We start from the raw sequence: 115,343 nt of genomic DNA on the forward strand, positions 1-115,343 counted from the left end.
AAAAATCTACCCGAAAGTGGACATCGCCAGTCGGATTATTGGCGACCCGATTACCGTTTCGTGGGAGGCCGACCCGCACTTCCTGGGTGCCTTCAAAGGCGCACTGCCCGGTCATTACCGTTACAACCAGCGTATGTACGCGCACTTTATGCAGCAGGAAATGCCTGCAGAACAACGCGGGATTTTTATCGCCGGCGACGATGTCTCGTGGACACCCGCTTGGGTGGAGGGAGCCGTGCAGACTTCGTTGAATGCCGTTTGGGGCATCATGACCCACTTTGGCGGGCGCACACACGCCGACAATCCCGGGCCGGGTGATGTGTTCAACGACATTGGCCCGATTGCCCTGCCGGACTGAACGGCGCGCCTACAGCCCCAAAGACAGGAGAACCCCATGCGCGTCGCCCTTTACCAATGCCCGCCCCTGCCACTGGACGTCGCAGGCAACCTGCAACGCCTGAATCACATCGCGCAACACAACCCCGGGGTTGACCTGTTGGTCCTGCCGGAGATGTTCCTCACGGGGTACAACATTGGTCCACAGGCCGTGGCGCAATTGGCGCAACCTCTGGACGGCGACGCGGCACGGCAGGTTGCCCGGATAGCTCAGGCCTGCAACATGGCCATTGCCTATGGTTACCCTGAGCTGGGCCCTGACGGGCTCATCTATAACAGCGTGCAACTGATCGACTGCCACGGCCACCGCCTGCTCAATTACCGCAAAACCCACTTGTTCGGGGCGCTCGATCACAGCCTGTTCAGCCCCGGCCCGGATGCATTTCCCGTCATCGAGCTCAACGGCTGGAAGGTCGGCATGCTGATTTGTTATGACCTGGAGTTCCCGGAGAACACGCGTCGTCTGGCGCTGGCAGGTGCGCAATTGATCGTCGTGCCCACCGCCAACATGGCACCTTATGACTTCATTGCCGATGTCACCGTGCGCAGCCGCGCCTTTGAAAATCAGTGTTATGTGGCCTACGCCAATTACTGCGGCAGCGAAAGCACCATTCACTACTGCGGCCAGAGCAGCATCGCGGCGCCTGATGGCCAGCAAGTTGCATTGGCTCAGCGGGACGAAACCCTAATCAGCGCCGTGCTTGACCCACAAAAACTGACGGACGCAAAAGCTGGCAACAGCTACTTGGCCGACCGCCGTCCGGAACTTTACGGTGCGCTGAGCGCGCGCTGATTGCCAGTAATCCGCTAGCATGAGCGCTTCTCTGTAACGGAAGTGCCCATGCCCGCGTTGAACACCCCTGACGTCGTTCACCTGACTACCCGCAACGGTCTGACGCTGAGCGCACGCCACGCCCCTCGACTCAAGCGCAGCGCAGCCTATTTGCGGGTAGCGGCAGGCAGCCATGACGTGCCCGCCGACTGGCCGGGGCTGGCTCATTTTCTGGAGCATTTGTTGTTCCTTGGCACCGAGCGCTTCCCCGCAGCTCAGGGCCTGATGGCCTATGTGCAACAGCACGGCGGGCACATCAACGCACGCACCAGCGAACGCCATACCGACTTCTTCTTTGAGTTGCCCCCAGAAGCCTTTGCGGGCGGGCTGGACCGGCTGTGCGACATGCTAGCCCATCCGCGTTTGCATCCGGACGATCAACGACGCGAACGCGAAGTCCTGCACGCGGAATTCATTGCCTGGGCACGCGAGCCTTCGGCGCAACGGGAACTGCAGCGGCTTCAACCGCTCAACGCCGCACACCCGCTGCGGGGCTTCCACGCGGGCAATCGTTACAGCCTGCCCGTGCCATGTGCAGCCTTTCAGCGCGCCTTGACGCATTTCCATGAACAGTTTTATCAAACCGGGCAGATGACCTTGAGCCTGGCTGGGCCACAATCGCTGGACACACTGACTGCACTTGCCGAGCGTTACAGCCTTGAGCTGCGTCAGGGTACGGCCGTCTCGCAACAGCCCCCGCCGCCGCTGATGAGCGAAGGTTCGTCACAGTACGTGCAGGTCGAGGGTTCAAACGTGAACCTGATGTTTACCCTGGAACAGTTACCGCCTGCATCAGAAGAAGCGTTGGCATTTCTGTGTCACTGGATCAACGCTGACAAACCGGGCGGACTTCTGGCTCACTTACGTCAGCAGCAAGTGAGCGACAGTCTGCACGCCAAGCCGGTGTACCAGTTCCAGGGCCAAGCCCTGCTGGGTTTGACCTTCACAGGGTCGTCAGACATGACGGCCAAGGCTCAACCCATCCGTGACATCGTCTACGACTGGCTGTCTTTTTTCGGTGCGCAGCAGCCCTGGGCGGGGCTGCGCGACGAATACCAACGCTTGCAGCAGCGTCAGCAACAGGTCAGCAGCGCACTGGAATTGGCCCGCCGCGATATTCAGCAAGATCCGCCAGGGTTGTCAGACCAAGGCGTTGAAGCCCTGGCGAGGGTCCTGAAACAGATGCAACCCGAACGTCCGCCTGCCTGCCAGCACACTTGGCAATTACCCACACCCAATCCATACCTCAAATCGGAGAAACACCCCGTGACCGCTGGCCTTATTCGCGGACAAACCAGTGCCCATCGTGGCTTGCGCACCTTTGCCCAAGACCGCTTGCGCAGCCGCCGCGAGGTGTCGGCCATGACGTTCAGCACTGCACTCGCGACCCACAGCGGCGAAGCGGCGTTGTACCTGCGCTGGCACTTGGGCGTGATCCCTGCGCCCTCGCTATTACCGGCGCTGCAACACCGCCTGCTGACACTGCAACAAGATGCGCGCGAAGCAGGCATTGAATTGTCGCTCACGGCGCAGGGCAATGACTGGCTGCTGAAGCTGCATGGCGTACAAGAACCGTTGCCCGCCATCCTGGAACATGCGTTGCATTTGCTCGCCACGCCCACGAATGATGCGCCGGTGCCTCAGCCGCAAGCGCCACAGATGCCGATCCGCCAATTGCTCAAGCGCCTGCCGCAGCTACACACCCACTTGGCAATGCCTGCTGCTGAAACTGCCCAGGACCTCTGGCAATCAGCCCGATGGCACGGCATGGCTGTAGGCTGTACCCCGGCCAGCCATACATTGATCACAAGCGCGCTGAGCAAAGCCCCCGGCACCCCGGACCCGCTGCTGACGCACCCCGTCCAAGCGACAGCAGAACGCCACTGGCACACCGAACCTTGTGAATCGAGCGAACAGGCCGTGTTGCTGTTCTGCCCTGCACCACGGGCTGACCTTACGCAAGAAGCCGCCTGGCGCTTGCTGGCCAATTTGGTGCAAACCCCGTTCTATCAGCGTCTGCGCGTGGAGTTGCAACTGGGTTACGCCGTGTTCAGCGGCTTGCGTCAGCTTGGCGACAGAACCGGCCTGCTACTGGGGGTGCAATCGCCTCAAGCCACGACGGCAGACATCTTCGAGCAGATCCGAACTTTCCTGAGGCAATTACCGCAACAGATTGCCGCCCTTGATGAAGCTTCTTTCATCGAGTCGCGCAATGCTCTGGCAGAGCAGTTCACCCTCGGCACGCTCAGCCTGCCTCAAGCCGCCGATCTGTTATGGCACGCGCAACTAGCGGGCCACTCGTCGGATTACCTTAAGGCGCTCTACAACGGGCTTATAACGCTCGATCAAGCCACTACACTCAGAGCAGCCGAGTGCCTCAATGACCCGGATAGCGACTGGCTGTGTGCGGCCACAGGGCCCGAAACTGAATCGTTTTATCTGCGTAGAAGCTGATTTTTACCAACCATGTAACGAGCTTTCTTCGTCTTTGGTCGTTCAATCCCAGTCAAATTTAGTAACATAGCCACCTAAGCATCTGAACATCTCCCCCGGGAGCTGGACTAAGTTAAAGACACCCCACCCACCCCCACTGCTAAGGAGTCACCTCATGGCTTGGACAAAACCGGCTTACACCGATCTGCGCATTGGCTTTGAAGTCACCATGTACTTCGCAAGCCGTTGATCTGCCGCTTTATTGAGCAGAGCAACCCAACGCCTCGGTTCGCCGGGGCGTTTTTATTTCCAGATTTGCAAGAGAACAGTCGCCCATGTTCGTCCAGATTCTAGGTTCCGCCGCTGGCGGTGGTTTCCCGCAGTGGAACTGTAACTGCGTCAACTGTGCCGGTTTTCGTGATGGCACCTTGCGCGCCACAGCCCGTACCCAGTCCTCGATTGCGATCTCCGATGACGGCGTGAACTGGGTGCTGTGCAACACCTCGCCCGACATCCGCGCCCAGCTTCAAAGCTTCGCTCCGATGCAGCCTGGCCGTGCCCTGCGTGACACCGGGATCAGCGCCATCATCTTGATGGACAGCCAGATCGACCACACCACCGGCCTGCTGAGCCTGCGCGAAGGCTGCCCGCACGATGTGTGGTGCACCGACATGGTCCACGAGGACCTGAGCACCGGCTTCCCGCTGTTCACCATGCTTAAGCACTGGAACGGCGGCCTGAACTGGCACCGCATCGAGCTGCAAGGGTCGTTCACCATCCCGGCCTGCCCGAACCTGCGCTTCAGCCCGTTGCCGCTGCGCAGTGCCGCGCCGCCGTATTCGCCGCACCGCTTCGACCCGCACCCGGGCGACAACATTGGCCTGATCGTTGAAGACCTGCGCACCGGCGGCAAACTGTTCTACGCACCGGGGTTGGGCAAAGTGGATGCGCCCCTGCTCGACATCATGGCCAGCAGTGATTGCCTGCTGGTGGACGGCACGATGTGGGATGACGACGAAATGCAGCGCCGCGGTGTAGGCACGCGCACCGGCCGAGAAATGGGCCACCTTGCACAAAATGGCCCCGGCGGCATGCTCGAAGTGCTTGAGCAATTGCCCCAACAACGCAAAGTGCTGATACACATTAACAACACCAACCCGATCCTCGACGAAGACTCAGCCGAACGTGCCGAACTCGCCCGCCGTGGCGTAGAAGTCGCCTTCGATGGCATGAGCATCGAGCTGTAAGCCGCCCCCCTGCTGCTGCCGCACACGGCGATAAGGGGCGCGGCGCTCAGCTGGCGCCACAACCTGCGCCAACAACGACAAACCGTATTTTCTGGAGGCACACGATGACCCAAGCCCCACTGTCCAAAACCGAGTTCGAAGCCGCATTGCGAGCCAAAGGCGCGTATTACCACATCTACCATCCGTATCAGGTGGCGATGTATGAAGGCCGCGCCACGCGCGAACAGATACAGGGCTGGGTCGCCAATCGCTTCTACTATCAAGTCAACATCCCGCTCAAGGACGCCGCGATTCTGGCCAACTGCCCTGACCGCGAAGTTCGCCGCGAGTGGATTCAACGCATGATCGACCACGATGGCGCCCCCGGCGAAGATGGCGGCATCGAAGCCTGGTTGCGCCTGGGGCAAGCCGTCGGCCTGGACCCGGATCAACTGCGCTCCCAGGAACTGGTGTTGCCCGGCGTACGGTTTGCCGTGGATGCCTACGTCAACTTCGCACGCCGCGCCAGTTGGGAAGAAGCCGCCAGCAGCTCGCTGACCGAAATGTTTGCCCCGCAAATTCATCAGTCGCGTCTCGACAGCTGGCCACAGCACTACCCATGGATCGACCCGGCGGGCTACGAATACTTCCGCACCCGTTTGGGCCAGGCCCGCCGCGACGTCGAACACGGGTTAGCCATTACCTTGCAGCACTACACCACGTGGGAAGGCCAGCAGCGCATGCTGGAAATTCTCCAGTTCAAACTGGACATTCTTTGGAGCATGCTCGACGCCATGACCATGGCTTACGAACTGGACCGCCCGCCGTACCACAGCGTGACCGACCAACGCGTCTGGCATAAAGGAATCACCCTATGAGCTTCGATCGCAGCAAAATCCCGACCTGGCGCCCCGGCTATCGCTTCCAGTACGAGCCTGCGCAAAAAGGTCACGTGCTGCTGTACCCCGAAGGCATGATCAAACTCAATGAAAGCGCCGCGCTGATCGGCGGCCTGATTGATGGCCAGCGCGATGTCGCGGCCATCATTGGCGAACTGAACTCACAGTTCCCCGGCGTGCCCGAGCTCGGTGATGACATCGAGCAATTTATGGAGGTCGCTCGTGCAGAGCACTGGATCGAACTTGCCTGACAACCTGATGCCGCCCACGCCCGAAATCGGGCTGCCGCTGTGGCTATTGGCGGAACTGACCTACCGTTGCCCGCTGCAATGCCCGTACTGTTCCAACCCGCTGGACTTCGCCCAACAAGGCAAAGAGCTGACCACAGAACAGTGGATAAAAGTGTTTCGCGAAGCACGGGAAATGGGTGCGGCTCAACTGGGCTTCTCGGGAGGCGAACCGCTTGTGCGTCAGGACTTGGCTGAACTGATTGGCGAGGCGCGCACATTGGGGTTCTACACCAACCTCATCACGTCCGGCATTGGTCTGACCGAGCAGAAGATCAGCGACTTCAAAAAGGCCGGGCTGGATCATATCCAGATCAGCTTTCAAGCCAGCGACGAGCAAGTGAACAACTTGCTGGCCGGGTCAAAAAAAGCCTTCGCACAAAAGCTGGAAATGGCCCGCGCCGTCAAAGCCCACGGCTACCCGATGGTGCTGAACTTTGTGACCCATCGGCACAACATCGACAAAATCGACCGCATCATCGAGCTGTGCATTGCGCTCGAAGCCGACTTCGTCGAACTCGCCACTTGCCAGTTCTACGGCTGGGCGCAGCTCAACCGCGTGGGCCTGCTACCCACCAAAGAACAACTGGTTCGTGCCGAACGCATCACCAACGAATACCGCGCCAAACTGGAAGCCGAAGGCCATCCCTGCAAGCTGATTTTCGTCACACCGGACTATTACGAAGAGCGCCCCAAAGCGTGCATGAATGGCTGGGGCAGCATCTTTCTGACTGTGACCCCGGACGGCACCGCTCTTCCCTGTCATGGTGCACGTCAAATGCCGGTTGAATTCCCCAACGTGCGTGACCACAGCATGCAGCACATCTGGTACGACTCGTTTGGGTTCAACCGCTTTCGCGGCTATGACTGGATGCCCGAACCCTGCCGCTCCTGCGATGAGAAGGAAAAAGACTTCGGTGGCTGTCGCTGTCAGGCCTTCATGCTCACGGGGGACGCCAGTAACGCCGACCCGGTGTGCAGCAAGTCGCCGCACCACGACCTGATTCTCAAGGCGCGCGAAGAAGCCGAACACGCCACCCAAACCATTGAGCAACTGGCCTTCAGAAATGACCGAAACTCACGACTCATCGCCAAAGGCTGAACCCTTCAGCGCCGACCTCGCCGTCGCCGCCGGTGTGGATTTTGCCGAACTGAAACTCGGCCCCCACGGCCTGTTCTGGAACGAATACCGCCCACAGGATGCAGCCTGCCGCATCTGGCATTGGCGCGACGGTCAGGCGCACTGCCTGACGCCGGACGGCTTCAGCGTGCGCAGCCGCGTGTACGAGTACGGCGGCGGGTCGTTTTGCCTGAGCGATGACGGCATTGTGTTCGTCAATGAGTCCGATCAACAGGTGTACGTGCAAGCGCTGGAGGGCACAGCACCTCGCGCCTTGACGCAAGGCACCTGCCGCTATGGCGATGTGCAGTTTGCTGACGGGCAAGTGCTGGCGGTTGAAGAGGACAAGGACCGGCATCGTTTGGTCAGCATTGACCCTGCCTCGTCAGCGCGCCACGTACTGGCCGAAAACGCTGATTTCTATGCGGCACCAACGTTGAGCCCTGATGGCCGGCGTTTGGCGTGGATCGAGTGGAGCCGTCCGCATCAGCCATGGACCTCAACGCGCTTGATGGTCGCGCAGCGCAGTCCGGAACACCGCTGGCAAACGCCACGGTGCGTTGCGGGCGATGCGGGCGAAGAGTCGCTGCAACAACCGCGTTTCGATCAGCATAACCGCCTGTACTGCCTGACAGACCGCGAGGGTTATTGGCAACCGTGGATCGAATCGGCGGGCGGCCTGAATAAATTACCGGGCGAGTCTGCCGACCACGCGCCGGCACCCTGGCAGTTGGGCGGCAGCACCTGGCTGCCGCTGAATGACAATGCCTACGTCGCCACATGGACACAGGCAGGGTTCGGACGCTTGGGCATACGCACCTCTGACGCCAGCCTTGAAGAATTCACGGGGCCATACAGCCGTTTCCGCAGTCTGGCGCTGGATGAGCAGGCGATCTATTGCATCGCTGCCTCACCGGTCAGTCCCTCGGCCATCATTCGTATCGCCCGCAACAGCCGACACGTCACCGTGCTGGCCGGCGGCGTAGCACCGTTGCCGGCTGACCGCGTCAGCCGCCCGCAAACGTTGCGCTACCCCTCGTCGGGTGGCGACGCCCACGGCTTTTTCTACCCGGCCATGCACGGCGAAAAACAGCCGCCGCTGGTGGTGTTTATCCATGGCGGCCCGACATCGGCGTGCTATCCAATGCTCGACCCGCGCATTCAATACTGGACGCAACGCGGCTTTGCAGTCGCTGACCTCAACTACCGTGGCAGTACCGGTTATGGCCGCGAGTACCGGCAAACACTGCATCTGAAATGGGGCGAAGTGGATGTGGAAGACGCCTGTGCCGTGGTCAGTTATCTTGCCGATCAAGGGCTGATTGATCGTCACAACGCTTTCATTCGCGGTGGGAGTGCTGGCGGTTACACCACGCTCTGTGCACTGGCGTTCAAGAATGTGTTCCGCGCGGGCGCCAGCCTGTATGGCGTCAGCGATCCCGTTGCACTGGCGCGCGATACCCATAAGTTCGAAGGCGATTACATGGACTGGCTGATTGGCGATCCCGACCGGGATGCCGAACGCTACGCAGCGCGCACGCCTTTGCTGCACGCTGCCAACATCCGCGTACCCGTCATTTTCTTTCAAGGTGAACTGGACGCGGTCGTCGTGCCGCAACAAACCCGCGACATGTTAAGCGCCCTGCAAAAGAACGGTATTCCTGCCAAAGCGTATTACTACCCGGACGAGCGCCACGGGTTCCGCAAAGCCAGTAATCAGGCCCACGCCCTGGAGCAGGAATGGCTGTTTTATCAGGAAGTGATGCAATCAACCCCTGACTGAACCGCTGAAGTCACCGCCGGAAAACGAAGCTGCGACTGGCGCAGCTTCGACTGCTTGGCAACTGTTGGAGATCAGGGCGAGGGGAACGTTATCGCTTGGCGATGATGTACACCGCATGGATCACACCCGGGAAATAACCCAACAGCGTCAACAGAATATTCAGCCAGAAAGCTCCGCCGAAACCGACTTGTAAAAACACACCCAGCGGCGGCAGCAGGATGGCGATGATGATGCGAATGATGTCCATGTGTTCAGTCCCCAATCAATGATGGGCTCAATCAAGCCCTACGATTAATCGACTCTGAGCGCTGTCAAAAGGTTCACTCAGTACGTTTCTACGGACAAAAAAACGCCCCGTGCCGAACGAAACAGGCACGGGGCGATGCGTTATACCGCGAGACGGTTCTTTAAATTCTGTGTGCGCCGGTAAGTCAGCCGTTACACCAACACGGCACGCCGACACTGCAACTGCGCAGTCCTGACCCTGGAAAAAGCACGGGCCAGACGCAGCAGCATTTCATCAATATTGCCTTTGCTGACGCACAGCGCCGGTGTGAACCGCAGACAATCGGGTTGCGGGGCCGTGATTAGCAAACCTTCATACAACGCCGCTTTTACGACTTCATCTGCCGAATCATCGGACAGTGTCAGGCCCCACATCAGGCCTTGCCCACGCAGTTCTCCCTGCGCATAACGATTGGCCAAGCGCCCCAGTCCCTCGTGCAAGTGTTGCCCTGCGTCGCGAACCTGTTGCAAAAAGCCTTTTTCCAATACGGTTTCCAGCACTGCGCTGCCGGCCGCTGTCATCAGCGCATTGCCGTGATGCGTGCCGCCCAGCTCGTCAGCTTCCAGGCAACATGCTTTGCCTCGTGCCAGCAATGCCGCCAGTGGCACGCCGCCACCAAGGCCTTTACCCAGCGTGATGACATCTGCACGAATGCCGTAATTCTGTTCCGCCAGCAGGGTGCCGCAGCGCCCAATGCCGGTTTGGACTTCATCGAGAATCAGCAAAATGCCCAACTCCCGACACAGCCGTTCCACGCCTTTGAGGTAATGCTCGGTTGCCGGGATCACCCCCGCTTCGCTCTGCACCGGTTCCAGCATGATGGCCACGGTTTGAGCATCGACTGCGGCGTGCAACGCGGGTAAATCGTTGAACGGCACATTGATGAACCCCGGCAGTTGCGGCTCGAAGCGGTTATCAAACGTGCCGCTGCCCGACGCTGACATCGCGCCAAAGCTACGGCCGTGACAACTGCCGGTCGCCGTAATAATCCGGTACGCGCCGCCACGATGCAGCTGGCCCCATTTACGCGCCAGCTTGATCGCGCCTTCATTGGCCTCGGCCCCGGTGTTCAGAAAATGCACCTGATCGCTGCCGGTGCTGTGGCACAAGCGCTCAGCCAGGTTCAGCATGCCGCGATTGAAGAACCCGGAACCGGGGTTCATCAATGACTGCGCCTGTTCTGCGATCGCCCGGGTCAACGCGGCCGGGCTGTGGCCCAGACTGTTGGCAGCCCCGCCCTGGGTAAAATCCAGGTAAGCCCGACTGTCGCTGTCCCACATCCATGACCCCTGGCCACGCACAAAAACTTGCGCTGGCCGCTCTACGCTGGGCATTAAACATTCGCGGGAGACACCGTGATTCATAGGCAAAGACTGAGGCTCAATCGCCAGCTCATCAAGGCTGGGGGATTGGCGACGCAGGTTAAACAGGTTCATGCACGCTGACCTTGTGACCATAAGCCGTTTCGATTTGCAACCGGGTGCTGGGTTTAGTCAGGGTAAATCCCTCTGCGGGGTTTTCTGCCTTGCCTATGCAAAGTAACGCTACACCCTTGCACTTTCTCTGGCTCTGTGACGCTACGAGCCCTTTGGAATGGGCGTAGACTAGGCGCCTGGCGGCTTTAGGGCCATTTCGTTTTTTAAGCATTTTCGATAAGTAATACTTATGGATTTCAAGCAACTGCGTTATTTCGTCGCGGTGTATGAAGAAGGCCATGTGGGGCGTGCTGCCGAACGTCTTTCCATCTCGCAGCCGGCCCTCTCGCAACAGATCCGCCAACTCGAACACAACCTTGATGTAAGCCTGTTCGAACGCAGCAGCAAACGCCTGTTGCCCACGCTGGCGGCGCACACCCTGTATAACCACGCGCTGCCGCTGCTCGACGGGTTGCAGCGGGCCAAAGAGGCCTTGCGCAATTTTCAGGGCCAGGCCCTGCGCACGATTGCGATTGGTGTACTGCAAACGGTACACACCAGTCTGGTGCCGCAGATGTTGGAGCGCGTGCGCCAGGCGCAACCGCACTTGGTGGTGCAGATTTACGAATTGACAGGGCTGGAGATCGAGCGTCGCCTGCTCAACGGCTCGCTCGACATCGGCATCAGCTACCTGCCGCCGCGTCAGCCGGGGTTGCACGGCATGCTGTTGTACGAAGATGAGCTGCAACTTGTCATCCCGGCAGATCACCCGCTGCGTGAATTCAAGAAAGTCTCACTGACTCAAGCGGCAGAGTTACCAATGCTGCTGTTAGGAGAAGAGTTTCAGGTGCGCCAAATCTGGCAGAGCCAATTGGCCAATCTGGGCCGCCGCCCTCAGGTACAGGCGGAGCTCAACAACATGGCCGGCATTCTCGACAGTTTGCCGCACACCAAATTGGCCACGGTGCTGCCGGGACGCTCGCGTCATGAGCACGATGACAAGGCGCTATTGTGGAAACCGCTCAGCGAACCGCGGGTGCCTTTGAAAGTGGGGTTGGTGTGTCGCGATGTGCAACGTCAGCAAGCCACATTGGGGTTGCTGCGCACGCTGCTTGAGGATGTGATCCAGCAGGAAGAAACGCCGCTCTGACGTGTTTAGATCCGCTAGAACGCTTGCTCCTACGCGGTGTAAACACCTTTCTGCGGCACAAAAAAGAAAACCCCGCCGAAGCGGGGTTTTGCAGACTGTTTCCCTGACATCCTTTTCACTCCGCCATCCTGGCAGAATCCTACGTGTCCCTGTTGTTGCTTTGAGCTTCCTGCTCGACGTCCATGTGAAGTAGATTACCGCTGGATCCAATTTAGCGATATGGACGATTGGCAGCGCGTTATGTAAGCAAATGCTTACATACACCTAAACAGCTTAAAAATGTGCTTCATCCAGCACGTACAGCGACTCGCTACCGGCCTTGACCGACGCGCTCAGCGAATGAATACGTGGCAGCAAACGCTCGAAATAGAAGCGCGCAGTGCCCATCTTGCTGACGTAGAAGGCGTCTTCGGATTCCTTGCCCTGTGCTGCTTTGGCCATCAGCGCCCACATGTAGGCATACGTTGTGTAACCAAAAACTTGCAGGTACTCGACCGAAGCCGCGCCAATCTCGTTCGGATTGGATTTCGCACGTTCAAGAACCCAGGCAGTCAACGCATCAAGTGTGTCCAAAGCTGACGCCAAAGGCGCCGTGAACGCATTCAGATCGCCACAGGCCGAAGCGATGAACTGACGAATTTCATCCGCGTACAAGCGGTAATAGGCGCCGTTGTTACCCACGATCTTGCGACCCATCAAGTCCAGCGCCTGGATGCCGTTGGTGCCTTCGTAGATTTGAGTGATGCGTACATCACGCACCAATTGCTCCTGACCCCATTCACGGATGTAACCGTGACCGCCAAACACTTGCTGGCCGTGGACCGTGGTTTCGAGCCCCAGATCAGTGATGAACGCTTTGGCCACCGGCGTCAGCAATGCCACCAGGGCATCGGCCCGTTCACGGGCGCCCGGGTCATCGCTGAACTTGGCAATGTCCAGCTGATTGGCCACGTAGGTGGAAAAGGCACGTCCACCTTCGTTCGACGCTTTCATGGTCAGCAGCATGCGACGCACGTCGGCGTGGACGATGATCGGGTCTGCGGCTTTGTCTTTGGCTTGAGCGCCAGTGGCAGCGCGACCTTGCAGGCGGTCGCGTGCGTATTCCACAGCGTTCTGGTACGAGCGTTCGCCCGACGCCAGCCCCTGAATACCGACCCCCAGACGCTCGTAATTCATCATGGTGAACATGGCCGCCAGGCCACGGTTGGGCTCGCCCACCAGGTAGCCGACAGCCTCATCGAAGTTCATCACGCACGTGGCCGAGGCCTGAATGCCCATTTTGTGTTCGATAGAGCCGCAGGTGACCGTATTGCGCTGACCCAGGCTGCCATCGGCATTAACCATGAATTTCGGCACCAGAAACAGCGAAATGCCTTTGGGCCCCGCCGGTGCATCCGGCAGCTTGGCCAGTACCAAATGGATAATGTTTTCGGTCAGGTCGTGTTCGCCGCCGGTGATGAAAATTTTAGTCCCGCTGATGGTGTAAGCGCCGTCAGCCTGTGGCTCAGCTTTAGTCCGGATAATCCCCAAGTCAGTACCGGCATGGGGCTCGGTCAGGCACATGGAGCCGGCCCATACGCCAGCGTACATATTCGGCAGGTAAGTGGCTTTCAGCTCGTCGCTGGCATGGGCATTAATCGACACGCACGCACCGGCCGTCAGCATCGGGTACAAGCCAAATGCGAGGCTGGAGGAGTTAATCATCTCTTCGACTTGAGCCGACACCGCCTTGGGCATGCCCATGCCGCCGAACTCGGGATCCCCGCCGACGCCTACCCAACCGCCCTCGGCGTAGGTTTTATACGCGTCGACAAAGCCAGCTGGCGTGGTTACGACAGTGTCGTTCCAATGACAACCCTCTTCATCACCGCCACGGCTCAAGGGCGCAATGCTTTTGGCTGTCACCTTGCCTGCTTCTTCAAGAATGGCTTCAACCGTTTCTGCGTCTACGGTCTCTGCCAGTGCCGGCAGTTTTGCCCACAGGGAGGCGACATCGAACACTTCATTGAGGACGAAGCGCATATCGCGCAGGGGCGCTTTGTAATCAGCCATGGCAAACCTCGTAATCGCTAACGGTGAAAGCCCGGACGGGCCACGTACAGAAGTGGCCCAGTCTAACTTAACAACGAGAGCGATACATAGGGTCGCCTAGTGACTATATGCATAAAAATAGTCACATCAAGCCGGGACTTCGCTGGTCCTGACCGCACCCCGGCGGGTTTGGCCGTAGGCAATGACGCAGTTGCGGCCAGCACTTTTCGCACTGTAGAGCGCCTTGTCCGCCGCTTTGAGCACCTCTTCCGCCGTACGCTGCTCTGGCATGCGCTCGGCGACGCCGATACTCACGGTGACCGACACACTGCTGGCCCGCGTGCCTGCACGGCGCTGGCGGCCTTGTTGGTCATCTTGCGGGCGGCTTTCCTGATTACGTAATTGAATGTTGTAGCTGGCGATGGACTCGCGCAACTCATCGAGATGCGGCATGCACTCGTCCAGCGTTTTGCCTGCGAAAACCAGCGCGAACTCTTCACCGCCGTAGCGATAGGCACGCCCCCCGCCGCCGACCTTGGACAGCTTGCTGGCGACCAGACGCAAGACCTGATCGCCGACATCGTGACCGTGGGTGTCGTTGAATTTCTTAAAATGATCGACGTCGCTCATGGCCAGTACGTAATTACGCCCCAGCCGTTGCAAGCGTTCGTTCAGAGCCCGACGCCCCGGCAAGCCGGTCAATTCGTCACGGAACGCCATTTGATACGCCTCATGCGCCACCGCGGCCGCAATCATCAACATCACCTGACTGCACATGATGTTGAGCGTGAACGGCAAGATGAAGGTTTGCGGCAACATCCAGAACAACCCTAGCAACCCCACCAATTGCGCAGCATGCAACGGTCGGGGATTGCGCCAGTACTGCCAGCCCAGCAACACAAAACCGATAAAAAACACCGGGTAAGACAACTGGATCAGGCTCATCCAGCTGCCATGCAGCGCGGGCCAGCGAATTTCGGCCAGCCAGTTCAGCAGGACCTGTGGGTAACTTTGCTCCAGCCCCAGGGCGACACTGCCCACGGCCAACAGCACCGCAAATCGCGCCACCAAGTCTTGAAACAGGTGGGTGCGCTCTTCCCAGGCCGCGTACAGGCTGTACAACAGCGGCAATAACAGTGAGCACAAATGGAACACCACGGCGGCATCTGTGCGCACATGCCCGTTGTCACGGTAGTAATCGGTCTGGGTATCAAGCAGGAAATAGGCGATGTACACCGTCAGCATTAAAAACAGTTCGCGCTGACGCCGGTAGACCGCGCAGTAAGCACCGCCCAATAACAACACAAGGGTGGGGAGCACGTTAAACAGTGAGGTGAAAAACACATTGAGGTGTTTGACATACGCAGCCGCAAGGCCCGCTGTGAGCAGCAGAAGAGACGGTAAAAAATGACTGAAACGTGCAGCAGAAGGACGCGACAAAAGTAAAGCTCCGACCTGAACAACCAAGTAGTGGCATTGTGCCTGCTTTTACCGCAGTTAAGCACACCTGGTGACGTCCCGTTCGCCTCGGCCATAGGTTTTAACGGCCGTCAACGTAAAAGCCTTAGGGGATTTGTCGGGTTTAAATGTTGCAGGACGCGTCCGGCATCTCCTCGTCATTGCCGAGCGTGGTGCAGGCTCGGCCCACAACGAAAAAAGCCGCTTCCCCCAAAGGAGAAGCGGCTTTCAGACTGCGACCCGGCGGGGCTTAGTAGCCCAGGTCGAAGTCTTCTTCTTTCATGTCCATCAGGTTGGCAGCGCCCGACAGCATGGCCGCAACATGAGTGCGAGTGCGTGGCAGGATGCGCTGGAAGTAGAAACGGGCAGTCTGCAATTTAGCTGTGTAGAACGCCTCTTCCGACGTGCCGGCAGCCAGTTTCTCAGCAGCCAGACGCGCCATGTCAGCCCAGAAGTACGCCAGGCAGGCATAACCCGAATACATCAGGTAGTCGACCGAAGCCGCGCCCACTTCTTCACGGTCCTTCATGGCTGCCATGCCGACCTTCATGGTCAGTTCGCCCCATTCTTTGTTCAGCGCAGCCAAAGGTGCGATGAACTCCTGAACGCCTTCGTTACCTTCGTTGTTCTGGCAGAACTTGTGCACGATCTTGGTGAAGCCTTTGAGGGCTTCGCCTTGGGTCATCAGCACTTTGCGGCCCAGCAGGTCGAGTGCCTGAATGCCGGTGGTGCCTTCGTACAGCATCGAAATACGGCTGTCGCGAACGTTTTGCTCCATGCCCCATTCAGAGATGAAACCGTGGCCGCCGTAAATTTGAACGCCGTGGTTGGCGGCTTCAAAACCCACTTCGGTCATGAACGCTTTTGCAATCGGCGTCATGAACGCCAGCAGGGCGTCGGCCTTCTTCTTCTCTTCTTCATCAACGCCGTATTTCACGATGTCGACTTGTTTGGCAGTGAAGTAGACCATCGCGCGGTTGCCTTCGGCGAATGCCTTCATGGTCAACAGCATGCGACGTACGTCCGGGTGGACGATGATCGGGTCAGCGGCTTTTTCCGGGAATTTAGGACCGGTCAGCGAACGCATTTGCAGGCGATCACGGGCGTATTTCAAGCCGCCCTGGAAACCGATTTCGGCGTGGGCAAGGCCTTGCAGCGCAGTCCCCAGGCGAGCGGTGTTCATGAAGGTGAACATGCAGTTCAGGCCTTTGTTCGGCGGACCGATCAGGAAGCCGGTGGCGCCGTCAAAGTTCATCACGCACGTGGCGTTACCGTGGATGCCCATTTTGTGCTCAAGGGAGCCACAGCTCACTGCGTTGCGCTCACCAATGGTGCCATCTGCATTGGGCACAAACTTGGGCACGATAAACAGCGAAATACCCTTCGTGCCAGACGGTGCGTCCGGCAGACGCGCCAGTACGATGTGGACGATGTTGTCGGCCATGTCATGTTCACCGGCCGAGATGAAAATCTTGGTGCCGGAAACTTTGTAGGAACCATCAGCCTGAGGCTCGGCCTTGGTGCGCAACATGCCCAGATCGGTGCCGCAGTGCGGTTCGGTCAGGCACATGGTGCCGGTCCATTCGCCGGTCACCAGCTTGCTCAGGTACGTCTCTTGCTGCTCGGGAGTGCCGTGCTCAGAGATGGTGTTCATCGCACCGTGGGACAGGCCGGGGTACATGCCCCACGACCAGTTGGCTTCACCGACCATTTCACTGACCGCCAGACCCAGCGACTCAGGCAGACCCTGGCCACCGTGCGCGACGTCATGGGCCAGGCTTGGCCAGCCGCCTTCCACAAATTGTTTGTAGGCTTCTTTGAAGCCAGTCGGGGTTTTAACGCCGGACTCGCTCCAGGTGCAGCCTTCGGTGTCACCCACACGGTTCAGAGGTGCCAGCACCTGCTCACAAAACTTGGCGCCTTCTTCAAGAATGGCGTCAACCATGTCAGGCGTAGCGTCCTGGCAAGCCGGCAGGCTCTGATAGTGCGCTTCGTAACCGAGCAGTTCGTCACGTACGAAGCGAATATCACGCAAGGGGGCCTTGTAATCAGGCATAGCGATAAACCTCTGCTGATGAATCCGGGAATGAACAACCGCGTAGAATTTGTTATTGCGGTCAAACAGGTGTTTGAAACATACGTTTACGCCCATTTATTGTCAAGCAGGCGCAATACGCCGTTCGTCCCGACGGACACACAGCAACCTGCCTTTGAAAAAAGCCATAAAACAGATGAGCGCAACAATGCCGGGGTGGCGTCTGGCTGCTTAAAGCAGCCTTGAGGATGATCCGGGGCAGACGTCGACACAGCCCGCAGCTGCGCCTATATCAGCACCCGCAAAATCAGGCGTAGGTATCGATCAACGTGCCAACCATTTCGTCAGCCGTGCGTACCACTTTGGCGCCGAGTTCGACTTGTGCTTTGCCTACGCTTAAATCAGCCACATCACTGGCAATATCAGAAAGCTGGCTACGATCAACGGCGCGCATGCGGTTGACCTGAGTATCGGAGGATTGGCTACCCAGCGAGCGATCAACCGTGGCATTGGCAATCTGCCCGGCGGCTTGATCAACCCGGTTCTGCCCGGCCTGAACGGTGCTCAGACCCGCGTAAAACGCAGAGCTTCCTGAGATTTCCATGGCGGCATGATCCTTTGAGGAGGTAATCGACCTTTATTCAAGCAGACCCGATGGCAAAAGGCCCGTCAAAAAAGCTCATGGCTACTGGCCAGTCGATAGGCCACAGCAATAGGGTCAGGCTCAGTCGAGCAGGTCCAGCTGCAGGTATTGCGCGACTGCCTCGGCGGTAGGTGACTTGAGCTTCGGCACGCGTCCCAGGCAGGGCGCAGGCAAACGCTCGGCCAAGGTAGCGAGGTTCTCTTCAAGACGTGAGGTTTTCGGGTCAATGATATTGGCCACCCAGCCAGCCAGTTGCAGGCCATCCTGAGCAATGGCTTCGGCCGTGAGCAAGGCATGGCTGATGCACCCCAGCCTCACACCCACCACCAGAATCACCGGCAACCCCAGCCCCCGAGCCACATCCGACAAACTGTCCTGCCCCGACAACGGCACGCGCCAACCGCCCGCGCCTTCTATCAGGGTGAAATCGGCTTGCTGATTGAGGATGCGCTGCATCGGTTTCAATAAGGCCTGCACCGTCAACGCCACGCCCGCCTCGCGGGCCGCGATGTGCGGCGCGATGGCGGGTTCAAACGCGACCGGGTTGATCTCCTCATAGCTCAATGCAACGGTGCATTGCGCCATCAGCGCCTGCGCGTCTGCGTTGCGCAACCCCTCAGGCGTAGCCTCGCACCCGGAGGCCACCGGCTTACCCGCTGCTGTGCTTAAACCCGCCGCGCGCGCTGCCTGTAACAGGCCTGCCGCGACCGTGGTTTTGCCCACATCGGTGTCCGTACCGGTTATGAAATAAGCAGGACTCATCGCGCTTTCTCCAAAATGCCGTAGACCACCTGATACGTCGCCGGAAGCCCTTGGGGCTGACGGAATTGTTCGTAAGCCGCCATCAGTGCCTGAAGCCGCGCCCTGCCGGTCAAGCCTTCAGGCCGACCCGGATTGAGGTTATGGGCGCCCAGGGCTTTGAGTTCATGGGTCAGATTGCGCACCTGAGGGTAGTGCAGCACATGGGGCTGAGTCTGCAAGCTGTGCACCTGAAAACCACTGTCGGCGCAGAGACGCTGGTATTGGCTGAACGCTCGAAAACGGTTCACGTGGACTTGCCCGTCAACCGCCTGCCAGCTGTCCCGCAATTCGCTCAACGTACCGACACACAGGCTGGCAAAGGCAAACACCCCGCCCGGTCTGAGCACGCGCTGCGCCTCCTTGAGCACAACGTCAAAATGCTCGCACCACTGCAACGCCAGACTGGAAAAAATCACGTCGCAACTGTTGCCTTGCAACGGCAAACATTCAGCGTCCCCGGCAATGAAGTACTGCGCTCCACCCAACGGCCGCGCATACGTCAACATGCCCTGCGCGATATCCAGTGCCACACCTTCACTGCCCGCAAACTGCTGACCCAGCACGCGACTGAAATAGCCGGTGCCACTGCCCACATCCAGCCAGCGCCGAGGGTTCAAATGAGGGGGTAATCGCCCGACCAATTCATGACCGACCGCACGCTGAAGGTCAGCCACGCTGTCATAAGAGGCTGCTGCACGCGAAAACGAAACCGCAACCAGACGTTTGTCCGGCAGGTTGCCCACACTCAGATCAGTCATCACCCAACTCGTTTAAAAAACTCTGAATCGCCGCCGCCAGTTCGTGGGGTGCTTGCAGAAGAAACGCGTGACAGGCCTGTTCCATCAGACCCACTTGGACATCGGGCAATAACGCCAGCAAATCGCTGGCCGCTTGCGCGGGCACCAGCCCGTCTTGCCCGGCGAAAACGTGAAACTGCGGCCCGTTAAACGCTTTAAGCGCCTGGCGCGTGTCCAGCGTAGCGAGCAACTCGAGCCCCGCCAGCAAGGTGTCCGGCTGCGCGTTCGGTGCTCCGTTGAGCAGCAGGCTGGCCATGGCCTTGCCGTCACTGCACAACAAAGAGAAACGCTTCAACGTTGTGTTCGGCGCTTCACGAAATCCGTTGATAAACGCGTCAAACGTGGCCGGTGGCATGGCACCTGGCCATTCTTCGGTGCTGACAAAACGCGGATTACTGGCCAGCGTCACCAACCCGCAACAACGTTCTGCTCTGCGCGCAGCCAACTCACTGGCGAGCATACCGCCCAACGACCACCCCCCCAGCCAGACGTCTTGAGGCACAGCAGCATCGAGTTCATCGAGCCAGTCGTCCAATTGCGCGGACGCAAGCACAGGCAAGGGTTCAATCTCGACCCGCAGGTGCTCGTTCAGCCCTTGCAAGGCGGCCGCCAAAGGCTCCAGCGGCGACACACCCAGCCCCCAGCCCGGCAACAAAATCAAGCGGTCACGCATGGTCCGGCTCCACGGTTGGGCAGCAGTCGTTTAATGCGTCTAACAGTAGCTGCACGTGGGCTTCTGTGTGCGCGGCCGACAAGGTGACACGCAAACGCGCACCGCCAACGGGCACGGTCGGCGGGCGGATGGCGGTCACCAGCAAGCCGCGCGCACGCAATTGCTGCGATACCTGCACGGCCTTCGCGCTGTCACCGATAAGGATGGGTTGAATTGGCGTAAGGCTGTCCATCAGTTGCAGGCCAATCTGCTCGGCCCCTTGACGGAACTGACGAATCAACAGGTTCACGTGCTCACGTCGCCAGTGTTCACTGCGCAGCAGTTCGAGGCTCTTTAACGTCGCGCACGCCAGCGCAGGCGGCTGACTGGTGGTGTAGATGTAAGGACGGGCGAACTGAATCAGGCTTTCGATCAACGCCTCACTGCCCGCCACAAATGCACCGCTGGTGCCGAAGGCTTTGCCAAGGGTTCCGATCAGCACGGGAACATCGTCCAGCCCCAAGCCGAAATGCTCGACAATCCCGCCGCCGGTTGCCCCCAGCGGCCCGAAGCCATGGGCATCATCGACCATCAGCCAGGCACCTTTGGCCTTGGCTTCGCGGGCCAGCGCGGGCAGGTCGGCCAGATTGCCGTCCATGCTGAACACGCCGTCCGTGACCACCAATGTATCGCCGACAGCTTTCTCCAGGCGCTTGCCCAAACTGGCGGCATCGTTGTGCAGGTAACGGTTAAAGCGCGCCCCGCTCAACAGCCCCGCATCCAGCAATGACGCATGGTTGAGGCGGTCTTCCAGCACGGTATCGCCCTGCCCGACCAGCGCTGTGACGGCCCCCATGTTGGCCATGTAGCCATTACTGAACAGCAACGCACGCGGACGACCGGTGAACTCGGCCAGCGCTTCTTCGAGTGCGTGGTGCGCACGGCTATGACCGATCACCAAATGCGATGCCCCGCCGCCGACTCCCCAACGCGAAGCGCCTTGTTGCCAGGCTTCGATAACCTGCGGGTGATTGGCAAGGCCCAGGTAGTCGTTGTTGCAAAAGGCCAGTAACGGCTGCCCGTCTACCACCACGCGTGGGCCTTGGGGGCTTTCAAGCAAAGGGCGATGGCGATAGAGGTTTTTCGCCCGGCGCGCAGCCAGACGGTCAGATAAATCAAAAGACATGCTGAGCAAGCCCCCTTGTAGCCACTGTTGCAGGCTGCGAAAAGCTGAGCGGCGGCCACCGCCGTACCGTCACAGACCCGATCTCAGCCTGCGCCAGCGCCGACCGTTGCGGTGGATGGCGTTAAACCGCAGCGTTGTAGAACTGCTCGCTGGATTTCTGATCCATCAGGGCGTGCTCGATAGCCGCCTGATGCACTTCGTCAGCATGATCTTCACGGGCCTCGGGGAGGATGCCCAGGCGACTGAACAACTGCATGTCCTTGTCCGCTTGCGGGTTGGACGTGGTGAGCAGTTTGTCGCCGTAAAAAATCGAGTTGGCCCCGGCCAAAAATGCCAGTGCCTGCATTTGTTCGTTCATGGCCTCGCGCCCGGCGGACAACCGTACATGGCTCTTGGGCATCATGATGCGCGCCACGGCCAACATGCGGATGAAGTCGAACGGGTCAACATCGTCAGCATTTTCCATCGGTGTCCCCGCCACTTTTACCAACATGTTGATCGGCACCGATTCCGGGTGCTCCGGCAAGTTGGCCAGTTGAATCAGCAAATTGGCCCGGTCATCGAGCGACTCCCCCATGCCCAGAATGCCGCCCGAGCAAATTTTCATGCCCGCATCGCGCACATAACTCAGGGTTTGCAAGCGCTCACTGTAAGTGCGGGTGGTGATGATGCTGGTGTAGAACTCCGGTGAGGTATCGAGGTTGTGGTTGTAATAGTCGAGCCCGGCGTGGGCCAGGGCTGCGGTTTGCTCCTGATCGAGCTTGCCCAGCGTCATGCAGGTTTCCAGGCCCAGCGCCTTCACGCCTTCAACCATTTTCAACACATAGGGCATGTCTTTGGCCGACGGGTGCTTCCAGGCGGCGCCCATGCAAAAACGCGTGGCGCCAATGGCCTTGGCTTTTGCCGCCTCCTCCAGCACGGCCTGAACCTGCATCAATTTCTCTTTCGCCAGCCCGGTGTTGTAGTGGCCCGACTGCGGACAATATTTGCAATCTTCCGGGCAGGCGCCGGTTTTGATCGAAAGCAGCGTCGACACCTGTACCCGGTTAGCGTCGAAATGCGCGCGGTGAACACCTTGCGCCGTAAACATCAGGTCATTGAACGGCTGGGTAAACAACGCCCGCACTTCGGCTAAAGACCAATCATGACGCATGGTGTTAAAGGTGCTGGCGCTCATCGGCGTCTCTCTTGTTTATGCTTTGGTTTAGGCCTGAAGCACGTTCTTCAGGCACGGCACGGATGGCCGGTATGTTTAAGGATGTGACATACGCTGTCAATCAAGATAAATACGGAGGTTTACATCTGGTCATTTAATGTACAGACCTGTTTGCTGTGCGATGAGCGCTCCACTGCCGGTGAAGCAGTGTGCGGGCCCTGCAAACATGAACTCCCGTGGCTGAAAACCCCGTGCCAGCGATGCGCCCTGCCGCTGTCTATGCCTGGCCTGACCTGTGGGAATTGCCTTAAACACCCGCCAGCTTTTGAATACGTACATGCCCCGTGGACCTACGACTTCCCGGTGGACAGCCTGATCCTGCGTTTCAAGCACAACAGTCGCTGGCCGTTTGGCCGCCTGTTGGCAGAACTTCTCGGCAAATCACTGCTGGATGCTTACCAACATTCACGCCCGCGCCCTGACATCCTGCTGCCCGTTCCCCTGTCCACGGCCCGGCAGCGGCAACGCGGTTACAACCAGTCCGGCATGCTGGGCAAGTGGCTCAATGAACGCCTTGATATTCCCTGCCAGGCGCACTGGCTGCTGCGCACCCTGGACACCCCGGCACAGCAAGGGCTTAACGCTAAAACCCGTAAACGCAACCTGCTCAACGCCTTCGCGCTGGCGCCTGACGCCCAAGTACGCGGGTTGCACGTGGCCCTAGTGGATGACGTGGTGACCACCGGTGCCACGGCCCAAAGCCTCGCCGTTATGTTGCTCAAGGCCGGGGCGAAACGGGTGGATGTGTACTGCCTGGCACGCACGCCAAAGCCGGACGGGCCGACTTGACGACGCCCCGGCAAGTGGGCACTTTGCCAAGCCCACCTGCCAATTGAATCAATCGTCATGCATTTGCCGACATTGCTTACGCAGCACATCGTTCGCCGCCCCCAGCGCATAGCGCTGTTGCAGCACATTGCCGAGCAGGGTTCGATCACCCGAGCCGCCAAAAGCGCCGGTATGAGTTACAAGGCTGCATGGGACGCCATTGACGAACTCAACAATCTGGCGCAAACCCCATTGGTAGAGCGCAGCGTGGGTGGCAAGGGCGGTGGCGGCGCCCGGTTGTCGGTGGCGGGCGAGCGTGTGCTGCGGCTTTATCAACGCCTGCAAGTGTTGCAAAGCCAAGTACTCGAAGCCGCGGAAGAAGCGCAAGACCTCGAGCTGCTAGGCCGCCTGATGTTGCGAACCAGCGCCCGCAACCAGTTGCACGGCACCGTGAAAACGATTCGCGGACACGGCCATTACGACCAGATTGATCTGCAACTCGGCGGCGGACTGAGCCTGCAGGCCGACATCACTCGCGACAGCACGCAGCGTTTGGAACTTGAACCCGGTACGCAGGTGGTGGCCTTGATCAAGGCAGGTTGGTTGCAGCTAATAAAGCCCGACGCAGCGGTTGCGGGCCATAACCGGTTACACGGCAGGATCGAACAGATTTTCCACGCCAACGACGGGCCAAGCGAAGTGCGCATCAGCTTGCCCAATGGCCAGACACTGTGTGCGCTGAGCGAAGCGCAACACCTCGAAACACTCGGATTGGTTGTGGGCAGTGAAGCACTGGTGCAGTTCGCGCCGACGCTGGTGCTGTTGGGGACGCCGCTTTAGCGCATCGATCGCAGTCATTTGAAACATCCCTGTCACACCCTCTGATTAAGGTGGCTGCCAAAACCGTTGCGAGGGCAGCCTGCCATGAACCTATTACAAGAAGACCAAACCACCGACCTTGAACAGATCATCGGCCTCAGCCGTCGGGGTTTCATAAGTGCGGGCGCCTTGTGTGGCGCGGCAATGTTTCTGGGCGGTAGCCTGCTGAGCCGCAGCGTGCTGGCAGACGGGGTTCGCGCAGCGTCCAGCCCGTTACTGGGTTTCAACAGTATCGACGCAGCTACCACCGACGCCATCACCTTGCCGCCCGGCTATCGCGCCTCGGTACTGATCAGTTGGGGCCAACCGTTGCAAGCGGGTGGCCCGGCCTTCAAGCCCGACGGCACCGGCACGGCGGCGCAGCAGGAAGTGCAATTGGGCGATAACAATGACGGCATGAGCCTGTTTGCATTCCCCGACGACCCCAACCGCGCACTGATGGCCATCAACAACGAATACACCAACTATCGCTACCTCTACCCCCACGGCGGACAGCCGACCTCGGCCGAAGATGCGCACAAAGCGCAGGCCAGTGAAGGCGTGTCGGTGATTGAAATTCAGCGCACGGGCGACCGCTGGCAATTTGTTCAAGGTTCGCCATTCAACCGGCGCATTCACGGCAATACGCCCATTCGCCTGAGCGGTCCCGCCGCCGGTCATGCGTTGCTCCGCACCCAGGCCGACAGCACCGGTACCCGGGCGTTGGGCACGTTTCAGAACTGCGCCAACGGTAAAACCCCGTGGGGCACGTATTTGACGTGCGAAGAAAACTTCACTGACTGCTTTGGCAGCACCGATCCGAATCAAACCTTTAACGCTGCGCAAAAGCGCTACGGCGTGGTCGCAGCCAGTAAAGACATCAATTGGCACCTGCACGACCCGCGCTTCGACCTGGCGTACAACCCCAACGAACTGAACCGTCACGGCTGGGTGGTGGAAATCGACCCGTTCGACCCGCACTCAACGCCGGTCAAGCGCACGGCACTGGGCCGTTTCAAACACGAGAACGCCGCGCTGGCTGAAACCCGCGACGGCCATGCCGTGGTGTACATGGGCGACGATGAGCGCGGGGAGTTCATTTACAAATTCATCAGCCGCGACAAGATTGACCACCAAAACCCCAAGGCCAATCGCGACTTGCTGGACCACGGCACGTTGTATGTCGCACGGTTTGACAATGGCGACAGCCAACCCGACCGGCCCAAGGGCAAAGGCCAATGGATCGAACTGAGCCACGGCAAAAACGGTATCAACGCGGGCAGCTGTTTCGCCAATCAGGCTGAAGTGCTCATCCATGCCCGCCTGGCCGCCAGCGCGGTCGGCGCCACGCGCATGGATCGGCCGGAGTGGATCGTCGTCAGCCCCAAGGACGGCCAGGTGTATTGCACCCTGACCAACAACGTTAAACGCGGAGAAGACGGTCAGCCCGTCGGCGGCCCCAACCCGCGCGAGAAGAATGTGTACGGGCAAATCCTGCGCTGGAGCGAACAGGGCAATGACCATGGCGCTGCCCATTTTGACTGGGATTTGTTCGTTGTCGCAGGCAACCCGGCCGTGCACCCTCAGCAGCCCAAGGGCGGGTCGGCCAACATCACCCCGCAAAACATGTTCAATAGCCCGGACGGCATGGGCTTTGACGACGCGGGAAGGCTCTGGATCCTGACCGACGGCGACGTCAGCAATACCGGCGACTTTGCCGGCATGGGCAACAACCAGATGCTGTGCGCCGACCCGAACACGGGTGAAATTCGCCGTTTCATGGTCGGCCCGGTTGGCTGCGAAGTGACGGGGATCAGCTTTGCCCCGGATCAGAAAACCCTGTTCGTGGGCATTCAGCATCCGGGCGAAAATGGCGGCTCCACCTTCCCCGAGCACCTGCCCAACGGCACGCCGCGCTCCTCGGTAATGGCCATCAGCCGCGAAGACGGTGGCATTGTCGGCGCGTGAGGAAAACACCCGGGGGGCAATGGATATCTATCGCCCCCTGTTCAGCTGTCTGCGCTAACATGCGGGGCCGGACGCGGCAGCCTGCTGCGCGCAGGAGTCAGCATGTCTCATCCGTTTGCAACACTTACCCCCGATCTGGTGCTCGATGCCGTTGAAAGCATCGGTTTTCTCAGCGACGCCCGCGTGCTCGCGCTCAACAGTTATGAAAACCGCGTGTATCAAGTTGGCATTGAAGGCTCGGAACCGCTGATCGCCAAGTTCTACCGCCCACAGCGCTGGACCAACGAAGCCATTCTCGAAGAACACCGTTTCACTTTTGAACTGGCCGACTGTGACGTGCCAGTGGTCGCACCGTTGATTCACAACGGCGAAAGCCTGTTCGAACACGCCGGTTTCCGCTTCACCCTGTTCCCCCGCCGCGGCGGCCGTGCGCCAGAGCCGGGCAACCTCGATCAACTTTATCGCCTCGGGCAATTGCTCGGCCGCCTGCACGCGGTCGGGGCAACCAAACCGTTCGAACACCGCGAAGCACTGGGTGTGAAGAACTTTGGCCATGACTCCCTGACAACCTTGCTTGAAGGCAACTTCATACCCCGCAGTTTGCTCCCGGCCTACGAGTCCGTGGCACGTGATCTGCTCAAGCGCGTCGAAGATGTATACGCCGCCACGCCCCACACCAACATCCGCATGCACGGCGATTGCCACCCCGGCAACATGATGTGCCGCGACGAGGTGTTCCACATTGTCGACCTGGATGACTGTCGCATGGGGCCTGCGGTGCAGGACCTGTGGATGATGCTCGCCGGGGATCGTCAGGAATGCGTGGGGCAGTTGTCCGAATTGATGGACGGCTACAGCGAATTCCATGATTTCAACCCGCGTGAACTGGCGTTGATCGAGCCGCTGCGCGCCCTGCGCCTGATGCATTACAGCGCCTGGCTGGCAAGGCGCTGGGACGATCCGGCGTTCCCCCATAGCTTTCCGTGGTTTGGCACCGAACGCTATTGGGGCGATCAGGTGCTGGCCTTGCGCGAGCAATTGTCAGCATTGAATGAAGAACCGCTGAAGTTGTTTTAACCGCCCTGACACTGCGTTGCCGCCGCCCCGGACTGAGAAGGTTTTCGCAGCCTCGGGCGGCGGTAGCAAAATCCTGTCTGCCCCTGCCTTTCACACGACACCTTGGTAAAACCTGCTTACACTCTTGCCCTCACAGTGTCTGACAGTTGTTCACGCAAGGATTTCGCATGCAAGCCGCCAACCCGCGCCACGGGTACATTCTGGGCCTTAGCGCCTACATCATCTGGGGCCTGTTCCCCATCTACTTCAAGCTGCTGGCCAGCGTTCCCGCCGCAGAAATCATCGTCAACCGCGTGCTCTGGTCCGCTCTGTTCGGTTCGTTGCTGTTGCTGGTGTGGAAGCATCCCGGGTGGTGGCAAGAACTGCGCGACAACCCCAAGCGCCTTGCTGTGCTGACCGTCAGCGGCTTGCTGATTGCAGCCAACTGGCTGACCTACGTGTGGGCGGTCAACAATGATCGGATGCTGGAAGCCAGCCTCGGGTATTACATCAACCCGCTGGTCAACGTGCTGTTGGGCATGTTGTTACTGGGCGAGCGTCTGCGTCGGTTGCAGTGGATCGCCGTAGGGTTGGCGGCAGTCGGCGTGGCACAGCAAGTGTGGCAAGTGGGCAGCCTGCCCTGGGTGTCGCTGGCCCTGGCGTTGACCTTTGGCTTTTATGGGCTGATCCGCAAACAGGCGCCGGTCAAGGCATTGCCCGGCCTGGTGGTTGAAACCTGGATTCTGGTGCCGATTGCCATTGGCTGGCTGCTGATGCACCCCGAAGCCAACAGCGCGCACGCCGAATTCTGGGCCAGCTCAGAAGCCTGGCTGCTGGTGGCCGCAGGCCCGGCAACGCTAATCCCGCTGGTGTGTTTCAACGCAGCGGCACGGCATTTGCCCTACACCACGTTGGGTTTCATGCAGTACTTGGCACCCACGCTGGTGCTGATTCTGGCTGTCACACTGTACGGCGAGCACTTGTCTGAAAGTACCCTGATCGCGTTCATGTTCATTTGGGCGGGGTTGCTGGTGTACAGCATCGATGCGTGGGTCAACCTGCGCCGCCGCGCCTGATCAAAAAACGTACACTTCGTTGCAGGCCATACCGCCTATGGCCTGCAACGATGTTTCCAACGGTTATCCACAGGCAGGTGCAGCGTTTCATGGGATAACCTTTCGCCTTATTCCTCTGTGCGTAACTTCAACTCAACCAGTAGTTCATCGGCGAGGGTTTCCAAACGTTGTTGCAGCACCTCCAGCGACAGCGTCAGCGGCACCGCCAGAATGGCTTCGGCATGAAACAACGGTTCATTGCTCATGGGCGCCGGGCGCACCTCAGTCACCAGTCGCTCCAGACTGACGTCATGCTCAGTTAGCACCTTCGTGATATCACGCACGATCCCCGGGCGGTCGTTGCCGACCAAGTCCATGGCGATGGGCTTCCAGGTGCAGGCCTGCTCAATCCCGCTTTCCGCCACCAACACCCGAATACCTTCCGCTTCCAGCGCCATGAGCGCATCCACCAGCGCTTCGTACGTTTCAGCACTGACTCCGACACGCAAGATCCCGGCGAACTGTCCGGCCATGCGCGACATACGGCTCTCCAGCCAATTGCCGCCATGTTCAGCAATGCACTGGGCGATGCGCTCGACCTGACCCGGTTTGTCCGGGGCAAAGACCGTAATCACGAGATGGTTCATGGCGCCAACACTCTGAAAAGATGTCGATTGAGTATAGGCAACCCTGCGCAATCCGCGTGGCCGGCTACAGTGGGCTGCGCACCGGCTCTTTCAGCATCCGGGCAGTGAACTCAGCGGCACGAAAACAGCGCCAGCGCATTAAATTGTGTACTGTTTTTAGAATTATCTGGAACAACCTGTGTGTTTCTTGAGAACATCCTGTTCTTCTACATGACCAAACCCGTAAAAATGGTCGTGGAACGACGTGATTAGTCTGATTTTCACATCTGCAATTGATCATGTAGTATGCCCCGGCGACCACTACATAATTCGTAACACGGTCCGCCAAAGCGTCTGCAATACCCCGTACAACCCCGCAAGCATGAGCCACGCGGTGTTTTAAGAAGCGCTCCAGGCTTTAAATAAAAATGAGTGAGGCAAGCAATGACTGAACACGTTCACGTCGGTGGCCTGCAGGTCGCCAAAGTCCTGTTCGACTTCGTAAACAACGAAGCTATCCCCGGTACCGGTCTGAATGCCGACCAGTTCTGGGCCGGTGCCGACAAGGTTATTCACGACCTGGCACCCAAGAACAAAGCACTGCTCGCCAAACGCGATGATTTGCAGGCGCGGATCGACGCCTGGCACCAGGCTCAGGCTGGCAAGGCCCATGACGCCGTGGCTTATAAAGCCTTCCTCCAAGACATTGGGTATCTGCAGCCAGAAGCCGCGGATTTCCAGGCAACGACGCAAAACGTCGATGACGAAATCGCCCGCATGGCCGGCCCGCAGTTGGTGGTGCCCGTAATGAATGCGCGCTTTGCCCTCAACGCGTCGAACGCCCGTTGGGGTTCGCTGTATGACGCGCTGTACGGCACCGATGCCATCAGCGAAGCCGATGGTGCTGAAAAAGGCAAAGGCTACAACAAGGTACGCGGCGACAAGGTGATTGCCTTCGCCCGCGCCTTCCTCGACGAGGCCGCGCCGCTGGCCAACGGCTCCCACGTCGACTCGCTGGGTTATGCCGTGGTCAACGGCGCCCTGCAGGTGGCCCTCAAGGGCGGCGCCAGCAGCGGCCTGCGCGACGCAGCGCAACTGATCGGCTACCACGGCGAAGCCGCCGCACCGACCGCCGTGCTGCTCAAACACAACGGTCTGCACTTTGAAATCCAGATCGACGCCTCAAGCCCTGTCGGCCAGACCGACGCCGCTGGCGTCAAAGACGTGCTGATGGAGGCCGCGCTGACCACCATCATGGACTGCGAAGATTCCGTGGCCGCCGTCGATGCTGACGACAAAGTGGTGATCTACCGTAACTGGCTGGGCCTGATGAAGGGCGATCTCAGCGAGCAAGTGTCCAAGGGCGGCCAGACCTTCACCCGCACCATGAACCCTGACCGTGAGTACACCGCACCCAATGGCGGTTCGGTGAACCTGCACGGCCGTTCGCTGCTGTTCGTGCGCAACGTGGGTCACTTGATGACCATCGACGCGATCCTCGACAAAGATGGCAACGAGGTGCCGGAAGGCATCCTCGACGGCCTGATTACCAGCCTCGCGGCGATCCACAGCCTCAATGGCAATACCTCGCGCCGCAACAGCCGCACGGGTTCGGTTTACATCGTGAAACCGAAAATGCACGGGGCTGAAGAAGCGGCGTTTACCAACGAGCTGTTCGGGCGCATCGAAGACGTACTGAACCTGCCGCGCAATACCCTTAAAGTCGGGATCATGGACGAGGAGCGCCGCACTACGGTCAACCTCAAAGCCTGCATCAAGGCTGCCAGCGAGCGCGTGGTGTTCATCAACACCGGCTTCCTGGACCGCACCGGCGACGAAATTCACACGTCGATGGAAGCCGGCCCGATGGTGCGCAAGGCCGACATGAAAGCCGAGAAGTGGATTTCGGCCTACGAGAACAACAACGTCGATGTCGGCTTGAGCACTGGCCTGCAAGGCCGTGCCCAAATCGGTAAAGGCATGTGGGCCATGCCGGACCTGATGGCCGCGATGCTCGAGCAGAAAATCGCTCACCCGCTGGCGGGCGCCAACACCGCCTGGGTGCCGTCGCCGACGGCCGCTGCGCTGCACGCGTTGCACTACCACAAGGTCGACGTGTTCGCCCGCCAGGCCGAACTGGCCAAGCGCGCCAAAGCGTCGGTGGACGACATTCTGACCATCCCGCTGGCCGTGAACCCGCAGTGGACGCCCGAGCAGATCCAGAACGAACTGGACAACAACGCGCAAGGCATCCTGGGTTACGTGGTGCGCTGGATCGATCAGGGCGTGGGCTGTTCGAAGGTGCCGGACATCAATGACATCGGCCTGATGGAAGACCGCGCGACGCTGCGAATTTCGAGCCAGCACATCGCCAACTGGCTGCGTCACGGCATTGTGAACGAGGCACAGGTCATGGCCAGCCTCAAGCGCATGGCACCCGTGGTGGACCGCCAAAACGCCAACGACCCCCTGTACCGCCCGCTGGCCCCGGACTTTGACAGCAACATCGCCTTCCAGGCGGCGGTCGAACTGGTGATCGAAGGCACAAAACAGCCCAACGGCTACACCGAGCCCGTGCTGCATCGTCGTCGCCGCGAGTTCAAGGCTAAAAATGGTCTGTAACTAAGCGTTAGCTGCGTGTGATAAACAACCCCGGCCCTTTGAGCCGGGGTTTTTTATGGCCTGCTAATCTATGCGCAACTCACGCTTGATCAGTTTGATCAGGTGCCCGGTGTCGAAGGGTTTGAGCAAAAAATCCAGCACGCTAAGGTGCATCGCGGCAATGGTGTCGCGTACACCGGCATCGCCGGACATGATAATCACCGGCAGATTGGCCCACTGTGAATTGCGCACCGTACGGATCAAGTGCAAACCGTCATCTTGAGGCAGGCGTAAATCGGTGAGGATCAAGCCAATGGTTTTATCGGCCATCAGTGCCTTCAGGGCATCTTCGGAAGTGCCCGCCTTGACCGATGGTATGCCATGCATCTGTAACAATTCGCACAGCAGATCGCAGGCCAGCTGATCGTCTTCGACAACCAATACCCGCTGTGTCGGCTGAGCGCGAGCAGGCGCTTTCATCACCTCAATCAGGGCTTCCCGTTCGGCGTCGCTCAATATGTCGTGTTCGGTCATACGGTTCTCAAACGGGGCTAAACAGTCAAATATCCTACTGGGGCTGTCAGCTTTTCGTCAGTCTCAGCCTCAATGTGCGCTCGCCACACGGCATTTCCAACCCTTGCAACACAATTTACTGACCTGATTTCTGTGAAGTGATTCAAATATGCCAATAGGCCATTATCCCGGCCTGCCCTGCCATAGACTTACGTCCAATGGGCACGTGGCCGAAGACAACCGAGCATGAGACACATCAAGACGACAGGGGGCTGTACCCCGGCATAACAACAACGGTCAGACATGCGGTAACGGTCAATGAGTAAATCGGATGCGTTTCTCCAGGCAGGAAAAACCGCGGTGTTGCAGAACATTCACGGCACCATGCAGTTTTTGCAGCGATTCCCGCCCTTCAACCAAATGGAAAATGCCCACCTGGCGTTTCTGGTCGAGCAGTGCCAATTGCGCTTCTATGGGCCTGGCGAAAGCATCATTCGACCCGCTGATGGTCCGGTTGAGCATTTCTACATCGTCAAGCAAGGGCGCGTGGTGGGCGAGCGCACGCATGTCGGCCGTCAAGAAGCCGAGACCACGTTTGAAATCACCGCAGGCGAGTGCTTCCCCCTCGCGGCCCTGCTGGGCGAGCGGGCCACCCGCACTGAGCACCGTGCCGCCGAAGACACCTTCTGTCTGCAATTAAACAAGCCCGCCTTTATCAAACTGTTCGCCCTGTCCGAAGAGTTTCGTGACTTCGCCCTGCGCGGGGTCAGCAGCTTGCTGGACAAGGTTAATCAACAAGTTCAGCAAAAGGCCGTTGAAACCCTCGGCACGCAATATTCGCTCAATACCCGGCTGGGCGAACTGGCCATGCGCCATCCCGTCACGTGCCTGCCTGCAACAGCCCTGCGCGAAGCCGTGCGGCTGATGCATGAGCAACAAGTGGGCAGCATCGTGGTGGTGGACGAACGCAAGGCGCCGCTGGGGATTTTCACCCTGCGCGATTTACGCCAGGTGGTGGCCGCCGGCACCCAGGATTTCGAACACGCCATCGAACTGCACATGACACCGGGGCCGTTCTACTTGTCCCCCGACCACAGCGCGTTCGATGCGGCGATCGCCATGACCGAACGTCACATTGCCCACGTGTGCCTGGTCAAAGACCAGCGCCTGTGCGGCGTGGTGTCCGAGCGCGACTTGTTCTCCCTGCAACGGGTGGACCTGGTGCACTTGGCGCGCACCATTCGCCATGCCCCACGGCTGGACAACCTGATCAGCCTGCGCGGCGAGATCGGTCAGTTAGTGGAGCGCATGCTGGCCCACGGCGCGTCGTCGACTCAAATCACCCACATCATCACCCTGCTCAACGACCACACCGTGTGCCGCGTGATCGAGCTGGTGCTGGCCGAGAAGGGCGATCCCGGCGTGCCCTTTACCTGGTTGTGCTTCGGCAGCGAGGGCCGTCGCGAGCAGACACTGCACACCGATCAGGACAACGGCATCCTGTTCGACGCGGCCGATGCGGCGCAGGCGGCCGAGATTCGTCAGCGCTTGCTGCCCATCGCCCAGCTCATCAACACGCACCTGGCAGCCTGTGGCTTCACCCTGTGCAAAGGCAACATCATGGCGGGCAACCCCGACCTGTGCTTATCCCGAGCCGAATGGGCGCGCCGCTTCGCAGCCTTCATCCGCGAAGCGACCCCCGAAAATCTGCTAGCGTCGAGCATCTACTTCGACCTGCGCGTGGTGTGGGGCGACGAAAGCGGCTGCCAGCAGTTGCGCCGCGGGATACTTGAGCAAGTGGCTGACAATCGCCTGTTCCAACGCATGATGGCCGACAATGCCTTGCGCCATCGTCCGCCCGTGGGGCGTTTCCGTGAGTTTGTACTCGAGCGCAAAGGCAGTGACAAAGCCACCCTTGACCTTAAAGTGCAAGGCCTGACGCCCTTTGTGGACGGCGCCCGGTTACTGGCGCTGGCCCATGGCGTGGAGGCCATCAACACCCTGGAGCGTTTGCGCCAACTGGTGGCGCTCGGCGTCATTGAAGCGCTGGACGGCGCGGCATACGAAGAGGCGTATCACTTCATCCAGCAAACGCGCATGCAACAGCACCAGTTGCAAACGCGGGAAAATCGACCGTACTCCAACCGCGTCGACCCGGACCGCCTCAACCAGCTCGACCGCCGCATCCTGCGCGAAGCGCTGCGTCAGGCCCAACGACTGCAAAGCAGCCTGGCGCTGCGGTATCAGCTATGAGCCTGTTCTCGTGGTTGCTGCCGCGCAAAACCCCGGTGTTGAGCCTTGAACAGCAAGAACGTCTGCTGCAATTGCCCCCCTCGCCAGGGTTGGGCGAGACCTCATTGCGCAGCCAGCGCTGGGTAGTGGTCGATCTGGAGACCAGCGGCCTGAACCTCAACCGTGACCAAGTGCTGTCGATTGGCGCGATGGTGATTGAGGATGGCGCCATTGATCTGGGCCAAGCGTTTGAGCGCACGTTGCTGCGCACCCACAACCCGCTGAGCCCCAGCGTGTTACTGCATGGTTTGGGGCCGGAGGCGATTGCCGCCGGCTGCGACCCCGCCGATGCGCTGCTCGACTTCATGGCCTTTGTGGGGGACAGCCCGCTGCTGGCGTTCCATGCCCCGTTTGACCAGCACATGCTGGGGCGGGCCTTAAAAGACAGCCTGGGGTATCGCTTGCAACACCCGTTCATGGACGTCGCGGCACTGGCACCTATGCTGTGCCCACAAGCCGACTTGCGTGACGCGGGGCTGGACCACTGGGTCAGGCACTTCAACTTGCAGGTTGAAGACCGCCACAACGCCAGTGCCGACGCGCTGGCCACTGCCGAACTGGCGCTGATCCTGTTCAGCCGGGCCCGCGCCCAACACCTCGACAGCCCCCTGGCTCTGCAACAGCGACTGAATCAGTGGCAACGGCGCAACCAGATGCACAGCTTTTAACCGGTTGCGGTGTCGCTGCGCCCCGGCAGCGACGGCGACCACCGCCCACTCCCCGCCATCCGATGAGCGTCAATTGCGCATGGCTTTTGGCTCTGACACAATCGCGAATAATTATCGTTAGTTAAAACGCGCAGTCGGTGATGCCTTTGTCGTCAGTCCAAAATCCCCACAGTGAGCTGGTTGGAGCGCTGTATCGCGACCATCGCAGCTGGTTGCTGGCGTGGTTGAGGCGCAATGTGGCCTGTCCGCAACGGGCCGAAGACTTGAGCCAGGACACCTTCGTGCGCCTGCTCGGCCGAACCGAACTGCAACCGCCCCGTGAACCCCGCGCTTTTTTGGCCGCCATTGCCAAAGGCCTGTTGTTCGACTATTTCCGGCGCGCCGCGCTGGAACAGGCTTACCTCAACGAATTAATGCTGATACCCGAAGCCGAGCAGCCCTCGCCTGAAGAACAACAATTGATCCTCGAAGACCTCAAGGCCATTGATCGCTTGCTGGGCAAGCTGTCGAGCAAGTCCCGCGCAGCCTTTCTTTACAGCCGCCTCGACGGCCTGACCCACGCCGAAATCGCTGACCGTCTGGGCGTGTCGGTGCCTCGGGTGCGCCAGTACCTGGCCCAAGGCATTCGCCAGTGCTACATCGCACTGTATGGCGAACCGACATGAGTCAGGCCAACAGCAAACCGGTGTCCGCTCGCGTGCTCGACGCTGCCATTGCCTGGCAGTTGTGCCTGGACTGCGGCAACGGCAGCGACGTTGAACAGGCCGAATTCGCCAAGTGGTACGCCGCCAGCGAAGAACACGCCCGCGCGTGGCTGCAACTGGGCATGCTCGACCATCGCTTCAGCACAGCCAGCATCCCGGCCCGCAATGCCTTGCTCAACGCACGGCACACCGCCCACCGACGCCTGCGCAAAGTCGGCAGCGGGCTGGCCAGCCTTGCACTGGTAATCGGACTGACTGTACTCGCCGGTAAAAATTACCTGCCGATGGACTACTGGATGGCCGATCAGCGCACCGCCACCGGCGAACAGCGCATGGTAACACTTGCCGAAGGCACCCTGCTCAACCTCAACACCCACAGCGCCGTGGACGTACGGTTTGACGAACGCACACGCCTGATCGTGCTACATGAAGGCGAAATCATGGTGCAAACCGGCCACAACGATGCCCGCCCGTTTATCGTCAAAACCCGCGATGGCAGCCTGCGCGCTTTGGGCACCCGGTTTCTGGTCAAGCGCGAAGACGACGGCACCCGCCTCAGCGTCCTGCAATCGCGGGTCGCCGCGCACCCCGAAAGCACCCCGGACGAAACCGTTTATAACGAAGGCCAGCAAGTGCTGATGCACCGCGACGGGCTGGGCCAGCGAGTTGCGCTGGCTCCCGGCGCAGACGCCTGGACCCGCGGCATGCTGGTGCTCGACAACGTGCGCCTGGCCGACATGGTGCGCGAGCTTAACCGCTACCGCCGCGGCCACCTGGGCGTTGACCCGGACGTCGCTGACCTGCGCATTACCGGCACATTCCCGCTCAACAACATTGAATTGGCGCTCAATGCATTGCTGCCCACCCTCCCGGTGCACATCACCCAACACACCCCGTGGTGGGTCACGGTCAGCGGCAAGCCTGAGGCCCAGTGATCGGCACAGCGCTACCGGTTATCGCTCTATAGCCGATTGATCCTGCAGGTTTCTGCCCCGAGGCTAAGCTCGTGCGCGCTGTTCGCAGCGAACACATTTACTAGCCGAGGAAGGATCCATGCCGCTATTACCTGAGTTGCGCAGTCACTCCATCGTTTTTTTGTACCCCGGCCAAGGGGGGAGCCCGCAGGGGAGCCTGCAAGCGTTGTACAGCGTCAGTGACGAGACCCGACAAACCATCGATGAGGTGATAGCAGCCGTCGACGGCGTGGTCGAAGAGCGTCACCAACGGGGTCACGCCATCGCCCCCGGCATGGTGCGCGAGGTGTTGCTCAGCCCGGACACCGGCACCGTACTGCCTTACGGGCTCAAGCAGCTTGCTCTGTACACCAGTGCCGTAGCCATGACCCGCGTTTTGCGCCACGCCGGTATTGAACCGGATGCCGCGCTCGGAGAAAGCTTCGGAGAAATCGCCGCTCGGGAATGTGCTGGCAACGTAACCGTTACCAACGGCGCCCGCACGGCCTGCGCGTTGAATGACGCGTACTACGCGGTGCTGAATCAGGGCGACATGTTGCTGGTAAACGCCAGCGAAGCACACACCCTCGCCGTGCTGCGCCAAATCAACCATCCCGAGCTGAGTCTGGCCACCGTAAATTCCCCGACCCACACGGTGGTCAGCGGCCCCCACGACGCATTGCAAGCCATGATTGATGCCACCCCGGCGGGTACGCCGCCCCCGCGCGAACTGGGCATCGGCTATGCCTCGCACCACCCGCAGCACACCGCAATCAAACAGGCGGCGTTGCGCAGCATGCCAGGCATTCCCCAGACGCCGCTCAAGCTGGCGCTCTACTCAACCGTGCAGCAACGTGCCTACACCCCGCAGGATGATCTGGTCGAAGGGTTTTCAGACAACACGATAAAACCCTGCCACCTGCCCAATACCCTGAACGCGTTGGCACGTGCCATCCCAAACCCGGTCTTCATCGATTTGGGCAGCAACGGCTACATGGCCCGTTGCGTCAGCAAAATCCTGCCCGGTGCGCAGACCTATGCGCCACTGACCCAAAACGCGCTTGACCTGCGGGCCGACCTCACGCGCCAGCGATAAGCGCACGTGCTGGCGCAGGCCGGTTAACAGCCCGCGCCAGCTTTACCAACGCGCTCAAACTTAATGCAGATTATTTTCAATTGAGCCCTATCACTTTTTAACGCTCGTTCGGCATACAGGCATTGAGAAACATTTCCATTCAGGAATTTGCCGAATGTCCCGTACCCTCGACACGTTATTGCGCCCCAGCCTGCTAGCCGTCGCTATTGCGTTCAGTGTTCCGTTGACCAGCAGCGTGCTGATGGCTGCCGAATACAGCACCACCGCCCGCAGTTACAACCTGCCCGCCGGGCCGCTGGCCTCGACCCTGAACCAGATCGCCAGTCAGGCCGGGATCACGCTGGCCATCGACGCGTCCTTGTTGGCAGGCAAAACCTCGGCGCCCGTCAACGGCCAGTTTGAGCCGACCACGGCGTTGCGCGAGGCGTTGCAAGGCAGCGGGTTGCAGTTGCAACAAACTGGCAGCGGCGCGTACACCCTGCTCCCTATTGAAGAAGGCACCCTGACCCTGGGCGATGTGAACATCAACGCCACGGCCGTGGCCGAAGGGTCCGAGGCGGCAGGTTATGTCAGTGAAAACGTCAACAATGTCGGCGCGTTGGGCGGGATGAAACTGCAAGACGCGCCCTATTCCATGAGCGTGACGTCTCAGGACTTTCTGAAAAATACGCAAGCCACTTCGCTGGATGACGTGTTTAAACGCAACCCCTTCACCCAGGTGTTTTCTCCCACAGGGGCGGGTTATGCCAGTGCCGTGAACATCCGGGGGTTCAGCGCACCGGGCAACTTGAGCATTGCCAACGACGGCCTGCGGTTTTCGACCCTGGCCGACGCCGGTAACTTCCTCGAAGAAACCGAACAACTGGAGGTCGTCACCGGCCTTACCGGGTTTCTGTACGGGCCTGCGTCGCCCGGTGGCCTGGTCAACTACGTGCTCAAGCGCCCCACCTACCACACGTACCGCAGCGTGACACTGGGCAATGCGGGCGGGGATAACTATTACATGCACGGCGATTTCGGCGGCAAGCTCGACGACGAAGGCCAGTTCGCCTATCGCTTGAACCTGCTGACCCAAGATGGCGAAACCGCCATCGACATGCAGAAACGTCGCCGCGAGTTGATCAGCCTCGCTGTGGACTGGAACGTCAGCGACGACCTGCAAATCCAGTTCGACGCCTCGCATAAAAAGACCCAAGTGCGCGGTTTGACCAGTTACTGGTATTTCAGCGATCAAGCGCTGCGCCCACGGGCCTCGGTGCTGGATAACGACAAACTGTACAGCCAGCGCTGGTCGTTCTCGGACAACGAAACCGACAAGGGCGGCGTTCGCGCCAAATGGCGCTTGAACGACACCTTCACCCTGCGAGCCGCCTTCGCCGCGCAACAATTCACCGAAGAAAACACCTACACCGGGCCGACCGTGTCCAGCGCCGGTGTTTACACCCAGCCGCTGTACGCCTTCGCGCCCATCGAGCACCAGGAAAACTCCGGGTATCTGTTCCTCGACGCCGCCTTCAACACGGGCGCTATCGGCCACCAGATGACCCTCGGTTATCAAGGCAACAACGCCCGCGTGCGCATGTACGAGGATCACATCCCGCCAGCAGGCATTCAGTATGCCGATGTCGGCGGCGGCCCCCTGCCGTTCGGAACCGCCGAGCAAGTGGGCAAACCTTCGTATTCCATCGGGCATGGCAAACAGCGGTTGGCCAACACGACCGAGACCAACAACGTCCTGATCGGCGACATCATCACCTTCAACGATCAATGGTCGAGCATCCTGGGGGTCACCCGCACCCAGATAAAGTCCTACGCCAATGACTTCGTGTACTCCGCCACGGACAAGAAAACCCGTTACGACGCCACGAAAACCTCCCCCAGCGTGTCGTTGATCTACAAGCCCGTGCCCTGGCTGACCACTTACGCCACGTACATCGAGGGGTTGCAGGCGGGCGGCACGGCGCCGTACAACGCCATCAACGTGGGCGAAATTTTCGCGCCGCAAGTCAGCAAGCAATACGAAGTGGGCGCCAAAGCGACGGTGGGCGAAACCTTGCTCACCCTTGCGCTGTTCAACATCGAAAAGCCCAATGGCTTTCTGAATGAGTCGATGGTCTACAGCGAAAGCGGCAAACAGGTGAACAACGGCCTGGAGTTCAGCGTGACGGGTAAGGTCACGCCCGAACTGACCGTGGTCGGCGGCTTCACCCTGCTGGACCCGAAAATCAAAGACGCCAACGTCAAGGCCAACGACGGCAATGCACCGGTCGACGTGGCCAAGCAACTGGCCAAGGTCTACGCCGAATACGACATCAACGCGGTGCCCGGCCTGGCGCTGACCGGCGGTGCGTTCTACACCGGCAAGCAATACACCGACGAAGCCAATGACTACCAATTGCCCTCGTTCACCACGTTTGACGCCGGCGCGCGCTACCGCATGAAAGTCTCGCAGAACGACCTGACCTTGCGCATGAACGTCAGCAACCTGGCCAACAAAGACTACTGGCTCAACAGCCACTACCTGGGTGATCCGCGTACCGTACAGTTCTCGGCGCAGCTGGAGTTCTAATCACCTCGCCCGCCCTCACCGGGCTGAAGTCTCGATAAACGGGCTGCCCGGCGACCCCTCGCAGCCTGCGTCATTTTTGGAATGTCATGAAAAGCAAAACCATCCGTCGCTGGTCCTTTATCCACACGTGGACCAGCCTGATTTGCACCGCATTTTTGCTGTTGCTGGCGCTGACCGGTTTGCCGCTGATTTTTCATCACGAAATCGATCACCTGTTGGGCAATAGCCCGCAACTGCGGGAGATGCCCGCCGATACCCCGCGCCTGAACCTGCAACAGCTGGTCAAGGCCGCCGAGGCACACCGGCCCGGCGAGGTCATGCAGTACTTCGGCAGTGAAGACGATGAACCCAACGCGGTGATCGCCATCATGGCTGCCACGGCGGGCACCGAGCCCAATTCCTCGCACACCTTCATGCTCGACGCCCGTACCGGCGAAGCTCTGGAAATGCCGTCGGCCAATGGTGGGATCATGATGGTCATGCTGCGCCTGCACGTGGACATGTTTGCCGGGCTGCCGGGCAAGCTGTTGCTGGCGTTCATGGGGGTTGTGTTCGTGCTGGCGATTGTCTCGGGCGCTGTGTTGTACCTGCCGTTCATGCGCCGCCACACCTTCGCCACAGTGCGCACCGAAAAATCCACGCGCCTGCGCTGGCTCGACCTGCACAACCTGATTGGCGTCGTGACGCTGACCTGGGCCTTGGTGGTCGGCGTCACGGGTGTAATAAGCGCCTGCGCCGACTTAATCATTGCCGCCTGGCGCACCGAAAGCCTCACGGCCATGGTCCAGCCTTACCGCGACGCGCCGCCCTTGACCCAACTGGCCCCGGCCACGCACCTGCTGGACATCGCCGCCACCGCCGCCCCCGGCATGCGCCCGGACTTCATCGCCTTCCCCGGCACGCGTTTCTCCAGCGAGCACCATTACGCGGTATTCATGAAAGGCAGCACGCACCTGACCTCCCACTTGCTCACGCCGGTGTTGATCGACGCCAGCACCCTGAAGGTGACGGCGGTGGGTACGCGCCCGTGGTACATGGACGCCATGGGCATGTCCCAACCGTTGCACTTCGGGGACTACGGCGGTATGCCGATGAAAATACTCTGGGCGGCCCTCGACCTGCTGACCATCATCGTCCTGGGCAGCGGCTTGTACCTGTGGTGGGTGCGCCGCAACGCCGCGAAGGAGAACGCCCGATGAAGCCGCGCCAGTCGAATTTCTGGAAAGTGTTCTCCGTGCCGCTGACCATCGGCGTGCTCAGCGCCATGGGCCTGTTCAGCGCGTTGCTGGACGACGGGGCGTGGGATGTCCTGAGCTGGATCGGCCTGGGCATACCGGTGTGGCTCAGCGTGCGCGGGTTGCTTAAGCGTTGACCGGTGCGCTACCCCTATCGCTTGGCGACCAACGGCACACAAACCTAGCCGTTCTATCAGTACCGCTCACGGCATTGAGCCGCTAACACTGCCTGTTCATTGAGCAAGCAATACGGTAAATGCCATGTCAGCGCAAAAGCCCCTGCAACTGCACCAGTACGCCTTTGACCCGCTAGACCGTCATGTGAGTACCGGCACTGCTGAAGACCCAGCCACTCACCTGTTTTATTGTCGTGAACGTGTGGCCACTGAAATCAGAGGCGATACCCGTGCGCAAGTCTTTGAGTGTGAAGAGGCGGTACTGGCTTATAGAGTCCATCAGGGTGAGGGACTCACGACGTCACTGATCGCCGGGGACACTAAACGTTCAACACTGTCGGTTCTGAACCACAGCCAACAGGCATCAGTGACTTTTACACCATATGGGCATCAGCCCTTAACGCCCGGCACACACAGGGTGCCCGGCTTTAATGGTGAACGCCCGGACCCGCTAACCGGGCATTACTTGCTGGGCAACGGCTACCGGGCGTTTAACCCGATATTGATGCGCTTTAACAGCCCCGACCGTTGGAGCCCGTTTGGCAAAGGCGGGATTAATGCGTATGCGTATTGCTTGGGCGACCCTATAAACCGTATCGATCCCGACGGTAATATCAGCGTGCTGATGCTGAACCGGGCGTTTACGATTATTACGCAGCGTTTAGCAAAGAAACCGCCCCGCACGTGGGTATTTGCCAACAGCCTGGATGCTATTCCAGAGAACAAAGCAGTGACATCTTTCACCACCAGGATTGATAAAAGCCAACTTGAACTGACAAAAGACCTGAGGATTTTTCCGCGAAGCCAAAAACAAAACTTAAAACTTCATACGTTTATCAGGAAAAACAAACCACTACTGATTGAGTTTGTCGAGTCCAATAATTTAGATAGAAAAAGAGAAATCGTTCTTCAGCTCACCGCTAAAAAAACAAAACAAGAACGAAAATTGACCCTAAATATCCCACCTTCGCCTGACAATCCCACCGTTAAAACAGAGGGCCTAGCGTCGAGCATTCGCCAGTAATGCTCGACATCGGTTTAACAGTCCGGCTTATCGGCCGTATACCGACGCGCCGGGTTGACCGCCGCGCCAAATTCCCTGAGTGCCTTGGCGCCGATCAGCAGCGGGTAGTTGAAACTGCTGCGGTCGGTCAGGTTGACCTCCACGGTGCGCTTGACGTTACCCAGGCACATTTCAAGGTCGACCACCGGGCGCTTGGCGCTCGCGGGCTCTTCCTTGTCGTCGTCCTCATCAGCGCGGCTTTTGATTTTGCTGATGCGCGCCACTTTGTGCTCGTACACCTTGCCACTCGCGCCTTTGGTGGCGAGTTGGAAACGCACCCATGGCTCGCCATCGCGGGTGAACGTTTCGATGTTCTTGGCCGACAACGACGCCGTCAGCGCGCCCGTGTCCATCTTGGCCTGCAAGGTTTCACCGATTTCCGGGAGCTTGATGTATTCATAGCGCCCGTAGAGCGTGGGCTCGGCAGCCATCACCGGCAAAGCCAGTACGGACAACAAAACGAAAACGGATTTCATAGTGGCGGTTTCCTGTGGAGGTTGCGGGTTAGACCCCGGTTTGCGCCTGGGTTCCCGCAGGCAACGGGCTGGCAGTCATTGAGCATAGAGGTTTGCGATCTCGCGCAGCCCGTTAACGGCTACACGTTTTCGGGTGTGGGCGCAGCCTATTTCATCGTGTGTGAAACATTTGTCCACACTCCAATTTGGCGTTCTGCGGCGTGCTGCTTATCATTGGCGACCCTCAAATCGTCAAGAGTTGCTTATGCGCCGCCTGCTCACCGGCTGTCTGGTCACGCTCCTGTTGCTGTGCAACACCCTGATTCTGTTTGGTCCGCTGATGCTGTTTGCGTTGCTCAAGCTCATCTCGCCGGGGCGTTTGCGCGATTACAACTCGCGGGCGGTCATGTGGATCGCCGAGACGTGGTCCGAAATCGACAAACGCATTTTCGCCTTGTGCCTGCCAACGCACTGGGACATCCGTGGCGCCGAGGGTTTGAGCCGCAACACCTCCTATCTGGTGATCAGCAACCATCAATCATGGGTTGATATCCCGGCGTTAATGCAGGGCCTGAATCGCCGCACGCCGTTCTTCAAATTCTTTTTAAAGAAGGAACTGATCTGGGTGCCGTTTCTGGGACTGGCCTGGTGGGCGCTCGATTACCCGTTCATGAAGCGCTATTCCAAAGCGTTCCTGGCCAAACACCCCGAACTTAAAGGCCAAGACCTGAAGATCACCCGCGCCGCCTGCGAGCTGTTCAAGCGCCAGCCGGTGACGGTGGTCAATTACCTGGAAGGCACCCGCTTCACCCCGGCCAAAAGCGCCCTGCAACACTCGCCCTATACCTACCTGCTCAAGCCCAAGGCGGGCGGCGTGGCGTTTGTGCTGGCGGCGATGGGTGAACAGCTGGATGCCGTACTCGATGTGACCGTGGTGTACCCACAGGCCAAAATTCCGGGGTTTTGGGACTTGATCAGCGGGCAGGTGCCCAAGGTGATTGTCGACATCCAGACCCGTGAGCTGGACCCGGCCTTGTGGCAGGGGGATTACGAAAACGACCCGGTGTTTCGCGAGGTTGTCCAGAGCTGGGTCAACCAGCTCTGGATCAAGAAGGACCAGCGCATCAGCACCTTGCGTGCCGAGCGCAGCTGACCTTTAGATACCCCACAGCGTACTCAGCGTGGTCAACAGCGGGCTGGATACGCCCTGTTGGCCAAGGTACTGGGTGATCAACGGCGCGAATTGCTGAATCAGGCTGCTGTTCATGCCCAGCGCTTCGAACGCGCTGTTGAGCTGCGATTGATTCGTCACGTTGCTCACGGCCACTTTGGCATCATTGCTGACCGGGTTGATCTGGCCGACGAGGGCCTGAAGCTGCGGGTTCTTGGCGCTGAACTGGCTCAGTTGGGTCAAGGCACCGGCCCCGGTGACTTTGTTGATGCCCGGCACTTGCTGCGTCAAGGCCGCGTAATCATTGGGGGTGAGCTGGTTTTTGGCCAGGCTCAACATCGCACCCACGCCACCTGCTGCCTGCTCAGGCTTAACACCCATCTGCTGGGCTTTAGTCAGCAGGGCCAGGGCCTGAACGGTCTGGTCGGACTTTGCGCTGTTGCCGCCCTGAACCTGATTCAAAATGCCCGCGGCATCGTTCAGGCTAAAGCCTCCTGCAAACACCGGGCTCGCGGCCACGGTCATCAATGTTGCCAGTGCTACGCCGCTCAACTTCTTCATTGCATCCACCTCTTAAAAGCCAAAGACCACTCCCGGCGGAGCAGTGAAACTGTGTGTAAGACCCCTACCCAAGGCCGTTGTTCCCAATGCCTGTGGCCGGTTCAACGGTTGGCAAGCTTAATGGAAAAGTACCAATGCCTACAGCAATTGAGGTTTGCCGGTGGCGGGCCAGCGGCTTATAGTCCGCTCGTCGTCCCAATGACGACCAGGTTTGGCGACCTGTTTACCACCATGCGAAAACTCTTGTTTACTTGCAGGACTTTTTGCACCCGCAATGCTGCTTTATGGCAGCTGCGCGTGGGAGACCTTCGGGTCTGCCGGTGGTGTGTTTCCGGTTCGCCAACCTGCGCGCAGCTGCCACCTATTCGTTTGGCGACGATTAGGTGGGGTTAAATCAAACACACAAAGAGCATTGCCCATGAACCGCTACATCCCGCTGACCGCCATCGACTGCCTGATCCCCAGCCTGCTAATAGACGCCCAAAGCCCGCCCGACGTACTGCACGCCAACGCCGCCGCGCGCATTCTGGCCGCCACCCAAGTGCTTGAAAGCCTTGAGCGGCTCGACCCCCACCAGACTGACAGCATCGACCTCAAACAGTTGGCCCACGCGTGCGCCCTCTTACTGCGCGACGGCTGCGACCTGCTCGACGTGCTGGGCCGGCGTTTGCACGTCTCAACCTGAGTCAGTACGGGCCGCGACTCACGCAGTGCCCGGCTATGGGCGCTGCAAACCTAGCATTTCTGCCAGCTATACAACCCCTGAAAGCGTGTGGATGCTCAAAGCGTGTTCAACCACTCATTCGGGAACAACGATGAAAAAGCCCCCTCGCTCCCTACCAGGCGGTTACCAGTACGATGCACTGGATCGCCTGAGCAGCAGCAACACCACGCGTCGGTTTTATCAAGACGAGCGCATTGCCACTGAAATTGAAGGAACCAATACCCGTCGCTTTGTGGAGTTCGACGCTCAACCCCTGGCCGTGCAACAAGGGCAAGCCACCACCCTGCTGGCCACCGACCTGCAAACATCAGTGCTGCAACACCTCAGCGCGGCAGGCACACAGGCGTGTGCCTATACCCCCTATGGCCATCACCCGACCGAAAATGGCATCACCCGGCTACTGGCTTTCAATGGCGAACACCCGGAAGCCGTGACTGGGCATTATTTGTTAGGCAACGGTTATCGGGCTTATAACCCTGTATTAATGCGCTTCAACAGCCCGGACAGTTGGAGCCCGTTTGGGGAGGGGGGGGTTAATGCGTATGCGTATTGTACAGACCCTGTAATGATGCAAGATCCCACTGGGCACATATGGCAATGGGCAAAGCCCGTTCTAAGAGCGTTTAAGATAATCAGAACTACAAAAGTAACAAATGCGCAAACCACATCGCTTTACTTAAAAACTTTAGGGTCGATCGATGCATTGGGTGCGCCCATGAACCTCGACACTAAACCCTCTTCATTATCTAACAATGCGCTAGTAAAACAAGCCACCACCAACTTCAAGCGCGCAGAGAAAATAACCAAACAATTCGAAAAACTCAATGTACGTGCTGGCTATACACCGTACAGCGGTGACTTTATAAATCAACCACGACGTGCAGCCGTAAAAAATATGCAACAAGGCTATGCTGGCGCGGCCCAAGCCAGAAACCAAATGAACATGAATCGCAATATTCTTAATAACGCAAGCGCACAGAGAAATAAAGCCATTAAACTTTTGCGTGATGCACAAAATAATTTAGAAATAGTCATAGAAAATCGCAACATCAGAATTGCACCTTAAACTGTCCGAAAAGTTCGTTTTTTAAGTCCCCTGTGACTTATCAACCCCAAGGATACGATTTGTATCCTTGGGGTCCATTCAATCAAATACCCTCAACAACTCATGTGGGTTCATCACAAACTTCTTCGACGCCCCCTCATGAGGCCTCGTCCACGGGCTGGGATAAATCCGTACAACCTGGCACGGCTAAAACGCCAAACACGGTTGCGTTTGAAGGTGCGCGGGCCCTCCGCCGACCTATTACTTCTGCCAGCTATGCTACTCCCGAAAGCGTGTGGATGCTCAAAGCGTGTTCAACCACTCATTCGGGAACAACGATGAAAAAGCCCCCCCACGCCCCTCAAGGCAATTACCAGTACGACCCACTGAATCGCCTGATAATCAGCAACACCACGCGCCGGTTTTATCAAAACGAGCGCATTGCCACTGAAATTGAAGGAACAAATGCCCGCCGCTTCATGGCGTTCGACGCACAACCTTTAGCCGTGCAAGAAGCGCAGGCTACGACCCTGCTGGCCACCGATCTGCAAACCTCGGTGCTGCACCATGTCAGCGCGGCAGGCACACAGGCGTGCGCCTATACCCCCTTTGGTCATCACTCGGCCGAAAGTGGCATCACCCGGCTACTGGGTTTCAACGGCGAGCACCCGGAAGCCGTGACTGGCCATTATTTGTTGGGTAAGGGTTATCGAGCCTATAACCCGGTGTTAATGCGGTTCAATAGCCCGGACAGTTGGAGCCCGTTTGGCGAGGGGGGGATTAATGCGTATGCGTATAGTAATAAGCCGCTTAACGAAGTCGACCCAACAGGCCATGCCAGTATTTTTAAACTTCTTAACCGCATAGGCAAAGGCATTGGTAACAAACTAGGCTTACGAGAAAGAACATTTAAAGCCTCGGTAGCTGATAACTTACCAACAGTACTCACTAATAACCGCCTACCTAATAATGAAACGAGCGCCGTATCCAGCAACCTTCCCTCATCTCCGCCTTCCTACGAAAGCCATAAGATTAAAACATCTCGCACCCTAAATTTCGAAACGCCTCCTCCGAGATATGAAGCGTCAGCCATGAGTTATAGAATCACTTCCAATCCAACGTCTAACATCCAAAGACTCGACCTCGCGCCAGATTATTGGTCCGCCAATAATCTACCTTTCGGAGACACTACTAACATCATCCTACAGGCTCGCAGAAATAACCTCCAAGATGCGCTTGGACCCGCCCTTAGGCAAGCGCTTCGAATAGAAGAACCTATAGTAAGACCCGCCCCATTACTCTTCTTAGCTCATTCATCAAACGGGCTCACGAGAGGGCAACTCAGGCATAACCAGAACGCACTTAGGACAGCGAGGGACAACTTAAGGCGATAACCAAATTATAGATCACACACTACGGTAATGGCATGGACCCATGCCGTACATCAATATTAAATAAGCGCTATGCCTTTCACAAAGATAGCGCTTATTTTAAGCAGCATTAGCTATTACCGAACAACCGATGCGGATCAATCACAAACTTCTTCGGCACGCCCGCATCAAACTCCCCGTAGCCGCGAGGTGCATCGTCCAGGCTAATCACTTCGACCCCGACGATGTCGGCAATTTTGATCCGGTCCCACATGATAGCTTGCATCAATTGGCGGTTGTATTTCATCACCGGTGTTTGCCCGGTGTGAAAGCTGTGGGACTTGGCCCAGCCCAGTCCAAAGCGAATGCTCAGGCTGCCCATTTTCGCGGCGGCATCCACAGCACCCGGGTCTTCGGTGACGTACAGGCCCGGAATACCGATTTTGCCCGCCACCCGCACCACCCCCATCAGTGAGTTCAGCACGGTGGCCGGGGCTTCGTGTTTGACGCCGTCATGCCCATGCCCTCGGGCTTCAAAGCCCACCGCATCAACCGCGCAATCCACTTCAGGCTCGCCCAGCAACGCTGCGATCTGTTCATGCAACGGGGTGTCCATGGACAGGTCGGCAATTTCAAAGCCCTGCGCCTTGGCGTGGGCCAAGCGAATCGGGTTCACGTCCCCGACAATCACCACGGCAGCGCCCAGCAGGCGCGCGGATGCCGCAGCGGCGAGCCCAACCGGCCCTGCGCCCGCAATGTAGACCGTGCTGCCGGGGCCGACGCCCGCCGTGACGGCGCCGTGGTAACCGGTGGGCAGGATGTCGGAGAGGCAGGTCAGGTCGCGGATTTTCTCCATCGCGGCGTCGCGGTTCGGGAGTTTGAGCAGGTTGAAATCCGCATAAGGGACCAATACATATTCAGCCTGACCGCCGACCCAGTCGCCCATGTCCACGTAACCATAAGCACCGCCGGGACGGGCCGGGTTGACGGTCAGGCACACGCCGGTGTTCTGCTCTTTGCAACTGCGGCACCGCCCGCACGCCACGTTAAACGGCACCGACACCAAATCCCCGACCTTCAAATGCTCCACGTCACGCCCGGCTTCAATCACCTCGCCGGTAATTTCGTGCCCCAGTACCAGCCCGGTTTGCGCCGTGGTACGGCCGCGCACCATGTGCTGGTCAGAGCCGCAAATGTTGGTCGACACCACACGCAGGATCACGCCATGGTGAATCGGTTTGCCTTGAGGGTTTTGCATCTTGGGGAAAGGAATGGATTGCACTTCTACCTGGCCATTGCCCAGGTACACCACACCGCGATTGTCAGCCATCGTGTTCACCCTTGTTGTTATTGAATGGGGTGACCGGCCAGCCGCAAGCCGATCTGCTTGCAGCTTAGTTGGCACTGGCACGTCACAGCACCACGGTACGACCTCCATTTAGGAAAACGCGCCGTTCAATGTGATAGCCCACACCCCGGGCCAATGTCTGGGCCTCAATGTCGCGGCCTTTGGCAATCAGGTCTTCGGGGTAGTAACTGTGGTCCACGGCCTCGACGCCCTGAGCGATGATCGGGCCCTCATCGAGGTCGTTGTTGATGTAGTGCGCAGTGGCGCCCACCAGTTTCACGCCCTTTTCGTAGGCCTGATGATACGGTTTGGCGCCTTTGAACCCCGGCAGTAACGAGTGGTGAATGTTGATCGCCTTGCCATCGAGCTTGCGGCACAACTCGGGCGAGAGCACTTGCATGTAGCGCGCAAGAATCACCAGTTCGGCGCCGGTGTCTTCGATCACTTGCCACACGCGGGCTTCTTGCGCGGGTTTGTCGTCGGGGTCGAGGGCAAAATGGTGATATGGGATACCGTGCCATTGGGCCAGCGGCTCCAGGTCCGGGTGGTTGGAAACCACGGCCACCACGTCCATCGACAATTGCCCGATGCGCTGGCGGTACAGCAAGTCGTTCAGGCAGTGGTCGGACTTGGACACCATAATCAGCACTTTGGGGCGGTAATGCGGCGGGGTGAGTTCGAAGGCCATGCCGAAGGCTTGGCCACGATCCGCCAACCCGCCGCGAAAACTGCATTCGTCAAAGTCATCGGGCTGGCGGAATTCAACCCGTATGAAGAACCGGCCGGAACGTTGATCGTCGAAGGAATGGTGCTCGGTGACGTAACACTGGTGTTCAAACAGGTGACGGGTCACGGCGTCGACGGTACCCAGTTTGCTGGGGCAATCGGCGGTGAGGATCCAGGTGTCAGGGGCGCGGCTCATGGGGAATCCTTATTGTTTTAATGTGACAACAACCACCCTGGCCCTGCGCGAGAGGGCCAGGGTGGGGGCCAGCCGTGACTCAGGCCTCAACACTCAGCCCATATTGCGCCGCGGCATCCTGCAACCATAGCCACCAATAGTCCGAAAAACTGCGGCGGATGAGCAGCTCCCACGTGTCTTCGCCCGTATGCCGGATCACCAGCTGCGACTTCGCAAACACCGTGCCCACCGCCTTGCCCACCGGGAAGTTGTCAGGGTGGACGTCGTAGCTGGTGGACTTCATCAGCACCTCGCGTACGTGCGGCCCGCGAAGCTCCAGCAGTTGCTGCCCGCCGCTGACGTTCACCACCGCAATGTGCTGCCCCGCGAGGGCCTCACGCAAAGCCTGCTCGACGCTGAATTCTTCACCGCCGGGCACGATCAGCAGCCATTCGTCCGGGCCCATCCATTGCAGGGACGTTTCGCCTTTGGCCACCAGGCTCAACGCGACTGGCAGTTCAATGCCCAGCGCTTTGTGCACGCCCTCGCTGAACGCCGGGTCCCGGGCATCGCCCCGCAGGGTCAGGTGGCCCAGCAGTTTTTTCTCGCGCACGGTGACACCGGGGTTCTGCCGCCCCTTGCCGATGAGTGCCGACAACCGGGCGTGATGCAAGGATGACTCGGCTTTGGCGCCCGAATCCGGACGCTGTTGGTATACGTTTGCGCTCGTCATGAGATCACCCATCAAATATTCTGCCGTTCGCCTTTGGGGTCGAAAAACACCGAAGACACGATTTCTGCTTCGATCACGCTGCCATCGGCCAACGGGGCAAAGACCCGTTCGCCCATGCGCTTGAGGCCGTCCTTGACCACGCCCATGGCGAATGAGTACCCCAGCGAGCCGCAGGTGTAACTGGAGGTCACATGGCCAACCATGCTCATGGGAATGGCCTGTTTGGGGTCGAACACCAGCTGCGCCCCTTCAGGCAGCCATTGGGTTGGGTCGACCGGCTTGAGCCCTACCAGTTGTTTGCGTGCGTCGCGCACGCAGTCTTCGCGGTTCATGCCGCGCCAGCCGATCCATGAGAACGGCTTGTTACGGCCCACGCACCAGCCCATGTTGAGGTCGTCGGGGGTCATCGAGCCGTCCGTGTCCTGGCCGACGATGATGAAGCCCTTCTCGGCACGCAATACGTGCATGGTTTCTGTGCCGTAGGGGGTCAGGTTGTACTGTTTGCCCGCCTCGACGATTTTTTCCAGCACGCCCATGGCGTAGTCGGCCTGGATGTTCACCTCGTACGACAGCTCGCCGGTAAACGAAATACGGAATACCCGCGCCGGTACGCCTGCCACCTGGCCTTCTTTCCAGCTCATGAACGGGAAGGCGTCGCGGTCCAGGTCGATGTCGGTCACCTCACTCAGCAGCTTGCGGCTGTTGGGGCCGGACAAGGTAAGGGTCGCGTAATGGTCAGTGACCGAGGTGAGGTACACCTTCAGCTCTGGCCATTCGGTCTGTTGGTACAACTCCAGCCATTGCAGCACACGCGCCGCGCCGCCCGTGGTGGTGGTCATCACAAAGTGGTTGTCCGCCAGGCAAGCGGTCACGCCGTCGTCGAAGACCATGCCGTCTTCTTTGCACATCAGCCCGTAGCGCGCCTTGCCCACGTCCAGTTTGGTCCAGGCGTTGGTGTAGATGCGGTTGAGGAACTCCCGCGCGTCTGGCCCCTGAATGTCGATTTTGCCAAGTGTCGAGGCATCCAGCAGACCGACGCTGTCGCGCACGGCCTGGCACTCGCGCTTGACCGCGGCGTGCAGATCTTCGCCGGGCCGCGGGAAGTACCACGGCCGTTTCCACTGCCCGACGTCTTCAAAGGCTGCGCCCTGTTTGACGTGCCACGCCTGCAACGCGGTGTAGCGCACGGGCTCGAAAATGTGCCCGCAGTGACGCCCCGCCACCGCACCGAAGGTTACGGGCGTGTAGTTGGGGCGAAACATGGTAGTGCCCATTTGCGGGATGCTGACGTTCAGCGAACGCGCCGCGATGGCCAGCCCGTTGACGTTGCCGAGCTTGCCCTGGTCGGTGCCAAAACCCAGCGCGGTGTAGCGTTTGACATGTTCGACCGACTCAAACCCTTCGCGGGTGGCCAATTCGATGGCCGCCGCCGTGACGTCGTTTTGCAGGTCGACAAATTGTTTCGGCGCCCGTGCCGTGCCTTTTTCGTGGGGCACGTGAAACAACGCCAGTGTGGGTTCTTCGTAGGTCAGGAGGGCTTTGGGCAATATGCCTTCAACGGCCTTGAACCCGGCTTCACTGGCCGCCCGCACGCCCCCTTCAAAGCCATCGGCCAGGCTGTCGCCCAAGCGGTAGACGCCATTGATGCCGCCCACGCACACGCGTTTTTGCGGTGCGTCACCGGGCACAAACCCGAGGATGTCTTCGCGCCAGATCGGTTTGCCGCCCAAGTGCGACGCCAAGTGCACCACCGGGCTGTAGCCGCCTGAGCTGGCAATCAGGTCGCAATCGAGCATCTCGCCGGGGCTGGTGACGCTGTGGGCGGTGAGGTCGATCGCCGCCACGCGGGCGCCGGTGACGTGTTTGCTGCCCCGCGCTTCAATCACGGCGCTGCCAGTCAGAATACGGATGCCTTTGGCACGCGCTTCTTCCACCAGCGCACCACGCGGGTTACTGCGGGCATCGGCAATGGCCACCACCGGCAGGCTGGCGTCGAGCCAGTCCAGCGCCACGCGATAGGCATGGTCGTTGTTGGTACTCAGCAACAATTTGCGCCCCGGCGCCACGCCGTAGCGACGCACGTAGGTGGACACGGCACCGGCCAGCATGTTGCCCGGCACGTCGTTATTGCCATACACCAGCGGCCGTTCGCAGGCCCCCGTGGCCAGCACCACGCGCTTAGCCCGCACCCGGTGAATGCGCTGGCGTACCTGGCCAATCGGCGCACGGTCGCACAGGTGATCGGTCAGGCGCTCATGAATCGTCAGGAAGTTGTGATCGTGGTAGCCATTGACCGTGGCGCGCGGCAACAGCACCACGTCCGGCATGCCGCCAAGCTCGGCCACCACGCTGGCGACCCAGTCCATGGCCGGTTTGCCATCGAGGCTTTCACGGCTGTCGAGCAAGCTGCCGCCGAACTCTTCCTGCTCATCGGCCACGATCACCCGGGCGCCACTGCGCGCCGCCGCCAATGCGGCCGCCAGCCCCGCAGGCCCGGCGCCGACAATCAACACGTCGCAGTGGCGGTTCATGTAGTCGTAGGTGTCGGGGTCGTTTTGCGTCGGTGAACGGCCGAGCCCGGCCGCTTTGCGAATGTACTTCTCGTAGGTCATCCAGAACGACTTCGGGTACATGAAGGTTTTGTAGTAGAACCCTGGCGGCATCAGCGTGCCGCCGACCTTGCCCAGAATGCCCATCATGTCGGTGTTCACGTTGGGCCAACCATTGGTGCTGGTAGCGACCAACCCTGAATACAACGCTTGCTGCGTGGCGCGCACGTTGGGGATTTGCGTGGCCTCAGTGGCGCCGATTTGCAGCACGGCATTCGGCTCTTCGGCGCCTGCGGCATAAATGCCCCGTGGCCGCGCGTATTTGAAGCTACGGCCGATGATGTGCACCCCATTGGCCAGCAGCGCAGCGGCCAGGCTGTCGCCTTCGTAGCCTTTATAGGTTTGCCCGTTGAAGGTAAAGGTCAGCACGTTGCTGCGATTGACGCGGCCGCCATGGGCCAAGCGATGGGTCTGACTCATACCTTTTCTCCCAGCTCGCGGGGGGCCGTTGTCGGGGCGGGCGCAGGCGACTGTTCAGTGAACTGTGGCTGGCTGCCGATGCGATACGTTTCAAGAATTTCGTACGTCACGGTGTTACGGGTCGCGTTGAAAAACTGACGGCAACCGGCCACGTGGTTCCACAGTTCGTGGTGCAGCCCGCGCGGGTTGTCGCGAAAGAACAGGTAATCGCCCCACTCGGCATCGGTGCAGCGATTGGGGTCGAGCGGGCGCGGGATATGCGCCTGCCCGGACGCGTGGAATTCCTCTTCAGAGCGCAACTCGCCGCAATGGGGACAGAAGATATGTAACATAGGTTTTTCTCCTGTTAGTGAGCGACGGCAGCAGCGCCGTGTTCGTCAATCAGCGCGCCGTTGTGGAAACGCTCGAGGGAAAACGGGGCAGCAAGCGGGTGCATCTCGCCCTTGGCCAGGCTGGCGGCAAACACGTTGCCTGAGCCAGGCGTGGCCTTGAACCCGCCCGTGCCCCAGCCGCAATTGAAAAACAGGTTGGGCACCGGGGTTTTGGAGATGATCGGGCATGCGTCGGGCGTCGTGTCGACGATGCCGCCCCACTGGCGGTTCATGCGCACGCGGGACAACACGGGAAACATTTCCACAATCGCCTGAATCGTGTGTTCGATCACCGGATAGGAACCGCGCTGGCCATAACCGACCCAGCCGTCGATGCCCGCGCCGATCACCAGGTCGCCCTTGTCGGACTGGCTGATGTAGCCGTGCACGGCGTTGGACATGATGACGCTGTCGATGATTGGCTTGATCGGTTCGGACACCAGCGCTTGCAGCGGATGCGACTCAATCGGCAGGCGGAACCCGGCCTGACGCGCCATGTGCCCCGAGTTGCCAGCCGTGACCACGCCCACGCGTTTGGCACCGATAAAGCCTTTGCTGGTTTCGACGCCGATACACACGCCGTTTTCCTTGCGAAAGCCCAGCACTTCCGTCTGCTGGATCAAGTCCACACCCAGCGCATCGGCCGCCCGGGCAAACCCCCAGGCCACCGCATCGTGACGTGCCACCCCGCCGCGACGCTGCACCGTGGCACCCAGCACCGGGTAACGGGTGTTTTTGGAGCAATCCAGGTACGGGATTTCATCGGCCACTTGCTGCGTGTTAAGCAGTTCACCGTCCACCCCGTTAAGGCGGTTGGCACTGACCCGGCGTTCCGAGTCGCGCATGTCTTGCAAGGTGTGACACAAGTTGTACACACCCCGTTGCGAGAACATGACGTTGTAGTTGAGGTCCTGGGACAGGCCTTCCCACAGTTTCATCGCGTGCTCATACAAATGCGCCGACTCGTCCCACAAATAGTTGGAGCGCACGATGGTGGTGTTACGCGCCGTATTGCCGCCCCCCAGCCAGCCTTTTTCAACCACCGCCACGTTGGTGATGCCGTGTTGCTTGGCCAAGTAGTACGCCGTGGCCAGACCGTGCCCGCCGCCACCGACGATGACCACGTCGTACACCTTTTTCGGCGTGGGGGTGCGCCACATCTTCTGCCAGTTTTCGTGGTGGCTGAGGGAGTGCTTGAAAAGGCCGAAGCCTGAATACCGTTGCATAGGATTTACTCCAAAACCGCGCTCAGCGATAAACCGGGAAGTCTTTGCACAGCGCCGTCACTTGCTGTGCCACGTCCGCCTCAATATCGGCATCCCCGAGGTGATCGAGGATGTCGCAGATCCAGCCCGCCAGCTCCGTGCATTGCGCCACCTTGAAACCGCGTGTGGTCACCGCCGGGGTGCCGATGCGCAGGCCCGAGGTGACAAAGGGCGACTGCGGATCATTGGGCACGGCGTTCTTGTTGACCGTGATATGGGCGCGGCCCAGCGCGGCATCGGCATCCTTGCCGGTCAGGCCCTGGCGGATCAGGCTGACCAGAAACAAATGGTTGTCCGTACCGCCGGAGACCACGTCATAGCCGCGTTTGATAAACACATCGGCCATCGCCTGAGCGTTGTCGATCACGTGCTGTTGATAGGTTTTGAAACCCGGCTCCAGTGCTTCTTTGAAGCACACGGCCTTGGCGGCAATCACGTGCATCAGCGGGCCGCCCTGACCACCGGGGAACACAGCCGAATTGAGCTTTTTCTCAAGCGTCTCATTGGCCTTGGCCAGAATCAGCCCGCCCCGCGGCCCGCGCAGGGTTTTGTGGGTGGTGGTGGTCACCACATCGGCGTACGGCACCGGGTTGGGGTACACGCCGGCGGCCACCAGACCGGCGACGTGGGCCATGTCGACAAACAAATAGGCGCCTACCTTGTCGGCTATCTGACGAAAGCGTGGGAAATCCAGGGTTTTGGAGTAGGCAGAAAAACCGGCAATGACCATTTTTGGCTGATGCTCAACCGCCAGCCGCTCCACTTCGTCGTAGTCGATCAAGCCCGTTTCGGTATTGATGCCGTATTGCACCGCGTTGTAGAGCTTGCCGGAGAAACTCACGCTGGCACCGTGCGTCAGGTGGCCACCATGGGCCAGGCTCATGCCCAGCACCGTGTCGCCTGCATTGAGCAACGCCAGGTACACCGCTGCGTTGGCCTGGCTGCCCGAGTGCGGCTGCACGTTGGCGTAATCGGCGCCGAATAACTGTTTGGCGCGATCTATGGCCAGTTGCTCGACGTTATCCACATGCTGGCAGCCGCCGTAGTAACGCTTGCCGGGATAACCCTCGGCATACTTGTTGGTCAGGCCGCTGCCCTGGGCCTGCATGACACGCTGGCTGGTGTAGTTTTCGGACGCGATGAGTTCGATGTGATCTTCCTGACGCTGGTCCTCGGCATTCATGGCCGCTAATAAAGCGTCGTCGTATCCCTGAATTTGATCCTGCTTGCTGAACATCGCGTTCTCCCGGCGCCAGCGCGCCCTTGGTCTGGGTGAGGGCTTGCCCTTTGAGACCGATGGTAGGGCTGGCGCACAGCGATCAAATGCCCACGCACGCCACGCAATGGTGCGTTTACGACATGCCTGCGAGATTCGCGCTCGCGGCCGTGACGCATGTCGCACGGCCACCCGGCCCCTACAGTGCAGAGCGGCCTTTCGCCGGTTTTCGTGTAAGAGATTTCCGCCACTTAAGCGGTGTCTGTGCACCCGCAGGATTCTTGGCTAAAGTGCACGATTACTTCGACCCTGGAACCGGAAAATGACTGATAAGAGCCAACAATTCGCCAGCGACAACTACTCCGGTATCTGCCCTGAAGTCTGGTCTGCAATGGAAAAAGCCAATCACGGCCATCAGCGCGCTTACGGCGACGACCAATGGACCCTGCGCGCAGCCGATGACTTTCGCAAATTGTTTGAAACCGACTGCGAGGTCTACTTCGCCTTCAACGGTACGGCGGCCAACTCACTGGCACTGTCGGCGTTGTGCCAGAGCTTCCACAGCGTGATCTGCTCCGAAACCGCCCACGTCGAGACCGACGAATGCGGCGCCCCGGAGTTCTTCTCCAACGGTTCCAAACTGCTAATCGCGCGCACCGAAAACGGCAAGATCACCCCCGAGTCGATCCGCGAGATCGCCCTTAAACGCAAAGACATCCACTACCCCAAACCCCGCGTCGTGACCATCACCCAGGCCACCGAAGTGGGCAGCGTGTACACCCCTGACGAAGTGCGCGCCATCAGCGCCACCTGCAAAGAGCTGGGGCTGCTGCTGCACATGGACGGCGCGCGTTTCTCCAATGCCTGTGCCTACCTGGGCTGCTCCCCTGCCGAGCTGTCGTGGAAAGCCGGCGTGGACGTGTTGTGCTTTGGCGGGACCAAAAACGGCATGGCGGTGGGCGAAGCGATCCTGTTTTTCGACCACGATCTGGCAGTGGACTTCGATTACCGCTGCAAACAAGCCGGGCAACTGGCCTCGAAAATGCGCTTTTTGTCGGCGCCGTGGGTCGGTTTGCTGGAAAACGGCGCATGGCTCAAACACGCAAAACACGCCAACCACTGCGCGCAGTTACTGTGCGAGCTGGTGAGTGACATTGACGGGGTTGAGCTAATGTTTCCGGTGCAGGCCAATGGCGTGTTCCTGCAACTCTCGGAACCGGCCGTGGCAGCGCTGACCGCCAAGGGCTGGCGCTTCTACACCTTCATCGGCAAAGGCGGCGCCCGTTTCATGTGCTCGTGGGACACCGAAGAAGCCCGGGTACGGGAACTGGCGGCGGATATTCGCGAAGTGATGGCGGGCTAAGCCCTGTTAGCGGTGTGAGGGGGGCGTGCGCCTCTTCATACCGACGGCCTTAGCGGGGGGTGCGATTGCTGTGCAGTCGATCGCAGCCTCGTGCCTGGGCAACGACGCTGCACAGCATGGCGAATTAATCAGGATTGCCCGAGTGTTCGCTCTATCACGTCGACCGTGGCGCTGACTTGCTCTTGATAACGGTCGAGTTCCTGTTTGTGGCTCAGTTGCAGTTCAATCTGTTGCGAACACAGATTTAAAGCTGCCAGCACCAACAGTTTGTCCCCGATCAGGCTCGGGTACTTTCTTTTCGTTTCGGCCAGGGCGGCTTTCAACATCACGGTGGCGGCCATCAGGGTTTGTTGCTCCCCTTCCGGTGCCTTGATCGTGTAGTCGTTACCCAGAATCGAGACGACATTTACACCGTCTCTGTCCACGCTCATGCGTTGACAGGGCTCACGCTCGCGCGCTCAACCAGGGCCTGAATGCGTGCTGCGGTGGCGCCCTGCTTCTCTTCCTGTTCCATCAGGCTCAGTTGCAGGCTTTCGTTTTCGTCTTTGGCCTGGGCCAGTTCAGCACTCAGTTGAGTGTTGGCGTCCAGCAGTTCTTGCTTTTGCTGAACCAGGTCGCTGACCAGTTGTTCCAGTTTGCTAAGGGATGACTCAATCATGGGGAAGATCTCAAGCAGTTTCAGAGGGCGCGTACGATAAAGAAAAGTCACCCTCTAAGCCAGGGTTATTCAGGCCGCAAAGCCCGATTTAGCTAGGGGCGCCGTTCATTTAGCCCCCTAAAGACTGTGGCAGGCCAACTAGGTTCCCGCCCCCGGTCGGCAAAGCCTGTGGCGCAACATTTTCACGGACGGCATTCAAGACTTTAGTCTTATGACCGATAGGTCATATACACCCCGCATTGACGTCGCACGGACCGCGCCTCATCCCTCAGGAAACATCATGTCTTTACGCAATATGAATATCGCTCCGCGCGCCTTTTTAGGGTTTGCGCTGATCGGCACGCTGATGCTGATTCTGGGGGCTGGCGCACTGCTCCAGATGGGCCAGATCCGCTCTGCAGCCGAGGACATCAGCACCAATAGCGTGCCGAGCATCCAGAACCTGGACGAGTTCACCCAACTGGCATTGCGCCTGCGTGTGTTGTCGTACCGCTTGCTGATCAACCGCGAGCCCGAGGTACAGCAAAAAACCATGGAACTGCTGGACCTGCGCAATCAAGAGATCCGCGTGGCCGAAACGCAATACGAGAAGTACATCAGCAGCCCTCAAGAACAAGCTGTGTACGATCGTTACAAACAGCTGATGGTTCAGTACGGGCAATTGCAAGACCGCATGCGCAGCTACTCGCGCAATGACCAGGTCGATCAATTGCGCGAACTGCTCAACACTGAACTGCTGGAAAACTCCGAAGCGATCAACAAAGAACTCAACAACCTGATGCGCATTAATGGCCAACAAATCACTGAAGCCAACCAGCATGCCAGCGACATGTATTCAGCCGCGATCAAGCTGGTGGTGTTCTTGCTGTTACTGGCCACAGTCCTGACCATCGTGTGCGCCCTGCTCCTGACCCGCAGCATCACCCAGCCAATCGCTCAGGCACTGGAGGCGGCCGAGGCCATTGCCGAAGGCAACCTCACACGCTCGATCAAAGCGGATGGTAACGATGAGGCGGGTCGTTTGTTACACGCCATGGCCAAGATGCAAGGCAAACTGCGCGATACCCTGCAGCAGATTTCAGGCTCAGCCACGCAATTGGCTTCTGCGGCTGAAGAGCTGAACTGCGTAACGGCCGAAAGCGCCAAAGGCCTGACCCAGCAGAACAACGAGATCGAACAGGCCGCGACCGCTGTCAATGAAATGACCAGCGCCGTGGAAGAAGTTGCACGTAACGCCGTCAGCACCTCCGAAGCCTCGCAAAGTGCCACTGCATCGGCCGGTGATGGCCGCGACCTGGTGCAAGAGACCGTCAGCGCCATCGAACGCATGAGCGGCGATGTGCAGAGCACCGCCACCCTGATTGGCAACCTTGCCGCCGAATCGCGTGACATTGGCAAAGTGCTGGACGTGATTCGCGGTTTGGCCGATCAGACCAACCTGCTGGCCTTGAACGCTGCCATCGAAGCGGCTCGCGCCGGTGAAGCGGGTCGCGGGTTCGCGGTCGTGGCGGACGAAGTGCGCGCACTGGCACACCGTACGCAGCAGTCGACCAGCGAAATCGAACGCATGATCGGCAGCATTCAGGGCGGCACCGAACAGGCCGTGGACTCGATGCGCAACAGCACCGAACGCGCCGAATCGACGCTCAACATTGCCAAAGGCGCGGGCCTGGCGCTGGACACCATCAACACGGCCGTAGTGGAAATCAACGAGCGCAACCTGGTCATCGCCAGTGCGGCCGAAGAACAGGCCCAAGTGGCCCGCGAAGTGGACCGCAACCTGGTCAACATCCGCGACCTGTCGGTGCAATCCGCGACCGGTGCCAGCCAGACCAACTCAGCGAGCAATGAGTTGTCGCGTTTGGCGGTGGACCTCAACAGCATGGTGTCGCGTTTCAGTTTGTAAACCAAACCTCACAAGCTGCTCGCCCTCTCCCACCGGGAGAGGGTCGGGGTAAGGGCAAACGCTCACGCTAAAACTCAATCCGCACATCCCCTTTGGGCACACTGCAACACGACAAGATGTAGCCTTCGGCCACATCGTCTTCTGTAATCCCGCCGTTGTGCTCCATCTCCACCTCGCCGCCCAGCTTCAACACTTTGCATGTTCCGCAAATGCCCATCCCGCAGGCCTTGGGAATCATCAACCCCAACTTGGCCGCTGCTGCATGCACGGTTTCTGCCGGGCCCACGCGGATGCTCTTGCCCGACGCCGTGAACTCCACCTGATTCAGTTCGGCCGCATCCAGTTCGGGTGCATCGGCCGCCTGCCCGGCCTGCTCTTCGGCATCGGCCCGCACCTGCGGCGGCGTCGCGCCAAATGACTCTTCGTGGTAACGGTTCATGTCAAACCCGTTGGCTTCGAGCAACCGTTTGACCGCTGTCATGTACGGCGTGGGGCCGCAACAAAACACTTCACGCTCCAAAAAATCCGGGGCCATGAGTTCCAGCATTTTGTGATTCAAATACCCGCGATACCCCGCCCAGGGTTCGCCCAGCCCGTGCTTTTCGCAGATCAGGTGCAAGCTGAAGTTATCGATGCGCGAGGCCATGTGCTCCAGCTCGCGGTGGTAAATGATGTCTTTGGGGGAGCGGGCGCTGTGGATAAACACCATGTCGACATTGGCATTGGTGTCGTAAAACCAGCGCGCCATCGACATCACCGGTGTAATGCCCACGCCACCGCTGAGGTACAGCACCTTGGGGCTCGGCGCATCAATGGCGTTGAACAGCCCAACCGGGCCATGCACCGCCAGCTCCTGCCCCTCCTGCAAGGTGTCATGCAGCCAGTTGGAAACCCGCCCGCCCGGCACGCGCTTGATGGTGACGGAAAAGCTGTACGGCACCGACGGCGAACTGGAGATGGTGTACGAGCGCATGACTTGCTCGCCGTCGATGTCCAGTTCCAGCGTCACGAACTGCCCCGGCTTGAAAAAGAACAGGATCGGCTGGTCCGCCATAAAACAGAATGTGCGCACGTCCCAGGTTTCCTGAATCACTTTAACGCAGCGAACGGTGTGGCGACCGTTGGCCCAGGTCTGGGTGGTTACCGGGTTCAGAAAGCTGTTGGACATGCGCGTCTCCACGGCCGACTGCCGGCCTCTTGCTGGCGATTCTGCGCATGCGCCGTGACGGCCATTTATCTATTCGCGACATTCACATGCTTATCGCGACCAGCCCCAGAAAACGGGCGCCCGGGCGTCGGGAACAGGTTGGGCCATGTCGCTCACAGACAGGGCCGCAGGACGCTTGAAACGCACACTCAGCGCCATTGGCTTCACCTTGCGTCGCACCCTTGACCCGCCACTTGAAGGCCGCACCCCATGGCCATGAGGACCACACGATGGACGTCACCGCAACCCTGAGCCTGGGCGATCCACTGGAACCCGCACGCAAGGCCACCGCCGAGATGTTGCAAACCCGCGAACGGACGTTTTCCCTGCCCCAGCCGTTCTACAACGACGAGCGTTTGTTCGCCCTCGACATGCAGGAGATTTTCCAGAAGGAATGGCTGATCGCAGGCATGACCTGTGAGATCCCGGCCAAGGGCAACTTTGTGACCCTGCAAGTGGGCAACAACCCGATCATCGTGATACGCGGCGCAGAAGGTCAGGTGCATGCTTTTCACAACGTGTGCCGCCACCGGGGTTCCAGGCTGTGCACCACTGAAAAAGGCAAAGTCGCCAAGCTGGTGTGCCATTACCACCAGTGGACGTATGAGCTGGACGGGCGCCTGCTGTTTGCCGGCACGGAGATGGGCGCTGACTTCGACATGAAGCAGTACGGCCTCAAACCGGTGAACGTGAAAACGGCGGGCGGTTACATCTTCATCAGCCTGGCCGAACACCCGCCCGCCATTGATGAGTTCCTCGCCACCCTCGAGCACTACATGGAACCCTACGCCATGGAAAACACCAAAGTGGCGATCCAGACCACGCTGGTGGAAAAAGCCAACTGGAAACTGGTGCTGGAAAACAACCGCGAGTGTTATCACTGCAATGCCTCGCACCCGGAGCTGCTCAAAACCTTGCTGGAATGGGACGACGTCACCGACCCGCGTGCCGATCAGGCGTTCAAGGATCACGTCGCCGCGTCTGCCGCCGTGTGGGAGGCCGAGCACATCCCGCATGCCCACCAACGTTTTGGCCTGCGCAACCGCATCGTGCGCATGCCGCTGCTCAAGGGCACGGTGTCCATGACGATGGATGGCAAACAAGGCTGTGCAAAACTCATGGGGCGCATCAAAAACCCGGACCTGGGTTCAATGCGCATCCTGCACCTGCCGCATTCGTGGAACCACTGCATGGGCGACCACATCATCGTGTTCACCGTATGGCCAATCAGTGCGCAGGAGACCGTGGTCACGACCAAATGGCTGGTGCACAAAGATGCAGTAGAAGGCGTGGACTACGACGTGGAGCGCATGCGCAAGGTGTGGGACGCCACCAACGACCAGGACAGGCGACTGGCCGAAGAAAATCAGCGCGGGATCAATTCCACCGCTTACCAACCGGGGCCGTATTCCAAAACATACGAATTTGGCGTGATCAACTTTGTGGACTGGTACAGCGAACGGATGCTCCACAACCTCGGGGCCGCCCCCGCGCCGTACCTCAAAGAGGTGAACGTGCAATAACGCGACCCGTCGACAGCCTGTGCGTACCAGCCGCCGAGGCTACCGGCTGGACGCCCCGGCAACCGGCCTACTCATCAGATACGCCTCTCCTGTTACCCGAATCAGCGGGTGAGGCGTTACCTGGCAAGATTTAACGGTGTGAAAACCGTGGTGCTCATAAAATCGGAGCGCCCCGGTATTGACGGCGTAACTGATCAGGCTCAAGCCCGCCAGCCCCAGCTCATCGCACCGCGCTTGAGCCGCTTGAAGAAAGTTCGCCCCCAACCCCTTGTTACGCCAGCCTTCGTCCAGCCCCAGGCTTGAGATATAGAGCGTGTCCGGTATTTCCATGTCGGCATAAGGCGCCAGCACGGGGTCTGTCACCGGCTCGGCGTGCGGGTCGTGGCGCATCACGTAGCTGTGCATCATGCCGATCACGCGCCCCTGATGTTCCGCGATCAGGCAGTTCTCATACGAAAAGTTCACCCCCTCACGCGCATAACGAGCCGTCCCCACCGCCAGCAAGTCCGCCCCCGGCTCTGCGATCAGGCTCCAGATGTAATCCGCGCCCCCTTCGGAGGTTATCTGGAAGAAACGTGCAATCTCGTGCGCGTCGTCATGTCGAGCCGGTCGAAATACAACAGTCATGTGGGTAGGCCTCACGCCTGAAAGGAGCACGCTTTGTAGACCTGCTACCCGGCGCGCCTCAACCAGCGGTAGCGCTCAATGTATAACGGGATATTTCAGAAGGGGCGGTCAAATTTTAACCAGCCGTACCCACAGCCCGCGTACAAAGGGCTACAGCGCTTCACGAACACCTTATCCACAGGCACACCCACAGCAATGGTGGGTAAGTGGATAAACAGGGCTAAACCAGCCGATTGGTCAATTTTCGTACAAACCATTGGAAGCCTTACTCTGCGTGCCTTGTAGCGTAAAGCGAACATGTTATCCACACATCCGCCAACAGAGATTGTGCGCAACTTATGCACTGTGTCCCGGGTTGTGGAAAAGCCCTTGAAACCGCCCATATTCAAGGCTTTAGCCACGGTTAGGTCGATAAAAGAGGTATTTGGCTGTTTTTTGACCAAAACCCTGCATGCCACGTTTTATAAGGCTTACAGAGGATAGCGAACACGTTATCCACATAAGCGCTAACAGACTTTGTGGGCAAGTCTTAGCGCACCACGCCTTCTTCGATCAGCAAGGTCAAAATCGCCTGCGCGCCTTCTTCAGCGCTCACCCCTGTGAGGACGCGCCCGCTGCCGCCTGCGGCCTTGGCTGTCGCGGCTTTCATTCGGTCGGCGCCGCTTTTGGCCTTGATGACCTTGAGGCGCTTGGGCCGGGGCTTGGCAGGGGATAACGTGGCTGTTGTGGATAACTGATCGTCAACGCCTTCTACCACTTGAGCCTGGATTTCACCCCGTGTGGCCGGGCCGTAAGCACTTTGGCGACCACTGGGGGCGGTGTTATCCACAGTGGCCATAAAGGGCAACCGCACTGCCAGGCGGCGCCGCTGCCCACGGGGCAAGGCTTGCAACACGCTGGCCACGCCATTGTGGATAGATTCGATCTGCGCCACCCCGGCCACCAGAGGCCAGCCCAGTTGCTCGGCCAGCAGGTACGGGAGCATGCCGGAACCCTCGCCGGTTTCTGCCTGGTTGCCGGCAAGAACCAGTTGCACACCCGCTTCCCGCAGATAATCGCGCAGCACGGGCACGGCATCGGCGTGTGGGGATTGCTCCAATACATGCAGTTGCGCCAGCCCCATGCCCAGGTAGGCACGCAATACGGGCTCATGGGGGTTGCCGGCGTGCAGGACATGCACGTTATCCCCGGCCAGTTGCAGTCCCATTTCAACGGCGCGGGCATCCTGTTCGGCACGGCGGGCGCGCTGTGACGCAGGGTGTATCCCGATTGACACCAATACAACGGTGGGGATGCTCATCAATCACTCTCCAAATCAAAGCCCCACCTCCTCCGGCAGAGGGTTGGGGTCAGGGTGCGCTTACGCCGCATCACGCGCATGCGTCTGCCGCCACTTATCCACAGCGGCAATCAACGCCTCAAGCATCGCGGCCGCATCGCCAATCACCGAGAGGTCGGCGCGTTTAATCATGTCGCAGGCGGGGTCGAGGTTGATCGCCACGACTTTGTCGCAGGCGCCCATGCCTTGCAGGTGCTGAATGGCACCACTGATCCCGACCGCCACATACACGCGGGCCGTCACCCAGGTGCCGCTGGCACCTACCTGCCGCTCTCGCGCCATGAAGCCCGCGTCCACGGCCACCCGGGAAGCCCCTTCAGTGGCGCCCAATGCCGCAGCGGTCCTGTGGAAAAGCCCCCAGTCTTTAACCCCATTGCCACCACTGAGAATGAACGGCGCTTCAGCCATCGGTATCGCCGCCGGATCCACGTCAACCGGCCCCAGGTCTTCTATTCGCGGCAAGCTGGCGACAGGGGGTGTGGATAACTCGACCGCCAGGGCTTCGTGGCGGGTGTCGCTCACCGCCTCGGCGCATTCGGCCGCCGCCAGAATCACGCGGGGCACGGGTTGTTGCAGGTCGTGAACGCCTGCGCCCGCGCGGCCGATGCACAGCCCGTCCTTGAGCTGCCACACCCGGGTGGCTGGCCGCTCGCCGATACGGGCGGCTAACCGGCGTCCGCGCTCACCGCCGCCTTCGCGGCTGTCGGGCAACAACCAATGGCGAGGCGAAAATTGGTTATCCACAGCCTGCAACCCCACCACCTGCTGTTCCGGTGCATAACCTTGATGAGCGAGCACCAGTAATCGGTCTACCCCGGCGTCACCAAAAGCACGCTCTTTGTGTTCACCGAATACCACGGCCAATACCGCGCCTTCGCTGCCTGCCAGGTCATGAGCCATGCCGAGCACGTCGCGATCATGCGCGCTCAGGCGACCACCCGGCAGGTCGGGCACGACGGCGATGTAGAACGCAGGGCTCGGCACCTGATGCAGCGGCCGTTGAACCTGCGCACTGGCCACACGCCGGGTCGATCCGCCTTGCTGGCCACCGCTTCGATCAATGCGCTTAAGCCCCTGCGGGCCGATAAACCCCACACCGTGGACGTTTTTTCGCAGCACGCCATTAGGCCCCCTCCAGCGCTCAAGGGCGGGTTGTAAGGTGGCATGCAGCGGGTGCAGGCGATTGCGGGCGATCCACTCGGCATGCGGGTCACGACGAAGCACGTCACTCATGCGATCACCTGCGGGAGATTGTGGGTTGTGGCGCCGGGCGCGGTGGCGGATGCCACCAATGCATCGGCCACCAGTTCGGCTAGGTCTTTGATCTGCGGGCGCGGCGCTACCACGCCTTCGAGCATGGCCGTGCATTGCGGGCAGCCCACGGCCACCCGTTCGACGCCGGTTTCTCGGATGTCGTCCATGCGCATGTCAGGGATGCGCTGCTTGCCGGGGATGTCGGTAATCGGCGCCCCGCCACCGCCGCCGCAACAGCGGGAGCGGAACCCGGAGCGTTGCATCTCCTGCACCTCCAGCCCCAGCGCACGCAACACCTGACGCGGGGCGTCGTACTCGCCGTTATAGCGACCCAGGTAACACGGGTCGTGATAGGTCACGCGGCCTCCGGTGTCCGGTTTGAGCTCAAGCCGACCGCCCGCGATCAACTCGGCCATGTAGGTGCTGTGATGCTGCACCTGATAGTCACCGCCCAAGGCGCCGTACTCGTTTTTCAACACGTGAAAGCTGTGGGGGTCGCAGGTGACGATGCGGCTGAAGGTGTACTGCGCCAGGGTCTGGATATTGCGCGCGGCCAATGTTTGAAACGTGGCTTCATCGCCCAGACGCCGGGCCACGTCACCGCTGTCGCGCTCTTCAAGCCCCAGCACTGCGAAATCGACGCCAGCGGCGTTCAGCACGGCGACAAAGGCCCGCAGGGTGCGCTGGTTGCGCATGTCGAACGCGCCGTCACCGACCCAAAACAGCACGTGTGCCGCCCCCTTGTCGCGCATCAGCGGCAGGTTCAAATCGGCGGCCCAATGCATGCGCCCGCCCGGTGCGAAACCGCCGGGGTTGTCCGTGGCGATCAGGTTGTCCAGCACCTGCGCGCCTTTATTGGGTGTGGCTCCTTTTTCCAGCGTGAGAAAACGTCGCAGGTCGATGATGGCGTCCACGTGCTCGATCATCATCGGGCACTCCTCGACGCAGGCCCGGCAGGTGGTGCAAGACCACAGGGTGTCAGCGTCCACCAGGCCGTTGACGATGGGCTGATGCGCATTGCCACCGTGTACGCCGAGGGGCTTGCCGGGGTAAGGGCTGCCCGCAAAGTGAGCATCGGTGCCCCCCGCCATGCCCACCACCATGTCTTGAATCAACTTTTTCGGGTTCAGCGGCTGGCCTGCGGCAAAGGCCGGACACGCGGCCTCGCATTTGCCGCATTGCACGCAGGCGTCAAACCCCAGGAGCTGATTCCAGGTGAAGTCAGCAGGCTTTTCTACGCCCAAAGGGGCGCGGCGGTCGGTCAGGTCCAGGGCTTTCAAACCGGTGGAACGCCCGCCGCCAAATCGCTCGGGGCGCCGGTGCCACGCCAGGTGCAATGCCCCGGCAAACGCATGCTTCATCGGCCCGCCCCACGTCATGCCACAGAACAATTCGCCCACGCCCCACGCCACGCCCACACACAAAAGCGCCGCCAGCATCCAGCCGCCAGCGCCTTCGGGCACAACACCCGCCACGGGCAAGGTCAGGGTGAAAAAACTCGCGGCAAATACCAGCAGACTTTTCGGCAGGCGCATCCACGGGCCCTTGGACAGACGGCTCGGCGGGTTGAGGCGACGCTTGAAGACAAACAGCGCCCCCACAAACATGAGGGCCGTGGCACCCAGCAGGGCATAGGCGAGGACACGCTGATGCACGCCCACCCCATGAACCAGAATTGCCAACACGGCCGCCAGCACAAAACCGCCCGCCGTGGCGACGTGGGTGTTGGCCATGTACTTGTCGCGGGCCACGACGTGGTGCAGGTCATTCATGTAGCGCTTGGGCATGGCCAGCAAGCCGCCAGGCAGGTCAACGCGGGAGGGGCGGCCTTGACGCCAGAGGTTGATTCGCCGTCGCGCGCCGAGAAGGGCCAGGCACAGTGCCGCCACTATCAGGAGGGGAACAAGGATGTTCAGCATGGGTGGCTCCCATCAACATTCGGTTTAAACACATGCTTTAACCCGGCCCTTTCCCGATGGCAGAAGCGGGCCGGGTGCCCCTTCAGAAGTCCTTGCACAACCTGAGCGCGTCATAGATCGCCGCATGCACATTGCGCTGCGCCACACAGTCGCCAATGCGGAACAACCTGTACCCGTCACCCGCCTCGCTCAGGCACGGCTGGGGCTGGATCGCGAACAACGCGTCAACGTCAATCTGCCCTTTATTACGCGACCCGGGCTTGAGTGCGTAATACAGCGCTTCGTCCGGGCGCACGCCGTTTTCCACCACCACTTGGTCCAACACGCGCTCTTCCCTGGCCCCGGTGTATTCGTTTTCCAGCACGGCTATCAGCTTGTCGCCTTCGCGGTACACCTGCTCGAGCATCATGTCGCCAGTCATGATCACTTCTTTGGGATACAGGCTGCGGTAATAGGTCGGGAAGGAGGTGCCGCCGATGGCCACGCCGGGTTTGATGTCGTCGGTGACGATCTCGACCTGCGCGCCTTTCTCGGCCAGAAAGTCGGCCACGGACATGCCCGTGAATTCGCAAATGGTGTCGTACACCAGCACGTTTTTACCCGGCGCCACCTTGCCATCAAGGATGTCCCAACTGCTGACCACCAGCCCTTGGGCGGCGCCCCACTGTTCGCTCTGTTCCACATAGGCGTGCCCGCCCACGGCCAGCACCACGATGTCGGGGCGCAGGTCTAAAATCGTTGCCTCATCGGCCGCTGTTCCCAGCCGCACATCAACGTTCAGGCGCGCCAGTTCCAACTGAAACCAACGCGTGATGCCCGCCATCTGGTCCCGCTGCGGGGCTTTGGCGGCCAGGCTGATTTGCCCGCCCATGGCCTCGCGCTTTTCAAACAGGGTCACGTTGTGCCCGCGCTCGGCCGCGACACGCGCCGCTTCCATGCCCGCTGGGCCCGCACCCACGATCACCACCTTGCGTTTAGGGCCGGTGGACTTCTGGATGATGTGCGGCACGCCCATGTATTCGCGGGAGGTGGCGGCGTTCTGAATGCACAGCACGTCCAGTCCCTGATACTGACGGTCGATGCAATAGTTGGCGCCCACGCATTGCTTGATCTGATCGACCTGGCCCATTTTGATTTTCGCGATCAGGTGCGGGTCAGCGATGTGGGCACGGGTCATGCCGACCATGTCCACATAACCGCCTTCCAGAATGCGCGTGGCCTGGGTCGGGTCTTTGATGTTTTGAGCGTGCAGCACAGGCGCCTTGACCACTTCCTTAATGCCTGCCGCCAAGTGCAGAAACGGCTCCGGCGGGTAGCTCATGTTCGGGATGACGTTGGCCAGTGTGTTGTGGGTGTCGCAGCCCGAGCCGACCACGCCGATGAAGTCGAGCATGCCGGTGTCGTCGTAATACTTGGCAATCTGCTTCATGTCCTCGTGGCTCAGGCCATCGGGGTGAAACTCGTCGCCGCACAGGCGAATGCCTACGCAGAAATCCGGGCCGACTTCGGCACGTACCGCTTTGAGCACTTCCAGGCCAAAACGCATGCGGTTTTCAAAACTGCCCCCCCACTCGTCAGTGCGCTTGTTCACGCGCGGGCTCCAGAACTGGTCGATCATGTGCTGGTGCACCGCCGACAGTTCCACGCCATCCAGCCCGCCCGCCTTGGCGCGGCCCGCAGCGCTGGCGTAATTGCCGATGATGCGCCAGATCTCTTCGGGCTCGATGGTTTTGCAGGTGGCGCGGTGCACGGGCTCGCGCACGCCCGACGGCGACATCAGGGTAGGCCAGTTGAAGCCATCCCAACGCGAGCGACGGCCCATGTGGGTAATCTGAATCATGATTTTGGCGCCGTGCTTGTGCATCGCATCGGCCAGGTTCTGGAAGTGCGGGATGATCCGGTCGGTGCTCAGGTTGACCGAACTCCACCACTCTTGAGGACTGTCGATGGCCACCACCGATGAGCCGCCACAAATGGCCAGCCCGATGCCGCCCTTGGCCTTTTCTTCGTAGTACTGCACGTAGCGCTCGGTGGTCATGCCGCCGTCGGTGGCATACACCTCGGCATGGGCCGTGCTGAGCACACGGTTACGGATGGTCAATTTACCGATTTGAATCGGCTCAAACATCGCTTCAAACGCCATATCCCGATCCTCGACTTACAACGGCTTGACGGTAAACAGGCCGTGGTCGTGGCCTTCTTGCGATCCGCTATAAACCTGCTCGGCAACGGTGCGCAACGGGCTGCCACGGGCTTGCAGAATCTGGTCCATCGCCCCCGCAAACCAGCCGGTGAACATGTAGTCGACCTTGCGCCCGACCTTGCCGTAGACGTACACGAAGCACGAGTGTTCGAGCGTCACCGTGGCCGTCCCTGCGTCGAGGTCAATGGCCTGGATGTTGAACAACCCCCAGCCGCGCTGCGACAGGCGTTTCATGTAATGTTCGAACACCGCAACACCTTCAAGGCCGTGGCATTCGGCTTCTTTCTCGCACCAATGCCAGGCAGATGTGTAACCGGCCTTGTAGAGGATCTCGGCGTACGCATCGGCCCCCAGCACGTCCTCGATGCCCCGGTGGTTGTTGACGAAAAAGTGCCGCGGCACATACAGCATCGGCAAGGCATCGGAGGTCCAGACGCCGGTTTCGCTGTCGACTTCGATGGGCAGTTGCGGGGCGATTTTAGCCATAGGTACCACTCCAGAAATTGATTCACTGAGTTGCCTGGCGCTGGCGCAAATGAGCGCAGCGCGTGCCTGCGGTCGTCACTCGCCCCACACGTCCTTGAGCACGTTGACCCAGTTTTCGCCCATGATCTTGCGCACCAGGCGCTCGCTGTGGCCGCGCTTGAGCAGTGTTTCAGTGAGGTTGGGGAACTCGCCCACCGTACGGATACCCAGCGGGTTGATGATCTCGCCGAAGCGGGTCAGACGCCGTGCGTAGCCTTTGTCATGGGTCAGCATTTCGAAAAAATCCTGCCCGTGGCCCTGGGTGAAGTCGGTGCCAATACCGATGGCGTCTTCGCCCACGAGGTTGAGGGTGTACTCGATGGCCTCGGCGTAATCGTCGATGGTCGAGTCGATGCCCTTGGCCAAAAACGGCGCGAACATGGTCACGCCGACAAAGCCCCCATGGTCGGCAATGAATGTGAGCTCGGCATCGGATTTGTTTCGCGGGTGTTCTTTAAGGCCGGATGGCAAGCAGTGCGAGTAACAGACCGGTTTGGTGGAGGCGAGGATGACCTCTTCCGAGGTTTTGGCACCCACGTGGGACAGGTCGCACATGATCCCGGCGCGGTTCATTTCAGCCACGACCTCGTGACCGAAACCCGAGAGCCCGCCGTCACGCTCGTAGCAACCGGTGCCCACCAGGTTCTGCGTGTTGTAGCACAGCTGCACCACGCCCACCCCGAGCTGTTTGAAAATCTCGATATAGCCCAATTGGTCTTCAAACGCATGGGCGTTCTGGAAGCCAAAAATAATCCCGGTCTTGCCCTGCTCTTTAGCGCGGCGAATGTCGGCCGTGGTCTTGACGGGGATCACCAGGTCACTGTTTTCGCGGATCAGTGTCTGGCTGGCGACGATGTTATTGATCGTGGCCTGAAACCCCTCCCACACCGACACCGTGCAATTGGCAGCGGTCAGGCCGCCCTTGCGCATGTCTTCGAACAGTTCGCGGTTCCATTTGGCAATGATCAGCCCGTCGATAACGATGCTGTCGGCGTGCAACTCGGCTGGGCTCATCAGGCGTCCCCTCGGTGGCGATTGCGGCGCCGAATCGTCTGCCGGCGCTGTGGGGCCAGCATAGGCCGGGGGTCAAAAACGGCCGGGTGCAAAAGCGACAGCGCGATTGCAGAAAGCGTCAAGCCACGACAAAGCGCATAGCCGCCGCTTAATGGCCTATGCTGCCTGACTGTTATTTGAGAGGCGGTTCAGCCAGAATCGGTCCCAACTCTGGATTAGGAAGGCGCAATGAAATCGATTCTCCTGGCCTTGGCGTTGATCACCAGCGGCGTATACGCGGCCGATGATGCCGACTACAACCCCTGTGATGCGGTCGAAAACGACCGGCAAACCCTGGCGTGTTCGGTGTTCAGCCGCAACGCCGCCGAGCAGTTGCTGACCGACAACTACGAAGCCCTGCAAGCCCGCATGACCTCGCTGTATGGCAGCAACCCGACCCAACTCAACAACATCACCAGCAAAATCAAAACCGCCCAGTCGCTGTGGTTGCACCAGCGTGACGCCGATTGCGCCGTCGTGGTGTTCCCTGCCACGGCCGGCACCGAGGCGTTCAACATTGCCCAAAACGACTGCATTGCAGCCGTCAGCGACGACCGCTCTGAGTTCTTGGAGTCGATTGGCCAGGAGTGAGGGGCATGACACTGAAAAGGCAAGCCTTGGCGACCGTGCGAAGGCTTGCCTTAAATGCTGACTTTATTACTTGACGATCTTGATTTTCAACGGAGGTGAAATGTCTCCGCTACCATCGATCGTGTAAGTTATTTCTGCATCCTTATTCTCATGCAGCTTATACGATGCTGCTTGCAGGGGAATCCTAAGTGGCTGGTTAGCCACAGCAGTTCCTTTATCGTGTTTAGCCCCAGTACCTTCAACTTTAAAGTCCGTTGTGACGGTCGTTCCTCCTGGCAGACCGTTAATAACTATGATCACTTCCGTTCTGTAGGTTGAGATCGAAATTTCAGTGAGCGGTGTGCTACCGGCAGGGGCAAATACTTGAGGGGCGGACAATTGTTTAGTGCTCATATTCATGCTTCCTATAATTAGACATAAATCGGGCTTTAAATCAGAGCAAGCGATGCAGTGCGTCGCTCTGAGCCACTACTTATCCATCACCGCCCGCCGTGTTTCTACTGTCAGAACTACCAGTTCTGACCATCTGCTCCTTTGTTTACTGACCAGGTTTCTTATGACTATTTGCGGCATCGATATCAAAGGCAGCGAAGCCATCTTCGCCTTGGCCCATAAAAGCCAGAACGGGGTGGAACACATGCCCCTCAGCACCAAAAAAATCGCCCTCGACAACGATGAAGACGCCGCTCAGGTCAAAGCCTTCGCGGCCCAGCTTGCTGCGTTTGTCAGCGCCCACGGCATCACACGCATCGCGATCAAAAAACGCAGTAAAAAAGGCGAGTTTGCCGGTGGCCCGACCACGTTCAAGATCGAGGGCATCATCCAGTTGCTGGACAACTGCGACGTGCAATTGCTCTCGCCGCAAACCTTGACCGCGCAATTCAAAAAGCACGCGTTCGAACTGCCTGCGTCGCTCAACAAATATCAACATGACGCTTACAAAACGGCGTGCGCCGCCTTGTTGAAGGCCTGAAAACGACCTGCTTTTAGGCAAATCAGACATCCAGTCAGCGTGCGCTTGCCCATCGCTTAAGGCGCGACCAGAATCCCTTCACGTTCATGCCTCGCAGAAGGATAAAAACATGATGCACGCGGACTTGATTGATGAAGTGGACCTGGTCAACCAGCTGCGCTCGCTGGGGTTTGAGGTGTCGGGCAGCGCGGAACACGCCTGCAACAGCGCGGTGTGCGGTTTGAGTGAAACCGGCGCGCAGGCACTCAAGCAGATGGTCGAAAAGCTCTACACCGGCAACGCCACACTCTTGCCAGCGGTGCGCCAGGCCATCGACCAACAACTGCTACCGGGGCTGGTGCGTTTCAAACGCACCTGATCGCCGCCGGGTTCGACCTGTGCGCTACACCCTCACACTGGCGAAGGTCGATTCGTTGCGCGCCTGATTCAACGCCGACATCGGCCCCGCCAGCGGGCTGAGCAGCAACGACTGCGGGATCGGCACCAGCGTGGTCTGTTGCGCCGTGTTAGAGCCAACGCGCTCGTCGCGTGGCGGGATGCCAAAATACTCGCGGTAACATTTCGAAAAGTGCGGTGTCGACACAAACCCGCACACTGCCGCCACTTCGATAATCGACATCGGCGTTTGCTTGAGCAGTTGCCGGGCCCGCACCAGCCGCAGTTTGAGGTAATAACGCGACGGCGAGCAGTGCAGGTATTTCTGGAACAACCGCTCCAGTTGGCGGCGAGACACGGTCACGTACTCAGCCAGCTCGTCAAGGTCGATGGGCTCCTCAAGGTTGGCCTCCATCAACGCCACGATTTCCTGCAATTTGGGCTGATTGGTACCGAGCATGTGCTTGAGCGGCACGCGCTGATGGTCTTGCTCGTTACGAATACGCTCGTACACAAACATCTCGGAAATCGCCGCTGACAACTCGCGCCCATGATCGCGGCTGATCAAGTGCAGCATCATGTCCAGCGGCGCCGTCCCGCCCGAGCTGGTAAACCGGCAACGGTCCAGGGTGAACAAACGGGTGCTCATCGACACCCGCGGGAAGGCTTCCTGCATGGACGCCAGGCACTCCCAGTGCACGCTGCAATCAAAACCGTCGAGCAAACCGGCATACGCCAGGGCCCAACTGCCGGTGCACACCGCGCCCAAACGGCGGGATTGACGCGCCTGGCCTTGCAGCCATGAAACGTGTTCGCGGGTAACAGTGCGTTGAATACCGATACCGCCGCACACAATCACCATGTCCAGCGCCGGGGCCTTGTGCATGCTGGCATCGGGGGTCACCTGCAGGCCGTCACTGGCCCACACCTGACTGCCATCGGCAGTGAGCGTGGACCAACGGTACAACTCGCGGCCCGATAACTGATTGGCCATGCGCAAGGGCTCTATCGCGGAGGCCAGGGAAATGAGCGTGAAATTGTCCAGCAACAAAAAGCCGATGGATTGAGGCGCACGGTTCTGGGGTTGAGCCCCGGAGTTGAACGACGTCATCGCAGTATCTCCTCACACTAATGCAGAGAATGGCCCAGGCGCAGGCTCTTGTTATTGCCCACTTGGCTGGGGGCTTGGCGAAGACAACGCAAATGCCATGCCTAAACTTGAATGGGCATTCAATAAAGCCTGAAAACGACGTCGCAACGGGGCTGGGTGGGCGGTGACGCAAACGGGGTGAACAGACGCCGCGCGACGCGAACTGTGGTCTTGAGCAAATCGGTAGCACTTGCGGGAAACACCAAAGACCAAGCCCTGCCATCCAAAATGCAGGTGAGGGATGTGCGCTGAAACAGGGCCGGGTGCCCTTAAACCATGCACACCGCCCCCCTGCGGCTCAAGAGTCGCGTATTCGTGAAGAGGCAGATGCTTGGGGAAAGAACACTTCGCGGTGATAATTCAGCTCACTTTCAGGTACGAGTGTAATCAAGCCAGCTTTCTTAACACGGTTGACCGTGATTTTCGAGCCGACATCGCCTTTAAAGCCCGCACTTTTTAAAGCTAGACCAACATCTGAAGACCAGATCATGCCTTTGTAAGCTTTGACAGGCAGCCCTGTTAAATTAGCCATTTGCTGAGGAAATGCACCCTCCGCCAAGTGACAACTTATCAACTCAACCTCATCGAACTTCCGAAAATCAACTCCACGTCCCTCCAACTTCCTAACCAGATCCTCAGCACCGAAATGGTTCTTACCTGAAAACATAGCTGTATCACCGTTCGGAAGTTTATCCCCATGCGCTTGTACTACCAACGTAGCGCCCCGCTTAGACGGATATTCATACTGATACATTCCCTCGGCTAACTTCTGCACATTAAAAGCCCGTTTCACTTTAGCTCCCATTATCCTGAAAACCCTCTTGTCCAGGGCAAACGTCAGGTTTTTAATCAGGGAACCCAAGCCAAAAAAATGCCCATTACGATCTACTCTATTAATGGGTTCCCCCCCACAATACCCGTAACTATTAATCCCGCCTCTTCCAAATGGGCTCCAACTGTCCGGGCTATTAAAGCGCATCAATACCGGATTAAAGGCCCGATACCCATTACCCAATAAATAATGCCCGGTCACGGGGTCAGCACGCTCGCCATTAAACCCTAATAAACTGATTAAGCCATTCTCTACCGGGCGATGGCCGTAAGGGTTATAAGCCATCGAGTGATGTTTATCGGCACCCACTGCGTGCAACACCGATTGCTGTAAATCCGTGCCCAATAAGTGGCACTCATCTTTCGTACGGTCACGTCGCTGTTGAGCCAGTAACCGCCCGTCCTGTTGGAACACGCTATAACGCTGCGTGCCCTTAATCTCCGTCGTCATTCGCGATTGATTGTAGAAGCGTTGAATACCCGCCGTTTGGATCAGGCGATCGAGGGGGTCGTAGTGGTAATGAAACGTGGCCATTGGCTAAGACTCGGTGCAGAAATACCGTTAGATTGTGCTAGCTCGCCAACATTGACTACTGGCAGTTATGTCAGGTGGGCGCTGGAAACATCCCAGTCTGACACTGGTCGGCAGCCATCAGGTTTAATAGATCGCTACTGTCTTCGGCATACAGCAAGGGCGCTGTATAGAGCACATCGGTAGCACGTTCGTGAAACAGGCAGGAAGGCACCTTTTCACCCAACGTGCAGATGAGAAATGTGCACTGAAAGAGAGTGAGGTACGCTGTAAAAAGGCTGCCCTAGGCTCTGTTCGAAATTAGCTAAAACCCATTTGAATTCCACGGGCGTTGAGATTCCGTAAAGTCTGCGACCATCAAAGGCAGGAGCCCACGATGGCCAAACGGTACTAACTCCGCGACGCAGCCGTGGTGGACTGACAACCAAATTCACATGCTGTGTGATGCCAATGGCGTCCCCCTACGCTTTCTACTTTCATGCGTGCAGGCCAGCGATATCGCCTATGCTCAACCGCTGCTGGATAGGGCTTATGCCCCAAGCCTGCGCGGTCTCCCCCGCAAACGCTGTCGATGGCTACTGGCCGATAAGGGCAATGTTGAAGGAGAACCGCCGCATCGTTACACGGTTCGACAAGCCCGCGAAAAATTTTGCGGCGATGGTCTCATTGGCCTGTGCCATGCGGTGTTTGCGACATTACTTTTCGTACAGAGCCTAGGAACTTTAACAACGGCGGAACATATCCCTTTAACAGAGATTCAGACCATGATGAAAACAACACCTTACCCAGCGATAAAAAACATCATCCCTCCCTATGACTGGAACAGCTTCCATAATCACAAATCATATAACTGGACAACCGAACAGATATACACATGGACACTCAATGCGACCTTCACTCACCACTGATCTTTTAACGATAAGAATCATCACTGTCATAACTTGTATCGCTTTGCACATCTTCCCCATAGCGAATTTTCTTTTGCGCAACCTTCAACTTCTTCTTCCTGGCTTCTACACCTCTCAAGTAAAGTAAATTTGCATCTGCGCGTGCCTCTTCAAAATCCACCTGGAGCCTGAAATCGGCGGCCGTGTTGCTCGACCGGCTATAAATGCGACTTACGCATTCAGAATCACTGTTGACTTGAGAGGGTAAAAAACCTTGAACTCTACCTAGCGAAATATTCCTAAGCCGCTCTAAAGAGCTTACACCCCTTAACACAGATTGATTCCCAGCAACTCTGGCGTGCATTGTTTTAGAGGCAATGGAGAGATCAGAGAGTGTTGTTCCGGAGAGCATACTGAGAATTTTTTTCATCGGCACATCAGGTAAATTTTCAAGCGATGGCTTAACTAATTGGCGTACAGGACTCAACCGTCTTCTAAAACGTCCAGCGGCTTTGACCAGCAACACCACAATTTTGAATGACACACGGCCATCTGTATCACGCCGATTAATGGGGTCATTCAAGCAATAAACATAGGCATTAATCCCGCCTCGTCCAAATGGGCTCCAACTGTCAGGACTATTAAACCGCATCAATACCGGATTAAAGGCCCGATACCCATTACCCAATAAATAATGCCCGGTCACGGGGTCAGCACGCTCGCCATTAAACCCTAATAAACTGATTAAGCCATTCTCTACCGGGCGATGGCCGTAAGGGTTATAAGCCATCGAGTGATGTTTATCGGCACCCACTGCGTGCAACACCGATTGCTGTAAATCCGTGCCCAATAAGTGGCACTCATCTTTCGTACGGTCACGTCGCTGTTGAGCCAGTAACCGCCCGTCCTGTTGGAACACGCTATAACGCTGCGTGCCCTTAATCTCCGTCGTCATTCGCGATTGATTGTAGAAGCGTTGAATACCCGCCGTTTGGATCAGGCGATCAAGGGGGTCGTAGTGGTAAGGGTAGGTTGCCATGGGCTTAGGCTCGGCGCAGGGAGACCATCAGCTTGCGCTCGCTCGCCCACGTTGACTACTGGCAACTTTGACAGGTTGGCGGGGGTGACTGGCTGTTGAAATCAGGCATTTCGTACGACGCCTCCCTTTCATTCCGAGGAAACTTCCGAGAAAATCCCGCTCGCTTGCGCCGCTCACATTCGGGGTCTAGTCTCGCCCGGTCGCTGCCTAATCAGCGACCGGGTTTAGTAGCCCGAATAACACACGGCGCAATGCGCCACCTCCGCGAGGCGCTTTTTTTCAGCCTCCGCTTTATGGTGGCCGTGCGCAGGGCGCCTTCGGGCGCGCCGGTTTCCGTGTGCTCCGGTCTACTAACCTGCGTACGGCTGCCACCCATTCGTTTAGTAGCGAACGGTGACAGCTCCACTGATGCACACGGAGTTGTTCATGAAAAAAATTGTTCCCGACCCTCCCTCTTTCACGCTGCAGGATGCAGCTCAGTGCACGCCCGAGTCACTGGACCGTGCGGCCGCCAATCGCGCGCTCGACTACTACCTCACCGACCATAAGCCTGCTTGCAGTGCGGGCAGTTCCACGTATGCCATCTCGTCCAGCGTCAATTTAGAAGCGGCTTTGGCCCAGGCGTCAGACTTGTTGCGCTGCATGGGAGCAACGGCGAGCGAGGCGGGGAATGGTTTGAACGGGGCGCAGCGCGATGTGGTGTTGTCGATCGTGCACTTGGCGGAGCTGGCCAAGGCGTATGTCGATAAATCGCTGGACAGCCTGGTGACGCACTAAGTCGCACGCGCCTGCTTGGCGACAGGCGCGTTAAGTCATCACGTTTTATTAACGAGCCGTTCTAATCTCGGATGCTTTCGCGGCGGGCTTTGTTAGATCATGGTTCGGGGGGAGTAACTTTGAAAAGTCTTCTTCTAATTTCTTCTTTTTATTATTATCCCTCAACTGAAAGTCCAGATCGACTTTATAATCAGGATATTTTTTCACCCTTTGAGCAATCAAATCCATATACTTATTTAAAAAATGATATTCATCAGCCAACCGTGCTTGCTCTTTCGAATACCCAGGATAGAGCCGACCCCACTTACGCTTCTGGCCACTTAATATTTCCTTTATCCCTTTAGGGTCATCCGTCGGTTTGGGAATACCATTCTCGTATAACGAGTTCTTCCGGCGAACACTAGGCTTCATAATCCCTGCTTTGCGTAGCAACCATTTTATCGACTTTGGAATATGCCCAGACGGGTCCACATGATTAATGGGGTCCCCCATGCAATATGCATACGCATTAATACCGCCCGCCCCCATTGGGCTCAAACTGTCCGGGCTATTAAAGCGCATCAACACCGGATTAAACGCACGATATCCATTACCCAATACATAATGACCGGTCACCGGGTCAGCCCGTTCACCATTAAACCCGAGCAAACTGAATAACCCGCTTTGCGTCGATTGATGGCCATAGGCGTTATAGGCAAAGGACTGTTGGCAGTTGGACGTTGCCGCCTGTAATACCGAGCGCTGTAGGTCCGTGGTCAATAGCGTGGTATGAACCACAGCGCCTGTAGACCGCCGTTCAGCCATTAATTGATCGCCCTCCTGAAATACGCTGCGCTGCAGCACACCTTGAATCTCGGTCGCTAATCGGGACAGGTTATAAAAGCGCCGATGGCCTGCGGCTACAATGAGACGGTCAAGTGGATCGTAGCCGTAGTGGTTAATACGCATGATCAAAGCCTCCAATAAGGTCATGAAAATACGTTGCGCCTATTTGAAGTCATCACCAACTGGCAGAACTGCCAGAATCTCGCCAGGTGTGTTGCGTTGATCGCGGGCGCACCCCATCCAACGATCGCAAAAGCCATCAACACTCCACCGCGCTCACCGCCAGCCCGCCGCGTGAAGTTCTTTGTATTTGTCATGCATGTCGGCGCCGGTGTAGCGCAGGGTGCGGATTACCCGATCCAGTGAAATACAGTGCTGGCCATCCCCGCCGCGCCATGGGTGGGCGCCGTGACCATGCGCTCGCCAGCGCCCTCGCCGTTTTAAACGCAGGCGCGGGGCTGAACACGCGATTTTGACTCGATAAGTTTCCAGATACGACCTCGCAGGCACCAGATACGACCCTCCCTGTACTGGATGCGACGCACCCTGTAGGCGTTTGAATTTGACTGTTACATGATCGTTCTCGACTCGATTGCACGATGCCCGCTCAGCCCGGCATTGCCCAACCGCAACTGATACGTACGGTTTCACGATCGAAACCGTCCCACGAACGCCAGGAGTCGAACCATGAACCACGCCCGATCAGTGTTGTTGGCTGCACTGTTGAGTCTGCCGGTCATCACCCACGCTGGCGAACCTGCGCAATGCGCCACGGTTAACTTCTCTGATGTCGGCTGGACAGACATCACCGTCACCACCGCCGTTGCCAGCACGTTGCTGGACGCACTCGGTTACAAGACTAAAACCACGATGATTTCGGTGCCGGTCACCTACAAGTCGCTGGCGGACGGCAAGAACATGGACGTATTTTTGGGCAACTGGATGCCGACCATGGAGAACGACATCAAGCCGTATCGCGATGCTGGGACGGTGGACACCGTGCGCGCCAATCTGGAGAACGCCAAGTACACCCTCGCCGTCCCCGAAGCGCTCTACAACAAGGGATTGAAGGACTTTGCCGACCTGCCGAAGTTCAAGCGTGAGCTGGACGGCAAGATTTACGGGATCGAGCCCGGCAACGACGGCAATCGCATGATCCAGACCATGATCGACAAGAACGCCTTCGGCCTCAAAGACGCCGGGTTCAAGGTGGTGGAGTCGAGTGAGGCCGGAATGCTGTCGCAAGTTGACCGCGCACAGCGCCGGGGCACTGATGTGGTGTTTCTGGGCTGGGAACCGCATCCGATGAACACTCGCTTCAAGATGAAATACCTCACCGGCGGTGACGAATTTTTTGGCCCCAATTATGGGCAGGCCACCATCTACACCAACACGCGCAAGGGCTACACCGAGGAGTGCAGCAACGTCGGTCAATTGCTGAAGAATCTGGCGTTCACCCTGGACATGGAAAGCACCCTGATGGGCAAGGTGCTGGATGAAAAGATCAAGCCGAATGTGGCCGCCAAGGCGTGGCTCAAACAGAACCCGCAGGTGCTCGATACGTGGTTGGCGGGCGTGATAACGATTGATGGCAAACCGGGTCTGGAGGCCGTGAAAGCCAGCCTTGCGCCGTAACTGCGGGCGCCGGGCAGCGGGTTTGCCGGGCGCCGTTTCCATTCCCCCTGCATGCGGACGTTCACTACCATGCTGATCGATCAAAAAATCCCTTTAGGCCAGTACATTGCGGGCTTTGTCGACTGGTTGACGCAACATGGCGCCAACACCTTCGATGCCATTGCGACGTCGCTGGAAACGATGATCCACGGCGTGACGTTTACGCTGACCTGGTTCAACCCTTTTGTCTTTATCGGGCTGATCGCCCTGCTGGCGCATGTCATCCAGCGCAAATGGGCACTGACGGTGTTTGTGGCGTTGTCGTTTCTGCTGATCCTGAACCTCGGTTATTGGCAGGAGACCATGGAGACCTTGGCGCAGGTGCTGTTCGCCACGTTTGTGTGCGTCATCATTGGCGTGCCGCTAGGGATTCTCGCGGCGCACAAGCCCATGTTTTACACCTTCATGCGGCCGGTACTGGATCTGATGCAGACCGTTCCTACGTTCGTTTACTTGATCCCAACCCTGACCCTGTTTGGGCTCGGGGTGGTGCCGGGGCTGATTTCAACCGTTGTGTTCGCGATTGCGGCGCCGATCCGCCTGACGTACCTGGGCATCCGCGATGTGCCGCATGAACTGCTAGACGCGGGCAAAGCCTTTGGCTGCTCGCGACGCCAACTGCTTACCCGTATAGAACTGCCCCACGCCATGCCGAGCATCGCCGCAGGCATCACGCAATGCATCATGTTGTCGTTGTCGATGGTGGTCATCGCCGCGCTGGTCGGGGCCGACGGCCTGGGCAAACCGGTGGTCAACGCGCTCAACACCGCCGACATCGCCCTGGGCTTTGAAGCCGGGCTGGCGATTGTGTTGCTGGCCATCATGCTCGACCGGATCTGCAAGCAGCCGGACGCCAAGAAAGGAGCCGACGCATGAGCATTATTCGCTTCGATAACGTAGACGTGATTTTCGCCAAAGACCCGCGCGAGGCGCTGGGTTTGCTGGATCAGGGGATGACCCGTGACCAGATCCTGAAAAAAACCGGGCAGATTGTGGGCGTCGAAAAGGCCAGCCTGGACATCGACAAGGGTGAGATCTGCGTGTTGATGGGGTTGTCCGGTTCGGGGAAATCCAGCTTGCTGCGTTGTATCAATGGCCTGAACACCGTGAGCCGTGGCCATTTGTACGTGGAGCATGAAGGCAAGCAAATCGACATCGCCTCGTGCAGCCCGGCCGAGCTGAAGATGATGCGCACCCAACGGATTGCCATGGTGTTTCAGAAGTTTGCGTTGATGCCGTGGCTGACGGTGCGCGAGAACATCAGTTTCGGGCTTGAGATGCAGGGTCGCCCTGAAAAGGAGCGGCGCACGTTGGTGGATGAAAAGCTGGAGCTGGTGGGCCTGACCCAATGGCGCAATAAAAAACCGGATGAGCTGAGCGGCGGCATGCAGCAGCGGGTCGGGCTGGCGCGCGCACTGGCCATGGACGCCGACATTTTGCTGATGGATGAACCGTTTTCGGCGCTCGACCCGTTGATCCGCCAGGGTTTGCAGGACGAACTGCTGGCGCTGCAACGCAAGCTGAGCAAGACCATTGTGTTTGTCAGCCATGACCTGGATGAAGCACTGAAGCTGGGCAGCCGCATCGCAATCATGAAAGACGGGCGCATCATCCAGTACAGCAAGCCCGAAGAGATCGTCCTTAACCCGGCGGATGATTACGTGCGTACCTTCGTCGCCCACACCAACCCGTTGAATGTGTTGTGCGGGCGCAGCCTGATGCGTTCGCTAGACAACTGCAAACGGGTCAATGGTTCGGTGTGCATCGATCCGGGGGATGATTCCTGGATTGACCTGGCGCAGGGCAACACCATCAAGGGTGTACGCCAGGGGGCGACGTCACTGAATTTGCAGCAGTGGCAGCACGGTCAGGCGGTGGAAGGCCTGGGACGCGGCCCAACGCTGGTGGACAGCAACATCGGCATGCGTGATGCGTTGCAGATTCGTTACCAGACAGGCAACAAACTGGTGCTGCATGACAATCAGCAGGTGGTGGGGATTTTGGGGGATACGGAGTTGTATCACGCGCTGTTAGGCAAGCATTTAGGCTAGACGCGGGCCTTTGTCCCCCTCCGCGAAAGGCAGAGGGGCACAGTCAGGGCCTATTCACAGGTGAGGGCAAAGGCCAGCAGCGTCGCCCTTGCCCAGCACGCCGTTCAACTCAGCTATACACCCGGCCAAGGAGTTGGCGATGACTTTCGAACTGGTCGAGCACGTCACGGGTGATTTGCTCGTCCGTGAAGCCCATCAGGTCGTACTCCTGGCTGCCGTTATGCAAATACACTTCGGCACGGTAGTAACGGCTGCGCACTTCTTCATTGTTCGCCGCGTTCTGCTCCGACTCACTGGGCGCGGCCAGGTAGCCGTCCAGGCTGACTTCGTAAACAAACGGGTTACCCTCGTCCATTTCAACCCGCACGCCCATGCAGCGCTTGGCTTTGCCCAGCAGGGTCTGCACGTCCAAGCCCTGACTGCGCAAATGCACCGCTGCTTCTTCCAACGCTGGCGTCACGTGTTTGTCCATGAAGCGCTGAACCACGGCTTGTGTCGGTTGCAGCTCCTGGGCGGTCAAACGCTCGCTGAAGAAACCACGACGTCCGCGCGCCGCCAATTCGGCCTGTTCCAGTTCCATTTGAGTGTCCTGACGCATCGCTTTGTGCAGGCCAAACATGAACAGGATCAATACCACCGAGAACGGCAGGCCCGCCAATACCACCATGGTTTGCATGGCCGCAAAGTTACCGGCGAACAACAGGCCGATGGTCACCAGCGTGATGACCACCGACCAGAAGATACGCAGCCAGTGCGGGGCGTCTTCGTCGACGTCGCCGCCTTTGCACGACAGGTTGGCCATCATCACGGCCCCCGAGTCGGCGGGTGTCAGAAACAACACAAAGCCGACAAAGATCGACACACCGATCACGATTTTCGACGCCGGGTAATGCTCAAGCAGTTGGTAAATCGCCATCGACGGCTGTTCCAGCGCGGTTTTCCCCAGTTCCACCGCGCCCTGGTTGACCACCAGATCCAGCGCCGAGTTACCGAAGATCGACAGCCATGCCAGGGTGAAGCCCAGCGGGATCAACAGCACGCCGGCCACCAGCTCGCGCACGGTGCGGCCACGGGAGATACGCGCAATGAACATGCCGACAAATGGGGCCCAGGAAATCCACCACGCCCAATAGAACAGGGTCCACAGGCCCAGCCAGCCTTCGGTTTTGGTGTTGTCGCCTGCGTACACGTACAGGTCGAACGTTTTCATGATCAACCCGTTGAGGTAATCACCGGTGTTCTGCACGAAGCCGTTGAGCAGGTGCAGGGTCGGGCCGAACAACAGCACAAAAATCAGCAAGCCACTGAACAGCACGATGTTCAGGTTGGACAGGCGGCGGATGCCGTTTTCAACCCCGGAAACCGCCGCGATGGTGGCCACGGTGCTCATCACGATAATGACGATCAGCAGGTTGGTGTTGCTGTGTTCCATGCCGAACAGGTTTTCCAGCCCGGACGACACTTGCATCGAACCAATGCCCAGGTTGGTCACCAGACCGAGCAGCGTCACAAACATGCCGAAGCCGTCTACCGCGTGGCCCGCAGCGCCTTTTACCCAACGCTCGCCCATCAACGGGTACAACGCCGAGCGCAACGCCAGCGGCTGGTTATGGCGGTAGGCAAAGTACGCCACGGCCAACCCGACCAATGCGTAGATCGCCCAGCCGTGCAGGCCCCAGTGCAGGAATGTCAGTTGCAGCGCCTGACGCGCCGCTTCGTGGCTGCCCGACACGCCTTCGGGCGGGTTGAAGTAGTGGTCCAGCGGCTCGGAGGCGCCGAAGTACAGCAAGGAGATGCCGATACCCGACGAGAACAACATCCCGGCCCAGGCGCCATAGCTGAAATCCGGGGTGTCTTGCTTGGTCCCCAGTTTCAATTTGCCGTACGACGAGAATGCCAGCCCGACCACAAAAATCAGGTAAGCGGCGATCACCACCATGTAGTACCACCCGAAGGTACGCGACAGCCACTCTTGGGCGACACCCAAAATACGGCCGGCATCTTCAGGGGCGGCGATCAAAATGGCAGTCAACAACAGTATCAAGGCAGTGGAGGTGTAAAACACCCAACCGTTGACCGTCACCTTTTGCGGTGGGGTCTTTATAAGAGAGGCAGAACTCATTGCACGGATGCTCCAGGCAGTGCGAGAGAAGAACTATCAGCAACGCACCACCCGACTATTCGCTTAGATAGCGACCAACGGTCGGGTGATATAAAGACACCGCAAAAAAACCGGCCCCTGTGAAGACAACCTTTGTCGCAGCGCGCTGGCTGGCGAAATCTCAAGAGCGCCGCGCCTGTGCCTCTGGCGCGTCTATCGGTCAAGACCGTAGCGAGCGAGCGTACTCCTACAAAATCAGGGGTTTCGGTGATGTTTGCTGTGCCGAATTGCGCCATTCATGCGTAGGAAACTGGCATTAATCGCGACGAATTGTCGCAGATAGTATTCTTTGTTGATTGAACGTTCAATCAAAACAAAATAGACTGGCCGTCGTTCAGTGAGCGTTCCTGCACTGTCCGCCGGCCCAAGGAGATGAGCAAAAATGCCCAAGGTCGGTATGCAACCCATACGCCGTCAGCAGTTGATTGAAGCCACGTTACAGGCCGTCGATCAGGTTGGTATGGCGGATGCCAGCATTGCGCTGATAGCCCGTTTGGCCGGTGTGTCGAACGGCATCATCAGCCACTACTTTCGAGACAAGAACGGTCTGATTGCCGCCACCATGCGGTACTTGATGAACGTCTTGATCGACAACGTCTCCGAGCGCCGCCAAGCGCTGGATGACGACAGCCCCAGGGCTCACTTGCAGGTGATCGTTGAAGGCAACTTCGACGCCAGCCAAGTCAGTGGCCCGGCAATGAAAACCTGGCTGGCCTTCTGGGCCGCCAGCATGCATCAACCGTCGTTGCACAGATTGCAGCGGATCAACGATCACCGCCTGTACTCCAATCTGTGCTGTCAGTTCCGTCGTGTGTTGCCGCTGGCTGAAGCCCGCTCGGCAGCGCGCGGTCTGGCGGCGCTCATCGATGGACTATGGTTGCGTGGTGCCCTGTCGGGAGACGCTTTCGACACCGAGCAGGCACAGCGCATCTGCTACGAATACATGGATCTACAACTGGCGAAACAGGTGAGTTAGGCCTCAATGCTGCTTAACCCTTGAACTGTCGTGACGTTGAGTTGCCCCAGTCAGATGGCATCCAGCTTCACGATTAACGCCAACCACTTATGCACTTGCGAGGATTTTATGGCCCGTTTCGAACTGCAAAAACTCTACATCGACGGCGGCTACACCGACGCCAGCAGCGATGCAACCTTCGATGCCATCAACCCGGCCAACGGTGAAGTCCTCGCCCAGGTGCAGCGTGCGACCAAAGAAGACGTTGAACGCGCCGTTGTCAGCGCTGAAAAAGGCCAGAAAATCTGGGCGGCCATGACCTCTATGGAGCGTTCGCGCATCCTGCGTCGCGCCGTGGACATCCTGCGCGAGCGCAACGATGAACTGGCCGCACTGGAAACCCTGGACACCGGCAAGTCGTACTCCGAAACCCGTTACGTGGACATCGTGACCGGCGCCGACGTACTGGAATACTACGCGGGCCTGGCCCCGGCGATTGAAGGCGAGCAAATCCCGCTGCGCGATACGTCGTTCGTTTACACCCGTCGCGAGCCGCTGGGCGTTGTCGCCGGTATCGGCGCGTGGAACTACCCGATCCAGATCGCACTGTGGAAATCGGCACCGGCACTGGCTGCGGGCAACGCCATGATTTTCAAGCCAAGCGAAGTGACGTCGCTGACCACCCTGAAACTGGCTGAAATCTTCACCGAAGCCGGCTTGCCGGACGGTGTTTTCAACGTCCTGACCGGTAGCGGCCGCGAAGTTGGCACCTGGCTGACCGAGCACCCGCGCATCGAGAAAATCTCGTTCACCGGCGGCACCGACACGGGCAAAAAAGTCACCTCCAGCGCCACCAGCTCTTCCTTGAAGGAAGTGACCATGGAACTGGGCGGCAAGTCGCCGCTGATCATTTTTGACGACGCCGATCTGGACCGCGCGGCAGACACCGCGATGATGGCTAACTTCTACAGCTCGGGTCAGGTCTGCACCAACGGCACCCGCGTGTTTGTACCGACCGCATTGAAAGCCGCGTTTGAAGCCAAAATCCTAGAGCGCGTTGCGCGCATCCGCATCGGCAACCCGGAAGACGAAAACACCAACTTCGGCCCGCTGGTCAGCTTTGCTCACATGGAAAGCGTGCTCGGCTACATTGCCAAAGGCAAAGAAGAAGGCGCCCGCCTGCTGTGCGGCGGTGAGCGTCTGACCGAAGGCGCGCTGGGCAAGGGCGCCTATGTGGCCCCGACCGTGTTCACCGACTGCACCGACGAGATGACCATCGTTAAAGAAGAAATCTTCGGCCCGGTGATGAGCATCCTGACCTACGACACGGAAGACGAAGTGATCCGTCGCGCCAACGACACTGAGTTCGGTCTGGCAGCCGGTTTGGTGACCAAAGACCTGAACCGCGCTCACCGCGTGATCCATCAACTGGAAGCCGGTATTTGCTGGATCAACGCCTGGGGCGAGTCCGACGCAAAAATGCCGGTCGGTGGCTACAAGCAGTCGGGCATCGGCCGTGAAAACGGCATCAGCTCGCTGGCCCAGTACACCCAGATCAAATCGGTACAGGTCGAGCTGGGCGATTACGTTTCGGTGTTCTAAGCCCGACGTAAGGCTGCGCGCACGCCACCACGGCCTCTGCATAACGGGTTGCCTGGCAACCCTTCGCAGCCTTCGGCAGCGACTACGGTTTATCTATTTCAAAGAGGGTGCATTTTATGTCCCAAGAATTCGATTACATCATCATTGGTGCCGGCTCTGCCGGTAATACCCTGGCGACCCGTCTGACTGAAGACCAAGGCGTCACCGTGCTGCTGCTTGAAGCAGGCGGCCCGGACTACCGTTTCGACTTCCGTACCCAGATGCCTGCGGCATTGGCGTACCCACTGCAAGGCCGTCGCTACAACTGGGCGTTCGAAACCGATCCGGAACCGCACATGGACGGTCGCCGCATGGAATGTGGCCGTGGCAAAGGGTTGGGCGGTTCGTCGCTGATCAATGGCATGTGCTACATCCGTGGTAACGCGATGGACTACGACGGCTGGGCGAAAAACCCTGGCCTCGAAGACTGGAGCTACCTGGATTGCCTGCCGTATTTCCGCAAGGCAGAAACCCGTGACATCGGCCCGAACGACTACCACGGTGGCGACGGCCCGGTGAGCGTGACCACGCCTAAAGCGGGCAACAACGTGCTGTTCCACGCCATGGTGGAAGCCGGTGTACAAGCGGGCTACCCGCGCACCGAGGACTTGAACGGCTACCAGCAGGAAGGTTTCGGCCCGATGGACCGTACCGTGACGCCGAACGGTCGTCGCGCCAGCACCGCCCGCGGGTATCTGGACACGGCCAAGCAGCGTTCCACTTTGAAAATCGTCACCCACGCCCTGACCGACAAAATTCTGTTTGAAGGCAAGCGTGCGGTGGGCGTGTCCTACATGGTGGGCGACAGCGATACACGCATTGAAGCCAAGGCACGCAAAGAAGTACTGCTGTGCAGCGGCGCCATCGGTTCGCCGACAGTGTTGCAACGTTCCGGTGTCGGCCCTGCCGAGCTGCTGAACAGCCTCGACATTCCGGTGGTGCATGACCTGCCGGGCGTTGGCCGCAACTTGCAAGACCACCTTGAGCTGTACCTGCAATACGCGTGCACGCAGCCGGTTTCGTTGTACCCGTCGTTGTTGTGGTGGAACCAGCCGGCCATCGGCGCCGAGTGGCTGTTCATGGGTAAAGGCATTGGCGCGAGCAACCAGTTCGAAGCCGGTGGTTTTATCCGTACCCGCGAACATTTCGAATGGCCGAACATTCAGTACCACTTCCTGCCGGTCGCGATTAACTACAACGGCAGCAATGGCGTGAAAGAGCACGGTTTCCAGGCACACATGGGCTCGATGCGCTCGCCAAGCCGTGGCCGGATCAACGTGAAGTCCAAGGACCCGCGCGAGTACCCGAGCATCCTGTTCAACTACATGTCCACCGAGCAGGACTGGCAGGAGTTCCGCGACGGCATCCGCCTGACCCGTGAAATCATGCAGCAGCCTGCACTGGACGCTTACCGTGGCCGCGAAATCAGCCCCGGTATCGACAAGCAGACGGACGAAGAGCTGGACACGTTTATCCGCGAGCATGCCGAAACCGCGTTCCACCCGTCGTGTTCGTGCAAGATGGGCACCGACGAGATGGCTGTTGTAGATGGCGAAGGCCGCGTGCACGGCATGCAAGGGCTGCGTGTTGTCGATGCGTCGATCATGCCGCTGATCACCACCGGTAACCTGAACGCGCCGACGATCATGATCGCCGAGAAAATCGCTGACAAGATCCGTGGTCGTAAACCGTTGCCACGCAGCACCGCCGATTACTACGTCGCAGGCGACGCGCCGGTGCGTGGCAAGCCGCTGCGTGACGTGAGCCGTACTGCGCAGTAAGCAACACTGAACCGGTCCCCGCTGGCGCAGCCTGTGCCAGCGGGGACCGGCTTTATTCAAGCACGTGTTTCATCTTCCCCCGCTTGCCCCGGCCTCAACGCAGGCCTACTCTAATGCCTCGTTTCGCGCCTCACCCCCCCGCCCCACACGACATGCCAGCACCTGCCTGGCCAAGAGGTTTTCTATGTTTGATGTTGTCTCTTCGAGCAAATGGCCAACCGGCTTCCTGATTAATCCAAACGCAGAACCTCTCGATCCAAAATGGCTGACCGAGTTCAGCAAGATCCCCGCGGCCGCTGTTAGCGATTGTCTGGGCCGCAATGTCGGCGGTCTGGGCCTCAAGTCTTTCCACGGCAACCGCCCAATGCTGGGCAGCGCGCTGACGGTACGCGTGCGTCCAGGCGACAACCTGATGATCCTCAAGGCCATGCAAATGGCGCGTCCCGGCGATGTGCTGGTGATCGACGGCAGTGCTGACCTGACCCGCGCCGTGTTCGGCGGCATCATGCGGGCCATGGCCCTTAAGGCAGGCATCGTCGGCGTGGTCATCAATGGCGCCCTGCGCGATCTGGACGAGTGGCAAACCGGCGAATTGCCTGCCTACGCGATTGGCGGCGTGCACCGTGGCCCAAGCACCGACGGCGGTGGCGAAATCAACGTGCCGATCTCCTGCGCCGGGATGCTGGTCATGCCTGGCGACCTGATGATCGGTGACGGCGACGGTGTCGTTGCCGCTTCGCGCAGCGAACTGCCTGAATTGCTGATCCGCTGCCATGACCTGCTGGCACGTGAGCAAGCCACGCTCAAAGCCATTGAAGAAGGCACCCTGGACCCTGACCGTTTCGACGCCATCCTGCGCGCCAAGGGCTGCCCGGTTTAAAGCGCTGCTGTCAGTAAGGAGATCTGTGTATGTTCGATTTCTACCCTCAGCTCAAGCGATGCTTTGCCGCATTGCACACCCGGGCCGAGTTCTATTCGTTACGTTACGTGCGCGAGTCCGGGCAATTTCTGTCGGTACGCAAGAATGTCGCAGAACCTCCTTATTTCAAGCAGGACCAAGGCGCGATGCTCACGGCGCGGGTCAACGGGGTGGAGGCGTATGCGGCCACCAACGACCTGACCCTGGCCGGTTTGCAGGCTGCACTGGAGCGTGCCGAACAACAGGCGCGCCTGATTGCCCGCCATGCGTTGCTGGACCTGAGCCTGGAGCCGGTCTCCAGCGAGCAGGCCGAATACTGCTCGCCTGACATCCATCAGCCCTTCCCGTCACTCAGCGATTGCTACGCGCTGCTGGGCGCCGAGTCCGCCGCGGTGCCCAAGGACGAACGGCTGGTGAGCTGGGACGTCAGCCTGGGGCTCAACCACGTCGAGCAGATCTACCTCAACAGCGCGGGTGCCGACTTGCGCCAGGCCCAGCGTTTTGTCTATCCGGGGATGTCGGTCACGGCGTTCGACGGCCACGACAGCCAGACCCGCAGCCTGGGCCGTGAGAACTTTGGCCAGCAGGGCGGCGCCGATGTCATCGGCCGCAGCGGGCTGGTGGGCGCTGCGCCCACGGTGGCGGATCAAGCCTTGCAACTGCTGCTGGCACCCAATGCGCCGCAGGGCAAGCGCGACCTGCTGCTGATGCCGGACCAAATGATCCTGCAAATCCACGAATCCATCGGACACCCTCTGGAACTGGACCGCATCCTCGGCGACGAGCGCAATTACGCGGGCACCAGCTTCGTCAAAACCAGCGACTTCGGGCAGTTGCAATACGGCTCGACGCTATTGAACGTGACGTTCGACCCCAACATCCCGGAGCAACTTGCCAGCTACAGCCACGATGACGACGGCACCCCGGCGCATAAAGAATTCCTGATCCGTGAAGGGCTGTTGCTGCGCCCGTTGGGCGGCGCGCTGTCGCAGTTCCGTTCCGGGCTGGAGGGCGTGGCCAACAGCCGGGCGTGCAGCTGGAACCGACCGCCGATTGACCGCATGGCCAACCTCAACGTGGAGCCCGGCGACCACAGCATGGCGCAACTGATTGGCGGCATTGAGCGCGGCATTCTCATGGCCACCAACCGCTCGTGGTCGATTGACGATGCCCGCAACAAATTCCAGTTCGGCTGCGAGTGGGGCCAGTTGATCGAAAACGGTGAACTCAAGGGTGTGGTGAAAAACCCCAACTACCGGGGCATTTCCGAACAGTTCTGGCGCAGCCTCAGCGCAGTCGGTGACGCCAGCACGTTTAAAGTGCTCGGCACACCCAACTGCGGCAAAGGCGAACCGAACCAGGTCATCCGCGTCGGGCATGCGTCGCCAGCGTGTGTATTCAGTGATATCGATGTGTTTGGAGGGGATGCCTGATGGACCAATCAATGCGTGAAATCGGGCATTTTGAAGGGCTGGTCAACGGGTTGCGGGCGGCTTTGCGCGGCCCTGAGCGGTTCACCTTGAACTACAACGCCGAAACCTCGGAATTCATTCGTTTCAACAAGGGCAAAGTGCGACAGGCCGGGCAGGTTCAGCAGGCCAGCCTGAGCCTCAAGTTGATCAACGAAGGCCGTCATGCCGATATCAGCCTGACCCTCAGCGGCGACGCTGACCTTGACCAGTCGCGTCTGGCCCTCGCCGTGCAGCAACTTCGCGAGACCCTGCCGCTGCTGCCGGTAGACCCGTATTTGCTGCTCAACGCCGAGTCATGGCGCAGCCGCAATGTGCAAAGCCCGCCTTTGCCGGACACCGCCCAGGTGCTGGACGACATTCGCAGCGCGTCGCAAGGCGTCGATCTGGTGGGCTTTTACGCCAGCGGGCCGATCAGCTACGGCTATGCCAGCTCTGAAGATGCGTTTGGCTGGCATCAGGCCAACAGCTTCAATTTCGACTGGAGCCTGTTCCACAGCAACGGCCAGGCCGTGAAAGCCAGTTACGCCGGCGCCCAATGGGACAGCCAACGCTTTGCCCGGCGCATGCAGCTGGCCCGCGAGCAACTGGCGTTTCTCGGCCGCCCGGCGCACGTGTTGGCCCCCGGCGCATACCGCGCCTACCTGGCCCCGGCTGCACTGGAAGAAGTCATGAGCATGCTGAGCTGGGGCGGGTTTTCGGCGCAAGCCTTGGCCAGTAAGGCCAGCCCACTGCAAAAGCTTTACGCGGGTGACGCCCGTCTAAGCCCGCTGGTGGCGTTGGACGAACAGGTCAGCCAGTCCCTGAGCCCGGCGTTTTCCGGGGAAGGGTATCCGCGCCAGGACCTGTCAATGGTCACCAACGGCATGGCCAATCAGCAACTGGTAGGGTCTCGCAGCGCCGCCGAATATGGCTTGCAGGTCAACGGCGCGTTACCGGGCGAGTCCCCGAGTGCGCTGGCAATGGCGCCGGGCACACTGGAGCAGGCCGATATCCTCACGCAACTGGGCACCGGGCTGTACATCAGTAACCTGTGGTACTTGAACTACTCTGACCAACCTGCCGCTCGCATGACCGGCATGACCCGCTTCGCGACGTTCTGGGTCGAAGACGGCCAGATCATGGCCCCGGTGAACACCATGCGTTTTGATGACAGCGTCTATAGTCTGCTGGGGTCGCAGTTGGAAGCGCTGACGGTGGAACGCGAGTTGCTGTTGTCGGCCAGCACGTATGACCAGCGCCAGACTGCATCGAACCTGTTGCCCGGCGCGCTGGTCAAAAAAATCACGTTGACGTTGTAACGCTCGCGCAATCGTTGCCGCTGGCCCCCTGCAGCCTGCGGCAACGGCGACACCGCTGACTTTTCACACGACGAGGTCTTATGCCCGCACGCCCGGTTCTCAGTCCTGAAACATTGCGCTGGTTGCCGTGGGTGGTCGCCATCGCGTTTTTCATGCAGTCACTCGATGGCACGATCCTCAACACGGCGTTGCCGGACATGGCCCGCGACCTGGACGAGAACCCCTTGCGCATGCAGGGCGTGATCGTCGCTTACATGCTCACGGTGGCCTTGCTGATCCCGGCTTCCGGCTGGATTGCCGACCGCTTCGGCACCAAGAAAATCTTCTTCAGCGCCATCCTCCTGTTCAGCCTCGGCTCCTTGCTGTGCGCGCTGTCCGGCACCCTCGACCAACTGATCGGCGCCCGCGTGATTCAAGGGCTGGGCGGCGCCTTGATGTTGCCGGTGGGGCGGCTCGTGGTGCTCAAGGCGTATCCACGCTCGGAGCTGGTGCGGATCATGGGGTTCATCACCATCCCCGGCCTGCTCGGCCCCTTGATCGGCCCGACCATGGGCGGCTGGATGGTGCAGTACCTGAGCTGGCACTGGATCTTTCTGATTAACCTGCCGGTCGGCGCATTTGGTTGCTGGGCGGTCTGGCATTTCATTCCAGACTTGCGCGGCGACGAACGCACCCGTTTCGACGGCCTGGGCTTTTTGCTGTTTGGCGCGGCGATGGTGTTCATCACCATTGCCATGGAAGGGCTGGGCGAACTGCACATGCCGCACTTGCGGGTGATGTTGCTGCTGTTTGCGGGCATGGCGTGCCTGGCGGCGTATTGGCTGCGCGCCGGTAATATCGCCAATCCGTTGTTTTCCCCAAGGCTGTTCAAGACCAAGACGTTTGCCGTGGGCATCCTCGGCAACCTGTTCGCCCGTCTGGGCAGTGGCGCGCTGCCGTTTCTGGTGCCGTTGCTGTTGCAAGTGGCACTGGGGTATTCGCCTTCACAAGCCGGGATGAGCATGCTGCCGCTGGCAGGTGCCGCAATGCTGGCCAAGTGGGTGGCGCGGCCACTGATCGAGCGCCTCGGCTATCGCAAGGTGCTGACCTTCAACACCTTCGCGCTGGGCATTATGCTGGCCAGCATGGGCTTGGTGACTGCACACACGCCGTACCCGCTGTTGCTGTCGATGCTGGCCGTGCTCGGGGCCATCAACTCCTTGCAGTTCACTGCCATGAACACCGTGACCCTGATCGACCTCGACGACGCCAGCGCCAGCAGTGGCAACAGCTTGCTGTCGGTGGTGGCGCAGTTGTCGCTCAGCCTGGGCGTGGCCTGTGCCGGTGCACTGCTCGGCGGCTTCACCGGCGATGGCGGCGGGGATGGGGTGGACACGGTGCTGGGGGCGTTCCAGCTGACCTTCCTGACCGTGGGCATCATGGCCATGCTGGCCGCGGCGATCTTCCTGCAACTGTCACCTCAGGATGGCCGTAAACCCAAAGCCCACTCGGAGCACGAGCTGGACCACTGAGGGTTGCCGCGGATTCTGGGCGACAACTCGTCCAGAATCTTCAGGCGAAGGGCCTTGGGCTGTTACACTGCGCGACATTTTGTTTTGCAGGCCAGTCCCGTGACCACCATCGCCACCGCTTTTAATACTTTGCCCTTGTCCGCCGCCATGCTGGCTAACCTCGACTCCCTCGGTTATGCCCAGATGACGCCGATTCAGGCGCAGAGCTTGCCGGTGATCCTCAAAGGCATGGACCTGATCGCTCAGGCCAAGACCGGCAGCGGCAAGACCGCCGCCTTTGGTATCGGCCTGCTGAACCCGATCAATCCGCGCTTCTTCGGCTGTCAGGCGCTGGTGATTTGCCCGACCCGTGAACTGGCCGACCAGGTCGCGAAAGAAATTCGCCGTCTGGCCCGCGCTGAAGACAACATCAAAGTGCTGACCCTGTGTGGTGGCGTGTCCTTCGGGCCGCAGATCGGTTCGCTGGAGCACGGCGCGCACATCATCGTCGGCACCCCGGGCCGCATCCAGCAACACTTGCGCAAAGGTTCGCTGGTGCTCGACGGCCTGAACACGCTGGTACTCGACGAAGCCGACCGGATGCTCGACATGGGCTTTTACGACGCCATCGAAGACATCATTGTGCAAACCCCGGAGCGCCGTCAGACCTTGCTGTTTTCGGCCACGTACCCGGTCGGCATCAAGCAACTGTCGTCCAAGTTCATGCGCAACCCGCAGCAGGTCAAAGCCGAGGCGCTGCACACTGACAGCCAGATCGAACAGCGCTTCTATGAGATCTCCCCTGAAGAACGCATGAGCGCCGTGACCAAGGTGCTGGGCCATTTCCGCCCGCAATCGTGCGTGGCCTTCTGCTTCACCAAGCAGCAGGTTCAGGAAACCGTGGATCACCTGACCTCCAAAGGCATTTCTGCCGTCGGCCTGCACGGCGATCTGGAACAGCGCGACCGCGATCAGGTGCTGGCAATGTTCGCCAACCGTTCGACCTCGGTACTGGTTGCCACTGACGTGGCCGCCCGTGGTCTGGACATTGACGCACTGGACATGGTGATCAACGTCGAACTGGCGCGCGATTCCGAAATCCACATTCACCGTGTGGGCCGTACCGGCCGTGCCGGTGAAAAAGGCATCGCCATCAGTCTGGTTGCACCGTCCGAAGCGCACCGCGCCCAAGCCATCGAACAATTGCAGAAGGCCCCGCTGAACTGGGAAACCCTGGACACCCTCACCTCGCAAGGTGGCGCGCCGCTGCTGCCCGCCATGAGCACGTTGTGCATCGGTGCCGGGCGCAAAGACAAAGTGCGTCCGGGCGACATTCTTGGTGCGCTGACGGGCGAGGCCGGGATTCCGGGCGCTCAGGTCGGGAAAATTGCGATTTTCGACTTCCAGGCCTACGTCGCGGTTGATCGCACCATCGCCAAGCAGGCCGCTCAGCGCCTGAGCGACGGCAAAATCAAAGGCCGTTCGCTGCGCGTGCGGGTGCTGTAAAACGCCTTAACCCCCCTCTTCCCAACCCTCTCCCTGAGGGCGGAGGGGGCAGATTGATTCAGAATTCCAAACCACCCCCCTCTCTAGCGCTCTCTCCCTCCGAGAGAGTTGGGGGGGAAGGTAGCTTTTAATGAGGACTGCGCTGTGCGTTCTACCGACGTTGTAATCATTGGCGCTGGCGCCGCAGGCTTGATGTGCGCGCTGACCGCTGCCGGACGTGGGCGCAAAGTGATGTTGATCGACCACGCCAACAAGGCGGGCAAGAAAATCCTCATGTCCGGCGGTGGACGCTGCAACTTCACCAACATGTACACCGAACCTAACAATTTCCTGTCGCAGAACCCGCACTTCTGCAAGTCGGCACTGGCCCGTTATACCCAGTGGGATTTCATCGCGATGGTGGCCAAGCATGGCGTGCCGTATCACGAGAAAAAACTTGGCCAACTGTTCTGCGACAACAAGTCCAGCGACATCCTTGAGCTGCTCCTCGACGAGTGCCAGCAAGCGGGTGTCAGCCTGCACCTGGACACGTCCGTCGAGAAGATCGAGAAAACCGAATCCGGTTACACCCTCAATACCACCCTCGATGTGTTGCAGTGCCAATCCCTGGTGATCGCCACAGGCGGGTTGTCGATCCCGACCCTCGGTGCGACCGGCTTTGGCTATCAAGTGGCCAAGCAATTCGGGCATACCCTGCTGCCGACCCGCGCCGGGTTGGTACCGTTCACCATCACCGACCAGTTGAAAGCGATCTGCACCGAACTGTCAGGCACCTCGGTGGATTGCCTGGTGAGCTGCAATGACCAGAGTTTCCGCGAGAACATCCTGTTCACTCACCGCGGCTTGAGCGGCCCGGCGATTTTGCAGATCTCATCGTTCTGGAACCCTGGCGACACGGTGGAAATCAACCTGCTGCCCGACCTCGATGCCCTCGACTGGCTGCACACCCAACAGGCTGAACGACCGAACACAGAGCTGAAAACCCTGCTGGGTGAGATCTTCACCAAGAAAATGGCCAACCTGCTGGCCGAGCACTGGTTTGTGTCCAAACCCATGAAGCAGTACACGCCGGGCGAGTTGGCAGAGGTGGCGGACAAACTCGCGTGCTGGAAGGTCGTACCGGCCGGCACTGAAGGCTATCGCACTGCCGAAGTGACCCTGGGCGGGGTGGACACGCGGGAAGTGTCGTCCAAAACCATGGAGTCGCTGAAAAGCCCTGGTCTGTATTTCGTGGGCGAAGTGCTGGATGTCAGCGGCCACCTGGGCGGCTTCAATTTCCAATGGGCCTGGGCCTCGGGTTACGCCGCTGCGCAGTACGTTTAACCCTCTGCGGTTGAAGACCGCGATGACGGCCCCATTATTTTGGGGCCGATGTGAACAGTGTCATTGCACTGTCGTCATAACTGGCTCAATTTAGCGAAACGACTCGCAAGGCAATGCCACTTCAATGTCATCGAAAACCTTTCGACACTCTCTGCGGCGCTTGTGGGCGCAAGACAAGTTCAGTTACAGCGTCCGGGTGTTTATCGCCCTGACCGGCAGCATGGCCTTTTGCTGGTATCAGAACGAGATGAAGCTGCTGATCCCGCTGTTTCTCGGGATCATCGCCAGCGCCCTGTCCGAAACCGATGACAGCTGGCAGGGGCGCCTGAATGCCTTGCTGGTGACGCTGGTATGTTTCACCGCCTCTGCAACCACGGTCGAACTGTTATTCCCCTACCCGCTCTTGATGGTGTGCGCGTTGGCGCTGTCCAGTTTTGGCCTGACCATGCTGGGGGCGCTGGGCGAGCGCTATGGCGCCATCGCGTCGGCCACGCTGATCCTCGCGGTGTACACGATGATCGGTGTCGACCAGCGCGGCGGTGAAGTCACCGATTTTTGGCATGAGCCGCTGCTGTTGGTTGCGGGCGCCGCTTGGTACGGGGTGCTGTCGGTGTTGTGGCAGGCACTGTTTTCCAATCAGCCGGTGCAGCAAAGTCTGGCGCGGCTGTTCTGGGAATTGGGGCTGTATCTCAAGCTGAAGTCGTCGTTGTTCGAACCGATCCGCACGCTGGACGTGGAGGCCGGGCGCCTTGAGCTGGCGCGCCAGAACGGCAAGGTGGTGGCCGCGCTCAACACAGCCAAGGAAATCATCCTGCACCGCGTCGGTAACTCGCGGCCGGGTTCCACGCTCAGCCGTTACTTGAAGCTGTATTTCCTGGCCCAAGACATTCACGAGCGCGCCAGTTCTTCGCACTATCCCTACAACGCGCTGGCCGAAACGTTCTTCCACAGTGACGTGATGTTCCGCTGCCAACGCCTGTTGCGCCAACAAGGGAGCGCTTGCCAGCGCTTGTCCGAGTCGATCAAGTTGCGCCAGCCCTTTGTCTATGACGACAGTTTTGCCGAAGCGCTCAGCGACTTGCACGCGTCCCTCGAACACTTGCGCATCCAGAGCAATCCGGCCTGGCGCGGGCTGTTACGGTCATTGCGGGCGCTGGCCGCCAACCTCGGGACCCTCGACCGCTTGCTGAGTGACGCCAGCAACCCCGACACCCTTGCGGATGCCACCGACAGCAGCTTACTGGACCGCTCGCCGCGCAACCTGAAGGATGTGTGGTCGCGTCTGCGCCAGAACCTCACGCCCACGTCGCTGATTTTTCGTCACGCCCTGCGCCTGCCGTTGGCGCTGTGCATCGGTTTTGCCATGGTGCACTGGATTCACCCGACCCAAGGCTACTGGATCATCCTGACCACGCTGTTTGTGTGTTCGCCCAGCTATGGCGCCACGCGCCGCAAGTTCAGCCAGCGCATCATCGGTACGGCCATTGGCCTGGCGGTGGGCTGGGCACTGTTTGATCTGTTCCCCAATCCGCTGATTCAGTCGATGTTCGCAGTCGCAGCAGGGGTGGTGTTCTTTATCTACCGCACCACGCGCTACACCTTGAGCACCGCGGCCATCACCTTGATGGTGCTGTTTTGCTTCAATCAGGTGGGCGACGGCTACGGGTTGTTCCTGCCGCGCCTGTTCGACACGCTGGTGGGCAGCGTGATTGCAGCCGCCGCCGTGTTCCTGTTCCTGCCAGACTGGCAAGGGCGGCGCCTGAATAAAGTGCTGGCTAACACCCTGAGCTGCAACAGCCAATACCTGCGCCAGATCTTGCAGCAATATGCGCAGGGCAAAAGCGACGATCTGGCCTATCGGCTGGCACGACGCAATGCCCACAACGCAGATGCCGCGCTGTCGACCACACTGGCCAACATGCTGATGGAGCCGGGGCACTTCCGTAAGGATGCGGACATGGGCTTCCGCTTTCTGGTGTTGTCCCACACGTTGCTCAGCTATTTGTCAGGGCTGGGCGCGCACCGCGACACGCAGTTGCCGGCCGAGATGCGTGAACAGTTGATCGAAGGTGCCGGGCGCACGATTGCCGACAGCATTGACCTGATCGCCCAAGGTCTGGCCAACCGTCAGCCCGTGGCGGTGCAAAGCGATGACGAGGAAGCGCTGGCCAGTGCATTGGAGCAGATGCCCGATGACATCGACGAAAGTCAGCGCCTGGTGCAAACCCAACTGGCACTGATCTGCCGCCAGCTCGGGCCATTGCGCACATTGGCCGCGCATTTAATCAAAACCCCGTAAAGGCGTTTGGCGGCCTCTGGCGATCATGCCGGGTTACATGCCATGCGCCTTGATCAGACGCTCAAAGCTGCCGTCGGCTTTCATGGCGGTGATTTCACGGTCGAAATCCGCAACGATTTTGGCGTGATCGGGGTTCTGCAGGCTGACCAAAATATGCAGCTGGTTTTCGCTCAATGCCTTGGGCATAAACTCCACCGCATTGCGCACCCGCGTTGACTCACGCGCCAGCCGATAGCGCGCCACGTACTCGTCCTCCAGTGTCAGGCTGACTCGGCCCGCCACCAACATGCGCACAGCCATCGCAAAGTTATGCACAGGGACTTTGTTGAGGTGGGTGTTGTTGTCGAACTCGGGGGTGTAGGCGTAACCGGGCACGTAGGCGATGGCATAGCCAGTCAACTGCGCCAGCGTGTCGTAATTGACGGGAGAGTCTTTGCGCCGGATAAAACGCAGGCGGTTTTGCAGGTACGGCGCCGAAAACTGCCCGATTTTCAGACGGTCCTCCTTGAACCAGGCGTTGACCAGTACGTCGTAACGACCGTTTTGTATCCCCTGCAACGCTCGCGCCCAAGGCACTTGCTCAAACCTGCTGGGATAACCTGCCCGCGAGAGGGCCGTGCTGACCAGATCAGTGGCCAGCCCACCATTGATCAGCGTGCCATCGGTAAAAGGCGGCCAGAGATCGCCAACCAGACGCAGCGTCTCGGCGCTGGCGTGATGAGCCCATAAGGTCAATCCAGACACAATCAAAGCCCGACGCAAGCGAGACATGCAAGATCCTTATAGGGCTACCCACTATTATTTAGCTGCCAATTATTGGGGTTCATCCTGATCAGCGTCAGGGTATGAGAGACCTGACCACCTAAAGATAACCCCCAATCGCAAAAGGTTGATATTAAAAAGCCTTATCTGCTGACACTTTTACGCTTGGCCTGCTTTGCCATCACGCCTAGTATCTGGCGACCGCCACTTGTTCAGGACAACACCGTGACCACTGACTGGATCTGCAAACACCACTCCGACTTGGGTAAAGAACAGCTGTACGCCATTTTGAAGCTGCGCTGCGAAGTGTTCATCGTTGAACAGGAATGTGCCTATCTGGACATCGACGGACAGGATCTGGAAGGTGACACGCTGCACCTGATGGGCTGGCAAAACGATCAACTGGTGGCCTATGCACGCTTGCTCGACCCAGACTCCCATGCCGGGGATGTGGTGATTGGCCGGGTCATCGTGGCACCTCAGGCACGTGGACATAGCCTGGGCCATGACTTGATGGACCAGGCCCTGCTTAACATCAAAGAAAACTGGCCGCAGGAACCTGTCTTTTTGTCAGCCCAGGCGCACTTGCAATCGCTTTATGCAAAGCACGGCTTTTACGTCGCAGGCGAGCAATACCTGGAAGACAACATCCCGCATATCGGCATGCGCCTGGACGCCGACGATCAGGGGTAACCCAACACCTGCTTGATCTGATCCACATGCCCGGCGACCCACTGTTTATTAATCGGGCCCCAGCTGCGGACCACGTAGCGCCCGGCGTGATTGCGGGCGCCGTCCTCTTGTTCGAATTCGCACAGGATGTCCAGATCAGCCAGCGCCGCTATTGTGTCCTGCGCCGTACGACGGGGCATGCCGGTCACCTCCGTGAGCGCCGGAACGTTGCTGGCCTGTTGGGTATCAATCAACCAGGCCACATACAGGCGCCGGTAAAAGCTGCTTTTGGTTTTACTGACGTCCATTCATCACTCCGGTCACACGGTGGATTTTCGGTTGCGCGAACCTGTTCGCGGCTACCGGTAAAGTCAGGTTTTACTCTGCAGGTCACGCCACGTCAGGTACACCCGCAGGTCGAATTCCAGCTGGTGATAGTCGGGCAGCATGTACTCACACAATTTGTAAAACGCCTTGTTATGGTCCGACTCCTTCAAGTGGGCCAGCTCATGCACCACGATCATCTTCAGGAACTCGGGCGCGGCATCTTTAAACAGTGAAGCCACGCGCAGCTCTTTCTTGGCCTTGAGTTTGCCGCCCTGCACCCGTGAAATGGTGGTGTGCAAGCCTAGGGCGCGGTGGGTCAGGTCGAGGCGGTTGTCGAACAGCACTTTGTCAAAAGACGGCGCGTTACGCAGGTGCTCCTGCTTGAGTTCAAGCGCGTACACGTACAGGGCTTTGTCACTCTGCACTGCATGTTTGCGGGGATAACGCTCGTTCAAGTACGCACCTAACTGATCACGCTCGATCAAATGCCGTACTTGATCCTGCAAGGTCTGAGGGTATGCCTGGAGGTATTTGAGAGCAGTCATGGGGCCCGCGCGACGCGTAAAAAGTGCGCCAGTGTAGCGGCGCATCGGCCCTTACTTCCAGTGAACAGGGCTCAGCAAGGGCTGGGCGCTGATTAACGCATCATAAAAGCGGTACTGCTGACGCCCTGCCCGCTTGGCTTCGTACATTGCCGCATCGGCTGCGCGCATCAGGGTTTCAAGGCTCGTGCCACACCCGGGGGACAGCGCAATGCCAATACTGACCCCAAGGCTGACATCCAGCCCTTGTATTTGCTGGCGTACCGCAATCATGTCGATCAGTTGCCGGGCAATCTGCGCAGCTTCCTGCGCCTCAGTGACGTTCAGCAACAGGGTGAACTCATCCCCGCCGATGCGCCCCAAAACATCGCCGGGCCGGGCGCACTGCTCCAGCTGTTCGGAGACCCAACTCAGCGCACGGTCCCCGACTTCATGCCCCAGCGAGTCGTTGATACGCTTGAAACCGTCCAGATCCAGATACAGCAGCGCACGCAATTGAGTGTCCGCAGCGTCACGCATCAGCACGCCCTCAACGGAACGCTGAAAACCGCGACGGTTCAAGAGTCCCGTCAATGAATCCGTGATGGCTTGCAGTTCGAGTTGCTGATGCAAATGGCACACTTCCGACATGTCCAGCACCGTCACCACCATCGCGTGCTGTTGCCCCGACAACGGCGCACAGGACAGGGTGACAGGCAGCAGTTGGCCTTGGGCCGAGCGCAGGATTGCATCATGCACGCGATAGGTTTCGCCGCGCCGGTAACCATGATAGATCGCAGACTCATACCACTCGGGTACGTGGGGTTTTTGCAGGAAATCCAGCAGGGGCACGCCTTCCAGACCCGCTACGGAGACCTTGAGCAAGCGGGAAATGGCCGGGTTGGCGAATCGGATACGCCCGTCTTCGTTGACCACCAGAATGCCTTCGGCGGCATTTTCCAGTACCGAAGCATTGAACGCCTGGGCTATTTCCAGATCACGGCTCAAGCGGCGTAGCGCCCGGGCATTGCTTTGATGTTCCAGCAGCGCCTGCACTTTGGGTTTGAGGATTTGAGAATCGAAGGGCTTGAGCAAGTAATCGACGGCGCCGCACGCGTAGCCCTCGAGTACCGCGTCCCGGGATTGTGCATTGCCCGTGAGAAAAATAATCGGGGTGAGCCGCGTGCGTTGGCTGCCGCGCATCAGTCGGGCAACTTCAAACCCGTCCATGCCTGGCATGTGCACATCCAACAGCACCAGATCGACCTCGTTACTGAGCAACAACTCCAGGGCTTCTACACCTGACGTTGCCGTCAGAATGTGCCAATCCGCACGCTGCAACAGCGCCTGCATGCTGATCAGATTTTCAGGGTAATCATCCACTACCAAAAGCACTGAACCAGTCTCGACTGGTTTCTCGGGCACGCATTCCATGCTGCTTCTCTTTATGACTGTCCTGAACTCAGGAGAAAACCGGACAAAAATCGGGATCCAACTCTAAACCTGAGTATCACAAAGCAGAAGCGACCCACCGTCACACAATTACACATAGTTGTACTGAACCGACTAACGGTATAGCCATTAGTCCCTTTGTGTAAGGCAGGCCTTACAACCGCGGCCTATTTTTTGACGTCAATTAAACACCTGGTTATTTACTGGCACTACCGATCGTCCTATAAAGACCATCCCTCAAAGCCCTGGTCCAGACGCCATCAACGCGTTTGATGCCTGTAAGTGCCTCAGCTCAAGGCCCGAAACATGATCGATCTGGCAACCTGGAACCTGAGTGTTCCCGTCGGTAATCCCCCTACCACCATCGAGACACCGCGCCTGCTCAAGGGCTTCAAAAATATGTATTTCCACTCCGACTCCGGCACGCTTTTTTTCTGGGCGCCCGTGACCGGAAGCACCACCGTCAACGCCATTTACCCGCGCAGCGAATTACGTGAGACTCGCGCCGATGGCTCCCTGCGCAATTGGCTCTACCCCAGCGCCAACCATTTTTTGAACGCTACATTGACCGTCAATCAAGTGCCCTCCTCGGGCAAGATCGTGATCGGTCAAATCCACGCGTTTCAAAGCCAGCAGCCCATGCTCAAGTTTGAGTATCAATACAAAACCAGCAAACTCAGCGGCAATCTGGTGGCCAAGGTGCGCATACGCCCCAACGACACCACCATCAAAACCGTGACCGTAGCCGAGAATGTGCCCCTGCAAAAAAGCTTCACCTATGTGATCAATTTGACGCCCGACGGCACCTTGAACGTCAAAGGCGCCAATAAGGTGTGGAGCACCCCCATCAGCGCCACGTGGCGCGACAAACCGTTGTACTTCAAGGCAGGGGTGTACGTGCAAGACAACACGGGCAACAGCAAGGAAGGTGGACAAGTCACGTTCAGCAAGCTGGACATCGACCACAACGCGCTTTGAGCAAAACGTTGAGCTGCAATGCGGCTCTACAGTCATGGCTTTTGGTCACGTCGGGGTAGGCCAGATGATGTCTAAATGATGCGAATCAACGGACTCATCCTCGGTCGAAAGTGGGATATTTGCTTATGTAAATGAAGGGCACTTCTGAGATGGCGGTATCCCCTCAGGCATTGCTTGCGGCACTGAAAGTCGCAGGGCTATCTTCTGGAGTCGCCGAGCGGCCTGGCCCAATTGATGCTTCCAGTGGAATCGACATGAAGAAAAAGCGCGACGATCACCTGCACGATGAAACAACTCGGCGCCTGCTTGAAGACCTCAACGCTACGCCTGCCCCGCTGGACGAACTCAACCCGACCCAGGCCGCCGAGGTCAGCCCGGCCTCGCCTTTCGCCGTACGCAGTGATGTGCGGGCGCTGGAGGCCCTGAAGCATATGTCGATGATGCTTAAAAGCGCCGAAGAGGTTTCGGACGAGATCACCGAACGCGCCAGCGGCATCGAACGCGGGCTGATCTGGTCGATGCTGCACTCTGTCGAGATGACCCGCTCGCTGGTGGATGCACTGCTCAGGGGCAATGGCGTCGATCCTGAGTCGTTATAGCCACCTCACCCGCGCCTGCACACGATGGGCTGTCAGCGCCTACAAAAAAGCCCGCATCGCTGCGGACTTTTCATGTCGCGCAGGTCTTAGTTGACCTTGGCGTTCAGCTCACCCTTCAGGTAACGCTGGTACATGGCTTCCAGAGAGATCGGCTTGATCTTCGAAGCATTACCGGCGGTGCCGAAGGCTTCGTAACGGGCGATGCAGACATCACGCATCGCCGTCACGGTAGCGCCGAAGAATTTGCGCGGGTCAAACTCGCTCGGGTTGGTAGCCATCAGGCGGCGCATGGCGCCAGTCGATGCCAGACGCAGGTCGGTGTCGATATTGACTTTGCGTACGCCGTGCTTGATGCCTTCAACGATTTCTTCAACCGGCACGCCGTAGGTTTCTTTGATGTCGCCGCCGTATTCGTTGATGATTTTCAGCCACTCTTGCGGCACCGAGGACGAACCGTGCATCACCAGGTGAGTGTTCGGAATGCGTTTGTGGATTTCTTTGATCCGGTCAATCGCCAGCACGTCGCCAGTGGGTGGCTTGGTGAATTTGTACGCGCCGTGGGAAGTACCGATGGCAATCGCCAGGGCGTCCACTTGAGTGCGTTTTACAAAGTCAGCGGCTTCTTCAGGATCGGTCAGCATTTGGCTGTGGTCCAGAACGCCTTCAGCGCCGATGCCGTCTTCTTCACCAGCCATACCGGTTTCCAGCGAACCCAGGCAGCCCAGCTCGCCTTCTACCGACACACCGCAAGCGTGAGCCAGCGCAACGGTTTGCTGAGTAACGCGCACGTTGTAGTCGTAGTCAGTCGGGGTCTTGCCGTCTTCGCCTAGCGAGCCGTCCATCATCACCGAGCTGAAGCCCAGCTGGATCGAACGCTGGCACACGTCAGGGCTGGTGCCGTGGTCCTGGTGCATGCACACCGGGATATGCGGGAATTCTTCGATAGCGGCCAGGATCAGGTGACGCAGGAACGGAGCACCTGCGTATTTGCGCGCACCGGCCGAAGCCTGAACGATCACCGGGGAGTCAGTCTTGTCAGCGGCTTCCATAATGGCGCGCATCTGCTCAAGGTTGTTGACGTTAAAAGCTGGAACGCCATAGCCGAATTCGGCGGCGTGGTCCAGCATCTGGCGCATGCTGATAAGTGCCATTGTGCGTGTCTCTCCCGGACGAGGGTCGTTAATCGTGCAAGCCTGCCGGAGCGGCGGCTGCTATTCAAGTTTTTGCAGATCGGGGGTAACCGGCCTGCGAGTAAGTAGCATCGTCTGTCGTCGTTGCCGCAGTCTGTTCAAAGCCCATCACTGAACCGGCAACGCCTACAGGTCAAAGCGTTACGGGCACCCGCGCTCTTTAGAAGGCGTGGGTGACTCGTATTTCTCAAGTGCCTCAGGCCCTGATCGTTTATTGACCAATGGCACGCTCTGCGCCTGCCAGTCAGCCTGGTAGCAGCCGCTCTCTTCAGGCGTGGCCGCTTCAGGCGCTGGCTTGTTCGAGCCGGAACAACCGGCCACCAAGCCTGCAATCATCAACAGCGGTAACAACTTGAGCATGTCCATGCTTCCTTTCAGGGCCTGATTCACGTTCAGGCTTTCGCGCGGCTTTCCAGGACTTCCACGGCAGGCAATACCTTGCCTTCAACGAACTCCAGGAATGCGCCGCCACCGGTCGAGATATAAGAAATCTTGTCAGCAACACCGTACTTGTCGATGGCGGCCAGCGTGTCGCCCCCACCGGCAATCGAGAACGCAGCACTGTCAGCGATGGCGTGGGCCAGCACTTGGGTGCCATTGCCAAACTGGTCAAATTCGAACACGCCCACCGGGCCGTTCCACAAAATGGTTTTGGATGACTTCAGCAGCTCGGCAAAGTGCGCTGCCGTCTGCGGGCCGATGTCCAGAATCATGTCGTCTTCTGCCACGTCAGCAATCAGCTTGACGATGGCTTCAGCGCTTTCGGCAAATTCCTTGGCCACGACCACGTCGGTCGGCAGCGGCACATTGACCTTGGCGGCGATGGCGCGCGCGGTGTCCAGCAGGTCGGGTTCGTACAGCGACTTGCCCACCGGGTGGCCCGCTGCGGCGAGGAACGTGTTGGCAATGCCGCCGCCCACGATCAGCAGGTCGCAGATCTGGCTCAGGCTGTTGAGCACATCCAGCTTGGTCGACACCTTGGAGCCCGCGACAATCGCAGCCATGGGTTTGGCCGGGGCGCCCAGCGCTTTGCCCAGGGCTTCCAGTTCGGCAGCCAGCAACGGTCCTGCAGCCGCAACCTTGGCGAACTTGGCCACGCCGTGGGTCGAACCTTCGGCGCGGTGCGCAGTGCCGAAAGCGTCCATCACAAACACGTCGCACAAGGCCGCGTATTGCTTGGCCAGTTCATCAGCGTTCTTCTTTTCGCCCTTGTTGAAGCGCACGTTCTCAAACAGCACGATGTCGCCGGCTTTCACGTCAACGCCATTGAGGTAGTCGCTGACCAGTGGCACTTCACGGCCCAGCGCCTTGCTCAGGTAATCAGCCACGGGCTTGAGGCTGTTTTCGGCCGAAAATTCGCCTTCAGTCGGGCGGCCCAGGTGCGAGCAGACCATGACCGCCGCGCCTTTCTCCAACGCCAGCTTGATGGTCGGCAGCGAAGCAAGGATGCGCGCATCGCTGGTGACAACACCGTCCTTGACTGGGACGTTGAGGTCTTCGCGGATCAGTACGCGCTTACCTTGCAGATCGAGGTCGGTCATCTTCAACACGGTCATGGGTCGCAGTTCCTGAGTTTCTAATGTTAGAGAACGGTTTTTGGGTGAGTTACATGCAGATAGTGCTCTGCCACATCGATCATTCGATTGGCAAAGCCCCATTCGTTGTCGAACCAGGCCAGCAAGTTGACCAACCGGGGGCCGGACACACGGGTCTGGCTTGCATCGACAATCGCTGAATGCGGGTCATGGTTGAAATCACAGCTGGCATGGGGCAATTCGGTGTACGCCAACAGGCCTTTAAGCGGACCGCTGGTGGCGGCTTCGCGCAACATGCGGTTCACTTCCACCGCGTTGGTGTCGCGCGCGGTAATCAAGGTGATATCAAGGCACGACACATTCAAGGTCGGAACCCGTACGGCTTTGGCTTGAATTCGGCCCGCAAGTTCCGGCAGCAAACGTTCAATGCCTTTCGCCAGACCGGTGGACACCGGAATCACTGACTGAAACGCCGAACGTGTACGACGAAGGTCTTCGTCATGGTACGCATCGATCACCGGCTGATCGTTCATCGCCGAGTGAATGGTGGTAATCGACACGTACTCCAGACCGAACGCCTGATCCAGCAGACGCAACAGCGGCACGCCGCAGTTGGTGGTGCAGGACGCATTGGAGATCAGCCGCTCGGTGCCGGTCAGGGTGTGCTGGTTCACGCCGTACACGATGGTGGCGTCGGCATCTGCCTCGCTGGCCATCGGTTGCGAAAACAGGACAGCGGGGGCTCCGGCGTCGAGAAAACGCTGGCCGTCCGTACGGGTGTTGTAGGCACCGGAGCATTCCAGAACCAGATCAACGCCCAGCGCGGCCCAGTCAATTCCTTCAGGGGTGGCACTGCGGAACACTTTCACGCAGTCGCCATTGATGTGCAGGCAGTCGCCTTCGATCCGTATCTCGCCGGGAAACCGGCCATGCGTGGAGTCGAAGCGCGTCAAATATTCGAGGCTGGCCATATCGGCCAAATCATTCAGGGCAACAATTTCAAACCCGGCAGCAGCTCCCCGCTCAAACAACGCACGCAAGACGCAACGACCAATGCGGCCGTAGCCGTTGAGTGCAACTTTGTAAGGACGCGGTTGAGGCATGGGGTTCTCTTATTCAAAACCTGTCGTCGCCGCCGAAGACTGCGATCAGGACCGCGGGCCCTTCAAGGAAAAGGGTGCCTGCGGCAGCGACTAAGGGGATCGCGGCGGCCAGAGGCCGCCGCGTGTAGCTTTAGTCTTCCAGCAGTTCGTCAGCCTGACCCAGGATGTTTTCCAGGGTGAAACCAAACTCTTCGAACAAGGCAGGCGCAGGCGCCGACTCGCCGTAGGTGGTCATGCCGATCACACGACCTTCCAGGCCGACGTACTTGTACCAGTAGTCTGCGTGGGAGGCTTCAATGGCGATCCGCGCGCTGACCTGCAACGGCAGAACCGACTGTTTGTAGCCTGCGTCCTGCGCTTCATACACGCTGGTGCACGGCATCGAAACAACACGTACCTTGCGGCCTTGCTCGGTCAGCTTCTCGTACGCCTGAACCGCCAGGCCGACTTCCGAACCCGCCGAGATCAGGATCAGCTCAGGCTCGCCTGCGCAGTCCTTGAGCACGTAACCACCGCGGTTGATGTCGGCAATTTGCGCGGCATCACGGGTTTGGTGGTTGAGGTTCTGACGCGAGAAGATCAGCGCCGACGGGCCGTCCTTACGCTCCAGTGCGAACTTCCAGGCCGCTGCGGATTCCACCGCATCGGCTGGGCGCCAGGTGTCCAGGTTCGGCGTGGTGCGCAGGCTGGTCAGTTGCTCGATAGGCTGGTGCGTCGGGCCGTCTTCACCCAGACCGATGGAGTCGTGGGTGAACACGTAGATCACGCGCTGCTTCATCAGGGCCGACATGCGGATGGCGTTGCGGGCGTATTCCATGAACATCAGGAAGGTTGCGCCGTAAGGCACCAGACCGCCGTGCAGGGCCACGCCGTTCATGATGGCGCTCATGCCGAACTCGCGTACGCCGTAGTACACGTAGTTACCGCTGGCATCTTCTGCCGACACACCTTTGCAGCCTTTCCACAGGGTCAGGTTGGAACCGGCCAGGTCGGCCGAACCGCCCAGCAGTTCAGGCAGCAACGGACCAAATGCGTTCAGGGTGTTCTGGCTGGCTTTACGGCTGGCGATGGTTTCGCCTTTGGCCGCGACTTCATTGATGTAGGCAGTGGCCTTAGCATCGAAGTCAGCGGGCAATTCGCCGCTCAGGCGACGGGACAGCTCGGCCGCCAGCTCCGGGAACTCGGCTGCATAGGCGGCGAAACGCTGGTCCCACTCGGACTCAACGGCAGCACCGGCTTGCTTGGCGTCCCATTCGGCGTAGATCTCGGCCGGGATTTCAAACGGGCCGAAGTTCCAGTCCAGTGCCTTGCGGGTCAGGGCGATTTCATCGTTGCCCAGCGGAGCACCGTGGCAATCTTCTTTGCCCTGCTTGTTCGGCGAACCGAAACCGATCGTGGTTTTGCAGCAGATCAGCGTTGGCTGGTCGCTTTTGCGTGCGGTTTCAATCGCGGTCTTGATCTCTTCCGGATCGTGACCGTTGACGTTACGGATCACTTGCCAGTTGTAGGCTTCGAAACGCTTGGGCGTGTCGTCGGTGAACCAGCCTTCGACTTCGCCATCGATGGAGATGCCGTTGTCGTCATAGAAGGCAATCAGTTTGCCCAAGCCCAACGTACCGGCCAGCGAGCCGACTTCGTGGGAAATGCCTTCCATCATGCAGCCATCACCCAGGAACACATAGGTGTGGTGATCGACAACAGTGTGACCAGGACGGTTGAACTGTGCGCCCATGACTTTTTCTGCCAGGGCAAAACCCACGGCATTGGCCAGACCCTGACCCAACGGGCCGGTGGTGGTCTCAACGCCCGGCGTGTAGCCCAGCTCCGGGTGACCCGGAGTGCGGCTGTGCAGCTGACGGAAGTTTTTCAGGTCGTCGATCGACAGGTCGTAGCCGGTCAGGTGCAGCAACGAGTAGATCAGCATCGAACCGTGGCCGTTGGACAGCACGAAGCGGTCACGGTCAGCGAATGACGGGTTGCTCGGGTTGTGCTTCAGATAATCGCGCCACAGTACTTCGGCGATATCCGCCATGCCCATCGGGGCACCCGGGTGGCCGCTGTTGGCTTTTTGCACGGCATCCATGCTGAGTGCACGAATGGCGTTGGCACGCTCACGACGGCTGGGCATCGCTGTTCTCCTGGGAATTGATAAATAAAAACGAATCGGAAAAAAGGCGAGCATTTTCCCTCAGGCAGCGCCCTCGGGCAATGACAGATAGTCACTTGAGCCGTTTTTCCTGTGCTTAACCGTTCAATCTGTTGAGGTTTGGACCGCGGCGCTCGTCATTACACTTAACCGGTCCGACAAACGTGCCAGTTATCGACCAATATCAAAATGTTTTGATATTGGCCTTGCGACGACAGAACGGGGTAACTAGACTGCGACCCCATGAACTTACGCGTGCCTTCAATTCGCCATGACGATTGCGATGAGCTCTCCGCCCTGTGCAAGGCTGGAGGCGACCCGCTGCGACTGAATGTGCTGCGCGCGTTAGCCAACGATTCATTTGGTGTGCTGGAGCTGACACAGATATTCGCCACCGGCCAATCCGGCATGAGCCATCACCTCAAGGTGCTGTCGCAGGCCGGGCTGGTTGCCACACGGCGCGAAGGCAACGCGATCTTTTATCGCCGCGCCCTGCCTCACACCGAACAATTGGGCGGCAAGTTGCACGCCGCGCTGCTGGAAGAGGTCGACAACCTGACCCTGCCCGCTGACGTACAGGCACGTATCAGCGCTGTACACGGGCAACGCGCTGCCGCTAGCCAAGACTTTTTCTCGCGCATTGCCGAGAAATTTCGCGCCCAGCAAGACCTGATTGCAGGCTTGCCGCAGTACCGGGACAGCGTATTGGCATTGCTCGACAAGTTGAGCTTCACTGCGCCAGCTACTGCGTTGGAGGTTGGCCCCGGCGATGGCAGCTTTTTGCCTGACCTGGCTCGGCGCTTTCATCAGGTCACGGCACTGGACAACAGCCCGGCGATGCTTGAACTGGCACGTCAGGTGTGTGAGCGCGAATCACTGAACAACGTCAGCCTGATCCTGGCCGACGCGCTCAACGGTTCGCAGATTCAAGTCGATTGCGTGGTTGTGAACATGGTCCTGCACCATTTCGCCGCACCGGCTGAAGCAGTTAAGCAACTGGCCACCTTGCTGCAACCTGGCGGTAGCCTGCTGGTAACAGAGTTGTGTAGCCATAATCAGGCGTGGGCCCGCGAGGCGTGCGGCGATTTGTGGCTAGGTTTTGAACAAGATGATCTGGCCCGTTGGGCCACCGCTGCGGGACTCGTTCCCGGGGAAAGCCTCTATGTAGGCTTACGTAATGGTTTCCAGATTCAGGTCCGCCACTTTCAGCGACCTTCTGGCGACACTCACCATCGGTAAATATTAGGAAACCGTCGAGATGAGCGAATACTCCATTTTCACCTCCGAGTCCGTGTCTGAAGGGCATCCGGACAAAATCGCCGACCAGATTTCTGACGCGGTGCTGGACGCCATCATTGCTGAAGACAAGTTCGCCCGTGTGGCGTGCGAGACTCTGGTGAAAACCGGCGTAGCGATCATCGCGGGCGAAGTCACCACGTCGGCCTGGGTTGATCTGGAGCAGATCGTTCGTGACGTGATCACCGACATCGGCTACACCAGCTCTGACGTCGGCTTCGACGGCGCAACCTGCGGCGTGATGAACATCATCGGCAAGCAGTCCCCTGACATCAACCAGGGTGTTGACCGCGCCAAGCCTGAAGATCAGGGCGCTGGCGACCAGGGCCTGATGTTTGGCTATGCCAGCAACGAAACTGACGTGCTGATGCCAGCACCGATCACCTTCTCGCACCAGTTGGTTCAACGTCAGGCCGAAGCCCGTAAATCCGGCCTGCTGCCTTGGTTGCGCCCGGACGCGAAATCCCAGGTTACTTGCCGTTACGACAATGGCAAGGTAGTGGGCATCGACGCTATCGTGCTGTCGACCCAGCACAACCCGGATGTCAGCGCTGCCGATCTGCGCGAAGGCGTAATGGAGCTGATCGTCAAGCACGTGCTGCCTGCCGAACTGCTGCACAAAGACACCCAGTTCCACATCAACCCGACTGGCCAGTTCATCATCGGCGGCCCGGTGGGCGACTGTGGCCTGACCGGTCGCAAGATCATCGTTGACACCTACGGCGGCATGGCCCGTCACGGCGGTGGCGCATTCTCGGGTAAAGACCCGTCCAAGGTTGACCGTTCGGCGGCTTACGCCGGTCGTTATGTGGCCAAGAACATCGTGGCAGCCGGCTTGGCTGAGCGTTGCGAGATCCAGGTTTCCTACGCAATCGGCGTCGCTCAACCGACTTCGATTTCGTTGAACACCTTCGGCACTGGCAAAATTTCTGACGAGAAAATCATCAAGCTGGTACGTGACGTGTTCGACCTGCGTCCTTACGCGATCACCAAAATGCTCGACCTGCTGCACCCGATGTACCAGGAAACCGCAGCTTACGGCCACTTCGGCCGCACGCCGCAAACCAAAACAGTTGGCGACGACACCTTCACCACGTTCACGTGGGAGCGCACTGACCGCGCTGAAGAGCTGCGCGCTGCTGCTGGCGTGTAAGTAAGCCTGCTGCATCCAAAAGCCCCGGACAGGCGACTGTCCGGGGCTTTTTTGTATTCGCTGACGGGCGCATACCCACCCAGAAACACCCGGTAATTCTCCCGCGCTGCACGGCAACCAGCCTGCACTAGCCTTAAGCATTCTTCCCGGGCAAGGACGCTCATGATGCTGGCCACACTTCGTCTTTTTAGCGGGCTTGCACTCGCCTGCTTCACCTTCAACACCTACGCGCAGACCTGTCCCTCGTGGCCGCAGCCCCGCGCCCAACAGGCATTCGACAGCCTCGAACAGCAACTGCGTATCTGGGACGACAGCTACCACCGCCAAGGGATTTCTCTGGTTACGGACGCTGTTTACGACCAGTCCCGCGCACGACTGGAACACTGGCGGCGCTGCCTGAACGCGCCCCCTTCCCGTCACCCCCTGCACACAGCCCGCGGAAAAAT

At 59.2% G+C, this 115,343-nt stretch carries 102 protein-coding genes and 3 pseudogenes (2 of these 105 cut by a window edge); 57 read left to right on the top strand and 48 right to left on the bottom strand.

Annotation, left to right across the window (positions count from 1 at the left end; translation table 11 throughout):
- The 9 genes from HBN68_RS00270 to HBN68_RS00310 form a co-directional block, all read left to right on the top strand.
- Positions 1 to 358: the final stretch of an NAD(P)/FAD-dependent oxidoreductase gene (locus tag HBN68_RS00270; RefSeq protein ID WP_169962024.1), read on the top strand. 1,325 nt of this gene lie to the left of the window's left edge; 358 of the gene's 1,683 nt are visible here — the last part of the coding sequence; its start codon lies beyond the left edge, outside the window; its stop codon occupies positions 356 to 358.
- 36 nt (positions 359 to 394) lie between these two features.
- On the top strand, positions 395 to 1,189 hold the full coding sequence (locus tag HBN68_RS00275; RefSeq protein ID WP_169962026.1) for a carbon-nitrogen hydrolase family protein: 795 nt from the start codon (positions 395 to 397) through the stop codon (positions 1,187 to 1,189).
- A 48-nt stretch (positions 1,190 to 1,237) separates the two neighbouring features.
- Positions 1,238 to 3,682, top strand: a complete 2,445-nt coding sequence (pqqF, locus tag HBN68_RS00280; RefSeq protein ID WP_169962028.1) for a pyrroloquinoline quinone biosynthesis protein PqqF — start codon at positions 1,238 to 1,240, stop codon at positions 3,680 to 3,682.
- 154 nt (positions 3,683 to 3,836) lie between these two features.
- Positions 3,837 to 3,911: a pyrroloquinoline quinone precursor peptide PqqA gene (gene pqqA / locus HBN68_RS00285; protein ID WP_003444522.1), complete on the top strand. Its 75-nt coding sequence runs from the start codon at positions 3,837 to 3,839 to the stop codon at positions 3,909 to 3,911.
- A gap of 85 nt (positions 3,912 to 3,996) precedes the next feature.
- Positions 3,997 to 4,908 carry a pyrroloquinoline quinone biosynthesis protein PqqB gene (pqqB, locus tag HBN68_RS00290; protein ID WP_169962030.1) on the top strand — a complete coding sequence of 304 codons (912 nt, stop codon included), beginning with the start codon at positions 3,997 to 3,999 and terminating at the stop codon, positions 4,906 to 4,908.
- Positions 4,909 to 5,012: 104 nt separating this feature from the next.
- Positions 5,013 to 5,765, top strand: a complete 753-nt coding sequence (pqqC, locus tag HBN68_RS00295; protein ID WP_094992811.1) for a pyrroloquinoline-quinone synthase PqqC — start codon at positions 5,013 to 5,015, stop codon at positions 5,763 to 5,765.
- Positions 5,762 to 6,037 carry a pyrroloquinoline quinone biosynthesis peptide chaperone PqqD gene (gene pqqD / locus HBN68_RS00300; RefSeq protein ID WP_094992810.1) on the top strand — a complete coding sequence of 92 codons (276 nt, stop codon included), beginning with the start codon at positions 5,762 to 5,764 and terminating at the stop codon, positions 6,035 to 6,037. Before pqqC ends, pqqD begins: the two co-directional genes overlap by 4 nt.
- Positions 6,009 to 7,175 carry a pyrroloquinoline quinone biosynthesis protein PqqE gene (pqqE, locus tag HBN68_RS00305; RefSeq protein WP_169962032.1) on the top strand — a complete coding sequence of 389 codons (1,167 nt, stop codon included), beginning with the start codon at positions 6,009 to 6,011 and terminating at the stop codon, positions 7,173 to 7,175. The genes pqqD and pqqE overlap by 29 nt, the downstream gene beginning before the upstream one ends.
- Positions 7,141 to 8,976, top strand: coding sequence for a S9 family peptidase (locus tag HBN68_RS00310; RefSeq protein ID WP_169962034.1), 1,836 nt, complete (start codon positions 7,141 to 7,143; stop codon positions 8,974 to 8,976). The genes pqqE and HBN68_RS00310 overlap by 35 nt, the downstream gene beginning before the upstream one ends.
- Positions 8,977 to 9,064: 88 nt before the next feature.
- Here HBN68_RS00310 and HBN68_RS00315 read toward each other — a convergent pair whose 3' ends face one another.
- Together HBN68_RS00315 and HBN68_RS00320 are read right to left on the bottom strand one after the other, a co-directional pair.
- Entirely contained in the window at positions 9,065 to 9,223 is a 159-nt protein-coding gene (locus HBN68_RS00315) for a YqaE/Pmp3 family membrane protein (protein WP_047278059.1), read from the bottom strand.
- 191 nt (positions 9,224 to 9,414) lie between these two features.
- Complete coding sequence (locus HBN68_RS00320; protein ID WP_169962036.1) at positions 9,415 to 10,698, bottom strand: aminotransferase class III-fold pyridoxal phosphate-dependent enzyme; 1,284 nt, start codon at positions 10,696 to 10,698, stop codon at positions 9,415 to 9,417.
- A 229-nt stretch (positions 10,699 to 10,927) separates the two neighbouring features.
- Between HBN68_RS00320 and HBN68_RS00325 the strand changes: the two genes are divergently transcribed.
- Positions 10,928 to 11,827, top strand: a complete 900-nt coding sequence (locus HBN68_RS00325) for a LysR family transcriptional regulator (protein WP_094992806.1) — start codon at positions 10,928 to 10,930, stop codon at positions 11,825 to 11,827.
- 273 nt (positions 11,828 to 12,100) lie between these two features.
- On the opposite strand, the gene HBN68_RS00330 is transcribed toward HBN68_RS00325, so the two are convergent.
- From HBN68_RS00330 to HBN68_RS00340, 3 genes are all read right to left on the bottom strand, one after another.
- Entirely contained in the window at positions 12,101 to 13,879 is a 1,779-nt protein-coding gene (locus HBN68_RS00330) for an acyl-CoA dehydrogenase C-terminal domain-containing protein (RefSeq protein ID WP_169962038.1), read from the bottom strand.
- Positions 13,880 to 14,005: 126 nt separating this feature from the next.
- On the bottom strand, positions 14,006 to 15,298 hold the full coding sequence (locus HBN68_RS00335) for a GGDEF domain-containing protein (protein WP_094992804.1): 1,293 nt from the start codon (positions 15,296 to 15,298) through the stop codon (positions 14,006 to 14,008).
- A 268-nt stretch (positions 15,299 to 15,566) separates the two neighbouring features.
- The gene (locus HBN68_RS00340; protein ID WP_169962040.1) at positions 15,567 to 17,372 is read right to left on the bottom strand and encodes a phenylacyl-CoA dehydrogenase; all 1,806 of its coding nucleotides are present in this window, start codon (positions 17,370 to 17,372) and stop codon (positions 15,567 to 15,569) included.
- A 30-nt stretch (positions 17,373 to 17,402) separates the two neighbouring features.
- Between HBN68_RS00340 and HBN68_RS00345 the strand changes: the two genes are divergently transcribed.
- Positions 17,403 to 17,597, top strand: a complete 195-nt coding sequence (locus HBN68_RS00345) for a hypothetical protein (RefSeq protein WP_169962043.1) — start codon at positions 17,403 to 17,405, stop codon at positions 17,595 to 17,597.
- A gap of 61 nt (positions 17,598 to 17,658) precedes the next feature.
- On the opposite strand, the gene HBN68_RS00350 is transcribed toward HBN68_RS00345, so the two are convergent.
- The 6 genes from HBN68_RS00350 to bioB form a co-directional block, all read right to left on the bottom strand.
- Positions 17,659 to 17,955 (bottom strand): pyrroloquinoline quinone biosynthesis protein PqqE, encoded by a 297-nt coding sequence (locus tag HBN68_RS00350; RefSeq protein WP_169962045.1) that lies wholly within the window; start codon positions 17,953 to 17,955, stop codon positions 17,659 to 17,661.
- A 120-nt stretch (positions 17,956 to 18,075) separates the two neighbouring features.
- The gene (gene bioD / locus HBN68_RS00355; protein ID WP_169962047.1) at positions 18,076 to 18,756 is read right to left on the bottom strand and encodes a dethiobiotin synthase; all 681 of its coding nucleotides are present in this window, start codon (positions 18,754 to 18,756) and stop codon (positions 18,076 to 18,078) included.
- Positions 18,753 to 19,553, bottom strand: a complete 801-nt coding sequence (gene bioC / locus HBN68_RS00360; protein ID WP_169962049.1) for a malonyl-ACP O-methyltransferase BioC — start codon at positions 19,551 to 19,553, stop codon at positions 18,753 to 18,755. Before bioC ends, bioD begins: the two co-directional genes overlap by 4 nt.
- Entirely contained in the window at positions 19,546 to 20,265 is a 720-nt protein-coding gene (locus tag HBN68_RS00365; protein ID WP_094992798.1) for an alpha/beta fold hydrolase, read from the bottom strand. Before HBN68_RS00365 ends, bioC begins: the two co-directional genes overlap by 8 nt.
- Complete coding sequence (gene bioF, locus HBN68_RS00370) at positions 20,258 to 21,430, bottom strand: 8-amino-7-oxononanoate synthase (protein WP_169962051.1); 1,173 nt, start codon at positions 21,428 to 21,430, stop codon at positions 20,258 to 20,260. Before bioF ends, HBN68_RS00365 begins: the two co-directional genes overlap by 8 nt.
- A 121-nt stretch (positions 21,431 to 21,551) precedes the next feature.
- A complete protein-coding gene (bioB, locus tag HBN68_RS00375; RefSeq protein ID WP_094992796.1) occupies positions 21,552 to 22,607 on the bottom strand; it encodes a biotin synthase BioB in 1,056 nt (351 codons plus the stop codon).
- Positions 22,608 to 22,700: 93 nt separating this feature from the next.
- Between bioB and HBN68_RS00380 the strand changes: the two genes are divergently transcribed.
- From HBN68_RS00380 to rarD, 5 genes are all read left to right on the top strand, one after another.
- Positions 22,701 to 23,435, top strand: a complete 735-nt coding sequence (locus HBN68_RS00380; protein ID WP_169962543.1) for a ComF family protein — start codon at positions 22,701 to 22,703, stop codon at positions 23,433 to 23,435.
- A 57-nt stretch (positions 23,436 to 23,492) separates the two neighbouring features.
- Positions 23,493 to 24,254: a TOBE domain-containing protein gene (locus HBN68_RS00385; protein WP_094992794.1), complete on the top strand. Its 762-nt coding sequence runs from the start codon at positions 23,493 to 23,495 to the stop codon at positions 24,252 to 24,254.
- An 84-nt stretch (positions 24,255 to 24,338) separates the two neighbouring features.
- Positions 24,339 to 26,240 carry a PhoX family phosphatase gene (locus HBN68_RS00390; protein WP_169962053.1) on the top strand — a complete coding sequence of 634 codons (1,902 nt, stop codon included), beginning with the start codon at positions 24,339 to 24,341 and terminating at the stop codon, positions 26,238 to 26,240.
- Positions 26,241 to 26,342: 102 nt separating this feature from the next.
- Positions 26,343 to 27,317, top strand: coding sequence for a serine/threonine protein kinase (locus tag HBN68_RS00395; protein ID WP_169962055.1), 975 nt, complete (start codon positions 26,343 to 26,345; stop codon positions 27,315 to 27,317).
- A gap of 167 nt (positions 27,318 to 27,484) precedes the next feature.
- Positions 27,485 to 28,372 carry an EamA family transporter RarD gene (gene rarD, locus HBN68_RS00400; protein ID WP_094992791.1) on the top strand — a complete coding sequence of 296 codons (888 nt, stop codon included), beginning with the start codon at positions 27,485 to 27,487 and terminating at the stop codon, positions 28,370 to 28,372.
- A gap of 107 nt (positions 28,373 to 28,479) precedes the next feature.
- Here rarD and HBN68_RS00405 read toward each other — a convergent pair whose 3' ends face one another.
- Positions 28,480 to 28,998, bottom strand: coding sequence for an ACT domain-containing protein (locus tag HBN68_RS00405; protein ID WP_094992790.1), 519 nt, complete (start codon positions 28,996 to 28,998; stop codon positions 28,480 to 28,482).
- Between the two features lie 423 nt (positions 28,999 to 29,421).
- Here HBN68_RS00405 and HBN68_RS00410 point away from each other — a divergent pair, with 423 nt between their 5' ends.
- Positions 29,422 to 31,599 (top strand): malate synthase G, encoded by a 2,178-nt coding sequence (locus HBN68_RS00410; RefSeq protein ID WP_169962057.1) that lies wholly within the window; start codon positions 29,422 to 29,424, stop codon positions 31,597 to 31,599.
- 63 nt (positions 31,600 to 31,662) lie between these two features.
- Here HBN68_RS00410 and HBN68_RS00415 read toward each other — a convergent pair whose 3' ends face one another.
- Positions 31,663 to 32,112 (bottom strand): response regulator, encoded by a 450-nt coding sequence (locus HBN68_RS00415; RefSeq protein ID WP_094992788.1) that lies wholly within the window; start codon positions 32,110 to 32,112, stop codon positions 31,663 to 31,665.
- A gap of 297 nt (positions 32,113 to 32,409) precedes the next feature.
- Between HBN68_RS00415 and HBN68_RS00420 the strand changes: the two genes are divergently transcribed.
- The 9 genes from HBN68_RS00420 (at position 32,410) to HBN68_RS00460 (ending at position 42,808) form a co-directional block, all read left to right on the top strand.
- The gene (locus tag HBN68_RS00420) at positions 32,410 to 34,344 is read left to right on the top strand and encodes a putative nucleotidyltransferase substrate binding domain-containing protein (protein ID WP_094992787.1); all 1,935 of its coding nucleotides are present in this window, start codon (positions 32,410 to 32,412) and stop codon (positions 34,342 to 34,344) included.
- Positions 34,341 to 35,051 (top strand): 3'-5' exonuclease, encoded by a 711-nt coding sequence (locus HBN68_RS00425; protein ID WP_169962058.1) that lies wholly within the window; start codon positions 34,341 to 34,343, stop codon positions 35,049 to 35,051. Before HBN68_RS00420 ends, HBN68_RS00425 begins: the two co-directional genes overlap by 4 nt.
- A gap of 140 nt (positions 35,052 to 35,191) precedes the next feature.
- Positions 35,192 to 35,716, top strand: a complete 525-nt coding sequence (locus tag HBN68_RS00430; protein WP_169962060.1) for an RNA polymerase sigma factor — start codon at positions 35,192 to 35,194, stop codon at positions 35,714 to 35,716.
- Positions 35,713 to 36,690, top strand: coding sequence for a FecR family protein (locus HBN68_RS00435; RefSeq protein WP_169962062.1), 978 nt, complete (start codon positions 35,713 to 35,715; stop codon positions 36,688 to 36,690). The genes HBN68_RS00430 and HBN68_RS00435 overlap by 4 nt, the downstream gene beginning before the upstream one ends.
- A 118-nt stretch (positions 36,691 to 36,808) precedes the next feature.
- Entirely contained in the window at positions 36,809 to 37,804 is a 996-nt protein-coding gene (locus HBN68_RS00440; RefSeq protein WP_094992784.1) for an acyltransferase domain-containing protein, read from the top strand.
- A gap of 154 nt (positions 37,805 to 37,958) precedes the next feature.
- Positions 37,959 to 40,373 carry a TonB-dependent receptor gene (locus tag HBN68_RS00445; protein ID WP_169962064.1) on the top strand — a complete coding sequence of 805 codons (2,415 nt, stop codon included), beginning with the start codon at positions 37,959 to 37,961 and terminating at the stop codon, positions 40,371 to 40,373.
- 86 nt (positions 40,374 to 40,459) lie between these two features.
- On the top strand, positions 40,460 to 41,572 hold the full coding sequence (locus HBN68_RS00450) for a PepSY-associated TM helix domain-containing protein (protein WP_169962066.1): 1,113 nt from the start codon (positions 40,460 to 40,462) through the stop codon (positions 41,570 to 41,572).
- On the top strand, positions 41,569 to 41,745 hold the full coding sequence (locus HBN68_RS00455) for a hypothetical protein (protein ID WP_169962068.1): 177 nt from the start codon (positions 41,569 to 41,571) through the stop codon (positions 41,743 to 41,745). The genes HBN68_RS00450 and HBN68_RS00455 overlap by 4 nt, the downstream gene beginning before the upstream one ends.
- Before the next feature lie 124 nt (positions 41,746 to 41,869).
- Positions 41,870 to 42,808, top strand: coding sequence for an RHS repeat-associated core domain-containing protein (locus HBN68_RS00460; protein WP_169962070.1), 939 nt, complete (start codon positions 41,870 to 41,872; stop codon positions 42,806 to 42,808).
- A 14-nt stretch (positions 42,809 to 42,822) separates the two neighbouring features.
- On the opposite strand, the gene HBN68_RS00465 is transcribed toward HBN68_RS00460, so the two are convergent.
- Complete coding sequence (locus tag HBN68_RS00465; RefSeq protein WP_169962072.1) at positions 42,823 to 43,323, bottom strand: ATP-dependent zinc protease; 501 nt, start codon at positions 43,321 to 43,323, stop codon at positions 42,823 to 42,825.
- Between the two features lie 244 nt (positions 43,324 to 43,567).
- Here HBN68_RS00465 and HBN68_RS00470 point away from each other — a divergent pair, with 244 nt between their 5' ends.
- Complete coding sequence (locus tag HBN68_RS00470) at positions 43,568 to 44,455, top strand: acyltransferase (RefSeq protein ID WP_094992778.1); 888 nt, start codon at positions 43,568 to 43,570, stop codon at positions 44,453 to 44,455.
- A 3-nt stretch (positions 44,456 to 44,458) separates the two neighbouring features.
- On the opposite strand, the gene HBN68_RS00475 is transcribed toward HBN68_RS00470, so the two are convergent.
- Positions 44,459 to 45,034 (bottom strand): DUF2780 domain-containing protein, encoded by a 576-nt coding sequence (locus HBN68_RS00475; RefSeq protein ID WP_169962074.1) that lies wholly within the window; start codon positions 45,032 to 45,034, stop codon positions 44,459 to 44,461.
- Between the two features lie 418 nt (positions 45,035 to 45,452).
- On the opposite strand from HBN68_RS00475, the gene HBN68_RS00480 reads away from it, so the two are divergent.
- The 3 genes from HBN68_RS00480 (at position 45,453) to HBN68_RS00490 (ending at position 48,197) form a co-directional block, all read left to right on the top strand.
- Positions 45,453 to 45,719 carry a short-chain dehydrogenase gene (locus HBN68_RS00480; protein WP_169962076.1) on the top strand — a complete coding sequence of 89 codons (267 nt, stop codon included), beginning with the start codon at positions 45,453 to 45,455 and terminating at the stop codon, positions 45,717 to 45,719.
- 130 nt (positions 45,720 to 45,849) lie between these two features.
- The gene (locus HBN68_RS00485) at positions 45,850 to 46,824 is read left to right on the top strand and encodes an RHS repeat-associated core domain-containing protein (RefSeq protein ID WP_169962078.1); all 975 of its coding nucleotides are present in this window, start codon (positions 45,850 to 45,852) and stop codon (positions 46,822 to 46,824) included.
- A gap of 317 nt (positions 46,825 to 47,141) precedes the next feature.
- Positions 47,142 to 48,197: an RHS repeat-associated core domain-containing protein gene (locus HBN68_RS00490; RefSeq protein ID WP_169962081.1), complete on the top strand. Its 1,056-nt coding sequence runs from the start codon at positions 47,142 to 47,144 to the stop codon at positions 48,195 to 48,197.
- Positions 48,198 to 48,303: 106 nt separating this feature from the next.
- Here HBN68_RS00490 and fdhA read toward each other — a convergent pair whose 3' ends face one another.
- From fdhA to glyA, 7 genes are all read right to left on the bottom strand, one after another.
- A complete protein-coding gene (gene fdhA, locus HBN68_RS00495) occupies positions 48,304 to 49,503 on the bottom strand; it encodes a formaldehyde dehydrogenase, glutathione-independent (RefSeq protein ID WP_169962083.1) in 1,200 nt (399 codons plus the stop codon).
- Between the two features lie 82 nt (positions 49,504 to 49,585).
- On the bottom strand, positions 49,586 to 50,443 hold the full coding sequence (gene purU / locus HBN68_RS00500; protein WP_169962085.1) for a formyltetrahydrofolate deformylase: 858 nt from the start codon (positions 50,441 to 50,443) through the stop codon (positions 49,586 to 49,588).
- Positions 50,444 to 50,522: 79 nt separating this feature from the next.
- On the bottom strand, positions 50,523 to 51,155 hold the full coding sequence (gene soxG, locus HBN68_RS00505) for a sarcosine oxidase subunit gamma family protein (RefSeq protein WP_169962087.1): 633 nt from the start codon (positions 51,153 to 51,155) through the stop codon (positions 50,523 to 50,525).
- 11 nt (positions 51,156 to 51,166) lie between these two features.
- On the bottom strand, positions 51,167 to 54,184 hold the full coding sequence (locus tag HBN68_RS00510) for a sarcosine oxidase subunit alpha (protein ID WP_169962089.1): 3,018 nt from the start codon (positions 54,182 to 54,184) through the stop codon (positions 51,167 to 51,169).
- Complete coding sequence (locus tag HBN68_RS00515) at positions 54,181 to 54,516, bottom strand: sarcosine oxidase subunit delta (RefSeq protein ID WP_094992771.1); 336 nt, start codon at positions 54,514 to 54,516, stop codon at positions 54,181 to 54,183. Before HBN68_RS00515 ends, HBN68_RS00510 begins: the two co-directional genes overlap by 4 nt.
- 14 nt (positions 54,517 to 54,530) lie before the next feature.
- Positions 54,531 to 55,781: a sarcosine oxidase subunit beta family protein gene (locus HBN68_RS00520; RefSeq protein WP_094992770.1), complete on the bottom strand. Its 1,251-nt coding sequence runs from the start codon at positions 55,779 to 55,781 to the stop codon at positions 54,531 to 54,533.
- Positions 55,782 to 55,803: 22 nt separating this feature from the next.
- Positions 55,804 to 57,057, bottom strand: a complete 1,254-nt coding sequence (gene glyA, locus HBN68_RS00525; protein ID WP_169962091.1) for a serine hydroxymethyltransferase — start codon at positions 57,055 to 57,057, stop codon at positions 55,804 to 55,806.
- A gap of 301 nt (positions 57,058 to 57,358) precedes the next feature.
- On the opposite strand from glyA, the gene HBN68_RS00530 reads away from it, so the two are divergent.
- On the top strand, positions 57,359 to 58,399 hold the full coding sequence (locus HBN68_RS00530) for a low specificity L-threonine aldolase (protein ID WP_094992768.1): 1,041 nt from the start codon (positions 57,359 to 57,361) through the stop codon (positions 58,397 to 58,399).
- A 128-nt stretch (positions 58,400 to 58,527) separates the two neighbouring features.
- Here the strand turns inward: HBN68_RS00530 and HBN68_RS00535 are convergent, their stop codons facing one another.
- Entirely contained in the window at positions 58,528 to 58,830 is a 303-nt protein-coding gene (locus HBN68_RS00535) for a cell division protein ZapA (protein WP_047278128.1), read from the bottom strand.
- Complete coding sequence (locus HBN68_RS00540; RefSeq protein ID WP_094992767.1) at positions 58,827 to 59,057, bottom strand: hypothetical protein; 231 nt, start codon at positions 59,055 to 59,057, stop codon at positions 58,827 to 58,829. The genes HBN68_RS00535 and HBN68_RS00540 overlap by 4 nt, the downstream gene beginning before the upstream one ends.
- Before the next feature lie 280 nt (positions 59,058 to 59,337).
- On the opposite strand from HBN68_RS00540, the gene HBN68_RS00545 reads away from it, so the two are divergent.
- Positions 59,338 to 60,963, top strand: coding sequence for a methyl-accepting chemotaxis protein (locus tag HBN68_RS00545; protein WP_249275333.1), 1,626 nt, complete (start codon positions 59,338 to 59,340; stop codon positions 60,961 to 60,963).
- A 67-nt stretch (positions 60,964 to 61,030) separates the two neighbouring features.
- Here HBN68_RS00545 and gbcB read toward each other — a convergent pair whose 3' ends face one another.
- On the bottom strand, positions 61,031 to 62,131 hold the full coding sequence (gene gbcB, locus HBN68_RS00550) for a glycine-betaine demethylase subunit GbcB (protein WP_169962093.1): 1,101 nt from the start codon (positions 62,129 to 62,131) through the stop codon (positions 61,031 to 61,033).
- Between the two features lie 269 nt (positions 62,132 to 62,400).
- On the opposite strand from gbcB, the gene gbcA reads away from it, so the two are divergent.
- Positions 62,401 to 63,693 carry a glycine-betaine demethylase subunit GbcA gene (gene gbcA, locus HBN68_RS00555; RefSeq protein WP_169962095.1) on the top strand — a complete coding sequence of 431 codons (1,293 nt, stop codon included), beginning with the start codon at positions 62,401 to 62,403 and terminating at the stop codon, positions 63,691 to 63,693.
- Positions 63,694 to 63,732: 39 nt separating this feature from the next.
- Here gbcA and HBN68_RS00560 read toward each other — a convergent pair whose 3' ends face one another.
- The 7 genes from HBN68_RS00560 to HBN68_RS00590 all read right to left on the bottom strand — a co-directional run bounded on the left by HBN68_RS00560 (position 63,733) and on the right by HBN68_RS00590 (position 72,574).
- Positions 63,733 to 64,320, bottom strand: coding sequence for a GNAT family N-acetyltransferase (locus HBN68_RS00560; RefSeq protein ID WP_094992764.1), 588 nt, complete (start codon positions 64,318 to 64,320; stop codon positions 63,733 to 63,735).
- A 529-nt stretch (positions 64,321 to 64,849) separates the two neighbouring features.
- Positions 64,850 to 65,620 (bottom strand): electron transfer flavoprotein subunit beta, encoded by a 771-nt coding sequence (locus HBN68_RS00565; protein WP_169962097.1) that lies wholly within the window; start codon positions 65,618 to 65,620, stop codon positions 64,850 to 64,852.
- A 60-nt stretch (positions 65,621 to 65,680) separates the two neighbouring features.
- Complete coding sequence (locus HBN68_RS00570) at positions 65,681 to 66,892, bottom strand: electron transfer flavoprotein subunit alpha/FixB family protein (protein ID WP_169962100.1); 1,212 nt, start codon at positions 66,890 to 66,892, stop codon at positions 65,681 to 65,683.
- Entirely contained in the window at positions 66,889 to 68,832 is a 1,944-nt protein-coding gene (gene dgcB / locus HBN68_RS00575) for a dimethylglycine demethylation protein DgcB (RefSeq protein WP_169962102.1), read from the bottom strand. Before dgcB ends, HBN68_RS00570 begins: the two co-directional genes overlap by 4 nt.
- A gap of 82 nt (positions 68,833 to 68,914) precedes the next feature.
- Positions 68,915 to 70,975, bottom strand: a complete 2,061-nt coding sequence (gene dgcA, locus HBN68_RS00580) for a dimethylglycine demethylation protein DgcA (protein ID WP_169962104.1) — start codon at positions 70,973 to 70,975, stop codon at positions 68,915 to 68,917.
- Between the two features lie 15 nt (positions 70,976 to 70,990).
- Entirely contained in the window at positions 70,991 to 71,521 is a 531-nt protein-coding gene (locus tag HBN68_RS00585) for a 4-vinyl reductase (protein ID WP_169962106.1), read from the bottom strand.
- 75 nt (positions 71,522 to 71,596) lie between these two features.
- Positions 71,597 to 72,574: a dipeptidase gene (locus tag HBN68_RS00590; RefSeq protein WP_094992758.1), complete on the bottom strand. Its 978-nt coding sequence runs from the start codon at positions 72,572 to 72,574 to the stop codon at positions 71,597 to 71,599.
- A gap of 228 nt (positions 72,575 to 72,802) precedes the next feature.
- On the opposite strand from HBN68_RS00590, the gene HBN68_RS00595 reads away from it, so the two are divergent.
- The gene (locus HBN68_RS00595) at positions 72,803 to 73,204 is read left to right on the top strand and encodes a lysozyme inhibitor LprI family protein (RefSeq protein ID WP_070412694.1); all 402 of its coding nucleotides are present in this window, start codon (positions 72,803 to 72,805) and stop codon (positions 73,202 to 73,204) included.
- A 66-nt stretch (positions 73,205 to 73,270) separates the two neighbouring features.
- Here HBN68_RS00595 and HBN68_RS00600 read toward each other — a convergent pair whose 3' ends face one another.
- Positions 73,271 to 73,597 (bottom strand): hypothetical protein, encoded by a 327-nt coding sequence (locus HBN68_RS00600; RefSeq protein WP_169962108.1) that lies wholly within the window; start codon positions 73,595 to 73,597, stop codon positions 73,271 to 73,273.
- A 163-nt stretch (positions 73,598 to 73,760) separates the two neighbouring features.
- On the opposite strand from HBN68_RS00600, the gene HBN68_RS00605 reads away from it, so the two are divergent.
- Entirely contained in the window at positions 73,761 to 74,177 is a 417-nt protein-coding gene (locus HBN68_RS00605) for a DUF3010 family protein (RefSeq protein WP_094992756.1), read from the top strand.
- Between the two features lie 109 nt (positions 74,178 to 74,286).
- Positions 74,287 to 74,535: a hypothetical protein gene (locus HBN68_RS00610; RefSeq protein WP_169962110.1), complete on the top strand. Its 249-nt coding sequence runs from the start codon at positions 74,287 to 74,289 to the stop codon at positions 74,533 to 74,535.
- A gap of 24 nt (positions 74,536 to 74,559) precedes the next feature.
- On the opposite strand, the gene HBN68_RS00615 is transcribed toward HBN68_RS00610, so the two are convergent.
- Positions 74,560 to 75,663 (bottom strand): GlxA family transcriptional regulator, encoded by a 1,104-nt coding sequence (locus HBN68_RS00615; protein WP_094992754.1) that lies wholly within the window; start codon positions 75,661 to 75,663, stop codon positions 74,560 to 74,562.
- A gap of 337 nt (positions 75,664 to 76,000) precedes the next feature.
- On the bottom strand, positions 76,001 to 77,068 hold the full coding sequence (locus tag HBN68_RS00620) for an RHS repeat-associated core domain-containing protein (protein ID WP_169962112.1): 1,068 nt from the start codon (positions 77,066 to 77,068) through the stop codon (positions 76,001 to 76,003).
- A gap of 399 nt (positions 77,069 to 77,467) precedes the next feature.
- Here HBN68_RS00620 and HBN68_RS00625 point away from each other — a divergent pair.
- Positions 77,468 to 77,782, top strand: a pseudogene (locus tag HBN68_RS00625) (IS5/IS1182 family transposase); the annotation flags it as partial.
- Positions 77,783 to 77,977: 195 nt separating this feature from the next.
- On the opposite strand, the gene HBN68_RS00630 reads toward HBN68_RS00625, so the two are convergent.
- On the bottom strand, positions 77,978 to 78,991 hold the full coding sequence (locus HBN68_RS00630) for an RHS repeat-associated core domain-containing protein (protein WP_169962114.1): 1,014 nt from the start codon (positions 78,989 to 78,991) through the stop codon (positions 77,978 to 77,980).
- 426 nt (positions 78,992 to 79,417) lie between these two features.
- On the opposite strand from HBN68_RS00630, the gene HBN68_RS00635 reads away from it, so the two are divergent.
- Positions 79,418 to 79,768: a DUF3077 domain-containing protein gene (locus HBN68_RS00635; RefSeq protein ID WP_169962116.1), complete on the top strand. Its 351-nt coding sequence runs from the start codon at positions 79,418 to 79,420 to the stop codon at positions 79,766 to 79,768.
- A 48-nt stretch (positions 79,769 to 79,816) separates the two neighbouring features.
- On the opposite strand, the gene HBN68_RS00640 is transcribed toward HBN68_RS00635, so the two are convergent.
- On the bottom strand, positions 79,817 to 80,716 hold the full coding sequence (locus HBN68_RS00640; RefSeq protein ID WP_262373353.1) for an RHS repeat-associated core domain-containing protein: 900 nt from the start codon (positions 80,714 to 80,716) through the stop codon (positions 79,817 to 79,819).
- A gap of 136 nt (positions 80,717 to 80,852) precedes the next feature.
- A pseudogene (locus HBN68_RS21970) lies at positions 80,853 to 80,980 on the bottom strand (L-serine ammonia-lyase, iron-sulfur-dependent, subunit alpha); the annotation flags it as partial.
- Between the two features lie 300 nt (positions 80,981 to 81,280).
- On the opposite strand from HBN68_RS21970, the gene HBN68_RS00650 reads away from it, so the two are divergent.
- The 3 genes from HBN68_RS00650 to choV all read left to right on the top strand — a co-directional run bounded on the left by HBN68_RS00650 (position 81,281) and on the right by choV (position 84,318).
- Complete coding sequence (locus HBN68_RS00650; RefSeq protein WP_169962120.1) at positions 81,281 to 82,228, top strand: choline ABC transporter substrate-binding protein; 948 nt, start codon at positions 81,281 to 81,283, stop codon at positions 82,226 to 82,228.
- 69 nt (positions 82,229 to 82,297) lie between these two features.
- Entirely contained in the window at positions 82,298 to 83,143 is an 846-nt protein-coding gene (gene choW, locus HBN68_RS00655) for a choline ABC transporter permease subunit (RefSeq protein WP_169962122.1), read from the top strand.
- The gene (choV, locus tag HBN68_RS00660) at positions 83,140 to 84,318 is read left to right on the top strand and encodes a choline ABC transporter ATP-binding protein (RefSeq protein ID WP_169962125.1); all 1,179 of its coding nucleotides are present in this window, start codon (positions 83,140 to 83,142) and stop codon (positions 84,316 to 84,318) included. The genes choW and choV overlap by 4 nt, the downstream gene beginning before the upstream one ends.
- Before the next feature lie 109 nt (positions 84,319 to 84,427).
- On the opposite strand, the gene HBN68_RS00665 is transcribed toward choV, so the two are convergent.
- Entirely contained in the window at positions 84,428 to 86,383 is a 1,956-nt protein-coding gene (locus tag HBN68_RS00665; protein WP_249275305.1) for a BCCT family transporter, read from the bottom strand.
- Positions 86,384 to 86,861: 478 nt separating this feature from the next.
- On the opposite strand from HBN68_RS00665, the gene betI reads away from it, so the two are divergent.
- The 10 genes from betI to yccS all read left to right on the top strand — a co-directional run bounded on the left by betI (position 86,862) and on the right by yccS (position 101,163).
- Positions 86,862 to 87,455, top strand: coding sequence for a transcriptional regulator BetI (gene betI / locus HBN68_RS00670; RefSeq protein ID WP_094991584.1), 594 nt, complete (start codon positions 86,862 to 86,864; stop codon positions 87,453 to 87,455).
- Positions 87,456 to 87,563: 108 nt separating this feature from the next.
- A complete protein-coding gene (gene betB, locus HBN68_RS00675) occupies positions 87,564 to 89,036 on the top strand; it encodes a betaine-aldehyde dehydrogenase (RefSeq protein WP_169962127.1) in 1,473 nt (490 codons plus the stop codon).
- A gap of 116 nt (positions 89,037 to 89,152) precedes the next feature.
- Positions 89,153 to 90,856: a choline dehydrogenase gene (gene betA, locus HBN68_RS00680; RefSeq protein ID WP_094991586.1), complete on the top strand. Its 1,704-nt coding sequence runs from the start codon at positions 89,153 to 89,155 to the stop codon at positions 90,854 to 90,856.
- 184 nt (positions 90,857 to 91,040) lie between these two features.
- Complete coding sequence (locus HBN68_RS00685) at positions 91,041 to 91,736, top strand: RraA family protein (protein ID WP_047278180.1); 696 nt, start codon at positions 91,041 to 91,043, stop codon at positions 91,734 to 91,736.
- 29 nt (positions 91,737 to 91,765) lie between these two features.
- Positions 91,766 to 93,208, top strand: a complete 1,443-nt coding sequence (locus tag HBN68_RS00690) for a TldD/PmbA family protein (RefSeq protein WP_094991587.1) — start codon at positions 91,766 to 91,768, stop codon at positions 93,206 to 93,208.
- Positions 93,208 to 94,545, top strand: a complete 1,338-nt coding sequence (locus HBN68_RS00695) for a metallopeptidase TldD-related protein (protein ID WP_169962129.1) — start codon at positions 93,208 to 93,210, stop codon at positions 94,543 to 94,545. The genes HBN68_RS00690 and HBN68_RS00695 overlap by 1 nt, the downstream gene beginning before the upstream one ends.
- 80 nt (positions 94,546 to 94,625) lie before the next feature.
- Positions 94,626 to 96,056, top strand: coding sequence for a multidrug transporter subunit MdtD (mdtD, locus tag HBN68_RS00700; RefSeq protein WP_094991589.1), 1,431 nt, complete (start codon positions 94,626 to 94,628; stop codon positions 96,054 to 96,056).
- Positions 96,057 to 96,203: 147 nt separating this feature from the next.
- The gene (gene dbpA / locus HBN68_RS00705; RefSeq protein ID WP_262373394.1) at positions 96,204 to 97,541 is read left to right on the top strand and encodes an ATP-dependent RNA helicase DbpA; all 1,338 of its coding nucleotides are present in this window, start codon (positions 96,204 to 96,206) and stop codon (positions 97,539 to 97,541) included.
- Positions 97,542 to 97,685: 144 nt separating this feature from the next.
- Entirely contained in the window at positions 97,686 to 98,864 is a 1,179-nt protein-coding gene (locus HBN68_RS00710) for an NAD(P)/FAD-dependent oxidoreductase (protein ID WP_169962133.1), read from the top strand.
- Positions 98,865 to 98,988: 124 nt separating this feature from the next.
- Positions 98,989 to 101,163, top strand: a complete 2,175-nt coding sequence (gene yccS, locus HBN68_RS00715; protein WP_169962135.1) for a YccS family putative transporter — start codon at positions 98,989 to 98,991, stop codon at positions 101,161 to 101,163.
- Between the two features lie 33 nt (positions 101,164 to 101,196).
- On the opposite strand, the gene HBN68_RS00720 is transcribed toward yccS, so the two are convergent.
- Complete coding sequence (locus tag HBN68_RS00720) at positions 101,197 to 101,934, bottom strand: transporter substrate-binding domain-containing protein (RefSeq protein WP_094991592.1); 738 nt, start codon at positions 101,932 to 101,934, stop codon at positions 101,197 to 101,199.
- Between the two features lie 216 nt (positions 101,935 to 102,150).
- Between HBN68_RS00720 and HBN68_RS00725 the strand changes: the two genes are divergently transcribed.
- Positions 102,151 to 102,618 carry a GNAT family N-acetyltransferase gene (locus HBN68_RS00725; protein WP_094991593.1) on the top strand — a complete coding sequence of 156 codons (468 nt, stop codon included), beginning with the start codon at positions 102,151 to 102,153 and terminating at the stop codon, positions 102,616 to 102,618.
- On the opposite strand, the gene HBN68_RS00730 is transcribed toward HBN68_RS00725, so the two are convergent.
- The 3 genes and pseudogenes from HBN68_RS00730 to HBN68_RS00740 all read right to left on the bottom strand — a co-directional run.
- Positions 102,609 to 102,905 carry a winged helix-turn-helix domain-containing protein gene (locus tag HBN68_RS00730; protein WP_169962137.1) on the bottom strand — a complete coding sequence of 99 codons (297 nt, stop codon included), beginning with the start codon at positions 102,903 to 102,905 and terminating at the stop codon, positions 102,609 to 102,611. The two genes, HBN68_RS00725 and HBN68_RS00730, sit on opposite strands and share 10 nt — an antisense overlap.
- 63 nt (positions 102,906 to 102,968) lie before the next feature.
- Positions 102,969 to 103,469, bottom strand: a complete 501-nt coding sequence (locus HBN68_RS00735; RefSeq protein WP_094991881.1) for a M48 family metallopeptidase — start codon at positions 103,467 to 103,469, stop codon at positions 102,969 to 102,971.
- Between the two features lie 99 nt (positions 103,470 to 103,568).
- Positions 103,569 to 104,879: pseudogene (locus HBN68_RS00740) on the bottom strand (diguanylate cyclase); the annotation flags it as partial.
- A 324-nt stretch (positions 104,880 to 105,203) separates the two neighbouring features.
- On the opposite strand from HBN68_RS00740, the gene HBN68_RS00745 reads away from it, so the two are divergent.
- Entirely contained in the window at positions 105,204 to 105,875 is a 672-nt protein-coding gene (locus HBN68_RS00745; RefSeq protein ID WP_169962139.1) for a polysaccharide lyase family 7 protein, read from the top strand.
- Between the two features lie 254 nt (positions 105,876 to 106,129).
- Complete coding sequence (locus HBN68_RS00750; protein WP_094991597.1) at positions 106,130 to 106,474, top strand: hypothetical protein; 345 nt, start codon at positions 106,130 to 106,132, stop codon at positions 106,472 to 106,474.
- Between the two features lie 86 nt (positions 106,475 to 106,560).
- Here the strand turns inward: HBN68_RS00750 and fba are convergent, their stop codons facing one another.
- The 5 genes from fba to tkt all read right to left on the bottom strand — a co-directional run bounded on the left by fba (position 106,561) and on the right by tkt (position 112,430).
- Positions 106,561 to 107,625: a class II fructose-bisphosphate aldolase gene (fba, locus tag HBN68_RS00755; RefSeq protein ID WP_047278209.1), complete on the bottom strand. Its 1,065-nt coding sequence runs from the start codon at positions 107,623 to 107,625 to the stop codon at positions 106,561 to 106,563.
- A 180-nt stretch (positions 107,626 to 107,805) separates the two neighbouring features.
- Positions 107,806 to 108,024: a hypothetical protein gene (locus HBN68_RS00760; RefSeq protein ID WP_048375396.1), complete on the bottom strand. Its 219-nt coding sequence runs from the start codon at positions 108,022 to 108,024 to the stop codon at positions 107,806 to 107,808.
- A gap of 32 nt (positions 108,025 to 108,056) precedes the next feature.
- A complete protein-coding gene (locus HBN68_RS00765) occupies positions 108,057 to 109,220 on the bottom strand; it encodes a phosphoglycerate kinase (RefSeq protein WP_169962142.1) in 1,164 nt (387 codons plus the stop codon).
- A 26-nt stretch (positions 109,221 to 109,246) separates the two neighbouring features.
- Entirely contained in the window at positions 109,247 to 110,302 is a 1,056-nt protein-coding gene (epd, locus tag HBN68_RS00770; RefSeq protein WP_094991599.1) for an erythrose-4-phosphate dehydrogenase, read from the bottom strand.
- A gap of 130 nt (positions 110,303 to 110,432) precedes the next feature.
- Positions 110,433 to 112,430, bottom strand: coding sequence for a transketolase (gene tkt, locus HBN68_RS00775; RefSeq protein WP_094991600.1), 1,998 nt, complete (start codon positions 112,428 to 112,430; stop codon positions 110,433 to 110,435).
- Between the two features lie 261 nt (positions 112,431 to 112,691).
- Between tkt and HBN68_RS00780 the strand changes: the two genes are divergently transcribed.
- The 3 genes from HBN68_RS00780 to ligB form a co-directional block, all read left to right on the top strand.
- On the top strand, positions 112,692 to 113,687 hold the full coding sequence (locus HBN68_RS00780; protein WP_094991601.1) for a metalloregulator ArsR/SmtB family transcription factor: 996 nt from the start codon (positions 112,692 to 112,694) through the stop codon (positions 113,685 to 113,687).
- A gap of 19 nt (positions 113,688 to 113,706) precedes the next feature.
- Positions 113,707 to 114,897, top strand: a complete 1,191-nt coding sequence (gene metK / locus HBN68_RS00785; RefSeq protein WP_047278222.1) for a methionine adenosyltransferase — start codon at positions 113,707 to 113,709, stop codon at positions 114,895 to 114,897.
- A 165-nt stretch (positions 114,898 to 115,062) separates the two neighbouring features.
- Positions 115,063 to 115,343: the 5' end (the start) of an NAD-dependent DNA ligase LigB gene (gene ligB, locus HBN68_RS00790; RefSeq protein ID WP_094991603.1), read on the top strand. The gene runs 1,402 nt beyond the window's last position; the window shows 281 of its 1,683 coding nt (coding positions 1-281); the start codon lies at positions 115,063 to 115,065; its stop codon lies beyond the right edge, outside the window.

Source organism: Pseudomonas sp. WS 5078, from assembly GCF_012985745.1.
GTDB classification, from domain to species: domain Bacteria; phylum Pseudomonadota; class Gammaproteobacteria; order Pseudomonadales; family Pseudomonadaceae; genus Aquipseudomonas; species Aquipseudomonas lundensis_A.

Bases quoted from the DNA above. Each gene is read 5' to 3' on its own strand.
- HBN68_RS00275 (WP_169962026.1), top strand. From the start codon at position 395: ATGCGCGTCGCCCTTTACCAATGCCCGCCCCTGCCACTGGACGTCGCA.
- pqqF (WP_169962028.1), top strand. From the start codon at position 1,238: ATGCCCGCGTTGAACACCCCTGACGTCGTTCACCTGACTACCCGCAAC.
- pqqB (WP_169962030.1), top strand. From the start codon at position 3,997: ATGTTCGTCCAGATTCTAGGTTCCGCCGCTGGCGGTGGTTTCCCGCAG.
- pqqC (WP_094992811.1), top strand. From the start codon at position 5,013: ATGACCCAAGCCCCACTGTCCAAAACCGAGTTCGAAGCCGCATTGCGA.
- pqqD (WP_094992810.1), top strand. From the start codon at position 5,762: ATGAGCTTCGATCGCAGCAAAATCCCGACCTGGCGCCCCGGCTATCGC.
- HBN68_RS00310 (WP_169962034.1), top strand. From the start codon at position 7,141: ATGACCGAAACTCACGACTCATCGCCAAAGGCTGAACCCTTCAGCGCC.
- HBN68_RS00315 (WP_047278059.1), bottom strand. From the start codon at position 9,223: ATGGACATCATTCGCATCATCATCGCCATCCTGCTGCCGCCGCTGGGT.
- HBN68_RS00320 (WP_169962036.1), bottom strand. From the start codon at position 10,698: ATGAACCTGTTTAACCTGCGTCGCCAATCCCCCAGCCTTGATGAGCTG.
- HBN68_RS00325 (WP_094992806.1), top strand. From the start codon at position 10,928: ATGGATTTCAAGCAACTGCGTTATTTCGTCGCGGTGTATGAAGAAGGC.
- HBN68_RS00330 (WP_169962038.1), bottom strand. From the start codon at position 13,879: ATGGCTGATTACAAAGCGCCCCTGCGCGATATGCGCTTCGTCCTCAAT.
- HBN68_RS00340 (WP_169962040.1), bottom strand. From the start codon at position 17,372: ATGCCTGATTACAAGGCCCCCTTGCGTGATATTCGCTTCGTACGTGAC.
- HBN68_RS00345 (WP_169962043.1), top strand. From the start codon at position 17,403: ATGAACAACCGCGTAGAATTTGTTATTGCGGTCAAACAGGTGTTTGAA.
- HBN68_RS00350 (WP_169962045.1), bottom strand. From the start codon at position 17,955: ATGGAAATCTCAGGAAGCTCTGCGTTTTACGCGGGTCTGAGCACCGTT.
- bioD (WP_169962047.1), bottom strand. From the start codon at position 18,756: ATGAGTCCTGCTTATTTCATAACCGGTACGGACACCGATGTGGGCAAA.
- bioC (WP_169962049.1), bottom strand. From the start codon at position 19,553: ATGACTGATCTGAGTGTGGGCAACCTGCCGGACAAACGTCTGGTTGCG.
- HBN68_RS00365 (WP_094992798.1), bottom strand. From the start codon at position 20,265: ATGCGTGACCGCTTGATTTTGTTGCCGGGCTGGGGGCTGGGTGTGTCG.
- bioF (WP_169962051.1), bottom strand. From the start codon at position 21,430: ATGTCTTTTGATTTATCTGACCGTCTGGCTGCGCGCCGGGCGAAAAAC.
- bioB (WP_094992796.1), bottom strand. From the start codon at position 22,607: ATGAGCGCCAGCACCTTTAACACCATGCGTCATGATTGGTCTTTAGCC.
- HBN68_RS00385 (WP_094992794.1), top strand. From the start codon at position 23,493: ATGCATTTGCCGACATTGCTTACGCAGCACATCGTTCGCCGCCCCCAG.
- HBN68_RS00390 (WP_169962053.1), top strand. From the start codon at position 24,339: ATGAACCTATTACAAGAAGACCAAACCACCGACCTTGAACAGATCATC.
- HBN68_RS00395 (WP_169962055.1), top strand. From the start codon at position 26,343: ATGTCTCATCCGTTTGCAACACTTACCCCCGATCTGGTGCTCGATGCC.
- rarD (WP_094992791.1), top strand. From the start codon at position 27,485: ATGCAAGCCGCCAACCCGCGCCACGGGTACATTCTGGGCCTTAGCGCC.
- HBN68_RS00405 (WP_094992790.1), bottom strand. From the start codon at position 28,998: ATGAACCATCTCGTGATTACGGTCTTTGCCCCGGACAAACCGGGTCAG.
- HBN68_RS00410 (WP_169962057.1), top strand. From the start codon at position 29,422: ATGACTGAACACGTTCACGTCGGTGGCCTGCAGGTCGCCAAAGTCCTG.
- HBN68_RS00415 (WP_094992788.1), bottom strand. From the start codon at position 32,112: ATGACCGAACACGACATATTGAGCGACGCCGAACGGGAAGCCCTGATT.
- HBN68_RS00420 (WP_094992787.1), top strand. From the start codon at position 32,410: ATGAGTAAATCGGATGCGTTTCTCCAGGCAGGAAAAACCGCGGTGTTG.
- HBN68_RS00425 (WP_169962058.1), top strand. From the start codon at position 34,341: ATGAGCCTGTTCTCGTGGTTGCTGCCGCGCAAAACCCCGGTGTTGAGC.
- HBN68_RS00430 (WP_169962060.1), top strand. From the start codon at position 35,192: ATGCCTTTGTCGTCAGTCCAAAATCCCCACAGTGAGCTGGTTGGAGCG.
- HBN68_RS00435 (WP_169962062.1), top strand. From the start codon at position 35,713: ATGAGTCAGGCCAACAGCAAACCGGTGTCCGCTCGCGTGCTCGACGCT.
- HBN68_RS00440 (WP_094992784.1), top strand. From the start codon at position 36,809: ATGCCGCTATTACCTGAGTTGCGCAGTCACTCCATCGTTTTTTTGTAC.
- HBN68_RS00445 (WP_169962064.1), top strand. From the start codon at position 37,959: ATGTCCCGTACCCTCGACACGTTATTGCGCCCCAGCCTGCTAGCCGTC.
- HBN68_RS00450 (WP_169962066.1), top strand. From the start codon at position 40,460: ATGAAAAGCAAAACCATCCGTCGCTGGTCCTTTATCCACACGTGGACC.
- HBN68_RS00455 (WP_169962068.1), top strand. From the start codon at position 41,569: ATGAAGCCGCGCCAGTCGAATTTCTGGAAAGTGTTCTCCGTGCCGCTG.
- HBN68_RS00460 (WP_169962070.1), top strand. From the start codon at position 41,870: ATGTCAGCGCAAAAGCCCCTGCAACTGCACCAGTACGCCTTTGACCCG.
- HBN68_RS00465 (WP_169962072.1), bottom strand. From the start codon at position 43,323: ATGAAATCCGTTTTCGTTTTGTTGTCCGTACTGGCTTTGCCGGTGATG.
- HBN68_RS00470 (WP_094992778.1), top strand. From the start codon at position 43,568: ATGCGCCGCCTGCTCACCGGCTGTCTGGTCACGCTCCTGTTGCTGTGC.
- HBN68_RS00475 (WP_169962074.1), bottom strand. From the start codon at position 45,034: ATGAAGAAGTTGAGCGGCGTAGCACTGGCAACATTGATGACCGTGGCC.
- HBN68_RS00480 (WP_169962076.1), top strand. From the start codon at position 45,453: ATGAACCGCTACATCCCGCTGACCGCCATCGACTGCCTGATCCCCAGC.
- HBN68_RS00485 (WP_169962078.1), top strand. From the start codon at position 45,850: ATGAAAAAGCCCCCTCGCTCCCTACCAGGCGGTTACCAGTACGATGCA.
- HBN68_RS00490 (WP_169962081.1), top strand. From the start codon at position 47,142: ATGAAAAAGCCCCCCCACGCCCCTCAAGGCAATTACCAGTACGACCCA.
- fdhA (WP_169962083.1), bottom strand. From the start codon at position 49,503: ATGGCTGACAATCGCGGTGTGGTGTACCTGGGCAATGGCCAGGTAGAA.
- purU (WP_169962085.1), bottom strand. From the start codon at position 50,443: ATGAGCCGCGCCCCTGACACCTGGATCCTCACCGCCGATTGCCCCAGC.
- soxG (WP_169962087.1), bottom strand. From the start codon at position 51,155: ATGACGAGCGCAAACGTATACCAACAGCGTCCGGATTCGGGCGCCAAA.
- HBN68_RS00510 (WP_169962089.1), bottom strand. From the start codon at position 54,184: ATGAGTCAGACCCATCGCTTGGCCCATGGCGGCCGCGTCAATCGCAGC.
- HBN68_RS00515 (WP_094992771.1), bottom strand. From the start codon at position 54,516: ATGTTACATATCTTCTGTCCCCATTGCGGCGAGTTGCGCTCTGAAGAG.
- HBN68_RS00520 (WP_094992770.1), bottom strand. From the start codon at position 55,781: ATGCAACGGTATTCAGGCTTCGGCCTTTTCAAGCACTCCCTCAGCCAC.
- glyA (WP_169962091.1), bottom strand. From the start codon at position 57,057: ATGTTCAGCAAGCAGGATCAAATTCAGGGATACGACGACGCTTTATTA.
- HBN68_RS00530 (WP_094992768.1), top strand. From the start codon at position 57,359: ATGACTGATAAGAGCCAACAATTCGCCAGCGACAACTACTCCGGTATC.
- HBN68_RS00535 (WP_047278128.1), bottom strand. From the start codon at position 58,830: ATGAGCGTGGACAGAGACGGTGTAAATGTCGTCTCGATTCTGGGTAAC.
- HBN68_RS00540 (WP_094992767.1), bottom strand. From the start codon at position 59,057: ATGATTGAGTCATCCCTTAGCAAACTGGAACAACTGGTCAGCGACCTG.
- HBN68_RS00545 (WP_249275333.1), top strand. From the start codon at position 59,338: ATGTCTTTACGCAATATGAATATCGCTCCGCGCGCCTTTTTAGGGTTT.
- gbcB (WP_169962093.1), bottom strand. From the start codon at position 62,131: ATGTCCAACAGCTTTCTGAACCCGGTAACCACCCAGACCTGGGCCAAC.
- gbcA (WP_169962095.1), top strand. From the start codon at position 62,401: ATGGACGTCACCGCAACCCTGAGCCTGGGCGATCCACTGGAACCCGCA.
- HBN68_RS00560 (WP_094992764.1), bottom strand. From the start codon at position 64,320: ATGACTGTTGTATTTCGACCGGCTCGACATGACGACGCGCACGAGATT.
- HBN68_RS00565 (WP_169962097.1), bottom strand. From the start codon at position 65,620: ATGAGCATCCCCACCGTTGTATTGGTGTCAATCGGGATACACCCTGCG.
- HBN68_RS00570 (WP_169962100.1), bottom strand. From the start codon at position 66,892: ATGAGTGACGTGCTTCGTCGTGACCCGCATGCCGAGTGGATCGCCCGC.
- dgcB (WP_169962102.1), bottom strand. From the start codon at position 68,832: ATGCTGAACATCCTTGTTCCCCTCCTGATAGTGGCGGCACTGTGCCTG.
- dgcA (WP_169962104.1), bottom strand. From the start codon at position 70,975: ATGGCGTTTGAAGCGATGTTTGAGCCGATTCAAATCGGTAAATTGACC.
- HBN68_RS00585 (WP_169962106.1), bottom strand. From the start codon at position 71,521: ATGGCTAAAATCGCCCCGCAACTGCCCATCGAAGTCGACAGCGAAACC.
- HBN68_RS00590 (WP_094992758.1), bottom strand. From the start codon at position 72,574: ATGAGCCCAGCCGAGTTGCACGCCGACAGCATCGTTATCGACGGGCTG.
- HBN68_RS00595 (WP_070412694.1), top strand. From the start codon at position 72,803: ATGAAATCGATTCTCCTGGCCTTGGCGTTGATCACCAGCGGCGTATAC.
- HBN68_RS00600 (WP_169962108.1), bottom strand. From the start codon at position 73,597: ATGAGCACTAAACAATTGTCCGCCCCTCAAGTATTTGCCCCTGCCGGT.
- HBN68_RS00605 (WP_094992756.1), top strand. From the start codon at position 73,761: ATGACTATTTGCGGCATCGATATCAAAGGCAGCGAAGCCATCTTCGCC.
- HBN68_RS00610 (WP_169962110.1), top strand. From the start codon at position 74,287: ATGATGCACGCGGACTTGATTGATGAAGTGGACCTGGTCAACCAGCTG.
- HBN68_RS00615 (WP_094992754.1), bottom strand. From the start codon at position 75,663: ATGACGTCGTTCAACTCCGGGGCTCAACCCCAGAACCGTGCGCCTCAA.
- HBN68_RS00620 (WP_169962112.1), bottom strand. From the start codon at position 77,068: ATGGCCACGTTTCATTACCACTACGACCCCCTCGATCGCCTGATCCAA.
- HBN68_RS00630 (WP_169962114.1), bottom strand. From the start codon at position 78,991: ATGGCAACCTACCCTTACCACTACGACCCCCTTGATCGCCTGATCCAA.
- HBN68_RS00635 (WP_169962116.1), top strand. From the start codon at position 79,418: ATGAAAAAAATTGTTCCCGACCCTCCCTCTTTCACGCTGCAGGATGCA.
- HBN68_RS00640 (WP_262373353.1), bottom strand. From the start codon at position 80,716: ATGCGTATTAACCACTACGGCTACGATCCACTTGACCGTCTCATTGTA.
- HBN68_RS00650 (WP_169962120.1), top strand. From the start codon at position 81,281: ATGAACCACGCCCGATCAGTGTTGTTGGCTGCACTGTTGAGTCTGCCG.
- choW (WP_169962122.1), top strand. From the start codon at position 82,298: ATGCTGATCGATCAAAAAATCCCTTTAGGCCAGTACATTGCGGGCTTT.
- choV (WP_169962125.1), top strand. From the start codon at position 83,140: ATGAGCATTATTCGCTTCGATAACGTAGACGTGATTTTCGCCAAAGAC.
- betI (WP_094991584.1), top strand. From the start codon at position 86,862: ATGCCCAAGGTCGGTATGCAACCCATACGCCGTCAGCAGTTGATTGAA.
- betB (WP_169962127.1), top strand. From the start codon at position 87,564: ATGGCCCGTTTCGAACTGCAAAAACTCTACATCGACGGCGGCTACACC.
- betA (WP_094991586.1), top strand. From the start codon at position 89,153: ATGTCCCAAGAATTCGATTACATCATCATTGGTGCCGGCTCTGCCGGT.
- HBN68_RS00685 (WP_047278180.1), top strand. From the start codon at position 91,041: ATGTTTGATGTTGTCTCTTCGAGCAAATGGCCAACCGGCTTCCTGATT.
- HBN68_RS00690 (WP_094991587.1), top strand. From the start codon at position 91,766: ATGTTCGATTTCTACCCTCAGCTCAAGCGATGCTTTGCCGCATTGCAC.
- HBN68_RS00695 (WP_169962129.1), top strand. From the start codon at position 93,208: ATGGACCAATCAATGCGTGAAATCGGGCATTTTGAAGGGCTGGTCAAC.
- mdtD (WP_094991589.1), top strand. From the start codon at position 94,626: ATGCCCGCACGCCCGGTTCTCAGTCCTGAAACATTGCGCTGGTTGCCG.
- dbpA (WP_262373394.1), top strand. From the start codon at position 96,204: ATGCTGGCTAACCTCGACTCCCTCGGTTATGCCCAGATGACGCCGATT.
- yccS (WP_169962135.1), top strand. From the start codon at position 98,989: ATGTCATCGAAAACCTTTCGACACTCTCTGCGGCGCTTGTGGGCGCAA.
- HBN68_RS00720 (WP_094991592.1), bottom strand. From the start codon at position 101,934: ATGTCTCGCTTGCGTCGGGCTTTGATTGTGTCTGGATTGACCTTATGG.
- HBN68_RS00730 (WP_169962137.1), bottom strand. From the start codon at position 102,905: ATGGACGTCAGTAAAACCAAAAGCAGCTTTTACCGGCGCCTGTATGTG.
- HBN68_RS00735 (WP_094991881.1), bottom strand. From the start codon at position 103,469: ATGACTGCTCTCAAATACCTCCAGGCATACCCTCAGACCTTGCAGGAT.
- HBN68_RS00745 (WP_169962139.1), top strand. From the start codon at position 105,204: ATGATCGATCTGGCAACCTGGAACCTGAGTGTTCCCGTCGGTAATCCC.
- HBN68_RS00750 (WP_094991597.1), top strand. From the start codon at position 106,130: ATGAAGAAAAAGCGCGACGATCACCTGCACGATGAAACAACTCGGCGC.
- fba (WP_047278209.1), bottom strand. From the start codon at position 107,625: ATGGCACTTATCAGCATGCGCCAGATGCTGGACCACGCCGCCGAATTC.
- HBN68_RS00760 (WP_048375396.1), bottom strand. From the start codon at position 108,024: ATGCTCAAGTTGTTACCGCTGTTGATGATTGCAGGCTTGGTGGCCGGT.
- HBN68_RS00765 (WP_169962142.1), bottom strand. From the start codon at position 109,220: ATGACCGTGTTGAAGATGACCGACCTCGATCTGCAAGGTAAGCGCGTA.
- epd (WP_094991599.1), bottom strand. From the start codon at position 110,302: ATGCCTCAACCGCGTCCTTACAAAGTTGCACTCAACGGCTACGGCCGC.
- tkt (WP_094991600.1), bottom strand. From the start codon at position 112,430: ATGCCCAGCCGTCGTGAGCGTGCCAACGCCATTCGTGCACTCAGCATG.
- HBN68_RS00780 (WP_094991601.1), top strand. From the start codon at position 112,692: ATGAACTTACGCGTGCCTTCAATTCGCCATGACGATTGCGATGAGCTC.
- metK (WP_047278222.1), top strand. From the start codon at position 113,707: ATGAGCGAATACTCCATTTTCACCTCCGAGTCCGTGTCTGAAGGGCAT.